This window comes from Lentzea sp. NPDC054927 (assembly GCF_053610285.1).
This window is the reverse complement of sequence record NZ_JBSGXZ010000002.1, coordinates 1-115,343: the sequence shown is the minus strand read 5'-3', so window position 1 is coordinate 115,343 and position 115,343 is coordinate 1. Positions and strand designations below refer to the sequence as shown.

At 68.5% G+C, this 115,343-nt stretch carries 92 protein-coding genes (1 of these 92 running past the window's edge); 55 read left to right on the top strand and 37 right to left on the bottom strand.

Going from position 1 to position 115,343, the window contains the following annotated elements:
- The 6 genes from ACWGE0_RS04065 to ACWGE0_RS04040 all read left to right on the top strand — a co-directional run.
- A protein-coding gene (locus tag ACWGE0_RS04065) for a carbohydrate ABC transporter permease (RefSeq protein WP_452259418.1) crosses the window boundary here: on the top strand, positions 1–404 show its 3' end. The gene continues 454 nt to the left of window position 1, outside the view; only the last 404 of its 858 coding nucleotides appear in the window; its start codon lies beyond the left edge, outside the window; the stop codon is at positions 402–404.
- A 17-nt stretch (positions 405–421) separates the two neighbouring features.
- Entirely contained in the window at positions 422–1,729 is a 1,308-nt protein-coding gene (locus ACWGE0_RS04060) for an ABC transporter substrate-binding protein (RefSeq protein WP_452259417.1), read from the top strand.
- The gene (locus ACWGE0_RS04055; RefSeq protein ID WP_452259416.1) at positions 1,726–2,808 is read left to right on the top strand and encodes a Gfo/Idh/MocA family protein; all 1,083 of its coding nucleotides are present in this window, start codon (positions 1,726–1,728) and stop codon (positions 2,806–2,808) included. The genes ACWGE0_RS04060 and ACWGE0_RS04055 overlap by 4 nt, the downstream gene beginning before the upstream one ends.
- On the top strand, positions 2,790–3,677 hold the full coding sequence (locus ACWGE0_RS04050; protein ID WP_452259415.1) for a DUF6807 domain-containing protein: 888 nt from the start codon (positions 2,790–2,792) through the stop codon (positions 3,675–3,677). The genes ACWGE0_RS04055 and ACWGE0_RS04050 overlap by 19 nt, the downstream gene beginning before the upstream one ends.
- Complete coding sequence (locus ACWGE0_RS04045; RefSeq protein WP_452259414.1) at positions 3,671–4,384, top strand: cupin domain-containing protein; 714 nt, start codon at positions 3,671–3,673, stop codon at positions 4,382–4,384. Before ACWGE0_RS04050 ends, ACWGE0_RS04045 begins: the two co-directional genes overlap by 7 nt.
- An 87-nt stretch (positions 4,385–4,471) precedes the next feature.
- Positions 4,472–5,254: a family 16 glycosylhydrolase gene (locus ACWGE0_RS04040; RefSeq protein WP_452259413.1), complete on the top strand. Its 783-nt coding sequence runs from the start codon at positions 4,472–4,474 to the stop codon at positions 5,252–5,254.
- Between the two features lie 50 nt (positions 5,255–5,304).
- Here the strand turns inward: ACWGE0_RS04040 and ACWGE0_RS04035 are convergent, their stop codons facing one another.
- Complete coding sequence (locus ACWGE0_RS04035; RefSeq protein WP_452259412.1) at positions 5,305–6,579, bottom strand: YncE family protein; 1,275 nt, start codon at positions 6,577–6,579, stop codon at positions 5,305–5,307.
- Between the two features lie 164 nt (positions 6,580–6,743).
- Here ACWGE0_RS04035 and ACWGE0_RS04030 point away from each other — a divergent pair, with 164 nt between their 5' ends.
- Positions 6,744–7,388 (top strand): TetR/AcrR family transcriptional regulator, encoded by a 645-nt coding sequence (locus ACWGE0_RS04030; RefSeq protein ID WP_452259411.1) that lies wholly within the window; start codon positions 6,744–6,746, stop codon positions 7,386–7,388.
- Between the two features lie 83 nt (positions 7,389–7,471).
- On the opposite strand, the gene ACWGE0_RS04025 is transcribed toward ACWGE0_RS04030, so the two are convergent.
- A complete protein-coding gene (locus ACWGE0_RS04025; protein WP_452259410.1) occupies positions 7,472–11,089 on the bottom strand; it encodes a glycoside hydrolase family 2 TIM barrel-domain containing protein in 3,618 nt (1,205 codons plus the stop codon).
- Between the two features lie 209 nt (positions 11,090–11,298).
- Here ACWGE0_RS04025 and ACWGE0_RS04020 point away from each other — a divergent pair, with 209 nt between their 5' ends.
- Positions 11,299–12,681, top strand: a complete 1,383-nt coding sequence (locus ACWGE0_RS04020) for a BNR-4 repeat-containing protein (protein ID WP_452259409.1) — start codon at positions 11,299–11,301, stop codon at positions 12,679–12,681.
- A 117-nt stretch (positions 12,682–12,798) separates the two neighbouring features.
- Here ACWGE0_RS04020 and ACWGE0_RS04015 read toward each other — a convergent pair whose 3' ends face one another.
- Both ACWGE0_RS04015 and ACWGE0_RS04010 read right to left on the bottom strand, forming a co-directional pair.
- Complete coding sequence (locus tag ACWGE0_RS04015; protein ID WP_452259851.1) at positions 12,799–13,626, bottom strand: GNAT family N-acetyltransferase; 828 nt, start codon at positions 13,624–13,626, stop codon at positions 12,799–12,801.
- Positions 13,627–13,746: 120 nt separating this feature from the next.
- Positions 13,747–14,757, bottom strand: a complete 1,011-nt coding sequence (locus tag ACWGE0_RS04010) for a LacI family DNA-binding transcriptional regulator (protein WP_452259408.1) — start codon at positions 14,755–14,757, stop codon at positions 13,747–13,749.
- Positions 14,758–14,860: 103 nt separating this feature from the next.
- Between ACWGE0_RS04010 and ACWGE0_RS04005 the strand changes: the two genes are divergently transcribed.
- The 13 genes from ACWGE0_RS04005 (at position 14,861) to ACWGE0_RS03945 (ending at position 36,721) form a co-directional block, all read left to right on the top strand.
- Positions 14,861–16,732 carry a glycoside hydrolase family 127 protein gene (locus ACWGE0_RS04005; protein WP_452259407.1) on the top strand — a complete coding sequence of 624 codons (1,872 nt, stop codon included), beginning with the start codon at positions 14,861–14,863 and terminating at the stop codon, positions 16,730–16,732.
- Positions 16,733–16,759: 27 nt separating this feature from the next.
- Complete coding sequence (locus ACWGE0_RS04000; protein WP_452259850.1) at positions 16,760–17,995, top strand: ABC transporter substrate-binding protein; 1,236 nt, start codon at positions 16,760–16,762, stop codon at positions 17,993–17,995.
- A gap of 3 nt (positions 17,996–17,998) precedes the next feature.
- A complete protein-coding gene (locus ACWGE0_RS03995) occupies positions 17,999–18,820 on the top strand; it encodes a carbohydrate ABC transporter permease (protein WP_452259406.1) in 822 nt (273 codons plus the stop codon).
- Complete coding sequence (locus ACWGE0_RS03990; RefSeq protein ID WP_452259405.1) at positions 18,817–19,602, top strand: carbohydrate ABC transporter permease; 786 nt, start codon at positions 18,817–18,819, stop codon at positions 19,600–19,602. Before ACWGE0_RS03995 ends, ACWGE0_RS03990 begins: the two co-directional genes overlap by 4 nt.
- 10 nt (positions 19,603–19,612) lie before the next feature.
- The gene (locus ACWGE0_RS03985) at positions 19,613–20,434 is read left to right on the top strand and encodes a hypothetical protein (protein WP_452259404.1); all 822 of its coding nucleotides are present in this window, start codon (positions 19,613–19,615) and stop codon (positions 20,432–20,434) included.
- Entirely contained in the window at positions 20,434–22,863 is a 2,430-nt protein-coding gene (locus tag ACWGE0_RS03980; RefSeq protein WP_452259403.1) for a beta-L-arabinofuranosidase domain-containing protein, read from the top strand. Before ACWGE0_RS03985 ends, ACWGE0_RS03980 begins: the two co-directional genes overlap by 1 nt.
- An 11-nt stretch (positions 22,864–22,874) precedes the next feature.
- Positions 22,875–24,281: a glycoside hydrolase family 43 protein gene (locus ACWGE0_RS03975; RefSeq protein ID WP_452259402.1), complete on the top strand. Its 1,407-nt coding sequence runs from the start codon at positions 22,875–22,877 to the stop codon at positions 24,279–24,281.
- A complete protein-coding gene (locus ACWGE0_RS03970) occupies positions 24,260–27,067 on the top strand; it encodes a discoidin domain-containing protein (protein ID WP_452259401.1) in 2,808 nt (935 codons plus the stop codon). Before ACWGE0_RS03975 ends, ACWGE0_RS03970 begins: the two co-directional genes overlap by 22 nt.
- Positions 27,068–27,086: 19 nt before the next feature.
- Entirely contained in the window at positions 27,087–29,948 is a 2,862-nt protein-coding gene (locus ACWGE0_RS03965) for a glycoside hydrolase (protein ID WP_452259400.1), read from the top strand.
- 115 nt (positions 29,949–30,063) lie between these two features.
- On the top strand, positions 30,064–32,739 hold the full coding sequence (locus ACWGE0_RS03960) for a cellulose binding domain-containing protein (RefSeq protein ID WP_452259399.1): 2,676 nt from the start codon (positions 30,064–30,066) through the stop codon (positions 32,737–32,739).
- 138 nt (positions 32,740–32,877) lie between these two features.
- Complete coding sequence (locus ACWGE0_RS03955) at positions 32,878–33,570, top strand: glycoside hydrolase family 12 protein (protein ID WP_452259398.1); 693 nt, start codon at positions 32,878–32,880, stop codon at positions 33,568–33,570.
- 6 nt (positions 33,571–33,576) lie between these two features.
- A complete protein-coding gene (locus ACWGE0_RS03950; protein ID WP_452259397.1) occupies positions 33,577–35,340 on the top strand; it encodes a rhamnogalacturonan lyase in 1,764 nt (587 codons plus the stop codon).
- Between the two features lie 226 nt (positions 35,341–35,566).
- A complete protein-coding gene (locus tag ACWGE0_RS03945; RefSeq protein WP_452259396.1) occupies positions 35,567–36,721 on the top strand; it encodes a right-handed parallel beta-helix repeat-containing protein in 1,155 nt (384 codons plus the stop codon).
- Here the strand turns inward: ACWGE0_RS03945 and ACWGE0_RS03940 are convergent.
- From ACWGE0_RS03940 to ACWGE0_RS03925, 4 genes are all read right to left on the bottom strand, one after another.
- The gene (locus tag ACWGE0_RS03940; RefSeq protein ID WP_452259395.1) at positions 36,718–37,680 is read right to left on the bottom strand and encodes an acetylxylan esterase; all 963 of its coding nucleotides are present in this window, start codon (positions 37,678–37,680) and stop codon (positions 36,718–36,720) included. The genes ACWGE0_RS03945 and ACWGE0_RS03940 overlap by 4 nt on opposite strands.
- A gap of 174 nt (positions 37,681–37,854) precedes the next feature.
- On the bottom strand, positions 37,855–38,856 hold the full coding sequence (locus ACWGE0_RS03935; RefSeq protein ID WP_452259394.1) for a GDSL-type esterase/lipase family protein: 1,002 nt from the start codon (positions 38,854–38,856) through the stop codon (positions 37,855–37,857).
- Between the two features lie 11 nt (positions 38,857–38,867).
- Positions 38,868–39,842 carry a GDSL-type esterase/lipase family protein gene (locus ACWGE0_RS03930; RefSeq protein ID WP_452259393.1) on the bottom strand — a complete coding sequence of 325 codons (975 nt, stop codon included), beginning with the start codon at positions 39,840–39,842 and terminating at the stop codon, positions 38,868–38,870.
- Positions 39,839–42,100 carry a rhamnogalacturonan lyase gene (locus ACWGE0_RS03925; RefSeq protein ID WP_452259392.1) on the bottom strand — a complete coding sequence of 754 codons (2,262 nt, stop codon included), beginning with the start codon at positions 42,098–42,100 and terminating at the stop codon, positions 39,839–39,841. The genes ACWGE0_RS03930 and ACWGE0_RS03925 overlap by 4 nt, the downstream gene beginning before the upstream one ends.
- A 343-nt stretch (positions 42,101–42,443) precedes the next feature.
- Here ACWGE0_RS03925 and ACWGE0_RS03920 point away from each other — a divergent pair, with 343 nt between their 5' ends.
- Complete coding sequence (locus tag ACWGE0_RS03920; protein ID WP_452259391.1) at positions 42,444–43,451, top strand: LacI family DNA-binding transcriptional regulator; 1,008 nt, start codon at positions 42,444–42,446, stop codon at positions 43,449–43,451.
- Positions 43,452–43,522: 71 nt separating this feature from the next.
- Here ACWGE0_RS03920 and ACWGE0_RS03915 read toward each other — a convergent pair whose 3' ends face one another.
- The 3 genes from ACWGE0_RS03915 to ACWGE0_RS03905 are packed head-to-tail and all read right to left on the bottom strand — an operon-like array spanning position 43,523 to position 47,378.
- The gene (locus ACWGE0_RS03915) at positions 43,523–44,968 is read right to left on the bottom strand and encodes a family 43 glycosylhydrolase (protein ID WP_452259390.1); all 1,446 of its coding nucleotides are present in this window, start codon (positions 44,966–44,968) and stop codon (positions 43,523–43,525) included.
- 8 nt (positions 44,969–44,976) lie between these two features.
- Positions 44,977–46,413 (bottom strand): family 43 glycosylhydrolase, encoded by a 1,437-nt coding sequence (locus ACWGE0_RS03910; RefSeq protein WP_452259389.1) that lies wholly within the window; start codon positions 46,411–46,413, stop codon positions 44,977–44,979.
- Between the two features lie 11 nt (positions 46,414–46,424).
- Positions 46,425–47,378: an arabinan endo-1,5-alpha-L-arabinosidase gene (locus tag ACWGE0_RS03905; protein WP_452259388.1), complete on the bottom strand. Its 954-nt coding sequence runs from the start codon at positions 47,376–47,378 to the stop codon at positions 46,425–46,427.
- Positions 47,379–47,570: 192 nt separating this feature from the next.
- Here ACWGE0_RS03905 and ACWGE0_RS03900 point away from each other — a divergent pair, with 192 nt between their 5' ends.
- Complete coding sequence (locus tag ACWGE0_RS03900) at positions 47,571–50,318, top strand: beta-L-arabinofuranosidase domain-containing protein (protein ID WP_452259387.1); 2,748 nt, start codon at positions 47,571–47,573, stop codon at positions 50,316–50,318.
- A 49-nt stretch (positions 50,319–50,367) separates the two neighbouring features.
- On the opposite strand, the gene ACWGE0_RS03895 is transcribed toward ACWGE0_RS03900, so the two are convergent.
- The 3 genes from ACWGE0_RS03895 to ACWGE0_RS03885 all read right to left on the bottom strand — a co-directional run bounded on the left by ACWGE0_RS03895 (position 50,368) and on the right by ACWGE0_RS03885 (position 54,071).
- Positions 50,368–50,793 (bottom strand): type II toxin-antitoxin system PemK/MazF family toxin, encoded by a 426-nt coding sequence (locus tag ACWGE0_RS03895; protein ID WP_452259386.1) that lies wholly within the window; start codon positions 50,791–50,793, stop codon positions 50,368–50,370.
- Positions 50,794–50,883: 90 nt separating this feature from the next.
- Complete coding sequence (locus ACWGE0_RS03890; protein ID WP_452259385.1) at positions 50,884–52,176, bottom strand: jacalin-like lectin; 1,293 nt, start codon at positions 52,174–52,176, stop codon at positions 50,884–50,886.
- Positions 52,176–54,071 carry a ricin-type beta-trefoil lectin domain protein gene (locus ACWGE0_RS03885; RefSeq protein WP_452259384.1) on the bottom strand — a complete coding sequence of 632 codons (1,896 nt, stop codon included), beginning with the start codon at positions 54,069–54,071 and terminating at the stop codon, positions 52,176–52,178. Before ACWGE0_RS03885 ends, ACWGE0_RS03890 begins: the two co-directional genes overlap by 1 nt.
- 318 nt (positions 54,072–54,389) lie before the next feature.
- On the opposite strand from ACWGE0_RS03885, the gene ACWGE0_RS03880 reads away from it, so the two are divergent.
- The 6 genes from ACWGE0_RS03880 (at position 54,390) to ACWGE0_RS03855 (ending at position 65,740) form a co-directional block, all read left to right on the top strand.
- Positions 54,390–55,496: an ROK family protein gene (locus tag ACWGE0_RS03880; RefSeq protein WP_452259383.1), complete on the top strand. Its 1,107-nt coding sequence runs from the start codon at positions 54,390–54,392 to the stop codon at positions 55,494–55,496.
- A 47-nt stretch (positions 55,497–55,543) separates the two neighbouring features.
- A complete protein-coding gene (locus ACWGE0_RS03875) occupies positions 55,544–56,797 on the top strand; it encodes an ABC transporter substrate-binding protein (RefSeq protein ID WP_452259382.1) in 1,254 nt (417 codons plus the stop codon).
- A 385-nt stretch (positions 56,798–57,182) separates the two neighbouring features.
- Positions 57,183–59,891, top strand: a complete 2,709-nt coding sequence (locus ACWGE0_RS03870) for an immunoglobulin-like domain-containing protein (protein WP_452259381.1) — start codon at positions 57,183–57,185, stop codon at positions 59,889–59,891.
- Positions 59,888–60,088, top strand: a complete 201-nt coding sequence (locus tag ACWGE0_RS03865) for a hypothetical protein (protein ID WP_452259380.1) — start codon at positions 59,888–59,890, stop codon at positions 60,086–60,088. Before ACWGE0_RS03870 ends, ACWGE0_RS03865 begins: the two co-directional genes overlap by 4 nt.
- A gap of 200 nt (positions 60,089–60,288) precedes the next feature.
- Positions 60,289–62,526, top strand: coding sequence for a cellulase family glycosylhydrolase (locus ACWGE0_RS03860; RefSeq protein WP_452259379.1), 2,238 nt, complete (start codon positions 60,289–60,291; stop codon positions 62,524–62,526).
- A 139-nt stretch (positions 62,527–62,665) separates the two neighbouring features.
- Positions 62,666–65,740: a family 78 glycoside hydrolase catalytic domain gene (locus tag ACWGE0_RS03855; protein WP_452259378.1), complete on the top strand. Its 3,075-nt coding sequence runs from the start codon at positions 62,666–62,668 to the stop codon at positions 65,738–65,740.
- Here the strand turns inward: ACWGE0_RS03855 and ACWGE0_RS03850 are convergent.
- Positions 65,724–66,947 carry a GDSL-type esterase/lipase family protein gene (locus ACWGE0_RS03850; RefSeq protein WP_452259377.1) on the bottom strand — a complete coding sequence of 408 codons (1,224 nt, stop codon included), beginning with the start codon at positions 66,945–66,947 and terminating at the stop codon, positions 65,724–65,726. The genes ACWGE0_RS03855 and ACWGE0_RS03850 overlap by 17 nt on opposite strands.
- Positions 66,948–67,111: 164 nt before the next feature.
- Between ACWGE0_RS03850 and ACWGE0_RS03845 the strand changes: the two genes are divergently transcribed.
- A complete protein-coding gene (locus tag ACWGE0_RS03845) occupies positions 67,112–67,543 on the top strand; it encodes a hypothetical protein (protein WP_452259376.1) in 432 nt (143 codons plus the stop codon).
- Between the two features lie 130 nt (positions 67,544–67,673).
- Positions 67,674–68,585 carry a DUF4082 domain-containing protein gene (locus tag ACWGE0_RS03840; RefSeq protein ID WP_452259375.1) on the top strand — a complete coding sequence of 304 codons (912 nt, stop codon included), beginning with the start codon at positions 67,674–67,676 and terminating at the stop codon, positions 68,583–68,585.
- Here the strand turns inward: ACWGE0_RS03840 and ACWGE0_RS03835 are convergent.
- From ACWGE0_RS03835 to ACWGE0_RS03800, 8 genes are read right to left on the bottom strand one after another with little or no spacing between them, the layout of a single operon-like run.
- Complete coding sequence (locus tag ACWGE0_RS03835; RefSeq protein ID WP_452259374.1) at positions 68,563–69,879, bottom strand: rhamnulokinase; 1,317 nt, start codon at positions 69,877–69,879, stop codon at positions 68,563–68,565. The two genes, ACWGE0_RS03840 and ACWGE0_RS03835, sit on opposite strands and share 23 nt — an antisense overlap.
- Positions 69,876–71,900 (bottom strand): bifunctional aldolase/short-chain dehydrogenase, encoded by a 2,025-nt coding sequence (locus ACWGE0_RS03830; RefSeq protein ID WP_452259373.1) that lies wholly within the window; start codon positions 71,898–71,900, stop codon positions 69,876–69,878. The genes ACWGE0_RS03835 and ACWGE0_RS03830 overlap by 4 nt, the downstream gene beginning before the upstream one ends.
- 1 nt (position 71,901) lies before the next feature.
- Positions 71,902–73,056, bottom strand: a complete 1,155-nt coding sequence (gene rhaI / locus ACWGE0_RS03825) for an L-rhamnose isomerase (protein ID WP_452259372.1) — start codon at positions 73,054–73,056, stop codon at positions 71,902–71,904.
- 16 nt (positions 73,057–73,072) lie between these two features.
- Positions 73,073–73,384, bottom strand: a complete 312-nt coding sequence (locus tag ACWGE0_RS03820) for an L-rhamnose mutarotase (protein WP_452259371.1) — start codon at positions 73,382–73,384, stop codon at positions 73,073–73,075.
- Position 73,385: 1 nt separating this feature from the next.
- A complete protein-coding gene (gene rhaS / locus ACWGE0_RS03815) occupies positions 73,386–74,447 on the bottom strand; it encodes a rhamnose ABC transporter substrate-binding protein (protein ID WP_452259370.1) in 1,062 nt (353 codons plus the stop codon).
- Complete coding sequence (locus ACWGE0_RS03810) at positions 74,444–75,403, bottom strand: ABC transporter permease (protein ID WP_319971657.1); 960 nt, start codon at positions 75,401–75,403, stop codon at positions 74,444–74,446. The genes rhaS and ACWGE0_RS03810 overlap by 4 nt, the downstream gene beginning before the upstream one ends.
- Positions 75,396–76,442: an ABC transporter permease gene (locus ACWGE0_RS03805; RefSeq protein ID WP_452259369.1), complete on the bottom strand. Its 1,047-nt coding sequence runs from the start codon at positions 76,440–76,442 to the stop codon at positions 75,396–75,398. Before ACWGE0_RS03805 ends, ACWGE0_RS03810 begins: the two co-directional genes overlap by 8 nt.
- The gene (locus ACWGE0_RS03800) at positions 76,439–77,938 is read right to left on the bottom strand and encodes a sugar ABC transporter ATP-binding protein (protein ID WP_452259368.1); all 1,500 of its coding nucleotides are present in this window, start codon (positions 77,936–77,938) and stop codon (positions 76,439–76,441) included. Before ACWGE0_RS03800 ends, ACWGE0_RS03805 begins: the two co-directional genes overlap by 4 nt.
- Positions 77,939–78,062: 124 nt before the next feature.
- Here ACWGE0_RS03800 and ACWGE0_RS03795 point away from each other — a divergent pair, with 124 nt between their 5' ends.
- Positions 78,063–79,070, top strand: a complete 1,008-nt coding sequence (locus tag ACWGE0_RS03795) for a LacI family DNA-binding transcriptional regulator (RefSeq protein WP_452259367.1) — start codon at positions 78,063–78,065, stop codon at positions 79,068–79,070.
- Here ACWGE0_RS03795 and ACWGE0_RS03790 read toward each other — a convergent pair whose 3' ends face one another.
- Both ACWGE0_RS03790 and ACWGE0_RS03785 read right to left on the bottom strand, forming a co-directional pair.
- Positions 79,071–79,478: a hypothetical protein gene (locus ACWGE0_RS03790; RefSeq protein ID WP_452259366.1), complete on the bottom strand. Its 408-nt coding sequence runs from the start codon at positions 79,476–79,478 to the stop codon at positions 79,071–79,073.
- A gap of 49 nt (positions 79,479–79,527) precedes the next feature.
- Positions 79,528–79,707 carry a hypothetical protein gene (locus ACWGE0_RS03785; protein ID WP_452259365.1) on the bottom strand — a complete coding sequence of 60 codons (180 nt, stop codon included), beginning with the start codon at positions 79,705–79,707 and terminating at the stop codon, positions 79,528–79,530.
- A gap of 90 nt (positions 79,708–79,797) precedes the next feature.
- Here ACWGE0_RS03785 and ACWGE0_RS03780 point away from each other — a divergent pair, with 90 nt between their 5' ends.
- Positions 79,798–80,916: a serine/threonine-protein kinase gene (locus ACWGE0_RS03780; protein WP_452259364.1), complete on the top strand. Its 1,119-nt coding sequence runs from the start codon at positions 79,798–79,800 to the stop codon at positions 80,914–80,916.
- A gap of 4 nt (positions 80,917–80,920) precedes the next feature.
- Here ACWGE0_RS03780 and ACWGE0_RS03775 read toward each other — a convergent pair whose 3' ends face one another.
- Positions 80,921–81,148, bottom strand: a complete 228-nt coding sequence (locus ACWGE0_RS03775; RefSeq protein ID WP_452259363.1) for a hypothetical protein — start codon at positions 81,146–81,148, stop codon at positions 80,921–80,923.
- A gap of 230 nt (positions 81,149–81,378) precedes the next feature.
- Between ACWGE0_RS03775 and ACWGE0_RS03770 the strand changes: the two genes are divergently transcribed.
- Positions 81,379–81,585 (top strand): hypothetical protein, encoded by a 207-nt coding sequence (locus ACWGE0_RS03770; protein ID WP_452259362.1) that lies wholly within the window; start codon positions 81,379–81,381, stop codon positions 81,583–81,585.
- Positions 81,582–81,785, top strand: coding sequence for a cold-shock protein (locus ACWGE0_RS03765; protein ID WP_452259361.1), 204 nt, complete (start codon positions 81,582–81,584; stop codon positions 81,783–81,785). The genes ACWGE0_RS03770 and ACWGE0_RS03765 overlap by 4 nt, the downstream gene beginning before the upstream one ends.
- Before the next feature lie 16 nt (positions 81,786–81,801).
- Here ACWGE0_RS03765 and ACWGE0_RS03760 read toward each other — a convergent pair whose 3' ends face one another.
- The 6 genes from ACWGE0_RS03760 to ACWGE0_RS03735 all read right to left on the bottom strand — a co-directional run bounded on the left by ACWGE0_RS03760 (position 81,802) and on the right by ACWGE0_RS03735 (position 88,188).
- Positions 81,802–83,406 (bottom strand): CocE/NonD family hydrolase, encoded by a 1,605-nt coding sequence (locus tag ACWGE0_RS03760; protein WP_452259360.1) that lies wholly within the window; start codon positions 83,404–83,406, stop codon positions 81,802–81,804.
- A complete protein-coding gene (locus ACWGE0_RS03755; protein WP_452259359.1) occupies positions 83,403–83,981 on the bottom strand; it encodes a TetR/AcrR family transcriptional regulator in 579 nt (192 codons plus the stop codon). Before ACWGE0_RS03755 ends, ACWGE0_RS03760 begins: the two co-directional genes overlap by 4 nt.
- Positions 83,982–84,024: 43 nt before the next feature.
- Positions 84,025–84,636 (bottom strand): VOC family protein, encoded by a 612-nt coding sequence (locus tag ACWGE0_RS03750; protein ID WP_452259358.1) that lies wholly within the window; start codon positions 84,634–84,636, stop codon positions 84,025–84,027.
- On the bottom strand, positions 84,633–86,063 hold the full coding sequence (locus ACWGE0_RS03745) for a hypothetical protein (RefSeq protein ID WP_452259357.1): 1,431 nt from the start codon (positions 86,061–86,063) through the stop codon (positions 84,633–84,635). The genes ACWGE0_RS03750 and ACWGE0_RS03745 overlap by 4 nt, the downstream gene beginning before the upstream one ends.
- Before the next feature lie 59 nt (positions 86,064–86,122).
- The gene (locus ACWGE0_RS03740) at positions 86,123–87,127 is read right to left on the bottom strand and encodes a TerC family protein (protein ID WP_452259356.1); all 1,005 of its coding nucleotides are present in this window, start codon (positions 87,125–87,127) and stop codon (positions 86,123–86,125) included.
- 77 nt (positions 87,128–87,204) lie between these two features.
- Positions 87,205–88,188, bottom strand: coding sequence for a LacI family DNA-binding transcriptional regulator (locus ACWGE0_RS03735; protein ID WP_452259355.1), 984 nt, complete (start codon positions 88,186–88,188; stop codon positions 87,205–87,207).
- 59 nt (positions 88,189–88,247) lie between these two features.
- On the opposite strand from ACWGE0_RS03735, the gene ACWGE0_RS03730 reads away from it, so the two are divergent.
- Positions 88,248–89,417 (top strand): MFS transporter, encoded by a 1,170-nt coding sequence (locus ACWGE0_RS03730; RefSeq protein WP_452259354.1) that lies wholly within the window; start codon positions 88,248–88,250, stop codon positions 89,415–89,417.
- A gap of 22 nt (positions 89,418–89,439) precedes the next feature.
- Here ACWGE0_RS03730 and ACWGE0_RS03725 read toward each other — a convergent pair whose 3' ends face one another.
- Both ACWGE0_RS03725 and ACWGE0_RS03720 read right to left on the bottom strand, forming a co-directional pair.
- Positions 89,440–90,120, bottom strand: coding sequence for a response regulator transcription factor (locus tag ACWGE0_RS03725; protein ID WP_452259353.1), 681 nt, complete (start codon positions 90,118–90,120; stop codon positions 89,440–89,442).
- A complete protein-coding gene (locus ACWGE0_RS03720; RefSeq protein WP_452259352.1) occupies positions 90,105–91,415 on the bottom strand; it encodes a sensor histidine kinase in 1,311 nt (436 codons plus the stop codon). The genes ACWGE0_RS03725 and ACWGE0_RS03720 overlap by 16 nt, the downstream gene beginning before the upstream one ends.
- 149 nt (positions 91,416–91,564) lie before the next feature.
- Here ACWGE0_RS03720 and ACWGE0_RS03715 point away from each other — a divergent pair, with 149 nt between their 5' ends.
- Together ACWGE0_RS03715 and ACWGE0_RS03710 are read left to right on the top strand one after the other, a co-directional pair.
- Positions 91,565–92,299 (top strand): ABC transporter ATP-binding protein, encoded by a 735-nt coding sequence (locus ACWGE0_RS03715; protein WP_452259351.1) that lies wholly within the window; start codon positions 91,565–91,567, stop codon positions 92,297–92,299.
- A gap of 3 nt (positions 92,300–92,302) precedes the next feature.
- Positions 92,303–94,243 carry an FtsX-like permease family protein gene (locus tag ACWGE0_RS03710; protein WP_452259350.1) on the top strand — a complete coding sequence of 647 codons (1,941 nt, stop codon included), beginning with the start codon at positions 92,303–92,305 and terminating at the stop codon, positions 94,241–94,243.
- 29 nt (positions 94,244–94,272) lie between these two features.
- Here the strand turns inward: ACWGE0_RS03710 and ACWGE0_RS03705 are convergent, their stop codons facing one another.
- Positions 94,273–95,187 carry an MBL fold metallo-hydrolase gene (locus tag ACWGE0_RS03705; RefSeq protein WP_452259349.1) on the bottom strand — a complete coding sequence of 305 codons (915 nt, stop codon included), beginning with the start codon at positions 95,185–95,187 and terminating at the stop codon, positions 94,273–94,275.
- Between the two features lie 135 nt (positions 95,188–95,322).
- On the opposite strand from ACWGE0_RS03705, the gene mmuM reads away from it, so the two are divergent.
- From mmuM to ACWGE0_RS03655, 10 genes are all read left to right on the top strand, one after another.
- On the top strand, positions 95,323–96,159 hold the full coding sequence (gene mmuM / locus ACWGE0_RS03700; protein WP_452259849.1) for a homocysteine S-methyltransferase: 837 nt from the start codon (positions 95,323–95,325) through the stop codon (positions 96,157–96,159).
- Positions 96,160–96,335: 176 nt separating this feature from the next.
- Entirely contained in the window at positions 96,336–96,638 is a 303-nt protein-coding gene (locus tag ACWGE0_RS03695) for a gas vesicle protein GvpO (protein WP_319971676.1), read from the top strand.
- A 14-nt stretch (positions 96,639–96,652) separates the two neighbouring features.
- Positions 96,653–96,958 (top strand): gas vesicle protein, encoded by a 306-nt coding sequence (locus tag ACWGE0_RS03690; protein ID WP_452259348.1) that lies wholly within the window; start codon positions 96,653–96,655, stop codon positions 96,956–96,958.
- Positions 96,955–97,638: a GvpL/GvpF family gas vesicle protein gene (locus ACWGE0_RS03685; protein ID WP_452259347.1), complete on the top strand. Its 684-nt coding sequence runs from the start codon at positions 96,955–96,957 to the stop codon at positions 97,636–97,638. Before ACWGE0_RS03690 ends, ACWGE0_RS03685 begins: the two co-directional genes overlap by 4 nt.
- Entirely contained in the window at positions 97,631–97,789 is a 159-nt protein-coding gene (gene gvpJ, locus ACWGE0_RS03680) for a gas vesicle protein GvpJ (protein ID WP_452259346.1), read from the top strand. The genes ACWGE0_RS03685 and gvpJ (ACWGE0_RS03680) overlap by 8 nt, the downstream gene beginning before the upstream one ends.
- Positions 97,786–98,055, top strand: coding sequence for a gas vesicle protein K (locus tag ACWGE0_RS03675; RefSeq protein WP_452259345.1), 270 nt, complete (start codon positions 97,786–97,788; stop codon positions 98,053–98,055). Before gvpJ (ACWGE0_RS03680) ends, ACWGE0_RS03675 begins: the two co-directional genes overlap by 4 nt.
- Positions 98,052–98,411, top strand: a complete 360-nt coding sequence (gvpJ, locus tag ACWGE0_RS03670; protein ID WP_452259344.1) for a gas vesicle protein GvpJ — start codon at positions 98,052–98,054, stop codon at positions 98,409–98,411. The genes ACWGE0_RS03675 and gvpJ (ACWGE0_RS03670) overlap by 4 nt, the downstream gene beginning before the upstream one ends.
- Positions 98,408–99,118 (top strand): GvpL/GvpF family gas vesicle protein, encoded by a 711-nt coding sequence (locus tag ACWGE0_RS03665; RefSeq protein ID WP_452259343.1) that lies wholly within the window; start codon positions 98,408–98,410, stop codon positions 99,116–99,118. The genes gvpJ (ACWGE0_RS03670) and ACWGE0_RS03665 overlap by 4 nt, the downstream gene beginning before the upstream one ends.
- 202 nt (positions 99,119–99,320) lie before the next feature.
- The gene (locus tag ACWGE0_RS03660) at positions 99,321–101,504 is read left to right on the top strand and encodes a pectinesterase family protein (RefSeq protein ID WP_452259342.1); all 2,184 of its coding nucleotides are present in this window, start codon (positions 99,321–99,323) and stop codon (positions 101,502–101,504) included.
- Positions 101,501–102,376, top strand: coding sequence for a carbohydrate ABC transporter permease (locus tag ACWGE0_RS03655; RefSeq protein ID WP_452259341.1), 876 nt, complete (start codon positions 101,501–101,503; stop codon positions 102,374–102,376). The genes ACWGE0_RS03660 and ACWGE0_RS03655 overlap by 4 nt, the downstream gene beginning before the upstream one ends.
- Before the next feature lie 29 nt (positions 102,377–102,405).
- Here the strand turns inward: ACWGE0_RS03655 and ACWGE0_RS03650 are convergent, their stop codons facing one another.
- Positions 102,406–103,599 (bottom strand): RNA-guided endonuclease InsQ/TnpB family protein, encoded by a 1,194-nt coding sequence (locus tag ACWGE0_RS03650; RefSeq protein ID WP_452259340.1) that lies wholly within the window; start codon positions 103,597–103,599, stop codon positions 102,406–102,408.
- A 152-nt stretch (positions 103,600–103,751) separates the two neighbouring features.
- On the opposite strand from ACWGE0_RS03650, the gene ACWGE0_RS03645 reads away from it, so the two are divergent.
- From ACWGE0_RS03645 to ACWGE0_RS03635, 3 genes are read left to right on the top strand one after another with little or no spacing between them, the layout of a single operon-like run.
- Positions 103,752–104,633, top strand: coding sequence for a carbohydrate ABC transporter permease (locus ACWGE0_RS03645; RefSeq protein ID WP_452259339.1), 882 nt, complete (start codon positions 103,752–103,754; stop codon positions 104,631–104,633).
- A gap of 8 nt (positions 104,634–104,641) precedes the next feature.
- On the top strand, positions 104,642–105,910 hold the full coding sequence (locus tag ACWGE0_RS03640; RefSeq protein ID WP_452259338.1) for an ABC transporter substrate-binding protein: 1,269 nt from the start codon (positions 104,642–104,644) through the stop codon (positions 105,908–105,910).
- Entirely contained in the window at positions 105,907–107,052 is a 1,146-nt protein-coding gene (locus ACWGE0_RS03635) for an enolase C-terminal domain-like protein (RefSeq protein WP_452259337.1), read from the top strand. Before ACWGE0_RS03640 ends, ACWGE0_RS03635 begins: the two co-directional genes overlap by 4 nt.
- A gap of 36 nt (positions 107,053–107,088) precedes the next feature.
- Here the strand turns inward: ACWGE0_RS03635 and ACWGE0_RS03630 are convergent, their stop codons facing one another.
- Positions 107,089–107,853 carry a pectate lyase gene (locus ACWGE0_RS03630; RefSeq protein ID WP_452259336.1) on the bottom strand — a complete coding sequence of 255 codons (765 nt, stop codon included), beginning with the start codon at positions 107,851–107,853 and terminating at the stop codon, positions 107,089–107,091.
- A 190-nt stretch (positions 107,854–108,043) separates the two neighbouring features.
- On the opposite strand from ACWGE0_RS03630, the gene ACWGE0_RS03625 reads away from it, so the two are divergent.
- The 4 genes from ACWGE0_RS03625 (at position 108,044) to ACWGE0_RS03610 (ending at position 115,233) form a co-directional block, all read left to right on the top strand.
- Positions 108,044–108,955 (top strand): pectate lyase family protein, encoded by a 912-nt coding sequence (locus tag ACWGE0_RS03625; RefSeq protein ID WP_452259335.1) that lies wholly within the window; start codon positions 108,044–108,046, stop codon positions 108,953–108,955.
- Positions 108,956–109,210: 255 nt separating this feature from the next.
- Entirely contained in the window at positions 109,211–112,099 is a 2,889-nt protein-coding gene (locus tag ACWGE0_RS03620) for a glycoside hydrolase family 48 protein (protein WP_452259334.1), read from the top strand.
- Positions 112,100–112,111: 12 nt separating this feature from the next.
- Positions 112,112–113,368, top strand: a complete 1,257-nt coding sequence (locus tag ACWGE0_RS03615; protein WP_452259333.1) for a lytic polysaccharide monooxygenase — start codon at positions 112,112–112,114, stop codon at positions 113,366–113,368.
- A 134-nt stretch (positions 113,369–113,502) separates the two neighbouring features.
- Positions 113,503–115,233, top strand: coding sequence for a glycoside hydrolase family 6 protein (locus ACWGE0_RS03610; RefSeq protein WP_452259332.1), 1,731 nt, complete (start codon positions 113,503–113,505; stop codon positions 115,231–115,233).
- The last annotated feature ends 110 nt before the right edge of the window (positions 115,234–115,343 follow it).

Genomic DNA, 115,343 nt, shown 5'->3' with positions numbered 1-115,343 from the left:
TGCCGAAGATCCTCGCCACGGACGCGTTCTTCGTGTTCCTGATGGTGCAGTTCATCCGCGGCCTGCCGCGCGAGCTCGACGAGGCCGCGCGCATCGACGGCTGCGGTCATCCGCGGATCTTCCTGCAGATCGTGCTGCCGCTGATGACGCCCGCGCTCGCCACCACGACGATCTTCACGTTCATCTGGACGTGGAACGACTTCTTCACCCAGCTGATCTACCTGACGGACCCGGAGATGTACACGGTGCCCGTCGCCCTGCGCTCTTTCGTCGACTCGACGGTCGCCACGTCGTGGGGCTCCCAGTTCGCGATGAGCGTGGTCTCGCTCCTCCCGATCTTCCTCGCCTTCCTCATCGGCCAGCGGTACCTCGTCAAGGGGATCGCCACGACCGGTGGCAAGTAGCCGAAAGGAACGGTCTGATGCTCAGAGGTAGTCGCCGCGGGGCCGCGTGGGCGGTCCTGCTGTCGCTGACCGCGTCCCTGCTCGCCGCCTGCGGGTCCGGTTCCGACGCGGGTGGAGAGCTGACCGCGGAACCGGTGACGCTGCGCTTCACCTGGTGGGGCGCGGACGACCGGCACAAGCGGACCCAGCAGGTCATCGAGATGTTCCAGAAGAAGCACCCGAACATCACCGTCAAGGGCGAGTTCAAGGAGTGGAACGGCTACTGGGACAGCCTCGCCACGACCATGGCCGCGAACGACGCGCCGGACATCATGCAGATGGACGAGCTGTACATCGCCTCGTACGCCGAGCGCGGTGCGTTGCTGGACCTCAACGAGTCGAAGAAGCACCTCGACACGTCGAACTTCGACCAGAAGGCACTGGCGACCGGCGCTGTCGACGGCAAGCAGTACGGGCTTCCGGTCGGCCTGGGCATGTACTCGATCATGGTCAACACCGACCTGCTGGCGAAGTACAACATCCCCGTGCCCGACGACACGAAGTGGTCGTGGGACGACCTGAAGAAGATCGGCGAGCAGGTGTCCAAGGCCGGCGGCGGTCAGGTGTTCGGCGTGCAGTCGCCGGGCATCAACGACACCGCGGGGCTGAGCATCCGGGCACGGCAGCAGGGCAAGGCGATGTTCGACGCCGGGGGCAAGGTCGTGCTGCCGCAGGAGATCGCGCGGGACTACTGGCAGTACATTCTCGACCTGGCCAAGTCCGGGATCGCGGCGGCGCCGTCGGTGACCGTCGAGAAGGCCTCGGCCGGGCTGAACCAGTCCGCCACCGCGACCAACACCGCGGCGTTCGGGCTGTGGTGGAACACCCAGCTCACGGCTCTGACCGCCGCCAGTGGCGCCAAGCTGAAGCTGCTGCGGCTGCCCGGTGAGTCGCAGGGCAGGCCCGGCGCCTACTACAAGCCGTCGATGTTCTGGTCGGTGTCGTCTCGCTCGAAGCACCCCGCGGAGGCGGCGGCGTTCGTGAGCTTCCTGGCCAACGACGAGGAAGCGGCGAAGATCCTGCTGACCGAACGCGGCGTGCCCGCCAACCAGAAGATCCGCGACGCCATCGCCGGCCAGCTCAAGGAGACCGACAAGGCCGCGAAGGAGTACCTCGACACCGTGCCGGTCAGCGACCCGCCGCGGATCACGCCGAACGGCGCCAGCACCGTCGACACGATCCTCAAGCGGCACACCGAGGACGTGCTGTTCGGCCGCACCACACCGGACGCGGCGGCAGCGTCGTTCATCAAGGAGCTCCAGGCAGAAGTGGACGCGGCGAAGTGAGGCGCGCGGCCATCGTCGGCACCGGTGCGATCGCGTCCGCCCACGCCGAGGCGTTGCGGGCGGCGGGAGACCGCATCGAGCTCGTCGCGGTGGTGGACGTGGACGCCGGTCGCGCCGCCGCGTTCGCCGGCGAGTGGGGCGTGTCCCGGCTGTATCCGAGCCTGGCGACGCTGCTGGACGAGGAACAGCTGGACGTGGTGCACATCTGCACTCCGCCGCGTTCGCACGTGCCGTTGGCGCTGGAATGCCTCGCCGCCAATGTGAACGTGCTGGTCGAGAAGCCGCCGGCGTTGTCGCTGAGCGAGATCGACACGCTGATCGCCGCCGAACGGATGTCGTCCGGCCGGGTCGCGACGGTGTTCCAGCACCGCTTCGGCCCGGCCGCGATCCGGTTGCGGCGCCTGGTCTCCGAGGGCGTGCTCGGCAGGTCGCTGGTGGCGAAGTGCGACACGCTCTGGTACCGCGGTGACGCCTACTTCGACGTGCCGTGGCGCGGGACGTGGGAGAACGAGGGCGGCGGTCCGACTATGGGCCACGGCATCCACCAGTTCGACCTGCTGTTGTCGGTGCTGGGGCCGTGGCAGGAGATCCGCGCTGTCGCGGCCCGGCAGGCCCGGGACGTGCAGACCGAGGACGTGTCGATGGCGTTGGTGACCTTCGCCGACGGCACGGTCGCATCGGTGATCAACTCGTTGCTGTCGCCGCGGGAGACCTCGGAGCTGAGGTTCGACTTCGACCGCGCCACGGTCGAGGTCGAGCACCTCTACGGCTACACGGACGCGCACTGGACGGTCACTCCCGCGCCCGGCCAGGACGATGTCGTCGCGCGGTGGCGCGAGGAGCAGTCCGGGACGGTGAGCGGGCACCGGTGTCAGATGGCGGCGTTCCTCGACGCGTTGGACAGTGGTGAGACGCCGCCGGTGACGCTGACGGACACGCGGAACACCATGGAGTTCATCGCGGCGTTGTACGCCTCGGCGTTCACCGGGACCGTGGTGAAGGCGGGGCAGATCGGGCCGGACAGCCCGTTCTACGCGACGATGGAAGGAATCGGTGCTCCATGGGCGAACGCCCGGTGATCTCGCGGCAGGACGACGAGGTGCTCGTCGTGTCGGTGGGCGACGTCGAGCTCTTCACCTACGTGCACACACCGTCGACACCCGCGTTCGAGGGCCCGAAGCCGTACCTGCACCCCGTGCGGACGCTGGCCGGTGACGTCGTGACGGCGTTCCGGCCGCACGACCACCGCTGGCACAAGGGCGTGCAGATGACCGCGACCGACGTGTCGGGCGAGAACTTCTGGGGTGGCGTCACCTACGTGCGCGACCAGGGATACGTGGCGCTGTCGAACGTCGGCACGATGCGGCACGAGCAGTTCACGGTGGCCGCTGGAGAAGCGCGGTTCGACGAGCTGCTGTCGTGGTTCACCGAGGCGGGTCAGCACTGGGTCCACGAGACGCGCTCGTTCGCCGTACGCGACGTCGAGGACGACTCGTGGACGCTGGAGTTCCGCTCCACGTTGACGAACCTGCGTTCGGAACCGCTGGTCTTCGGCAGCCCGACCACCAACGGCCGTGAGCTCGCGGGTTACACCGGCTTCTTCTGGCGTGGCCCGCGTTCGTTCACCGACGGCACGGTGATCGCCGCCGACGGGGGAGCCGGGCAGGAGATGATGGGCAAGGCGGCCCGGTGGCTCGCCTTCGTCGGCCACCACGACGAGGTGGACCGCTCGTCGACGTTGCTGTTCCTGGACCACCCGGACAACAAGGGCACGCACTGGTTCGTGCGCAGCACCCCGTTCGCGGCCGTCAACCCGTCTTTTGCCTTCCACGACACGGTGGAGGTCGCACCGGGCGAGACGCTGACCCTGCGCTACCGGCTCGTCGTCGCTTCCGGTGAGTGGGACCGGGAACATCTGGAGTCCTATGTGGAGGCTCATCCGTGGTGACGCCGTTTCCCGGCGGGGTGGGCATCTCCGGTCTGCGGGTGTACGACTGGCCGACGGCGGACGGGGTGTGCGGAGGGTCGCCGCACGTCCACCTCACCTGCGCGGAGTGCTACTACGTGATCGGCGGCCGGGGCAGCGTGCAGACCCTGACCCGCCGCGGGTTCGCTTCGACTCCGTTGCGCGAGGGCACGGTCGCGTGGTTCACGCCCGGCACGATCCACCGCCTGGTCAACGACGGCGACCTGCGGATCATCGTCGTGATGCAGAACAGCGGCCTGCCGGAGGCGGGCGACGCGGTGTTCACCTTCCCGGCCTCGGTGCTGGCGGATTCCGCGAACTACTCCGCGCACGCCGCAGCGGGGGACGAGGAGTCGGCTCGGCGCCGCCGGGACCTCGCCCTGGAAGGGTTTCTCGAGCTGCGGAGCCGTGTTGTCGCCGGTGACCACGCGGCGCTGGACGACTTCTACCGCTCTGCCGTGCGGCTGAAGCAGGATTCCTTGGACGCGTGGGAGCAGCGGTGGCGGGAAGGCGCGCGGGCGGCCGCCGAGCTGACCGGGGAGCACCTGGACCGGTTGCGGGACGGCGACATCGGGCATCTCGCCGAGGCCGACATCCACGTGATGCGCGCGGAGGGTCCGCAACGGCTGGGCATGTGCGGCAGGCTCGACGTGCACGACCCCGGTGAGGGCCTGTCGCCGCACGACTGACCCCGCCTGGTCGAACGGGTTGGTCGAACGGCCGTCGAATCGACGAAGTCGTTGTACCGCACCGACTTGGTGCTGGACAGTGAGGCGATGAGAATCGCAGCAGGCGCACTCGTCGTCGTCCTCACCACCGCTCTGGCCACCCCCGCGAACGCGGCGGCGTGGGAAGAGGTCATCGGGACCGGTTCCTTCAGCGGCTACGGCGCGCTGGAGTCGGAATGGAACTACCGCTACCCGTGGGGCTCCGACCACAACGGCACGGCCAGGATGTACGCGAGCTCCAGCGACCACAACCACGTGTCGCTGTCCGGCGGCGTGCTGACGGTCAAAGCGACGCGGATCTCCTGGGACGAGGGCAACAGCGGGGCTGTTCCGCATCTGCCCATCCGCTACCACTCGGGCGCGATCCACGCGAAGGAGCACGTGGTGGTGAACGGTCAGTTCCCGAACTGGGAGGTGAAGGGCGACTTCCAGGCGCCGTCCACCCGCGGCACCTGGCCCGCGTTCTGGCTGACCGGCGTCAACAGCTGGCCGCCCGAAAGCGACATACTGGAGTTCAAGGGGGACAACCGGAACTGGTTCAACACCTTCCGGACGTCCAGTGACGTGTCGAGCTCGATCGTCGGCGTGTCCTCGCCGGGCTCGTGGCACACCTACCGGGCCTGGATGACCAAGGTGAACAACACCGACGTGGACATCCACTACTACCTCGACGGCAAGTGGATCGCCCAGCACACCGCGAGGAACTTCGTCGGCAAGCCGTTGTGGGTGATCATCAACCTGCAGATGGAGGGCTCGTCCGGCAGTCCTGGTCCCACCGCGGAGACGGTCTACCGCGCTCGTAACGTCTACATCGGACGGACGCGGGCGTGAAAGGAGGTGGCCCCCGGTGCACACCGGGGGCCACCCCTTTGGGCCGGTGGTCAGCTGGTGGGGCCGGTCCAGCCAGCGGTGATGTGGGCGACGCGAACGCGTTGCGGGTGGTCGCCGACGGGGACGGAGACGACCTTCTGGCCGGTGCCGAAGTCGATCGCGGTGACCTGGTCGGCGCCGCTCTCGGAGATGACGCACTGGCGGCCGTCGCCGCTGACGGTGGCCCAGTAGGGCTTGGAGGCGGTGACGAGCGGGCCTTGCTGCAGGGTGGCCCGGTCGACGACGGTGGCGTAGTCGTCCATGGTTCCTGCGACGCACAGCTTGCTGCCGTCCGGGTTCATGGACAGGCCGTGGTGGCGTGAGTCGTTGACGAAGGTGGTGCGGTCGTCGCTGGTGTTCGGGTTCTTCGGCAGGGTCTTCACCTGGGTGATCTTGTCGGTGGCGACGTCGTACTCGAGGAAGCCGTTGAAGTACGACACCTGGAAGTACAGCTTCGAGAAGTCGGGGCTGAACGTCGCGGGCCGCACGGCGTTGGACAGGTCCTTGCGACCGAAGGCGTCCAGCTTGCCGCGCATGTCGATGGTGCGGACGACCTGGTACGTGGCGGCGTCGACGACGGTGATGTGCCGGTCGCCCTTCAAGAAGTCCTGCCACGGGGCGTCGAAGTTGTTGTTCACCTCGCCGATCGACATGTTCCAGAGGTACCTGCCGCCGTTGGTGAAGACGTTCTCGTGCGGCTTGTCACCGGTCTTGAAGGAGCCGAGCTGCCGGCCGGTGTTGATGTCCAGCACGTGCACGGTGTTGGACGTCGACGCCGAGACCGCGATCTTGGTGCCGTCCGGGGAGACGGCCATGTGGTCGGAGCGGAAGCCCGACACGGGGAACCGCCACTTGATGTTCCCGGTGGCCAGGTCGAGCGAGACGACGTCGGCGAAGCTGGGTCGCGAGACGACCATGGCCGTGCCGTCGGGGGTGGAGTACATGTCGTCGACGAACTGGTCGTGCCCTTCGCCGGGGCCTGAGCGAATACCGAGGAAGAAGGCCAGCTTGATCGGGTTGAGGTAGATCTCGGTGAGTCGCTGGTCCTTGTCGGGGATGACGTTGATCCGGCCGATCTTGGCGAAGTCGCCGGTGGACCTGATGACGTCGGCGGTGCCGTCCCAGTTGTTGCCGACGAACATCACCTCGCGCAGCGGCGCCGCGGAGGCGGCCGGTGTGGTGAGGCAGGCGGCGAGCACTGCCGCCGCGGCGACAGCGTGGGTGAGGCGGCGGCGCGTGAGAGCGCTTCCGGAAGGTTTCCGCGCAGGGTTGGACGAAGCGTGCATCGTTGCATCTCCGAGTGAAGTGGGCGCCGGCAAGGGAGGGCGCATGCCGCAGGGAGATCTGAACTTGGCCAAGTTCAGATTCTACCTACTGGATAGTAGGCTGGCGTGATCCCGGCCACAAGAGCCAGTGGAGGAAACAACCGCATGCATCCACTGGAGGCACCGTGGCAGGCAGGATCACCCCGGCGGCGGGCCGTTACGGCGGCAAGGACGCGGCCGAGCGCCGGGACGAGCGGCGCGAGCGGTTCCGGGAAGCCGGCCTGGAGACGTTCGGCACCGGACCGGGTTTCCGGGGGACCCGCCTGGGTGACCTGTGCAAGGCCGCCGGTCTGTCGAGCCGCCAGTTCTACGAGGAGTACCGCGCCCTGGAAGACCTGCTGGCCGATCTGCACCTCCACGTCAACGACGTGGCGGGGAAGGCCGTCGCCGAGGCGCTGCCCGGTGCCGGGCAGCTGACTCTGCCGGAGCTGCTTCCCCGCCTGGTGCACGCCTACGTGAAGGGCGCCTGCGCCGACCCGCGGCACGCCCGCATCGCCTACGTCGAGGTCGTCGGGGTCAGCCCCCGCATGGACCGCCAGCGCCTCGAACGCCGCGCCGTCTGGGTCGAATTGATCAACCGGCTGGCCGCGGATGCTGCCACCCGCGGCGAGATCCCTCCTGGCAACTACCGCATCACCGCCGCGGCCATCATCGGCGCCGTCAACGGACTCATGCACGACTGGGTCGTCGGGTGGGTCGACGCGACCCTGGACGAGGTCGCGGACGAGCTGACCCAGATGGTGCTCGGCAGGTACCAGATCGCCGAGTGAGCACAGAATGTCCACATCAGACGGACGCGGGCGGGGAAAAAGAGAGGTGGCCCCGGCTTGGACACCAGGGCCACCTCCTCCGGTCAGGCTCCCGCCGGTTTGCCTGACCAGGCTTCCTGCGGCGTCAGCGGCCGCATCGTGAGCGTGTACTCATAGGTGCTGTCAGGACGGACCTGGTTGCGTTGCCGCACCGGGTTCGGCGTGTCACCGACACCGGTCACGGCGTGGTCGGCGTGCAGCGTGAAGTACCCCTTGTTGCGCTGCAACATGAACGGGTACGCGGCACGCTCGATGTCGTCGTACTGCGTGACGCTGACGTCCTTCGCCCCCGACACCAGCAGACCGGACGTGCGGCCGTCGGTGAGCATCGCCCACCGGGTGTCGGTGTGGTTGCCGTGGTCCTGCGGGCGGTGGTACTCGACGTACTGGTCGGCCACCGAGGTCGACTGCACCCCGATCGGCGTGCCGTCCTTGCGGTCGACATAGCTCTCGGCTTTCCTTCCGTACCAGGAGAACTCGGAGTACCGGTCCGGCACCGACAGCTGGACGCCGATGCGCGGCAGGTACGGCAGCGTCCGCATGGAGCCCTGCGGCGTCACCCGGTGCCCGAGTCGCAGCACGCCGGCCGAATCCACCGCGTAGACCATCGTCTGGTCGAACCACGCCCCGCTGACACCGGGCGCGGCCACCTTGCTGTCCACGACGATCCGCGTGGTCTTGTGGCCGTCCTTCTCCACCCGCACACCACTCACCGTGGTCTCGAGGCGGTCGAGGCCCGCCTTGCGCCAGTCCTCACCCTCCGCGCGGCCCCACGTGTAGGTCTCGTTGCTGATCGGCGCCCGCCACGCGTCGAGCTTCGGGCCGCTGGCGAGCAGCTCCCGGCCCCACGACTTGATGGACGTCAGCGCACCGGACTTCTTGTCGACCGTGTAGGTCGCGCCGGCCGCGGTCGCGGTGACCTTGGCGGCGTCCTCGTGGGTGAACACGACAGCCCAGTCGAGCGGGGCCTTGTCCAGACCCGGAATCCGGCTGCCGCCCAGCGAGAACTGGTCGTGCGCGAGGGCGTGCCCTGTGGACGTGACCGCTTCGACGGTCAGGAACCGCTCGCGATCGGCGTCGTTGACCGGCACCGGTAGCGAGATCGGTGCGGTCGAAGCGCTTCCGACGCGCAACGGCTGGTCGCCGCTCTTGACCACCCGTGAGCCTTCCGCGACCCGCCACCGCAGGGTGAGGTCGTCGGTGCCCGTGAACTGGCGTTCGTTGGTCACCGAGAGCACGCCACCGGAGTAGGCGAACCTGATCGGCTGGTGTGCCCACGCCATCTGCAGGGCCTCGGGCTGGAGCGTGCGGTCCGTGTTGATCAGACCGTCCACACCGGACAGCGTCGATCCGTACGCCAGGTGCGTGCCGCGTTCCCGCACGCTGTCGAAGTCCAGCGCCAGCACGGCTCCACCGACCGGCGTCGAAGCGCCCAACTCGGCAGGCGACAGCGCCCGGTCGTAGATCCGCACGTCGTCGACGTCACCGCTGGCGAGCCGCCCGACGGACGAGGGGTCGTTCCAGGACATCTCGAAGTCACGGCCGATGTTCACGTCCGCCGCCGAGTAGTCGATCGCGCCGGTGAACGGCAGGGCACCGACCTCGGCGCCGTCGATGTACAGCCGCAGCGCGGTACCGTCGTACGTGCCGCTGACCCGGTGCCATTTGCCGTAGAAGTCGGCGGGCACCTTCGCCTGCACCGCACGCCAAGTGCCGCTGTGGATGAAGAACTCGAGCGTGGTCTCGTTCTTCATCTTGAGCGTCCACTGGTGGTCGCCCTTGGCGATGATCGGGAACTGCCCGGTCCACTTGCCCGGCTTGACCCACGCGTCCAACGTCAGCGCGGTGCCGGTGATGTCGAGCTTGCGGTCGCGGTAGACCTCGACGAAGTCGTCGAGCCCGGACAGCGACAACGCCTTGCCGCGGTGGCCGTCCACGAGCTTCGGCGCACCGGAGAGCAACGCGGTGATGTCGTTGCCGGAACTGTCCGGCGAGATCAGGGTCTTCTGCTTGATGTTCTGCTCGGCCCAGTCCCAGATGAACCCGCCCTGCGTCTGCGGGTTGGCGCGGATGATGTCCCAGAACTCGCGGAAGTTGCCGAGGCTGTTGCCCATCGCGTGCGCGTACTCACCGAAGATCAACGGCTTGGTCGTGGTCCTCGCCTGCTCGGCGAACCGCTCCGGCGACGGGTAGCGCGGGCCCCACACGTCGGCGAACGGCGCGTCACCGTCGGGGTTGTTCGACTGGTGGTAGATCGGCCGCGACGGGTCGTTGGCCTTGAGCCACCTGGCCATCTCGTAGTGGTGCGCGCCGAGCCCTGCCTCGTTGCCGGTGTCCCACATGAACACGCTGGGGTGGTTCTTGTCCCGCTCGACCATGCCGATGAGCCGGTCCAGGAACGTGTCGCGCCACTCCGGCTGGTTCGCCTGGCACCACCGGGCGCAGTTCTCGTGGTTGTGGGTCTCGATGTCGACCTCGTCGTCGATCCAGATGCCGTGCTGGTCGGCCAGGTCGTAGAAGTACGGGTCGCTCGGGTAGTGCGAGGTGCGGACGGCGTTGACGTTGAGCTGTTCCATCAACGCGACGTCGCGTTCCTGTGCCTTGCGGGGGACGTGCCGGCCGTGGTCGGGGTCGGTCTCCGCGCGGTTGACGCCCTTGAACAGCACGCGTTTGCCGTTGACCAGCAACACCTTGTCGCGGATTTCGATCTCGCGGAAGCCGGTGGTCTCGGTGACGACGTGCGGCCGGCCGTCCGCCCCGGCGAGGGTGAGGACGACGGTGTAGAGGTTCGGCGTCTCGTCGGTCCACTTGGCCGGGTCGCGCACGGGCAACGTGAGGCGTGCGGTGCTGCCGGCGACTTCCTGGCTCACCGAACCCACTTCGGTGCCGCGGGCGTCACGCAGGCTGGCCGTGACGCGGTGCGTGCCGCCGGTCTTATGACCCAGTTCCACGTCCGCGGTGAGGGTGGCGTCGGTGTAGGTGGCGTCCAGGTCCGTGCGCAACGTGACGTCCTGGATGAACGTCGCGGGCGTCGAGTACAGCGACACCGAGCGGAAGATGCCCGAGTACCGCCACTGGTCGTAGTCCTCGAGGTAGGAACCGGCGCTCCAGCGGTGCACCTGTACGGCGATCTTGTTGCGGCCGGGGCGCAGTGCGGAGGAGATGTCGAACTCCGCCGGGGTGTAGCCGCCCTGGTCGTAGCCGATGTACTTGCCGTTGACCCACACGAAGTACGCCGACGTCACGCCCTCGAAGCGGACGAACGTCGTGCGTTTCGTCCAGTCGGCCGGAACGTCGAAGTCGCGGACGTAAGCGCCGGTCGGGTTGATGTCACGGGGAACGCGGGGCGGGTCGTCCGGCTGCACCTCGGTCGCGATGTTGCGGAAGATCGGGTGGTCCAGGCCGTCGGTCTGCCACGTGTGCGGCACGGTCACCGTGCGCCAGCGGGACGTGTCGTGGTCGTCGGCGTAGAACCGCGCGGGCACGTCGGCGGGCTTGTCCGCCATCGCGATCTGCCACCTGCCGTCGAGCGTGCGCGTGAAACCCGGTTGCTGGCGCAGGAACGCGTGGTGCGGCTCCTGTCCTTCTCCGGTCCTGCGCGGATCTTCGAGGTAGGTGTGCACGTCAGGAGGCGGATCGACGGCGGAGGCGATCGGTGTCATCGAACCTGCCGCAACCACCATGACTGTCGCAAGAACAATCGCGCGCCGCACGCTGAACCTCCATGTTCAGACAGAACCGAACACAAGTGAACAGCCGGTTCCCTGGTGCGACAAGGGGCCGCGAGGTAAGCGGCGTTCACACAGTCGATGCGGTTATCGAACGAGAACGGCCTTGCGTTCGATGTTGTTCGAAAGCACGCTGCCGAGGCATGGCCAGGACGTTAGTTCCTCTGTTGACCGCTGTCGCCGTCGCGCTCGGGGTTCCGGTGACCGCGCAGGCGGCACCAGGTGTGAGCCTCGTCAGCGACACGGTGCTCGATCCGTCGGCGCTGTACTTCGTTTCCTACGACGGGTTGGTGAACAACAACTCGTTCCAGCAGGACGCGATCCTGACCTACCAGGGACGTCAGTACGCCACCTGGTACACCGCGAGCCGCAACGCCGTGATCGCGCGCCGAAGCGTGGGCGGCACACGGTGGGAGACCGTGGTGTTGCCGCACCGGCTCAGCGTCGACGACTCGCACAACGTGATCTCGCTCGGGATTTCCCCGCAGGACAACACGATCCACGTCGCCATGGACACGCACAACACGCGTCTGTTCTACCTGCGCTCCACGCCCGGCCTCGCGATCGGCGCACAACCGTGGAACGCCGCGTCGTTCGGTGAGGTGCAACGGACGCTCGGCGGTGTCGAACTCGGTTCGATGACCTACCCGCAGTTCGTGGTGACACCAGAGGGAAGGCTGCAGTTCAGCTACCGCACCGGCGGATCCGGCAACGGTGTCAACGAACTGGCCGAGTACACCGGCGGCACGTGGCGCAAACTCGGCGGCTGGTCGTCCGCAACGGGTTCCTACACCGGCCCGAACGGCGTGGTGTCGACCACGCGCAACATGTACCTGCACGGCCTGACCTATGACCGAAGTGGACGGTTGCACGCCGCATTCACCTGGCGTGAAGGCAACTCCGGCGTGCTCTGCAACTCGGGCGGGCTGACCAACCACGACACCGGCTACATCTACAGCGACGACCGCGGCCGAACGTGGCGCAACAGCGCGGGAACGGCGCTGACCACCCCGGTGAGCATCACCTCACCCGGTCTGGTGGTGGACCCGCTCGACCCGAACCACGGCCTGATGAACCAGGAGAGTCAGGCGGTGGACATGAGCGGCCGGCCGCACGTGGTGATCAGCTACGTGCCCGGCCGCTTCACCCAGTGCGTCTCGAACTACGCCCAGCAGCGCGCGCAGTACGGCCGCACGTTCCACGTCTTCCGCGGCGCGGACGGCAAGTGGACCAAGATGGAGGTGCCGATCCCGCCGAACCACACCCAGCGCACGAAGATCGTGCTCGACCGCGACGACAACGCCTACCTGGTGATGCCGCGCGGCAAGATCGTGGCGGCGAGCAAGGCCAGCGGGTGGACGGACTGGACGACCGTGTTCGACCGCCCGTCGCTGCAGGCGTTCGGTGAGGTCAACGTGGACACCTCCCGCGTCGCGTCGCAGGGGATTCTTTCGGTGCAGTACCAGCAGGTCTCCAGCGGCACCACACCGTCACCGATCCGCGTCGCCGATTTCCGGCTGGGGTAGCGGCGGCACCGTAAGGTCGCTGGCGACCACTGGCGTCTGCAAGTACCCCCAACTCAAGATCATCGAGCGTTCTTCTACTACCAACTGCCTCGTTGGCAGGGCAGTGGCGGCGCCGCGCTACACCGTCTTGCGGTGCATCCACTTGTGCCAGGCGCGGGTTTCGGAGCTGTAACCGTTGCGCCGGAAGGCCTGCATCATCGGGACGTTGAGGACGTCGGTGTCCGAGAGCATCCCGGTGAATCCGAGTTCACGTGCCGTGCGGCTGGCCAGTTGCAGCAGTTGGTCGACGTAACCTTGGCCGCGATGATCCGGGTGCACCGCGATGTAGCTGATCGTGCCGACGTTCTCCTCGAACTCGCCGACGGAAACGAGACCCACGGCCTGCCCCTGAGCGTCTTCTGCGAGCAGCCACGTGGAGTCCTCACAGGCCGCCAGGAACGCGGCCGACCAGGCGGACGGTCCCATCGCGGCCATCGCGTCGGCGTCGACCCGGTCCAGCGTGCCGGTCGAGCAGCTCTCGATGACCTCGACGAACTTCTCGCGCCCGGCCTGCGCCAGGGTGCGGACGGTGGTCCGGTGCGGCGCCGGCAGCTCCTGGCCCTCGTCGCCCCACCAGAACCCCTCCTTCTCCTGCCACAGCTCGAAACCGCAGGACTCGAACAAGGCGACGCGTTTGGCCGGGTCCGGATGGACCTCCACGTTGGTGGAGGCGTTGAGCACGGTGCCGGGTTCCGCCGACGCCGTCGCGGCCTCCACGATCAGGGCCGCGGCGTCGACACGGCCGGGCTGCCAGCGGACGGTGACCAGCCGGCCCGTCTCGTCGCCCATCCACGACTTCGCCATGAGATCTCCGGTCGCCACCGTCACGCCGGCGTCGATGGCGGCGAAAGGGGTTCTGGGGCCGAGCGGATGGCCGTCGAGGACGTCGTCGAGCCGGGTGATCACGGTCAAGAGCTGCTCCTGCGGTTCGGAGGTGTTCTTCGCGGCCAGCGATCGTATCGGCCACAGGAGAGGCGCGGAATTCATTTAGGAAAGCGCTCAACCAGAACAAGACTGCGCATTTCTTCACGCCGTGGACTCGCGCACCACGAGCCGGCACGGCTGCCGGACGACACCCGCGGCGGGAACTCCTTCGAGCGCCGCGAAGAGGTGCGTCACGGCGGTCGTGCCGAGCTGCTGGAGGTTGAGGTCGATCGTGGTGAGCGGCGGCCGGCAGTCCGCGGCGAAGATCTCCCAGTTGTCGTAGCCGACGATCGCGACGTCGTCGGGCACGCGCCGGCCGAGGTCGGTGAGGGCCTGGGCGACGCCGCTGGCGATCTGGTCGTTGCCGCAGAAGATGGCGTCGACCTCGGGCGTGGTGGTGATCAGCAGGCGGGCGGCGTGCCGGCCCCAGCGTTGCGACCACTCGCCGTGCAGTGGCTGGCCACCGGCGAGCGACAGGCCTCGCTCCTCCAGGACGGTGTGGACGGCGGCGGCGCGATCACGGGCGGCGCGGTAGTGCTGCGGGCCGGTGATGTGGGCGATGTGCTTGCGTTGCAACGCCATCAGGTGTTCGATCGCGAGCCTTGCCCCGCCCGCGTCGTCGGAGACCAGGCTGAGGTCGTCCGGGTTGCTCGAGCGGCAGTACACGTACACGGCCGGCACCGGGATGTCTGCGGTGAGCGATGTGCGGACGTCGTTGCTGTCGCCCACGACGATGAAGCCGTCGACCTGGCGGGCCAGCAACGTGCGGATGTAGTGGTTGCGGCGGATCGCGTCGCCGCGTGTGTCGCACAGCAGCACGGACATCTCCTTGTCCGACAACGCGTTCTCCGCGCCGAGCAGGATCGGGATGGCGAACCGGCCGTCGAACTCGTCGGTGAGCAGGCCGATGGCGCGGGTGCGGCCGGCTACCAGGCCCTGGGCCAGAACGTTGGGCTGGAAGGAGAGTTCGGCCGCCGCCCGCAGCACGCGCGCCCGCGTGGCCGCCGCCACCTCGCCGCGGTCGTTGATCGCCTTGGACGCGGTGGCGATCGACACGCCTGCCCGCTTCGCCACGTCCCCGAGCGTCACTGCTTCGGAACGCCGTCTGCCCATCGAAATCCTTTCGAACCGAGATTCGACTGCGTATTCGATGATTTCTGCTCCTGATGGGGCATTGTCGAAATCGTTTTCGGTCTCCAGAGTGCGTGGTGTGGCAATGATGCGCAACACCCAGTCGATCCGCGGACCGGTGGTCCCGTCCCGCGGACCGGTACGTCCATTGGGGACGGACGAGGTGAGCATCACCGGTGGTTTCTGGGAACCCCGGCAGCGGGTCAACGGTGAAGCGACGATCGGCCACGCGCTGCGGTGGATGGACGAACTGGGCTGGACCGGCAACTTCCGCACGGTCGGCAACGGTTCGGGATCACGGGAGCGGAAGGGCAGGGAGTTCTCCGACTCCGAGGTCTACAAAATGGTCGAGGCGATGTCGTGGGAACACGGCAGATCCCCGAACGCAGAACTCGACACGCGCATCGAAGCGCTCACGTCCCAGTTCGCCGCAGCCCAGGCCGAGGACGGCTACCTCAGCACCGCGTTCGGCCGCCACTGGCAACGCCCCCGCTACACCGATCTCGCCTGGGGCCACGAGCTCTACTGCGCAGGGCACCTGCTGCAGGCCGCGGTCGCCAGGACGAGGACCGCGGGCGCCGGGCCGTTGCTGGACGTGGCCCGCCGCGCCGCGGACCACATCTGCGAGACCTTCGGCAGCGAGGGCGTCTGCGGGCATCCGGAGATCGAGACCGCGCTGGTGGAACTCGCACGGCTGACGGGGGAGCAGCGCTACCTCGACCAGGCCGCGTTGTTCGTCGACCGGCGCGGGTATCGCACTCTGCCCGCGCACGAGTTCGGCTGGTCCTACTTCAACGACGACGTCCCGGTGCGCAAGGCGACGGTCCTGCGCGGACACGCGGTGCGTTCGCTGTACCTGGCGTGCGGCGCGGTGGACGTGGCGGTCGAGACCGGCGACGACGACCTGCTGGGTGCGGTGGCCGAACAGTTCGACCGCACGTGGGCGCGCCGCACGCACATCACCGGCGGCATGGGCTCACGCCACCAGGACGAGGCGTTCGGCGACGACTTCGTGTTGCCGGCCGATCGCGCGTACGCCGAGACGTGTGCGGGCGTGGCCACGGTCATGCTCGCCCAACGACTGCTGTTGGCCACCGGCGACAACCGTTATGCCGGTGTAGTGGATCGTGTGCTGCACAACGTGATCGCCGGCGCGATCGGCGACGACGGCCGGAGTTTCTTCTACGCCAACACGTTGCACCAGCGCACTCCCGCACAACCGGCGAACGGCGGTGAACGGCTCGACGTCGGCGGGCTCAGGGCGCCGTGGTACGAGGTGTCGTGCTGCTTGCCGAACATCGCACGGTTGCTGGCAAGCCTCTCGTCGTACCTCGTCACCGCCGACGACACCGGGCTGCGCCTGCACCAGTACGCCGACTGCGACGTCGAGACCAAGCTCGCCGACGGCCGTCCGGTCGGCGTGGAGGTGCGCACGTCGTACCCGGAGGACGGAGACGTGGTCGTGCGGACGACCAGGAGCGGCGGGCCCTGGTCGATCACCCTGCGCGTCCCCGACTGGGCGACCGGGGCGGTGCTCGTCGTGGATCACGAGCGCCGCCCGGTCGCGCCAGGAGACGTCGTCCTGACCCGCGACTGGAGTGCGGGGGAGGAGATCCGGCTGGAGCTCCCGACGCGACCGCGGTTCACCTGGCCGGATCCCCGCGTCGACGCGGTGCGCGGCTGTGTCGCGGTCGAACGCGGGCCGCTCGTGCTGTGCGCTGAGTCGTTGGGGGAGAACGATCTCGACGCGCTGCGGGTCTGCACCGGGCACGACCCGGAGCAGGCAGGTGACGGCGCGGTGGTGCGGGCCGCGTTCGACGCCTCGCTCGATTCCTCGTGGCCGTACGGCGAACCGTCGGCCAGACCGGGCACGCCCGCTCCGTTGCGCCTCATTCCCTACCACCGCTGGGCGCGCCGAGGCCCGTCCACGATGCGGGTCTGGCTGCCCACCGCCTGACGTCTCAAAGGAGAGACCGTGAAAGCGATGCTCGCGGCAGTCACGCTGCTGCTGGCCACCGCCGCGTGCGGTGCGGACGAAACCGGTGCCGCCGACGACGGCGCGACCCTCACGTTGTGGACCCGCGCGGCGACCGAGTCGGTGTCCAAGGCCTACGCCGACGCGTACAACGCCTCGCATCGCAACAAGATCGAGGTCACCGCGTACCCCAACGAGGAGTACCCGGCGAAACTGGCCTCGGCCGCGGGCGCGAAATCGTTGCCGGACCTCTTCGCCGCGGACGTGGTGTTCGCACCGCAGTACGCCGCGCAGGGTCTGTGGGCCGATGTGTCCGAGCAGTTCAAGTCCTTGCCGTTCAAGGACTCCGTAGCCCCCTCTCACGTGCGTGCGGGCACGTGGGAGGGCCACAACTTCGCCGTGCCGCACACCATCGACCTGTCGGTGATGCTCTACAACAAGGACCTCTACGCCAAGGCAGGTCTCGATCCGGAGAAGCCGCCACGCACGCTCGGCGAGTTCGCCGAGCACGCCCGCAAGATCGACAAGCTCGGCGAGGACGTCCACGGCACCTACTTCGGTGGCAACTGCGGAGGTTGCATCGAGTTCACGCTCTGGCCCTCGGTCTGGGCCGCCGGCGGTGAGGTGCTGGACGCCGACGGCCGTAGCGCCCGGATCGACTCACCCGAGATGGCCGAGGTGTTCGCCGTGTACCGCGACCTCTACGACGAGGGCGTGGCATCGCCGGGGTCGAAGGGCGAGGCAGGCCCGACGTGGCTCGGAGCGTTGCAGGGAGGGAAGGTAGGCATCGCACCCGGTCCGTCGGTGTGGCTCGATGCCATCGAGGCGAAGGGCGTGAAGACCGGTCTCGCGCCGATTCCCGGCATCACCGGCGGCGAGTCCACGTTCCTCGGTGGTGACGCGATCGGCATCGGTGCCACGAGTGCGAAAACCCAGCAGGCGTGGGACTTCCTGGCCTGGACGATGTCCGAAGAGGCGCAGGTCGAGGTGATCGCGAAACGCAAGGGCGTGCCGTTCCGCACCGACCTCGCGTCGAACAAGTACTCGTCGGCGGATCCGCGGCTGGTCACGGCCAACGGACTGGTGGCCAAGGGGAAGACGCCGTACGCCCGCAACTTCAACGCCACGTTCAACGACCCGCAGGGGCCGTGGCTGACCACCGTGCGCGGCGCGCTGTTCGGCAACGCGACCTCGGCGCTGATGGCGGGCAACGAGGCGATCACCAAGTCGTTGCGGCAGGAGTGAGTCGTGCGCAGGCGAGCGGTGACCGGAGCCCTCTACGCGACACCCGCCGCGGTGCTGGTGGGGCTGTTCTTCGTGGTTCCGCTGCTGCTCGTCGTCTGGATGTCGGTGCACCGCTGGCCGTTGCTCGGCATACCGAGGTTCAACGCGCCGGACAACTACACCGCCATCGTGGACAACGCGCTGCTGACGTCCGCAGCCTGGTTCACCGTCCGGTACACCGTGCTGATCACGGTGCTGTTGTTCGTGCTCGCGTTCGGACTCGCGCTGCTGGTGCAGAACCGGCGCAAGGGCGTGGGGTTCTTCCGGACCGCGTTCTTCCTGCCGATGGCGGTGGGGTTCGCGAGTGCCTCGCTGCTCTTTCTCGGCCTGCTGAGCGAGGAGATCGGCCCGTTCCCGCACACCGGTGACAGCCCGGCGCTGGGATCGGCCGTGCTGCTGGTGCTGTGGCGGTTCGCCGGGTTCAACATGCTGATCCTGCTGACGGGGTTGCAGGCGATCCCGGTCGACGTCTACGAGGCCGCGCGGATCGACGGCGCCGGCCGCTGGCAGACGTTCCGGCGGATCACCGTGCCGTTGATGCGGCCGACGATCGCGCTGGTGCTCACGATGATGACCACCGGCTCGCTGCTCGCGTTCGACCAGTTCTGGATCCTGACCAGGGGAGGCCCGGACAACAGCACCACGTCGCTGGTGATGGTGATCTACCGGGAGGCGTTCGTCCGGCTCGACCTCGGTTCGGCTGCCGGGATCTCGGTCGTGCTGCTGGTGCTGCTCGCGGTGTTCAGCTCGGTCCAGCTCGCCGTCCTGCGCAGGAGGTCGGCATGAGGACCTACTACTTCACGGGTACGGCGCTCGCGATCCTGTTCCTGTTCCCGCTGGTGTGGAGCGGATGGGCGTCGGTGCGCACGGACACCGGGTTCGGCGCGGAGAACTACCTGCAGCTCTTCACCTCCGCCAACGGCATCCGGCCGGTACACGTGCTCAACAGCGTGCTGGTGAGCGCGATGACGGTCGGCGGCACGCTGCTCGTCGCCACGTTCGCCGGCTATGCGTTCGGACGGTTCCGCTTTCCCGGCCGTGACGTGCTCTTCCTGCTGACGCTCGCGATCCTGATGGTGCCGTACGCGACGATCCTGATCGCGCTGTACGTCCTGCTCGGCTGGCTCGGGCTGGAGGACTCGCTGATCGGCCTCAGCCTGGTGCTGATCGTCTTCCAGCTGCCGTTCTCGGTCTTCATGATGCGCAACAGCTTCGAGGCCGTGCCGATCGAGCTGGAGGAGTCGGCCAGGGTCGACGGGTGCACGAGCTTCGGCACGCTGGTGCGGATCATGCTGCCCGCCGTCCGGCCCGGTCTGGTGACCGTGGGGCTGTTCGCGTTCCTCACGTCCTGGAGCGAGTTCTTCGCCCCGTTGATCCTGCTCAACTCCACCGGCAAGTTCACCGCGATTCTCGCCGTGGTGAACATGCGCACCGCGAGCCACGGCTCGATCGACTACGCCGCCCTGGAAGCCGGTGTGGTGTTCATGGCGGTGCCCTGCCTGGTGCTCTTCGCGTTCATGCAACGCAGCTACGTCCGGGGGTTCACCTCGGGCGCCCTGAAAGGTTGAGGAGGTCGGCATGACCCGACTGTGGAAAGGATTCGTGGCCGCGCTGTTCGCGGCGGTGATGGCGGTGAGCGTGGCGGCTCCGGCCAGAGCGGACACGTGGAACCCGCCGTCCAACCTGGTGACTCCGCTCAACCAGGTGTGGCAGCACGTGGAGAGCACCTACGGGGACCTCTACGGCTTCCGCAACTACGGCTGGGACCAGCTGTTCGTCAACCGCGGCTACCTGAACTTCTGCGTGCGCTGGGACTCGCCGCAGCCGGTGACCGCACAGCAACGAGACGCCGTCCACGCGCAGCTCGCGCGGCAGTACAAGAAGTGGATGGACGCGATGGCGGGGCACAACAACTTCCCGTACGCGTCTGTGCCGATCAAGGTCGTCGGCTGGGCGGTGCGCGACCGCAACCAGCTGAAGTGGACGGACAACTCGGTCGACATCTACGTCAACGACATCCGCGAGAACGCACCGCAGTGCTCGGAAGGCTGCGGCAGGTTCTTCAACCGCACCGGCACCTATCCGCGTTGCCCCGGTGGCGTGGCGCGGCACTACGACCAGTCGTTGTGGCTCACGGCCGGCTTCGGCGGCGGGGCCGGCGGTGACTGGGGGCAGCGGATCGGCAGCGAGTACTACATGGGCAACCTGAACTCGTCGGACGTGCACATCCTGCTGCACGAGATAGGCCACACGTTCGGTCTGGACGACTTCTACGACTGGACACCGACCGGCGTCGGCGGGTTCATCATGAAAGCCGGTAGTTCGACCGTGATCACCGAGTTCGACAAGTGGATGCTGCGTGACTTCTGGCGGCATCTGAAGAACCGGTACGGGTTCTGATGAACTTCCCTTCTCGACGTGCAGTTCTGCGTGCGGGCGCGCTCGCCGTCGCGGCGACGGCGTTGCCCGCACGCGCGCTCGCCGCGGCACGCCCCGACTTCGGGGTGTCCGCCGAGCTGTTCCCGCTCGGTGCGGTGACCCTGCTGCCCGGACCGTTCCGGGACAACACCACGCGCACCCACGCCTATCTGAAGTTCCTCGACGCCGACCGGTTGCTGCACACGTTCCGCCGCAACGTCTCGCTGCCGTCCGAAGTCGTCCCTTGTGGAGGGTGGGAGTCGCCTTCCACCGAACTGCGCGGGCATTCGACGGGGCACGTGCTGACCGCGCTGGCCCAGGCGTATGCCGCCACGGGTGACACGGCGTTCGCCACCAAGGCGAACTACCTGGTCGAGCAGCTGGCGGTGTGCCAGGAGCGGGCCAGGATCGGTGGTTTCAGCACCGGGTACCTCTCGGCGTTCCCGGAGAGCTTCATCGGCCGGGTCGAGGCGCGCGAACAGGTCTGGGCACCGTACTACACCCTGCACAAGATCATGGCGGGTCTGCTCGACGTGCACGTGCTCATCGGCAACGCGCGGGCGCTGACGGTGTTGACCGGCATGGCGGCGTGGGCGGGGTGGCGCAACGGCAGGCTGACCCAGGCGCAGCGGCAGAACATGCTCGACACGGAGTTCGGCGGCATGAACGAGGTGCTGGCCAACCTCTACCAGCTGACCGGTGACCCGGCGCACCTCACCACCGCCCAGTACTTCGACCACGCGGAGATCTTCGACCCGCTGGCGCAGAACCGCGACGCGTTGAACGGCTACCACGCCAACACCCAGATCCCGAAGGCGATCGGCGCGATCCGCGAGTACCACGCAACCGGTTCGACGAGGTACCGCGACATCGCGAGCAACTTCTGGGAGATCGTCGCCGGCGGGCACAGCTACGCGATCGGCGGCAACTCCAACGGCGAGTACTTCAAGGCACCGGGCCGGATCGCGTCCGAACTGTCGGACACCACGTGCGAGTCCTGCAACTCCTACAACATGCTGAAGCTCACCGCGCAGCTGTTCCGCGGCAACCCCGCCGACGCGCGGTACTTCGACTTCTACGAGAAGACGCTCTACAACCACCTGCTGGGTGCGCAGAACCCGGACTCGGCCCACGGCCACCACAGCTACTACACGCCATTGCGTCCCGGCGGCATCCGGACGTACAGCAACGACTACAACGACTTCACCTGTTGCCACGGCACCGGGATGGAGACCAACACTGGCCACACCGGCCGTATCTACGCCCACTCCGACACCGCGCTCTACGTCAACCTGTTCATCGCTTCCACGGTGAGCTGGCGAGGTTTCACCGTGCGACAGGACACCTCCTTCCCGGAGACCGCGGCCACGAAGCTGACGATCACCGGCTCCGGAACGTTCGAGCTGCGCGTGCGCATCCCGAGTTGGGCCGCGGGCGCGCAGATCCGCGTCAACGGAACACCGCAGGCGCCGGTCACGCCGGGTTCGTACGCCTGGATCAACCGCACCTGGTCGAACGGCGACGTCGTGGAGGTCAGCCTGCCGATGACGTTGCAACGGGAGTCCACTCCGGACAACCGCGCGGTGCAGGCCGTCAAGCACGGACCGATCGTGCTGGCGGGCGCCTACGGCACGACCAACCTCTCAACGATGCCGGCACTGCAGCCGTCGACGATCAAGCCCACGCCGACGCCGCTGCAGTACACAGCCACGGCGAGCACCGGCCAGGTGACACTGCTGCCGTTCTACAAGGTCCACGGGCAGCGTTACACCGTCTACTGGACCGTCGCCGAGACGTCGACGTTCATCGCGCATTACCCGTTCGACGGCAATGCCAACGACGCCACCGGCAACGGCCTCACCGCCACCCTCGCCGGAGGTACGGCCTGGACGACCGGCCGCAGCGGGCAGGCGGTCGACCTGTCCGGTTCCGGTGCGCACGTCGCGCTGCCCTCTGGCCTGCTCGCGGGCGCGGCGGCGTTCACGATCGCCACCTGGGTCCGCCTGGACGCGGTGACGACCTGGGCACGAGTGTTCGACTTCGGGTCCGGCACCGGGTCCTACGCCTTCCTGACTCCGCGCAGTTCGGCGGGCGGGGCGAGATTCGCCGTCACCACGGGCGGCGCGGGCGCGGAGCAGCAGATCAACGCCCCCGCGCCGCTTCCACAGGGCGTGTGGACGCACGTCGCGGTGACGCAGAACGGCGATCTCGGCGTGCTGTACGTCAACGGTCTCGAGGTCGCGCGCAACGCGGTGCTGACGTCGAGGCCCGGCAACACCACTCAGAACTGGATCGGGCGTTCCCAGTACGCGAACGACCCGTTCCTCGACGGCGCCGTGGACTCGTTCCGGGTCTACGGCCGCGCCCTCACCGCCGCCGAGGTCGCGAACCTCCACTCCACCGGCTCCTAGAAGGAGGATCGATGCGCGCCACCCTGGTGGGCGCCGCGATCACATTGCTGGCGGGCGTTGTCGTGGCAACGCCCGCGAGTGCGGCGAACCCGATCATCACCTCGGTCTACACGGCCGATCCGGCCCCGCTGGTCGTCGGCAACACGATGTACGTCTACGCCGGGCGGGACGAGGCCGCGTCCGGTCAGTCGAACTTCCTCATGCGCGAGTGGCGGGTGCTGTCCACCACCGACGCCGCCACCTGGACCGACCACGGCGCCAAGGCGAACATCGGAACGTTTCGCTGGGCCGGCGCCGACGCGTGGGCCGGCGAAGTCGAACCGCGGGGCGGCAAGTACTACTGGTACACCTCGGTCAACGGCAACGGCGCCGGGTGGATGGACATCGGCGTCGCGGTCGGCGACAGCCCGCTCGGCCCGTTCACCGACGCCAAGGGCGGGCCGCTGATCAGCGACAGCACGCCCAACTCGTCCGGGCTCAACATCGACCCGACGGTCTTCACCGACGACGACGGCCAGGCCTACCTGTACTGGGGCAGCTACTGGGGCGCGCGGGCGGCGAAGCTCAAGCCGAACATGATCGAACTGGACGGCCCGGTCATGACCCCGCAGGGCCTGACGGACTTCTGGGAAGCGCCGTTCATGTTCAAACGCAACGGCCTCTACTACATGATCTACGCGGCCAACGACACCAACGGCTGCGTCACGTCGTCCAGTTACGCCTGCCAGCGCTACGCCACCGCCACGAACCCGATGGGGCCGTGGACGCATCGCGGCGTCGTGCTCGGCCAGGTCTCGTCGACCACGAACCACGCGGGCGTCGCGCAGTTCAACGGTCAGTGGTACATGGTCTACCACAACGCCCAGGCTCCCGGCGGCGGCAACTTCCGCCGGTCCGTGGCCGTCGATCTGTTGCACTTCAACGCTGACGGAACGATGCAGCGGGTCGTGCAGACGGTGGCTGGCCCGCCACCGAACCCCGGTTCCGGCACTGGTGGCAACATCGCCCCGAACGCCACCGTCAGCACCTCGTACGTGTCGCCGTGGGAGACCATCGCCGCGGTCAACAACGGTGGTGCGCCGGCGAGTTCGGCGGACAGGTCGAACCTGGTGTACGGCAACTGGCCAGAGCAGGGCACGCAGTGGCTCGAGTACACCTGGCCGTCCGCTAGATCCATCAACCGCACGGCCGTCTACTGGTTCGACGACAACCAGGGCATCGACCTGCCTGCGTCGTGCCGCGTGCAGTACTGGACCGGCAGCGCGTACGCCGACCTGCCCGGCTCGTGCGGGACGGCCGCGAACACCTTCAACACCAGCACGTTCCCCACCGTGTCCACGACCCGGCTGCGGTTGAGCATCACCGCGAAGACCGGCCTTTCGACGGGAGTCCTGGAATGGCAAGCATTCGCCGCCTGACGGCACCCGCGCTGGCCGTGGTGCTGATCGCGGGCGGGCCGGCACCTGCCTCGGCCGCGCAGCCCATCGGTTATCCCTCGTTCACCGGACCGTCGATCCCGGCACCCCCGGTGGGGTACAGCACCGGCAGCACCATGCGGGCGATCTACGACGCCGAGAGCGCCGGCACCGACTTCTGGATGGACCGGCTGCTGGCCCGTCCCGGCAACGACCCGGCCGGCAACTTCCTGATGACCCGCGGGCGCGGGTTGTTCATGTACACGCACAACCCGGCGGTGATCGGGTTCGGCGGCAGATCCGCCTACTGGGACGACCTCAGCGGCCAGAACGCCTACTCGGTCGTCGTGTCACCGGGCACGTTCACCGAGCAGGTGAACAGCCGCGTGCAGAAACCCAGCCACTACAAGGGTGTCTTCACCAGCGGCTCGATCCGGGTGGAGACGACCAAGTTCATCACGCACAACAACGTGGCCGTGACGAACCTGGCGGTCGTGAACACCGGCGGCTCGCCCGCGACGCTGCAGCTGCGCGCGACCTCGCCGTACGCGACGACGGCCAGCGGCAACGAGCTGACCGGCAGCCGGCCGGTGAAGAACAACCTCACCACGATCCGGCCGCGTCTCGCCGGCGACGGGTTCGGGGTGAACAACGGCGGCCTGGACCGGTCGATCACCGTCGGCGCCGGCCAGACCGTCACCACCAAGGTCGCGATGGGCTTCCTGACGACCGAGATCCCCGAGTCGTCGACCGAGTACCAGTCCTACCGCGGCTACTCGCCCGAGACGGCGTTCGCCACCCACGTGCGCGCCTACAACCGTTGGTGGGCGGACAACATCCCGTACATCGACGTGCCCGATCCGGCGATCAAGAAGAACGTCTACTACCGCTGGTGGTTGATGCGCTTCAACCACCTCGACGTCGACATCCCCGGCCAGGACTACCAGTTCCCGATCTCGGTCGAGGGCGCCACCGGCTACAACAACGCGATCGTGCTCACCCAGCCGATGCACATCGACGACCTCAAGTACCTGCGCGACCCCGTCTACTCCTACGGGCCGTGGCTCTCCGCCGGACAGACGTCCAAGGGCGGCCGGTTCATGGACAACCCGGGCGACCCGGAGAACTGGTCGAACTCCTACACCCAGTACATCTCCGAGGCCGCGTGGCGCAGCTACCAGGTGCACGGCGGCCAGCCCGCGATCGCGGCCCTGCTCGCCCGGTACGCGGAAGGCGACGCCAAGGGACAGCTGTCGTTCTACGACACCAACAACAACGGTGTCATCGAGTACGACTGGGGTGCGCTCACCGGCAACGACGCCGATGCGGTGTCGTTCGACTGGCGGGCTGGCCGGCTCGACCGTGCGGAGACGGCCTACGTGTGGAGCGGAGCCGTTGCCGCACAACAGGCCTACGCACTGGCCGGCAACAGCGCGAAAGCTGCCGAGATGCAGACGCTGGCGGACCGCATCCGGTCCGGGGTGATCAACACGCTGTGGAACCCGTCCCGGCAGCTGCTGGAGCACAAGCACGTCGCCACGAACACGCACGTGCCGTGGAAGGAAATCAACAACTACTACCCGTTCTCGGTTGGCCTGATGCCGAACACCGACCAGTACAAGCAGGCGTTGCGGCTGTTCAGTGACCCGGCCGAGTACCCGGTGTTCCCGTTCTACACCGCGAACCAGCGGGACAAGGCGGCGGCAGCGGCGGCGGGTCACCCCGGCTCGAACAACTTCTCCACCATCAACTCGACCGTGCAGTTCCGGCTGTACTCCTCAGTGCTGCGCAACTACCAGAACCAGTGGATGAGCGCGGAGGACTACAAGAAGCTGCTGTACTGGAACACCTGGGCGCAGTACATCGGCGGCAACACGCAATGGCCGGACGCCAACGAGTTCTGGGCGGACTGGAACGGCAACTCGATCCAGTACCGGTCGTGGATCCACCACAACATCCTCGGCAGCAGCAACTGGACCGTCGTCGAGGACGTCGGAGGGTTGCGGCCGCGTACGGACGGGCTGATCGAGTTGTCCCCGATCAACATCGGCTGGTCGCACTTCGCGGTCAACAACCTGCGCCACCGCAACACCGATCTGAGCGTGGTGTGGGACGACCCGGCCGACGGCGTGACCCGTTACAACGGTGTCCCGCAGGGATATTCGGTGTATCTCAACGGAACCCGCGCGTTCACGGTGGACCGGCTCACCCGCGTGCTCTACGACCCGGCGACCGGTTCGGTGACGTTGCCTTCTGGCGGTTCGGTGACCTACCAGACTTCGGTTCCCGGTGTCCGCGCTCCTCGAGACGTCGTGCAGAACAGCGCGCGGGTGGTGGACGTCTTCGCCAAGGCGGGCGTGGACCTGACCTCGTCCCGGCCGAACCTGGCTCAGGGTCCGTCGGCCTCCTACACGGCGTCCGGCACGTCAGTCGGCGCCGCGGTGGACGGGTTCCCGATCAACGACCCGATCTGGGGCAGTTCCGGCTCGCCGAACGCGACCGACTGGTTCGAGCTGAACCTCGGCCAGCAGCGTTCGGTCAGCGAGGCACGGCTGTACTTCCGCGACGATCGCGCGGGCAACCGTTATCGCGCACCGGCTTCGTACCAGGTCCAGTACTGGAACGGCAGCGGATGGGCCGACGTGGCCGGACAGGTGAGAACACCGGCCACTCCTCGCGCCAACTACAACCTCGCCCAGTTCACCCCGGTCAGCACGCAACGACTGCGGGTGCAGATGACTCACGCCAGCGGTTTCCGGACCGGACTGACGGAGATCAAGTTGTATTGAACAAGCACAAAGGACGTACATGACAATCGCACGTCGTTTGACAGCGCTTGCGCTGTGTTCGGCCGTGGGCACGGGTTTCGCCACCGTGCCCACGGCCGCGTCTGCGGAACCCGCACCGCGGAACGCGGTCACGGTGCGCATCGACCCGTCCTACCAGCAACCGGAGTTCGAGGGCTGGGGGACGAGCCTGGTGTGGTTCGCCAACGTCACCGGCGGCTACCCCGAGCCCATCCGCCGCAAGCTCGTCGACCTGTTGTTCGGTGAGGACGGACTGCGCCTGAACATCGCGCGGTACAACATCGGTGGTGGCAACGCGCCGGACGTCCGCAAGGACTACATGAAGACGGGCGCGACCATGGAGGGCTTCTGGAAGGCTCCTCCCGGCACCACGCGCACGGACGTGGACTGGTGGCGCGCGGACAACCCCGAGCACTGGAACTTCGATGCGGACGCCAACCAGCGCTGGTGGGTCGACCAGATCAAGCGCAAGATCACGAAGTGGGAGGCGTTCAGCAACTCGCCGCCGTGGTTCCAGACCGTCAGCGGGTACGTCTCGGGCGGTTTCGACGCGAACACCGACCAGATCCGCCGGGACCGCGTCGACGACTTCGCCACCTACCTGGCGCGTGTGACCCAGCAGCTGGAACGCGCGCACGGCATCAAGTTCGACACGCTCGCGCCGTTGAACGAGCCCAACACGAACTACTGGGGCACCCAGATCGGTCCGGACGGCCAGCCGACCGGTGGACGCCAGGAGGGTGCGCACGCCGGACCTGAGCTCCAGCAGGAGGTCCTGCTCGCGACGCGGCGGGCGCTCGACGCGCTTCGATCGCGGGTCGGAGTGTCCGCAATGGACGAAACGAACCCCGGGACGTTCGTGCGCAACTGGAACGGGTACGGCCCGGCGCGGGACGTGATCGACCAGCTGAACGTGCACACCTACGGCACGGGCCAGCGCACCAGTGTGCGCGACATCGCGAAGGGTGCCGGCGAGAAGCTCTGGATGAGCGAGGTCGAGGGCACCTGGGGCAACGGCACCACCGACTACACGAGCATGGAACCCGGCCTGGGCATGGCGACCAGGATGCTGGAGGACATCCGCGAGCTCGAACCGTCGGCCTGGGTGTTCTGGCAGCCGATCGAGGACTCGATCCCGCAGCAGGCCGCGGGCAAGAACTGGGGCAGCATCCACATCCCGTTCAACTGCAGGGGAACGGACACGCTGGAGTCCTGCCCGATCAGGACCAACTCGAAGTTCGACACGATTCGCAACTTCACCCACTTCGTGCGGCCGGGGGACCGGTTCGTCAAGACCGACGACCCGGCGACCGTCGCCGCGGTGAAGCGCTTCGGTGTGGACGCGACGGTCGTGCACGTCAATAGCGGCAGCACCGATCGCTCGGTGACGCTGGACCTCTCGCGGTTCGGACTCGTCTCGCCGCTGGCCAGGGTGACCCCGGTGGTCACGAACGCGGCGGGCGCGCTGGTGCGCGGCAAGCCCGTGCGGGTGACCGGCAAGTCGGCCACGCTCGCGGTCCCGGCGAAGTCGGTCACGACGTTCCTGGTCGACGGGGTGGCCGGGGTGTCCGGTGACGCCGCGCTGGTCCAGCCAGGTCACGTGTACCGGATCGCCGCGGGCGGGAAGTCGGTGCAGCCGTCCGACGACTGGTCGAAGGCGGTGCTGGGCACCTCCGACACGTCGAGTGCGCGTCAGCTGTGGTCGGTGCGGAAACTGGGCCTGGGCAACGGAAACCGCGAGCGGTACGAGATCGTGAACGCGGTGAGCGGAACCCGGCTGGCCGCTTCGGGCGACTCCATGGTGTTGCAGCCGGCCACGGGCACCGCCGCGCAGTGGATCATGTCCACGACCGGTGACGGTGGCTGGACGTTCGTGAACGCCGCCACCGGCCTGCTGCTCGACGGGACCGGTGAGACGGTGTCGGCCAGGACCCCGACCTCAGGCGTGAGCCAGCGCTGGACCCCGGTCGACGAGACCGTGCTGCGCACCCACGACGCCGCCGTGTTCACGGTTCCCAAGCTGCAGCCCGTGTTACCTCAGACCGTGACGCCGGTGTACCCGGACGGCGCCCGAGGTGCGCTACCGGTGGCCTGGGACCTTCCACCGGACTGGTGGTGGCAGCAGCCTGGGACCGTTCGCGTGCACGGCACGGCGACGGACGTGCTCGGGCGGAAGCTGCCCGCGCTCGCCGTGGTCACGGTCGACACGATCGCGTCGACGCTGCCGGCTCGAGCGAAGACCTACGTCGGCGGGCGGCCTGAGTTGCCTTCCACCGTCACGGGCATCGGCAAGCGCGGCGGCAGGGCCGAACTCCCCGTCACGTGGGACTCCGGCGTGTTCGACCACGTCGGAACGGTGACGGTGACCGGGCGTGCCCAGGTCGTCGACGGCAGCACGGTGGCCGCGACGGCGGTCGTGCAGGTCACCGAACCCGTCGAGGTGAACGCGGCGCTGGACGCGGCCGTCGCGGCGACCTACACGGAGTCCGGCTATTCCGCGGACCGGCTGCGCAACGGCGTCACGGAGGAGAAGGCGTGGTCGAACTGGAGGTCCGGGACCAAGAACCCGGCCGACACGATCACGTTCACCTTGCCGAAGATCCGTGATCTCACGCGGGTCGCCGTGCATTCCTACCGCGACGGCGAGGGCGGTGTCGCCAAGAGCCTCAAGGTGCAGGTGCGCTCGGTGGACGGTGCGTGGATCGACGCGAGCGGCGAGGTCGAGGTGACTTCGCTGAGGACCGAGGTCGTGCTGAACCCGTCACCTCCGGCGACCGCGGTGCGGGTCGTTCTGACCGCGCGCCCGTCCGGGTACCTCACCCTCGGTGAGATCGAGGTGCTGGCGAAAGCGCCGACTCCGTGAATTCCGGGTAATTCGACCTGACAGTACGGTCGAATCGATTCGAAAACACGCGCGCCATTGAACTGAAGAGCCCGCCGCCGGACACTCGCGAAAATAGCGGAGAAGGGAATTCTCAATGCGGAGAGCTCTCGCGGGTGCACTGGCGGCGGTGACGACGGCCGCGCTCGTCGTGGTGGCACACACGGCGGGCGCGGACCACTCCGCTGCCGCGGCCGAAACGTACTCGTGGGGCAACGTCGACATAGCCGGCGGCGGGTTCGTCTCCGGCATCGTCTTCAACCAGCGCGAGCCGAATCTGGTCTACGCGCGCACCGACATCGGCGGCGCGTATCGGTTGAACCCCCAGACGAACAGGTGGATCCCGCTGCTCGACCACGTCGGCCTCGACAACTGGGGGCTGAACGGCGTGGCGAGCATCGCCACCGACGCCGTCGACCCGAACCGCGTGTACGTCGCGGCGGGCATGTACACCAACAGCTGGGATCCCAACAACGGCGCGATCCTGCGTTCGACCGACCGCGGTACCACCTGGCAGACCACGACGTTGCCGTTCAAGGTCGGCGGCAACATGCCCGGCCGCGGCATGGGGGAGCGGCTCGCGATCGACCCGAACCGCAACAGCGTGCTGTACTTCGGCGCGCCCAGCGGCAACGGCCTGTGGCGCAGCACGGACTTCGGTGCCACGTGGGGCAAGGTGACGGCGTTCCCGAACCCCGGCAACTACGTCCAGGATCCCAGCGACCCCAACGGTTATCTCAACGACAACCAGGGCGTGCTGTGGGTGACGTTCGACCCGCGCACCGGAAGCGCGTCGACGGCGACACAGACGATCTACGTGGGCGTGGCCGACAAGCAGAACAACGTCTACCGCAGCACGAACGGCGGCTCGACGTGGGAACGCGTGGCCGGACAGCCCGCGGGTTTCCTGCCGCACAAGGGAGTCCTCGAAGGCGACACGCTCTACCTCGCCACGAGCGACACCGGTGGCCCGTACGACGGGGCCAAGGGCGACGTCTGGAAGCTGAACACCGCGACCGGCGCGTGGACGCAGATCAGCCCCGTGCCGTCGAGCAGCGCCGACAACACGTTCGGCTACAGCGGCCTGACCGTCGATCGCAAGAAGCCCGGCACGCTGATGGTCGCGACGCAGATCGCGTGGTGGCCGGACGTGACCTTCTTCCGCAGCACCGACTACGGCGCCACGTGGACGCGGATCTGGGACTGGACGAGCTATCCGAACCGCAGCTTCCGCTACAAGATGGACATCAGCGCGTCGCCGTGGCTCGACCTCGGAGCGAACCCCGCGCCGCCCGAGGTGTCCCCGAAGCTCGGCTGGATGACCGAGTCGCTGGAGATCGACCCGTTCAACTCCGACCGGATGATGTACGGCACCGGCGCCACGCTCTACGGCACCACGGACCTCACCGCGTGGGACCGCGGCACCCAGCTCACGATCAGGCCGATGGCGGCCGGGCTCGAGGAGACCGCGGTGAACGACCTGATCAGCCCGCCGTCCGGACCGCCGTTGATCAGCGCGCTCGGGGACATCGGCGGGTTCCGGCACGACCGGCTGGACGCGGTGCCGGCCAGGACCTTCACCCAGCCCTACTTCACCACCACGCGCAGTCTGGACTTCGCCGAACTGAACCCCGCGACGATCGTGCGCGCCGGTGACTTCGACAAGACCAGCAGGCCCAACGACAACCGGGTGGCGTTCTCGACCGACGGCGGCGCGAACTGGTTCCAGGGTCAGGAACCCGGCGGCGTCACCGGTGGCGGCACCGTCGCGGCGGCGGCCGACGGCAGCAGGTTCGTCTGGAGTCCCACGGGAACCGGCGTGCACCACGCGACCGGCTTCGGCAACTCGTGGGCGGCGTCGACCGGCATCCCGGCGGGCGCGGTCGTGGAGTCGGACCGCGTGAACCCGATGAAGTTCTACGGCTTCGCGGCGGGGAAGTTCTACGTGAGCACCAACGGCGGTGCCGCGTTCACCGCGACGGCCGCGACCGGGCTGCCCACGTCGGCTCGCTTCAAGGCCGTGGCGGGCAAGGAAGGCGACGTCTGGCTCACGGGCGAGGGCGGGTTGTGGCGGTCCACGGACTCCGGTGCGAGCTTCGCGAAGGTCTCCGGTGTCGCGAACTCGCTCAACATCGGGTTCGGCAAGGCGGCACCGGGACGTGCCTATGCCGCGCTGTACCTGATCGGCGAAGTCGGTGGCGTCAAAGGCGTTCTCCGGTCCGACGACACGGGTGCGAGCTGGGTGCGGATCAACGACGACCGGCACCAGTACGGCAACATCCAGGACGCGATCACCGGTGACCCGAGGGTGTACGGCCGCGTCTACCTCGGCACGAACGGGCGCGGGATCGTGCTCGGTGAGATGACCGGAACTCCGCCCACCACAACGACTACGACCACAACCACCACAACCACCACGACGACGACCACCACAACGGGCTCGCCGCCGGGAACCGGGTGTGCGGTGAAGTACACCGTGTCGAGCCAATGGCAGGGCGGCTTCAACGGTGCCGTCGACATCATCAACACCGGATCGGCGGCCGTCACCGGATGGACGCTGAAGTGGTCGTTCGCCAACGGCCAGGTGGTCAGCCAGGTGTGGAACGGCAAGTTCACCCAGACCGGCGCCGCCGTGACCGTGGCCAACGAGAGCTACAACAAGGAGATCAAACCGAACGGCACCGTCGGTTTCGGGTTCAACGCGAGCTGGACGGGCACCAACGCGAAACCGGTGGCGTTCTCGCTGAACGATCGGCCTTGCGCGATGCCGTGATCGTCCGGTGGCGTCGAATCCAGGTCGAAGAATTGCCGACGCGGTGTTCGATTTATTCGACGCTAATGTTTGTCGCGGTGAAGCTTCCGGCTTTGCAGAGCACTTTTCCGTTCGATGATGCACGGAAGGGCAAGCGCGATGAACAAGACCATGCGCGCCGTGGTGGCGGCATTGGCCGCCACCATGGCGTTCTCGCTGGGTTCCCCGGCCGCGTCCGCGGCGGCCTGGTCGTCCTCGGACAAGTGGGGCACGTGGAACAACGGCGGCTACATCGTCCGCAACAACATCTGGGGCGGCGGTGCCGGTCCGCAGTCGATCTGGGCGAACTCCTACAGCAACTGGGGCGTGTGGGCGAACCACCCCAACACCGGCGGGGTGAAGTCCTATCCGCACGCGGGCAAGGCGCTGAACAAGAAGCTCAGCTCGATCGGCTCTCTCCGCAGCAGTTTCAACGTCAGCGTGCCCGGCTCGGGCGCCTACGCGACCACCTATGACATCTGGGCCAACAACAACGCCTACGAAGTCATGATCTGGATGAACAGGACCGGCCCGGTCGGCGCCATCGGGTCGCGCCAGGGCACGTTCTCCGTCGGCGGCCACACCTGGGACGTCTACCGCGGCTCCAACGGCGCCAACGCGGTCTTCTCGTTCCTGCGGACGTCAAACACGTCGTCCGGCTCGGTCGACCTCAAGGCCGTCATGAACTGGATCCGCACCCGCGGCTGGTGGGGTGACGTCACCGTCGGCGAGGTCCAGTTCGGCTACGAGATCACGTCGTCGAGCGGTGGCAAGAACTTCACGACGAACAGCTACTCGGTGTCTGGAGGGTGATCGGTGATGCGACGGACAACGATGTCAGCACTGCTGGCGGCGATTCTCGTCGCGGGCGGCGTTCCCGCACTGGCGGGCGAACCGGCGGTCACTTCCGATCGCGGGCTCGTCAGCATCCGGTCGGTCCACGGCGACGGCAACTTCGTGTCGTGGCGGCTGCTCGGTTCCGACGCCACTGATGTGGCGTTCAACGTCTACCGCGACGGCGTGAAGGTCAACCGCGCGCCGGTGACGACGGCGACGAGCTATCTCGACGCGGGTGCGCCCGCGACGGCGTCCTACTCGGTGCGTCAGGTGAGCGGAGGCGTGGAATCGGCGGCGGCCACGCGTTCCGTCGGCACCCTGGCGACGAGCAGGGACGTCCCGATCCAGAGTCCGGGTTCCGGCTACGTGGCGAACGACGCGTCGGTCGGCGACCTGGACGGCGACGGCGAGTACGAGATCGTCCTCAAGTGGGATCCCGCCGACGCCAAGGACAACTCGCAAGCAGGACGCACAGGCAACGTGTACCTGGACGCGTACAAGCTCAACGGCACCCGGTTGTGGCGCATCGACCTCGGCCGCAACATCCGCGCAGGTGCGCACTACACGCAGTTCCAGGTCTTCGACTACGACGGTGACGGCCACGCCGAGATCGCCGTGAAGACCGCGGACGGCACGCGGTCGGGCACCGGGCAGGTGATCGGCAACGCGAACGCCGACCACCGCAACAGCGACGGTTACGTCCTGACCGGGCCGGAGTTCCTCTCCGTGTTCCGCGGCACGGACGGCGCGGTGCTCGACACCGAGAACTACCTGCCACCGCGCGGAAACGTCTCGTCGTGGGGTGACAGCTACGGTAACCGGGTCGACCGCTTCCTGGCCGGCACCGCGTATCTGGACGGCTCCCGGCCGAGCATCGTGATGGCCCGCGGGTACTACACCCGCAGCGTGATCTCGGCGTGGGACTTCCGCGGCGGGCAGCTCACCCAGCGCTGGACGTTCGACTCGGCGTCCCAGTCGAACCGGGCGGCCTGGGAGGGCAAGGGCAACCACCAGCTGTCGGTCGCCGATGTGGACGGCGACGGCCGCGACGAGATCATCTACGGCTCGATGGCCATCGACGACAACGGTCGTGGCCTGTGGCAGAACAACACTCACCACGGCGACGCCCTGCACGTCGGCGATTTCATCCCGTCCAGGCCCGGCCTCGAGGTCTTCAAACCGTCGGAGTGGACGAACGAGGTCACGCACTGGATGGGCGACGCGCGCACCGGCCAGATCATCTGGAGCGCGCCGTCGTGCGGCTGCGACAACGGCCGTGCGGTCGCCGCGGACATCTGGGCCGGCAACCCCGGCGCAGAGGCGTGGTCGGCCTCGGTGGGCGGGCTGCGCAGCGCCACCACGGGCGGCCAGGTCGCCGCGCGGAAGCCGGGCTCGATCAACTTCGTGATCTGGTGGGACGGCGACGCACAACGCGAGCTGCTCAACGGCACCACGATCGACAAGTACGGCCCCAACGGTGACACGCGGCTGCTGACGGGTTCGGGCGTGGCGTCCAACAACGGCACCAAGTCCACGCCGGCCCTGCAGGCCGACATCCTCGGCGACTGGCGCGAGGAGGTCGTCTGGCGGACCTCGGACAGCCGGGCGCTGCGGATCTACTCCACGACCGAGCCGACGACCATCCGGCGGCCGTCGCTGATGGAGGACCGGCAGTACCGGGAAGCCGTGGCGTGGCAGAACACCTCCTACAACCAGCCGCCGCACCCGAGCTTCGCCTCACCCTGATCGTCCCGCGCGACAACTGAACACCGAATCCGCGGACGGGTCGCCCGTCCGCGGATTCGGCCTGCCCGCATTCGCACGTCAATTATTCTGTTTTATGCCTGTGAATTGCACGCTTTTCACCGTTGTGAATCTTCCGCATTAATTCTTGCGGCCCGGAAAGGGTGTGCGTTAGCTTGCCTGGGAGCGCTCCCGTAAATCCTTCTTTTCGCACTCGGGGAGAACTGTGATGAAAGCGAAGTCCATCGCCGCGGCGTTGGCCGTGGTCCTGGCGCTGCCGTTACCCGCGTCCGCCGCCGACACCGTGCTCTACGTGTCGCCGTCCGGCCGTGACAGCGCGACCGGCACGATCTCGGACCCGACCACGCTGACGTCGGCGATCACCAGGATCGCCGCGGGCGGCACCATCTACCTGCGGGGCGGCACCTATGGCCTGGCAGGCACGGTGACGATCCCGCCGACCAACAACGGCACGGCGAGCGCCCGCAAGAAGCTGACCTCCTACCAGGGCGAGAAGCCGGTGCTGAACTTCTCGGCGCAGGCAGAGGACCCGGCGAACCGCGGTCTGGCGGTGAACGGCTCGTACTGGCACGTCTACGGTCTCATCGTCGAACGGGCAGGTGACAACGGCATCTTCGTCGGCGGCAGCAACAACATCCTGGAACGCACCATCACGCGCTACAACCGCGACACCGGCCTGCAGCTCTCACGGATGCTGTCCAGCACCCCGAAGAGCCAGTGGCCCGCCAACAACCTCGTGCTGAGCGCCGAGTCCCACGACAACCGCGACTCCGACGGCGAGGACGCCGACGGGTTCGCCGCGAAGCTGACCGTCGGCTCCGGCAACGTGTTCCGGTACGCGGTGTCGCACAACAACATCGACGACGGCTGGGACCTCTACACCAAGTCGGACACCGGCGCGATCGGCCCGGTGACGATCGAGGACTCCCTGGCGTACAAGAACGGCACGCTGAGCAACGGCGGCCAGGCCGGCAACGGCGACCGCAACGGCTTCAAGCTCGGCGGCGAGGACATCGCCGTGCCGCACGTCGTCCGCCGCACCATCGCATTCGACAACGGCAAGCACGGCTTCACCTACAACCGCAATCCCGGCGCCATGGCCGTGTCGAGCAACCTCAGCGTCGACAACGACGAGCGCAACTTCTCGTTCGACGCGGGCAGCACGGTGTACCGCGGCAACACTTCGTGCCGCAGCAGCAAGGGTTCCAACGACAAGACCGTCGGCAACGCCGACAGCTCGAACCAGTTCTGGACGGGCACCAACGGTTCTCGCTGTGCTGGTTTCGCCGGCGCGCTCGGGTGGTCCTTCGCCTCCGACGGCAAGCTGCTGGTGACTCTCGGCGGCAAACCGGTGGTGCTTTAGAGGAACTCCCGCAGGTGACGTAGTTGCGTTTCGATGTGGCTGGTGGGCGTGGTGTGCTTGCCGAACGGCGACACCGTGATCTGTTTGGGCGCGCGGACCTCGTGGTACGCGGCGTACACAGTGGACGGCGGGCACGTCTCGTCCATCAGCCCGACGCTGAACAGGCACCGCGCGGTGATCCGGCGGGCCAGCAGCGCGCAGTCGACGTAGCGAAGCGTTTCCATCGCGGCGGGCACGAGCGCGTCCTGCTGGGCGAGGAAATCGCTGATCTCGGTGTACGGCGGGGTGCCGCCGATCCTGATGGCGCGGTGCAGGTCGCACAGGAACGGCACGTCCGAGTGGCAGACCTTCACCTTGTCGGTCAGCGCCGCGGCGGCGAGAGCCAGTGCGCCGCCCTGGCTACCACCGGTGACGGCGATGCGGTCCGGGTCGGCGCCGGGCAGCTCGGCCGCGACGTCCACGGCCCGTGCCGCGTCGAGGTACAGCCGGGTGAAGTAGTAGTCCTCGGGACTTCCGATGCCCTTGGTCATCACGCCGGGGTGCTCGGGGCCGGTGCCCGCACCCGCGTCGGCCGTGGCGCCCACCGACCACCGGCCGCCCTGGCCCCGGCTGTCCATCACGAACGTCGCGAAACCCAGGCTCGGCAGCAACGTGTGCTGCGCGGGCATACCGCGGCCGCCGCCGTAGCCGATGTACGTGACCACCACCGGCAGCGGGCCGTCGCCCGGCGGGCGCAGGTACCAGCCGCGCACGGGATGGCCGTGCGCGCCGGAGAACTCGACGTCGTACACGGACAACGGCCGGTAGAGCTCGGGTTCGTGCGGCGTCAGCACGGCGGGCTTCGCCTCGGCCGCCGTCCTGGCGAGCTGGCCGGCCCACCACGCGTCGAGGTCGGCGGGTTCCGGCGTGGTGACGCGGTGCCGGAGCAGTTCTTCCTCGGAGAGGTCGACGACGGGCACTTGCTTCCTCCCTAGTGCCGCGACTGGCTGCCTTTGCCCCGTCTTCGGCGGTCAGACGGGTGCATCGTGGTGCCGGCCCCGCGGCCTCATCCTGGTTGGCTGTGGGCGTGGGGCCGGTGCCGCGAGGCGCCCCGCTGAGCGTTGAAGACGCGGCGAAGGTTGCCGGTCGCGGCACTAGAGTTTGGCGGCGACGATCGGTGCGAGCCGGTCGGCGATCTTGCGGTGCCCCTGGTCGTTGGGGTGCACGTTGTCCGTCGTGTCGGTGGCCTCGTTGATCCAGCCCAGCGTGTCGACGAAGTACACGTTGCGGTCGCCGCCGTCGGTCAGCGTCTTCACCGCCGCCTGCGTCTCGGGAATGTACCGCTTGCGGAACGTGCCCAGGGCGAAGATCGCGGCCGTCGGGTACTTCTCCCGCGCCCGCCGCAGCAGCGTGACGTAGGAGGAGTTGAACTGCTCCTTGGTGACGCTGTGCCCGACGTCGTTCGTGCCGAGGTTGATCACGACGGCGTTCGCCCTGTACCGGCTGAAGTTCCACGCGGGTGCGGTCAGCGCGAGGCCGGTGCGCAGGAAGCCCTCCCGCATGCTCAGGCATCCGTCCGCCGCCGGATGCAGGCACGAGCCGCCCACCGCGATCTGCGTGTGGCCGGCCTTGAGCTTTTCCCCGGTCAGCCAGCCGTACGCGGTCAGGGCCTGTTTCGACGACTGCTGGCCGACGGTGATCGAGTCACCGACGAACTCTATGATCTTCGAGGGGACGGTGGGGGCGAACGTGCGTGCGCCGGTGTCGATCTCGATGCCCTGGTACACCGCGTCGCCCTTGTACGAGCCCGCGATCGGGCGGTAGGAGACGCGCAGGGTGTGGTTGCCTGCCGCCAGTGGCGTCGGGGTGAGGTTCACCGTGCCGGTCCGGTTCACGTAGGACACGTCGGGGCCGCCGTCGATGCTCACGAAGAAGTCGATCGCGTTGCGCTGCTTGAGCTTCACCGTCCGGCCGGTGAAGCCGACGACGAGGTAGGCGCCCGCCCACTCGGAGACGTAGGCGCTCGACGAGCTCGTGTTCCACCGGCCGAAGTACTTGACGTTCGGGTCGGTGGGCGAGCTCGTGACGGCGGCGGACGCCGCCGGAGTGGCGACCACCGTGCTGACCAGGACAGCTGCTGCCAGCAGGAGTTTCATCCGGGGTCCCCTCAGATCCGGGAGGCGATGATCGGGGCGAGGCGGTCAGCGATCTTGGCCTGACCCTGGTCGTTCGGGTGACCGTCGCCGTCGACGTAGTCCGCGCCGGCGGTGAGCCAGCCCTCGGTGTTGACGAAGTGCACGCGGCTGTCTCCCGCGCTGTTGCGGGCCGCGACCGCGGCCTTGGTCTCCGGCACGTACCGGCGTTTGAGCGTCTCGACCGCGAAGATCGCCGCGTTCGGGTACTTCGCGCGGATGTCGCGCAGGAACTGCGTGTAGGTCGACTGGAACGTGCTCGCGGTGACACCGCGGCCGGCGTCGTTCGTGCCCAGGTTCACCACGACGGCGGCGGCCTGGTACCGGGTGAAGTCCCACGCCGTGTCGCCGGTGCTGGCGCGGCGGAAGAACTGCGTGCTCTGCCCGACGCAACTGTCCTTCGGGGCCAGGCAGTAGCCCGCCCGCGCGATGATCGTGCGGGGCAGCCCGAGCTTCTGCCCGACCAGCCAGCCGGCCGACGAGAGCGCGAGTTTCGAGTCGAGGTAGCCGGCGGTGATCGAGTCGCCGACGAACTCCAGCACCTTCGGCGAGAGGCTCGGGTTGACCGTCCGCGCGCCGGTGTCCAGCACCAGCCCGCCGAACACGGTGTCGCCGGAGCGGTACGCGATGCGCAGCCGGTGCGTGCCCGCCGCCAGCGGGGTGGGCGTGAGGTTCACCGTGCCGCGCACGCTCTGGCGGAACACGTCCGCGCCGCCGTCGATGCTGACGTAGATGTTGACCGCGTCACGCAGTTTCACCTGGACCGTGGTGCCGGTGAACGACGTTTCGACGTACGCGCCCGTCCAGTTCGGCACGCGCAGCGCACCGTCGGTGTGCCATCGGCCGACGTACTGGAGGTTCGGGTCCGCCACGCCGACGTCGGTCGCCGCGGCGGCCTGCGGTGTGACGACGGTGAGCAGCAGCAGTGCGGCGATCAGATGTCTGATCACGGACCGTCCTTTCGGCGCGAGGGCAGGGGAACGCGCGACCAGTCGGTGTCCGAGGCGAGGTAGAAGCTCGGGTACGACGGCTGGTTGTAGGTGGTCTGCTGGCGGGCGACCTCGACGCGGTACTGGCGGTCGTGCATGAGCGTGTACATCTTGTGGTTCGTCGGTTCGGTGCTCAGGTAGAAGCGCAGGGCCGTGCTGTCCTGCGTGCGCACGACCAGCTCCTCGCGCCAGTCGCCGAACACGTCGGCGACGAGCGACGGATTTCCCTTGGTGCCGTTGTTGGCGCGCGTTCCGGTGGCGGTGAGCAGCGTGCCGCGCCGCCAGTCGCTGATGGCCGGCGTCACGTCCTGGGCACCGGTCACGATCTGGGTGGTCAGGTCGCCGGCCCAGCGGATGCTCATGTTCGTTCCGGGGGAACGGTCTTCGAGCCGGCGGCCGTCCGCGCTCCAGAGGCCGGAGGGGTCCGAGCCACTCGGCATGGACGACCACGTCTCGATGCCGGGCACGTCCGGGCGGACATCGCCGATCATGCCGCGGCCGGTGTCCATTCCGGAGTAGGCGCCGTAGATCGTCGCGCCGGTGCGGGCGTCGCGCATCGCGTAGCCGTAAGGGGCGTAGCGGGCGCCCTCGTGGACCATGTAGATCTCGAGGCCCGGCCGGTTCGGGTCGATGTCGGTGACGTGCATGGCGTCACCGTGTCCGACCCGGACCGTGGCACCCGGTTCCACGCTGCCTGGTGGCAGCACGCCGACCGAGCTGTACTTCAGCGAGCCGTCGTCGTCGAGCGTCGCGCCGCCGTAGATGATCTCCTGCCTGCCGTCGCCGTCCACGTCGGCGACGCTCAGCGAGTGTGAGCCCTGCGTGGTGAGCTTCGCGTGGCTCGGGTTGGTGCCGTCGCGGCCGTGCGGGCTGTCGCGGAACGGGTTCGTCATGGGCACCCAGCCGCTGTCGACGAGCCAGCGCTTCCTGAGCCGTCTGCCGTCCCAGTCGTAGGTCGCGACGGTCGAGCGGGTGTAGTAGCCGCGGGCGAAGATCGCGGACGGGTGTTTGCCGTCCAGGTAGGCGACTCCCGACAGGAACCGGTCGACGCGGTTGCCCGGTTCGATGCGGGCCATCGCGTAGTCGCCCCACATGAGCCCGTCGTCGCCGCGGCCGGGTTCGTAGCGGACGGTCTGCAGCTCGCGTCCCGTGGCACCGTCGAACACGGTCAGGTACTCCGGGCCGTCGACGATGAAGCCGGCGAACTGGCGCAGCTTGTTGTTGGCACTGCGGGACGGCGCGTAGACGTCGACGAAGTGGTCGACCAGGGCCGAAGCGTCCTCTGCGGACAAGGGATAGGTGTACCGCGGCTCGATGCCGAAAGCCTGTTCCAGCGTCGCGGGCCAGCGGCCGGAAACCACCTCGGGATGCTGGTGCCAGCCCCGGAACATGCCGATGAGGTGGTTGCGGTAGCCCTCCGGGCTGAGCCGGTAGTCGTCGGTGTGCCGGTACCCGGCGCGCAGGTCCTCGCGCGGCATCGTGATGAACCGTTCGCGGCCGTCGCGGCCGACGGTCTTCGTGCCCGGCGCGGTCTTGGTCATCAGCTCCGCACGACCGTCGCCGTCGAAGTCGTAGACCAGGAACTGGGTGTAGTGCGCGCCCGCCCGGATGTTCACGCCGAGGTCGATCCGGTGCAGCAGCGTGCCGTCGAAACGGTACGTGTCGAGGTACACCGGGCCGGTGTAGCCGACCTGCGAGACGTCCTTGGAGTTGCTGGGATCCCACTTGACGACGTACTCGTACTGCCCGTCGCCGTCCACGTCGCCGACGCTGACGTCGTTGGCGGAGTAGGTGTAGCGCTCACCGGCCGGCGTCACGCCGTCCGCGGGCTTGCGCAGTGGCAGGTCGTGATGCGATTCCGCCCAGGCCGTCGCGGCTTTGCTCCGGCCCAGTGGACCGCCTCGGCGCACAGGAGCAACCTGATACCGCGCACCGGGTGTCGCGTCCGGGTCGACGTAGGTGGTGCTGTCCGTGACGGTCGCGATGCGTCTTCCGTTGCGGAAGACGGCGAAATCGGGTCCGGCGATGCCGGTGGTGGTCGTGCCGGTGGCCTCCCTGCCGAGCAGGCGCCAGCTCAGGTGCACCCCGGCGCCGGTGGTGGCCGCGACGAGCCCGCGGTCGAGGTGTTCTCCGGGCGACGTGTGCGCGGAGGCGGGCAGCTGCCCGGCGAGGACAGCGGTGATCACCAAGGGGAGCAGAACGCTTCGTCGCGGATCCACGGCGGCTACGATGAACCGTTCCAGCACGTGACGCAAGAGTCCAAATGTGTTGGTGCGTAATGTGGAAAGCGTTTTCCCAAACGAGACGTCGAATCGTGCGGGCCATTCGACTGAAAATGTGTCGAACAAGTCGAAACGGCCCGGCGGTTGCTTGACGGCCGCTGCGGGTCGTGCCACGTTCACGACGTCCGGTCGAAGCGATTCGATTCATCCTCGGTGACCACGAGGGGCGCGCCTTGAGACACGACATCGTCGCCGTGTTCAACGCCCCTGGGGATCCGGCCGGCCGAGCTGGAGCTCGGCTGTCAATCGTGAGAGTTCCACCAACACCGGAGGTGCCAGCGTGGTCACCATCGCGGATGTGGCGAGGCATGCCGGCGTCGCGCCGAGCACCGTCTCCTACGTGCTGACGGGCAAGCGGTCGATCTCGCCGCAGACCCGCACGAAGGTCAGGGAGAGCATCCGGCTGCTGGGCTACCACCCGCACGCCGGCGCGAGGGCACTCGCGACGAGCAGAGCGAACGTGGTGGCACTGGTGCTGCCGCTGCGTCCCGGCGTGCACCTGCCCGTGCTGATGCGGTTCGTGACGGCGGCCGTCACGACGGCCCGCCGGCACGACATGGACGTGCTGCTGGTGACGGCGGACCAGGGCGCGCAGGGCCTGCGCAGAGTCGCGGGCAGCGCCCAGGTCGACGGCTTCCTGGTGATGGACGTGGAACTGGACGACGACCGCGTGCCGCTGCTGCGGCAGATGGCACAGCCGTCCGTCCTCATCGGACGTCCGGCCGCGGTCAAAGGCCTGACCTGTGTGGACCTCGACTTCGAGGCCGCCGGCGCCCGGTGCGTCGACCACCTGGCCGACCTCGGCCACCGCTACATAGGGTTCCTCGGCGCCCCGAGCGTCGTGTACCAGCGCAACACCGGCTACGCGCAGCGCACGATGGCCGGGTTCGGCGCGGCGGCGATGCGGCGGGGAATCGCTTCGACGGCACTGCCCGCCGAGGACGACTACGAGTCGGTGCTGGTGTCCATGCGCTCGCTGCTGCGCTCGCAACCGGCGATGACCGCGCTCGTCGTGCACAACGAGGCGGCGCTCGGCTGGGTGGCGGGCAGCCTGCGCGCGCTGGGCCGCAGGGTTCCCGACGACGTGGCCGTGGTGGCGATCTGCCCGGACGAGCTCGCGGAGCAGATGCAGCTGACCTCGGTGCAGCTGCCGGCGGAGGAACTGGGCCGGCAGGCGATGGAACTGCTCGTCGCCCGGCTGAACGGGCACCCGACGGCACCGCTGACCCTGCTGCCCCCGAAACTCTCCGGCCGCGCTAGCACGGCCCCACGCCTGCGCCGCGCCTGAAAGCTCCGCAGGACAACCGCAGGGGCGTCGAAACGCCTCGACGCCCCTCACACCCCGTGAGCAGTGGCCGGTCAGCCGACCGGCTCACCTGATGGCGCGGCGAGCTGAACGCCGAGCCGGACCGGCGTGCCGAAGTTGGGCGTGCCGTCGGCGTTCCAGGTGAACTTCTGCGCGCGGGTCGAGCGGTTCATGTCGCAGCCGCCCGATGCGCTGTCGTTGGCGTGGTAGACGATCCAGTCCTCGGTGCCGTCGGGCGACTTGAAGAACCCGTTGTGGCCGGGAGCGAACACGCCATTGCCGTCGTTGCGCTGGAACACCGGGTTCGGCGACTTCGTCCAGTGCGACCGGTTGAGCGGGTCGGAGCCGGTGAGGGTGAGCAGGCCGAGCTTGTAGTCAGGGCCCCAGCAGGCGCTGGCCGAGTAGACGATCATGACGCGGCCGTTGCGGTACAGCGGTTCCGCGCCCTCGTTGACGGCACCGGTCTGCCGTTCCCAGGCCAGGGTGGGCTGGGAGATGGTGCGTCGCGCGCCGCTGATCGTGTACGGGTTGGACAGCGGGGTGATGGTGAGGCTCTGGGTGCCGTCGATCGCGCTGCCCATCAGGTAGAGCTTGCCGTTGTGCTGCAGGATGCTCGGGTCGAGCTCCCAGGTCGAGCCCAGGTCTGCTTTGAACGTGTACGGGCCCATCGGGTCGGTGCCGGAGCTTTCCAGCACGTGCAACCGTTGGGTGGGGTTGTAGTCCGGCACGTTCTGGCCGGCCACGTAGTACAGGTACCAGCGGCCGTTGAGCAGGTGGAACTCCGGCGCCCACATGTTGCAGCACCCGTTGGGCCTGCCCGAGAGGGTGAAGAGCACGGTGTCCGCGGCACTCGACAGACCGGCGAGCGTGCGGGAGCGGCGCATGGTGATGGTGGAGTTCCACGTCGTGGTGGCCAGGTAGTAGTAGCCGTTGTAGTACTGGAGCCACGGGTCGGGGCCGTTGCGCTTGATCGGGTTGGTGAACGTGCCTGCTGCCAGCTTGACCAGCTGCCACTGCTGGTTGCTCGCCTGGGTGTCAGGCCACTGGATCACCTGGGCTCCGTCGGCGGTCGAGAAGTCCAGCACGTCGAGGGCCTTACCACTCGCGCGGTTGATCAGCCGGACGTGCCCGCCGTCGGAGTCGGCCAGCCGGAACTGCTGGCCGGTGCGCCCGGCGTCGGTCGTCTGCACGAGCCCGGCACGGTCCGCGGTGGACGGGAAGTCCAGGACCTTGCCGCTGTGCCGGGACTTCAGCCGGTAGTAGCCGCCGCCGGAGTCCACGAACTGCCACTGCTGCCAGGCTCCGTCGTTGCGCGACCACTGCACGATCGGCGCGCCGTCGTTCGTGGCGAGGTTGTACACGTCCAACGCCTTGCCGCTGTTGCGGTTGACCAGCACGTAGGACGCGTTTGTGTCCACTGTGGCCGCCGAGGCCGGCGATGCCGCGGTGGTCGCGCCGATCAACACGGCGACGGCGAGCAAGCGGACCGTCGTTGTCATGGTTCTCCTCACTCCAGCACGAACGTCGCGTCGGACCGTCCCTGAGCGTCGGTCGCCGCTTGCAGGTTGAGCAACCCGTTGCTGTGCCGCATGTAGCTGCCCGGCCGGTTGAGCGACTCGAACGACACCGCCGTGCTCGCCGCGAGTCCTGGGCGCTGCGAGAAGCTGGCGTCGTTGCGGAACTGGGTGCTGCCGTCGTTGCGCTCCACCCACAGTTCGAGGTTGCGGTGACGCAGGAAGTAGCCCGGGAAGTTGGTCGACTCCAACGAGACCGTGCCGGCGCCGGTCAGGCCGGTCACCAGCTTGAACTGCGAGTCGGCGAGCGGGGAGACGTTGGGTTCGAGCTTCGCGCGGTACTCCCAGTGCCGCACGAACCGGTCGGTGAGGTTGTAGGACTTCAGCCGCACCGGGGTGGGACCGTCGGGTACCGGGATGCCGAAGTCAGGTGTGCCGTCGGACTTGTAGTAGACCTTCTGCACGCGCGTGCGGCGGTTCGGGTCGTTGAGCGGATCGCCGTTGATGTCGCGGTAGTTGCGGTCGTGGTAGACCATGACGTCGCTGAGACCGTCCTCGGACACCGTGAACGAGTTGTGGCCGGGCCCGTACTGACCCGTCGCGTCGTTGGTGGTGAACACCGGGTTGGGGTTCTTGCTCCACGACGACGCGGTGAGCAGGTTCGCTGACGCCGACGCGGTCAGCATGCCGAGGCAGTAGTTCGCGTCGGTGGCGCTGGCCGAGTACGTCAGGAAGATCTTTCCGTTGCGCTGCAGGACCGTGGGCCCTTCGGCCACCTTGAACCCGCGGGTTTCCCAGGCCAGCGTCGGTACCACCAGCCGGGTCACCGAGCCGGTGATCGTCCACGGGTTCGTGCCCATGCGGGCGATGTACACGTTGGAGTTCGTGGAGATGCCCGGTTCCTGTTGCGCCCAGAGCAGGTACCGCACGCCGTTGTTCACGAACGTCGACGCGTCCAGCGAGAAGGTGTCCCACGGCGTCGTGATGCGGCCGCGTTCGGTCCACGAGCCGGTCAGCGGGTTGGCGCTGGAGCTCTCCAGCACGTACATCCGGATGCGCCAGATGTCGTCGCTGCGTCCCGCGGCGAAGTAGACGTACCACTTGCCGTTGATGAAGTGGATCTCCGGCGCCCAGATGTGCGCGGCCATCTCACCGCTCGAGTGCTTGCGCCAGATCACGGTCTCCGGCGCCGACGAGAGACCCTGGATCGTGGTCGCCCGGCGCAGGACGATCCGGTCGTACTCCGGCACGGTCGCGGTGAAGTAGTAGAAGCCGTCGGTGTGCTTGAAGATGTGCGGGTCGGCACGCCGTTCAGCGATCGGGTTCGTGTACCGCACGGCGGGCGAGGCTGCCGCGCGCGGTACGGGGATGCCGATCAAACAGGTGACAGCCGCCAGCATCAGCACGGCGACGCGGTGGAAGGCCTTCATCCACTGTCCTTTCAGACCAGTTGCGGCCAGCCGGCCGAGTCGTAGGTGAGGCGGTTGATGCCCAGCAACGCCGTGCCGTTGTCGGCGTAGTAGTGGTAGACGAGCAGGTCGCCGTCGACGTCGGAGAGCACGGCCTGGGCCCCTGGCCCGTGCACACCTCCGTGCCCGGCCAGTACTTCGGTGCCACCTCCGGAGTTCATCCGCACGCCGTTGCGGTCGAGGTAGGGGCCGGTGACACCGGTGGAGCGCCCGACCATGACGCGATAGGTGCTCGATGCGCCGCGACAGCAGACGTCGAATGACACGTAGAGGTAGTAGTACTGGCCGCGTTTGACGATGAACGGCGCTTCGATCGCGCCGCCACCCCGCCCGGCGATCGCGGTGATGCCGCTGCCGAGCCGCAGACCGGTGGCGGGATCGAGCTGGATCAGCTTGACGCCCGACCAGAACGAGCCGAAGCTCAGCCACCAGCGGCCCTGGTCGTCCACCACCAGGTTGGGGTCGATGGCGTTGAAGTCGTCGGACTGGCGCGACTCGATCACCAGGCCGCGGTGGGTCCACGTGCCGGAATCGCCGGTGGGACTGGTGGCCAGGAAGATCGCCGAGCGGTTCGTGCCGAACGTGGACGCCGCGTAGAAGAGGTAGTACCTGCCGTTGCGGTAGGAGATGTCCGGCGCCCACAGATTGCGGCTGCCGCCGGTGTAGGCCGTGGTCCACGCCGCGCCGCCGGGGAACACCGTGCCCGCGTTGCGGAAGGTGATGCGGTCGGTGGAGGTCTTCAACCCGAGGTGGTCGGCGGTGTGGACCACCAGATAGCTGCCGTCCGGCCGCTTGATCGCCGCCGGGTCGTGCACGCGGATGTCGCCGGTGACGCGGCCGGGATTCGGATAGGTGGCCGCGTCCGCGGCCGGCGCGAAGATCAGCGCGGCCGCGGCGAGAAGCGCAGAGATTCGAGCGACCGGCATGGTGCCTCCGTTGGCAACCGATGACTGTTATCGCTAACAAGACTCAGGCCGAGGTACCGTAGCCCACCTTTTTCTTGCCCGGCAAGGTTTGTCGAATGCCCTGTCGAATGGGCAGCTGATGTAGTCGAACGTTGACGCCGGTACGACCTGCTCATATGTTAACGCTCACAAATGAGCGTGAGGAGCAGGCGCATGGCGGACGGGTTCGCACGGCGGGACTTCCTCAGGGCGACCTCCTTGGCCGTCGCTGTGCCACTGCTCGGCGTGACGACGGGAGAGGCGCTGGCGACACCGAACGTGCTCGCGCCGGGCGGCTTGCGGCCGTTCGAACTGTCCGAGGTGGCGCTGGGCGAGGGCGTGTTCTCGAAGAAGCGCGACCTCGTCCTGGCTTACGCACGTGGTTACGACGTCAACCGGCTGCTCCAGGTGTTCCGCGCCAACGCGGGCCTGGACACGTTGGGCGCCACCGCACCCGGCGGCTGGGAAGGCCTCGACGGCGAGGCGAACGGCAACCTCCGCGGCCACTACACCGGGCACTTCCTGTCGATGCTGTCCCAGGCGTACGGCAGCACCGGCGACACCGCGTACCTGGGGAAGATCCAGGCGATGGTCGGCGCACTCACCGAGTGCCGGGCCGCGCTGCGCCGCGATCCGCAGGTGCTGAGCGTGCCGGGCAAGTCCGGCCGGGCGGTGGAACAGGTGCGCGGGTCGTACCAGTTCGTCGACCTGCCCGCGGAACCGCTGCCCGCGACGTTCACGTTCAGCGCATGGGTTCGGCCGTCGCACGACGCGAACTGGACGCGGATCTTCGACTTCGGCAACGACAACACCCGCTACCTGTACCTGGCCGCGCGCAACGGCAACGGCGTGCCCCGCTTCGCCATCACCACGAACGGTCCCGGCGCGGAGCAGGGCATCAACGGCACCGCGCCGTTGCCGTTGAACGAGTGGAGCCACGTCGCGGTGACGATCGCGGGCACCACGGGCACGCTTTATGTCAACGGCGTGCAGGTCGGCACGAACACCGCGATGTCGCTGAACCCGGCCGCACTGGGCACGTTGGCGCACCACTGGCTGGGACGCTCCCACTTCGGTGGCGACCCGGTGTTCGCGGGCGCGCTCGACGACGTGAACCTGTTCTCCCGCGCACTGAGCGCGGCCGAGATCACCGCGTCGCTCAAGGGAGATCTGGCTTCCTACGCGTTCGACGAGACGACCGGCGGGACGTTCACCGACGCGTCCGGCCGCGGGCGGAACGCGACGTTGCGCCGCACCTGGGGCGGCCCGAGCCATCCCGGTTTCCTCGCCGCGTACCCGGAAACGCAGTTCATCACGCTGGAAACGATGACGCGCCCGGACTACCAGGTGGTGTGGGCGCCGTACTACACCGCGCACAAGATCCTCAAGGGCCTCGTCGACGCCTACCGCAACACCCAGGACGCGCGGGCACTGGACCTCGCGGACGGCCTGTGCGACTGGATGTACTCGCGGCTGGGCAAGCTGTCCGCCGAGGTGCGCCAGCGGATGTGGGGCATCTTCTCGAGCGGTGAGTTCGGCGGCATCGTCGAGGCGATCATCGACCTGCACGCGATCACCGGCAAGCACCTGGAGCTGGCCCGGCTGTTCGACCTCGACTCGTTGACCACCGCCTGCGCCGAGAACCGGGACGTTCTCGACGGACTGCACGCCAACCAGCACATCCCGATCTTCACCGGCCTCCTCCGGCTGTACGAGGCAACCGGCGAGCAGAGGTACCGGCTGGCGGCGAAGAACTTCTGGGGCATGGTCGTCACACCGCGGATGTTCGCCATCGGTGGCACCAGCACCGGTGAGTTCTGGAGGCCGCGCGGTGTCGTGGCCGGCGCGTTGAGCGACACGACGGCCGAGACCTGCTGCGCGCACAACCTGCTGAAGCTCAGCCGGCAGCTGTTCCTGCACGAGCAGTCGCCCAAGTACTTCGACTACTACGAACGCGCGCTCTACAACCAGATTCTCGGGTCCAAACAGGACCGTGCCGACGCCGAGATGCCGTTGATGACGTACTTCATCGGCCTCACGCCTGGTGCCGTCCGCGACTTCACGCCGAAGCAGGGCACGACGTGCTGTGAGGGCACCGGCATGGAGAGCGCGACGAAGTACCAGGACTCGGTGTACCTCCGCGCGGCCGACGACTCGCGGCTGTACGTGAACCTCTACAGCCCGTCCGTGCTGAAGTGGGCGGCGAAGGGCGTCACCGTCACCCAGACCACCGGTTTCCCGGTCGAGCAGGGCACCACCCTGCGGATCGGCGGACGGGCGCGGTTCGACCTGTTGCTGCGGGTGCCGGCGTGGGCGGGGGAGTTCACCGTGACCGTCAACGGCGAGAAGCAGCGGCTGAACGCCCTGCCCGGCACCTACGTGACCTTGTCCCGATCTTGGCGCAACGGGGACGTCGTGCGCGTGCGCATGCCGTTTGGGTTGAGGGCGGAGCGGACACCGGACCAGCCTCTTGTGCAGTCGTTGATGTACGGCCCGATCAACCTGGTGGCGCGTGACGCACGGACCGAGTTTCTGGAGTTCGGGCTGCACGGGCGCTCGGCGCTGTCCGGGGACCTGGCAGGCAACCTGCAGCCGATCGCAGGTAAACCGCTGCACTTCCGGCTCGGCGAGGTCGAGCTGGCGCCCTTCTTCGAGGGCACCGAGCACGCCTTCCACTCGTACTTCCGCCGGGCAGAGCCGAAAATCATGTTCGCGGGCGTCGACTCCGGCGTCGCGAACCCCGTGCGCGCGGACGGGTCCACGTTCCTCGACGAGGTGTGGGTGGCCGCACCGTTCGCTGCCAAGAACTCGTTCGTGGACCGGGTGACCGTCGTGGCGCGGCGGTGGGTGGCGGAAGGGCTGATGTCCGTCGCCGACCACGACCGCGTGATCCGCACGGCCCGCAACGCGCCGATCCGGTAGAGCTCGTGAGTGGTTTGGCCGCTACAGCAGCCAAACCACTCACGTCTCACTACCGGTCGGGTCTTTCTGCGTCTGCCTGAGCCCGCCGGCGGAGGGAGTCCTTGATCTCGCTGAGCCTGGCCGCGGTGGCAGGGGTCCACTCCGCTTGTTGCCGGCTGGCACGCAGGGCGTCGTCGATCTCGTCGAGTTTGGCGGCGGACACCGCGCCTGCCCGCTCCATCAGGTCTTCCCGGCGCAAGGTGGTCAGCCAGGTACAAGGGGTCGAGCCGACCCATGGAAGCCCGAACCGCAGCACGCCGTCAAAGGGCAGTCCCTCCTGGACGCCGACCGCGACTTCGATACCCAGGCCGGAGATGTCGGTGTCCGCCGGGGCGACGACCTGCATCGCCCGGAGGCCGGATGGATCTTCCTCGGACAGCAGCACGACAGGCCGTCGCTCGTCGAACTCGGCCCACCAGACTTCGCCTCGCCGCATCTGTCCTCCTAGGCCGCTGGTCACAGCGTAGGCGCTGAGCCCCTCGGGCTGCGGCGTATTGCACGCCGCAGCCCGAAGTTGGGCCAGTCATCAGGCCGGCACGAAGATCGCCCCGAGCCGGTCGACCTCGGTGCCCGACCGGCCGGTGAACCCGGCGATGCGCCAGCCGGCGGGTGCGGTGGCGGTGAGCGTCTCACCGGTCGGCTGACCCGCTGAGAGCGTGCGCCCCCGGTTCGTGGTGAACGCGGCCGAGAACACCCTCGTGCGGTCGTTGTACTTGCCCTGGCTCAATTTCGCGGACACGAGGTGCTCGCCTGGTTCGAGCGTGAGGGTCGACGCGGTACCGCCGCCACCACCATGGCTGAACGTCGTGCCGTTCGCCGTCGTGATCGACACCTGGTCCAACCGGCTGCCACCACGCAAGGTCAGCGAGCGCACCGCTCCCAGGTCGACCGCGGCGAGATCGGTGAACGGGGTGCCGTGCGGGCCGCCGAGCTCGGCGCTGAGCCGGATGTCGTCGGAGGCAGTCCAGTCGAAACGGGTGGCGATGGGGTAGTGGTCGGACAGCGGTTTGCCCTGTGCGTCCACGAACGCCGCGTTGTCGTTGCGGTAGTCGCGAGCGGTCAGCGTGATCTGGCGGTTGCCCCGGTAGAGGATCTTGTCGACGACCTCGCACGAGTCGGTGAGCGCGGCTGGGTCGCACACGATCGCCGGGCTGCCCGCCGCCGGTGCCTGGCCGCCGCGTTCGAGCTGCACCCACGCGTCGGTGAGACCGTTGGTGCCGACCAGTTCGCGGATGTTGTCGTCCGCACGGGTGTAGCGGGTGTTGGTGTCTCCCATGACGATGACCGCGTTGCCCGCGGAGTTCGCCGCGATGAACCGGGACAGCTGCGTGATGTTCGACCGGCGCGCGGCGAGGTCGGCGTTCTCGACACCGGCATTGGGGTGCAGGTTGTAGAGGTCGACGTACACGCCTTCGGCCAGCGTGACCCGCTTGTAGCTGAACCCCTTGGGCGTCAGGCAGTCCGTGCCGTTGCAGGACGACCACTTCGTGCGCTCGAGGTCGCTGTAGGGCAGATGGGACAGCGTGTTCAGGCCGCTGCCGAACGGCACCCCGCCGGTCGTGGGCGTGCGGTGGGCGTGGTTGTCGCCCGCGTACAAGGCCGCGTGGTAGTTGAAGTCCTCCTGGACGTTGACGACGGCGTAGGGCGCCAGCCGCGGGCTGATCAGCGGAGTGTTGACGGCGGGGTTGCCGGACGACAGACCCTCGGGCAACCCCGCCACGTTGTAGGTCAGCACCTCGAAGCTGCCACCGGGGGCAGCGTGGGCGGGCACCGCGAGTGCCGCCAGCAGCGCCGGGATCAGGAGCAGGGACCTGGTCATCAGTTGCGCGTCCACTTCTGGTTGTTGGCGCCGTTGCAGGACCACAGGACGAGCTTCGTGCCGTTGGCCGTGCCCGCGTTGTAGGCGTCGAGGCACAGTCCGGACTGCACACCGGTGACGGTGCCGTCGGCGTTGAAGTTCCACTGCTGGTTGGTGCCGCCGGTGCACTCGTAGATGGCGACCTTCGTGCCGTTGGTGGTGCCGTGGTCCCACGCGTCGAGGCACTTGTTGCCGTAGAGCACGAGTTCCTTGCGGGCGGTGTAGGTCAGCGTTTGCGCCTCACCACCGTTGCAGTCCCACAGCTGGGCCTGCGTGCCGTTCGTGATCGTGTTGCGGTTGATGTCCGCGCAACGGCCGGACTGCGCGCCGATGATCTCGATGCCCCCGGTGCCGGGCAGTTCGCGCACCTCGACGGCGGTCGCGTTGCCGGACAACGTGAGGGAGTTGGTGCCCTTGGCCAGCGACACGATCACCGACACGGTGCCCTTGGTCTGCGCCGAACCCGTCGGCGGCAGGGCGACGGTGGTGGGGATCTGGCCGCCGTTGACCTGCAGCGTGGCCTTGCGGGCCACCCGGTCACCGTTGGCGTACTCGATCGTCGCGACCGCGAGCCCGCCCGCCTTGGCGCTGATGCCGGCGACGCGGGAGTTCTCGACGGGATAGCTGGAGGCGCTCGCCTCCACCCCGGCCACGGACAGCATCACCGCGTCCCCGGCCGGAACCGTCACGCTGTAGGTGCCGTTGGTGATCGGCGTGGCGGCACCGGTCCACAGGTCGCGCACCGCGGCCATCCGGCCGGACAACCCCAGATCGGCCAGCCGCACCGTCATGGTGGCCGCCGCCGACGTGCGGTTGAGCAGTGCGACGGCCCGGCGACCGTTGCCGGACAACACCTTCGCGTAGACCTGCCGGTCGCGGACGTCCTCGGCGACCTCGACGGCGGGCAGGCCGCGCGGGTCCTGGCCCACGGCGACCACCTCGCGGTTGGTCAGCACCGAGATCGTGCCGGCGTCCATCTTGGTCAGGTCGTTGCCGAGCAGCATCGGCGATCCGCCGACCGCCCACAGGCTCATGTGCACCCGGCTCGCCGCGGTGGACAGGCCCGGCATGCCGACCATCATCATGTCCGGGTCGTTGTAGTAGCCGGTGTGCTGCGCTGTCGGCCGCTGGTTCTTGTCGAAGTTCTCGTAGACCATGTCGATCGACGGCGTCTCGTGCGCGAAGACGATGTCCGTTCCGGTGCGCCACAACGGGGCCATGCCCGGCGCCCAGTTCCACGGATCGTTCTTGCCCCACTCGCAGATCGACAGCACCAGCTCCCGGCCGGTGGCCGCGCTCGCCTTCGAGACCGCGTCGCTGAGCGCCTGGTAGGTGCTGGGCGCGTCGAGCTGTTCGACGTCCGCTCCGCACCAGTCGACCTTGACGTAGTCGAAGCCCCAGCGGGAGAACTGCAGCATGTCCTGGTCGTAGTGGCCCTCGCTGCCGGTGCCGGCGTGCGGCGGTCCGGGAGTGGGGAAGTAGTAGCCGCAGCCGTTCTTGCCCGCGTCGGTGTAGATGCCGGCCTTGAGGCCCTTGCTGTGGATGTAGTCGGCGATCGCCTTCATGCCGCCGGGCCACTGCGTCTCGTCGATGGTGATGTCGCCGGACGCGTCGCGAGTGCCCTTCCACCAGCCGGAGTCGATGTTGACGTACCGGTAGCCGGTGGCCGCCAGACCGGACGACACCAGCGCGTCGGCCTGGGCCTTGATCACGTTGTGGTCGATCTTTTCGAAGAAGGTGTTCCACGAGGCCCAGCCCATTGGGGCGGAAGGCACCTTGACCTGGTTCTGCGTGACGGGTGCGGCGAGGACAGGGGTCTCGCCGACCGCGGTCACGGTGCTGCAGGCGACGGCCATGGCGACTACCAAGGCACGCCGTGATGTGAGCGTTAACATCGTCGTTTACGGCTCGCTTTCCAGTAAGCAGGGGAAGACTGGGAGAAGAGCGCAGCACAGATGTGAGCGTTGCCATAGTGGAGCGACAGGGCGGGCGAGTCAACGGCCGGTGTTCACTCGGTGTTGCCGGGGCGCGGTCGGGCTCGATCAAGGTTGATTGTGCAAACACCCTTGACGGGCAAGGGGTATGAGTTCCGCTAACGGTTGAAAGAACCCCTTCAAAAACCAATGAAGATCACGTACCGTGCTCGGTCGGAGCGCAGTACGAGGAACAGGTTCATGCGACTGAGGCATTCGGGCGATCTGCGGCGGGCGCACCGCGTCGAGGTCGTGCGGAGCTTCTACGGTGGCGAACCGCGGACGCGGCTGGAACTGGCGAACCAGCTCGGCCTGTCCGTCGCCACGATCGGCACCATCGTCGGTGAGCTGACGAACGCCGGCTTCCTGAAGGAGACGGCGGGACCGCGCACCGGCGGACGCCCGGCCACGCGGCTCACGTTGCGCGGCGGCGGTTCGCTGGTGGTGGGGGTGGACGTCACCGAGACGCACGTGACGGCCGAGTTGTTCGACCAGGCGATGACGCGACTGGCCCGGAAACGGGTTCCGGTGGTGGAGAACGCGCCACGAGCCCTGGTCGAGCAGGTTCTCGCCGCCGTGACCGCGGTACGGCAGCAGGTGTACGAGGCACCGGTCAGCGCGATCGGGGTCAGCCTGCCAGGACAGGCCGAGGGGCAGTTGCGTTCGTTGCTCGAACGACGCTGTGACGTGCCGGTGTTGCTGGACCACCCGTTGAAGGCGATCACGCTGGCCGAGCTGATGTTCGGCGCGGCGCGGGACCAGGACGACGTGATCGTGGTCGACCTGGGCACCAGTGCCGGTCTGGGCATCGTCGCCGGCGGCCGGTTGGTGCGCAGTGCGGGGGAGTGGGGGCACACCGTGCTCCACGCCGGCGGGGAGAGCTGCCGGTGCGGGGGTCGCGGATGTGTGGAGACCTACGTCGGAGCCGGCGCGCTCGTGCGCCTGCTCGAGGACGCCGGCAGCTCACTGATCGTGCCCGGTGACCGGGAGGCGACGGTGGCGCGGTGCGGGGAAGCCGTGCGGGACGGGGACTCCGCGGCGCTGGAGTCGCTCACCCGCTACGCCCGTCCGCTCGGCCTGGCGCTCGCCAACGCGGTGACCATGCTCAGCCCTGAGCTGGTCGTGTTCAGCGGGTGGATGAGTGCCGCGCTCGGGGAACCGCTCGTGTCCGCGGTCAGCCCGGTGATCAAGGAGTACGCGCTCGCGACGTCGTTCGAAGCGGCGACCGCCGTGCTGGGCAGGCACCTGGACAGTCCGGTGTCACTCGGCATGGCCGTGCTCGCCTTCGAAACCCATTTGCTCGACTGAACTTCTGAGGGGATCCATCCATGGGGCAACGCAGCCCTTTCAGAGCCATGTCCGCGGTCGTGGTGTGCCTGGTCGCGTCCGCGTGTGCGGCCGGCACTCCACCACCGGCGCCGGAACCCGAGATCACCGTGGCGGTGTGGGGCAGCGACCAGGACGCCAGGACGTATCAGCAGCGCGTGGACCTCGCCGGCGAGCGGGTCGACGGCGTGAAGGTCAAGTTGTTGCACGTCCCCAACAACGGCGACTACGGCGCGAAGATCCAGTCGATGATCTCGGAGGGCAACCCGCCCGACATCATCCAGGTCGCGGAGTCGGTGCACAGCTACAGCAGCAAGAACCAGCTGCTGCCGCTGAACACCCTGATCGAGTCGGAGAAGGTCGACCTCGTCGCCAGGTTCGGTGAACGGGCGGCGCACTCCTACGACCGCGAGGGCAAGACGTGGGCGCTGCCGGACCGCAACGGGCCGATGGTGCTGTACTACAACAAAGATCTCTTCGACAAGGACGGCGTCGCCTACCCGACCGCCGACTGGAAGTGGCCGGACTTCCTGGCCGCCGCGCAGAAGCTGACGGTCCGGGACGGGGACAGGACCATGCGGTACGGCTTCGCCGCGGGCGACTGGTGGCCGTGGTGGATGGCGTTCATGCTGCAGAACGGCGGCCGGATCCTCGACGACGCGGGCAAACCGGTGATCAACTCGCCGGAGAACGCCAAGGCGATGCAGTTCTACGCCGACCTCGTGCACAAGCACCACGTCGCGCCGTCCAAGAAGGACTACGAGGCGCTGAAGATCTCGAGCCCCGACCAGCTCTTCGCCCAGGGCAACGCGGCCATGATCATGACCGGCTTCTGGAACATCGCCTCGCTCAAGGAGACCCCGCAGATCCGATGGGGCATCTCGCCGCTGTTCAAGAACACCAAGCAGGCGACGATCTCGTTCCAGAGCGGGCTCGCGATCACGAAGTCCAGCAAGCGGCCGGAGCTCGCGTTCAAGGTGCTCGACTTCCTGACCGGCGCGGAGGGGCAGAAGCCGATCGCCACCAACGGCCAGGACGCTCCCGCCAACCGCGAGGTGCAGGACAGCGACGACTTCCTGAGGCCGGCGTGGGCGATCTCGGACGTCAACATGTCCGCGTTCAAGCAGTCCGCCGAGTTCGCCTTCACGCCACCGATGACGCCCGAGTGGGGCAACATGCAGAAGGCGTTCGGGACGATCATCGGTGAGATCTGCGACGGCGTCGTCACCCCGAAGGACGGCCTCGCCGCCGCCCAGCGTTCTCTGGAGAACCTCGGCAAATGACCGTTCGGAGGGCGAGGTCACCCGCCCCGCCCTCCAGCGCCTCGGCAAAGTCGGCCGCCGGCCGTCGGCCCTGCATCGATGGCGTGTGCAAGTACTACCAACTCAACATCAACAGGCACTTTCCTGCTACCAACTGGCAGTGTCCCGTCCTGCGGCGGCGCCGATCGAGCCAGGCGTCGCTGCCGAGTTGGGTGTGGGTAGCGGCGGTTCGATCATGAGTTGGTGGTACTTGCACACGCCGACCAGCAGAAACGGCTTTGCCCTCCAGGTTCATTGACGATCTATCGAGTGCCAGCTAAGTTGACGCTCACTTCAGGGACTGTCCGCGTGTTCCCTTTCCACCCCTGCACTGGGCGCCGTCGCGCGCCCGTCGGGAAAGGTCCGCATGTCCTTTCGTCATCTCACTTTCACCTCGGCGCTCCTGGCCGTCGCCCTGACCGCGGCAGGCCTCGGGATCTCCGTCACGACCAGTTCGGCGGCAACGCTCGACGACGGCCTCGTGGTGCACTACGACCTCGGCCAGACCTCCGGCACCACGGTGACCGACACCTCGGGATTCGGCCGCGACGGCACGCTCAGCGGTGACACGACGTGGCTGGGCGCGGAAGGCCTGCGCCTCGGTGGTGCGAACGGCCACGTGCGCCTGCCCGACAACGTGATCCGCGGACTGACCGACGTCACCGTCTCGGTTCAGGTCGACCTCGCCGCCGACCAGTCCGTCCCGTACTTCATCTGGGGCCTGGGCAACACCGGCAGCGGCTACCTCTTCGCGACGGGCGACCGGTTCCGCGCGTCGATCGCGACCGGGAACTGGTCGACCGAGCAGACCGTCGACAGTGGACGGAACCTCGCGCGGGGAGGCTGGCGCACGATCACCTACACGCTCGGCGGCGGTACCGCGGTGCTCTACGAGGACGGCGTCGCGATCGCCAGGAAGACCGGCGTGACCACCACTCCGGGTGCCATCGGAGACGGCATCACCACGGCCAACTACCTGGGCCGCTCGGTCTACCCGTCCGACCGGTACCTCAAGGGCAGGGTTCGCGACTTCCGGCTCTACGGCCGTACGTTGAGCGCGGGCGAAGCGCGTGAGCTCGGGAAGACGACGGCGTCGGCCAGGCCCGCGGCCGACGTCGCGGCGCTCGACCTGGGCGACACGTCGGCCGTGACCGACGATCTCACACTGCCGGTGTCGACCCCCGGTGGCTCGGCGATCTCCTGGGAGTCGAGCAAGCCTTCGGTGGTCTCGGCGACCGGGGCGGTCACCCGGCCGGCGCCCCGTGCGGGCAACACGTCGGTCACGTTGACGGCGACCGCCACTTACGCGGGATACACGGCGTCACGCGACTTCACGGTGACCGTGCTGGAGGACATCACGGACCGGCAGAAGGTAGACAACGCGTTGAAGGACGTCGTGATCCACGACGAGGACGCGATCCGGGGCAACATCGCGCTGCCGGTCAAGGGCGCCCGTGACGTCGCGTTCACCTGGCAGAGCAGCGATCCCCGCGTCGTGACCGCCACCGGCGAGGTGACCCGGCCGCCGTACGGATCAAGGCCGCGAACCGCTCGTCTCTCGGTGCGGGCCACGAAGGGTTACACCAGCAACACCCGCTACTTCACGCTCACCGTCCTCCCGCTGCCGAAGAAGGCGGCGATGGAGGGGTACGTGTTCGCCTACTTCACCGGCGAGTCCACTCAGGACACCGAGCAGGTGCACTTCGCGGTCAGCAGGGGCAACGACCCGTTGCACTGGGACGAGCTCAACGGCGGCCGTCCGGTGCTGAGGTCGAAGCACGGCGAGACCGGCGTGCGCGACCCGTTCGTCATCCGCAGTCCCGAGGGCGACAGGTTCTTCCTCGTCGCGACCGACCTGCAGATCAACGACGGCCGCGGCTGGGACGCGGCGATGCGGCACGGCAGCAGGTACCTGGAGATCTGGGAGTCGACCGATCTCGTCACGTGGTCGGACCAGCGGCACGTCCTGGTGTCCGAGGCCACGGCCGGCATGACGTGGGCGCCTGAAGCGACGTACGACCCGTTGATCGGTGCCTACGTCGTCTACTGGGCGTCCAATGTGTACTTGCCGAGCGACGAGGACCACACCGGCTCCACCTACCCGCGGATGATGTACGCGACCACCCGCGACTTCCGCACGTTCACCACCCCGCAGGTGTGGAACGACCCAGGGCGGGGCGTGATCGACTCGACCGTGCTCAAGGACGGCGAGCACTACTACCGCGTGACTACCGACGAGAAGCTCATCGGCGCGTGCGAGCGGGACATCGTGCTGGAGCGCTCGAAGGACCTGCGGGCGGTGGATCTTCCCGGGTCCGGGCCGCGCAACTGGGAGCTCGTCGACGACTGCGTCCGCACCGGCCTCGGCACCGACTGGGTCGAAGGCCCGACGGCGTTCAAGTCCAACGACGGCAGCAAGTTCTACGTCTTCGTCGACGAGACACCGCGCCGTGGCTACGTCCCGTTCGTCACCGACTCGCTGGCGAACCCGAAGTGGACGATCCCGGCGGACTACCAGCTGCCCGCGAAACCACGCCACGGCACGGTGCTGCCGGTGTCGAAGGCCGAGCTCGAACGGTTGCGGCAGGGCCCGCCGCCCGCGCGTGCCAACAAGAAGGGCGTGCTGGCCGACTACGACCTGAGCGGCGGATCGGGGCCGGTCGTCGCCGATCAGTCCGGAAACGGCCGTGCGGCGACGATCCGCGGCGACGTCACCCGCTCGGAGGACGGGCTCGTCTTCGGCGGGAAGGCCGGCCACCTGGACCTGCCGGACAACCTCATGACCGGGCTCGATCACCTCACGGTGTCCGCGCAGGTGTGGGTCGGCGACGCGTCGAGGGGGCCAGCGCGCGGAAATTGGCACACCATCACGTGCACGTTGTCGAATGGTAGCGCTCGTTTATTCGACAACAGTGTCGAATTCGCGCGGCTGGAAGGGGTGGCGATGAAACCGGATGAACTCACGGGCATCGCCGCGATGAACTCGGCCGCACCGCACTTCCAGGGCAAGATGCGCAGGTTGACGGTGTGGAACCGAGTTCTGGCAGGTCAGGAGATCCGCGCGCTCCCACGGTGAAACGCATCGATGGCGCAGGCCCAGTCCGCGGTCTCGGGTACATCGGGTGGTCGTGGAGCGGCAACGGCGGCGGCGTCGAGTACCTCGACATGGTCTACTCCTTCAACCCGTCGCGACTGACGTCGTGGGGACAGCGGTTCCTCAACGGCGCCAACGGGGTCCGGCAGACGTCGAAGCAGGCCACGATCTACGGCTGAGTCCCGGGTTGTCCACAGGACAAGCCGACGTCATGGGCTTGTCCGCAACGGACAGGTCGCGGCAGTGGGCCACTCGGCGGTGTGGGACCGGATTTCCAGGTGGTTACAGTCCGGTTTCTGGGAGCGTTCCCAGAAACCGGATTCCCCCTGTCGGACATCCTCAGGAGGTCGTTTTGACCTGGCGATTTCTTCGGGCGGTGATGGCCGGCCTGCTTCTGGCGGCCTGCGCCGTCATCGCTCCGGCCCCGGCCAGTGCCGCCGCACCCGCGCGGATCATGGCCCTCGGCGACTCCATCACCGGCTCGCCCGGTTGCTGGCGGGCCCTGCTCTGGAAGCACCTGCAAGACACCGGGCACACCGACGTCGACTTCGTGGGCTCGCTGCCGGCCAGCGGCTGCGGGTTCGCTCACGACGGTGAGAACGAAGGCCACGGCGGGATCCTGGCGACGAACATCGTGCGGGACAACCAGCTTCCCGGCTGGCTGTCGTCAGCACGCCCCGACGTCGTGCTGATGCACCTGGGCACCAACGACGTGTGGAGCAACATCCCGGCGCAGACGATCCTCAACGCCTACACCGCGATGCTCCGTCAGATGCGCGCAGCCAATCCCGCGATCAAGCTGATCGTGGCCCAGATCATCCCGATGAACCCGTCCAACTGCTCCGCGTGCGGACAGCGGGTCGTCGATCTGAACGCCGCGATTCCCGGCTGGGCACAGGCGAACAGCACGGCGGCCTCGCCGATCACCGTGGTCGACCAGTGGACCGGCTTCAACACCGGCGCGGACACCACCGACGGTGTGCACCCCAACAGCTCCACGGGCATCCAGAAGATCGAAAGCCGCTGGTACCCGGCCGTGGTCGCGGCACTGGGCGGCGGCAGCACCCCGACCGCGGGCCTGCACGTCGAGGGCACGCGGGTTCTCGAGGGCAACGGCACGCCGTTCGTGATGCGCGGCGTGAACCACGCCTACGTCTGGTACCCGACCCAGAACCGAGCCTTCGCGGACATGAAGTCGTTCGGCACCAACACGGTCCGTGTCGTGCTCGGCAGCGGCCAGCGGTGGGGACCGACGCTGGCCGCCGAGGTCACCAACGTGATCTCGTTGTGCAAGACGAACAAGATGATCTGCGTGCTGGAAGTCCACGACACCACGGGCTACGGCGAAGAGAGCGCCGCCGCGTCCCTGGACCAGGCCGCGACGTACTGGATCAGCGTGGCCAACGCGTTGAAGGGCCAGGAGAACTACGTCGTCATCAACCTCGGCAACGAGCCGTTCGGCAACAACGCCGCGGTCAGTGCCACCTGGGCGAGCGCGACGAGCGGCGCGATCAACCGGTTGCGCGGCGCCGGGTTGCAGCACCTGATCATGGCCGACGCGCCGATGTGGGGTCAGGACTGGGGCAACATCATGCGCGACAACGCGGCCTCGGTGTTCAACTCCGACCCCCAGCGCAACACGGTGTTCTCCATCCACATGTACGGCGTCTACGACACCGCGGCCGAGATCAACGCCTACTTCGACGCGTTCCGGACCGCCGGCCTGCCGCTGGTGGTGGGGGAGTTCGGGCTCAACCACAGCGATGGCAACCCGGACGAGGACACGATCATGGCGCAGGCCCAGGCTCGCGGCCTCGGCTACCTCGGCTGGTCGTGGAGCGGCAACAGCGGCGGCGTCGAGTACCTCGACATGACCACCAACTTCAACCCTGCGAGCCTCACGCCGTGGGGCGAGCGGTTCCTCAACGGTGCCAACGGGGTCCGGCAGACGTCGAAGGAAGCCACGATCTTCGGTGGTGGTGGCGGCGGCGACACGGAGGCACCGTCCACTCCGGGCACTCCGACCGCCTCCGGGGTGACGTCGACCGGTCTCACGTTGAGCTGGGCGGCATCGACGGACAACGTCGGTGTGACCGGGTATGACGTGTTCCGCGCGGTGGGCAGTGGTTCGTTCGCGCTGGTGGGTTCGACAGTCTCGGCGACCTTCACCGACAGCGGTCTGACGCCGTCGACGGCCTACCGGTACCAGGTGCGGGCCAAGGACGCGGCCGGCAACGTGTCGGCCAACTCCGGCATCGTGACGGCGACGACCAGCGCGGGTGGCGGCACCGGGACGTGCAAGGTCGGCTACTCGGCCCAGGCCTGGGGCGGTGGCAACGGCTTCACGGCCGGCGTGACCATCACCAACACCGGTACGAGCGTGGTCGACGGCTGGACCCTGGCCTTCACCTACGCGAACGGCCAGAAGGTCACCCTGCCGGGATGGGGTGCCACGTTCGCGCAGTCGGGCGGCAACGTCACCGCCACGAACCTGACCTGGAACCGCACACTGGCACCGAACGCGTCGACGAACATCGGGTTCAACGGCACGTTCAGCGGCACCAACCCGGCGCCGGCCTCGTTCACACTCAACGGCAGCACCTGCACGATCGGTTGACATTTGAACGATTCAACCGGTGATGTCTGATTGCGGACAGCCTGCTCCTGCACGCCTTGACACTCTCGACTGCTCATAACACTCTGGCCGTCGCCGTAGCGATTGAAACGTTTCATCCAGCGACGAAGGTGGAGACGACGTGCGCAGACGCGAGTTCCTCAGGACATCGGCGGTCGGGCTGTCCGCGACGGCGCTCCCGGTCGGGGTGGCACAGGCAGAACCGGAAGGGCGCGGGAGCGGGTTGCGCGTCGTGCGCACCACGGTCGAGTACGCGGAGACGCTGCTGGGCACCGACGTCACGGCACCGCGGCTGGGCTGGGTGCTCGCGGCGGGTGGTACCGGCGCGCGGCAGACCGCCTACCAGGTCGAGGTGGGCACCGCGCCCGGACGTGCGGACGTGTGGCAGTCCGGCCGCGTGAGTTCCGATCGCACCACCGGGGTTTCTTTCGGTGGCAAGGAGTTGAAGCCGCGCACGCGGTACCACTGGCGTGTCCGGGTGTGGGACGGCGCGGGCCGGCCGTCGGGGTGGAGCACGAACAGCTGGTGGGAGACCGCGCTGCTGGGCACGCCCTGGCAGGCGAAGTGGATCGGCGCACCGGACACCTCGATCAGCTTCTCCGGCGCGTCGTGGATCTGGTCGGCCACGACTCCGGCGGCGAGTCGCTGGTTCCGCACCTCGCTGGACCTGCCGGCGGACGCGGTCAGGGCTCGGCTCGTCGCGACCGCGGACGACGACTTCACGTTGTACGTCAACGGAACCGAGGCACTGCACGTGCCGGAGCAGGTCGACGTGTGGAAGGTCGGGCAACGCGCCGACGTGACCCGCCTGGTGGGCAGGCGAACCGTGCTGGCCGTGCGCGCCACGAACCGATCAGTCGGCCCGGCTGGACTTCTGCTGCGCCTGGTCGTCGAACTCGCCGACGGTCAGCGCGAACTCGTCACCGGACCTGGCTGGAAGGTGGCCGAGACCGAGCAACCCGGCTGGCGGACTCCGGATTTCGACGACTCGTCGTGGGCCGCCGCGACCGTGCTCGACCCGTACGGCCAAGGTCCGTGGGGTTCGAACGTCACGGTCCGGGAGCAGCCCGCGCCGCTGCTGCGCAAGGAGTTCACGCTCGGCAAACCGGTCGCGAAGGCCCGGTTGTACGTGAGTGGGCTGGCCTACTACGAGACGGAGATCAACGGCCGCCGGGTCGGCGACCGGGTGCTCGATCCCGGCTTCACCGACTACGACAACACCGTGCTGTACGCGACACACGACATCACCGGCCTGGTCCGCGCCGGCCGCAACGCGATCGGTGTGACGCTGGGCCGCGGTTTCTACGGCATGAAGACGCCGAACGCGTGGCGCTGGGAGCGGCCGCCGTGGCACGACGAGCCGAAACTGCTGGCACAGCTGGAGATCGACCATCCGGACGGTACCCGCACCACCATCACGTCGGACGAGTCGTGGCGGCTGACCGACGGCCCCACGGTGTCGAACTCGCTCTACACCGGCGAAACCTACGACGCCCGGCTCGCACCACGCGACTGGACCAAACCGGGCTTCGACGACTCGAAGTGGCAGTCCACGCCGGCCCGGCCGGCTCCCAAGGGCACGCTGAAAGCCCAGGAGCACGAACCGATCCGCGTGGTCGAGTCCGTCACTCCCGTGGTCAGCTCACCGAAACCCGGCGTGTTCGTGGCCGACATGCGGCGCACGATGTCCGGCTGGACGCAGCTCACGGTGAAAGCACCGGCGGGCACGGTGGTGCGGCTCAAGCACGGTGAGACGCTGAACGCCGACGGCACGGTGCACGCGGAGAACGGCCTGGTGACCGGCAGCCGCGTCCAGCTCGACGAGTACGTCTGCGCGGGCGGCGAGGAGACGTGGGAGCCGAAGTTCTCCTACAAGGGCTTCCGCTACGTCGAGGTGACCGGACTTGCCTCGGCACCCAAGAAGCTGGTCGGTCGCGTCGTGCACTCGGACGTACCGCAAGTGAGCACGTTCCGCTGCTCGGAGCCGTTGTTCGAGCAGTACGACGCCGCGATGCGCCGGACCGTCGTCAACAACCTGCACGGCATCCCCACCGACACCCCGACCTACGAGAAGAACGGCTGGACGGGCGACGCCCAGGTCGGCGCTCAGTCCATGCTCGCCGAGTTCGGCATGGCGAAGTTCTTCACCAAGTGGCTCGGCGACCTCGCGGACAGCCAGGACGCGGCCGGCCAGCTGCCGGTGATCGTGCCGAGCGGCGGCTGGGGTTACCGCGAGCTCGCACCCGCGCCGGAGTGGACGACCGTGTACCCGCTCGTGCTGCGGGAGATGTACCGGATCTACGGCGACGACCGGCTGCCCGCCCAGCACTGGCCGGTGCTGACCCGCTACCTGGACTGGGAGATCGGCAGGCTGCGCGACGGACTCGCCGTCACCGCGCTCGGTGACTTCCTTCCACCCGGCTCCGGTGGCCTCCCGCCAGAGGACACCAGGCTCACCGCGACCGCGTACCTCTACCGCGCACTGCTGCACACCGCCGAACTCGGTGACGTGATCGGCAAGCCGATTCCGCGCTATCGCGAAGTGGCCGCCGGGTTGCTGACCGCGTTCAACAGGACGTTCCTCGACGGCTACTACCGCACGGCCAAGGATCCCGACTACCGGCAGACCTCGAACGCGATCCCGCTGGCGTTCGGCATGGTGCCCGCGGGGTCCGTCCAAGCGGTCGCGGACAAGCTGGCCGCCGAGGTGAAGGCCAACGGCAATCACGTCAACGTCGGCTGCCTCGGCGCGAGCGTGTTGCTGAAAGCTTTGAGCGACAACGGACACGCCGACGTCGCGCACGCCATGGCGACCGAGCGTTCGTATCCGAGCTGGGGCCACTGGTTCTCCAACGGCGCCGACACCATGTGGGAGATGTGGGACACCGGCACCCGGTCGCGCAACCACTACTTCAAGGGCACAGTCGTTCAGTGGCTGTACGAGCACGTCGCCGGGCTGGTACCGGGCGACGCGGGTTACCGGACGTTCACGGTCAAGCCCGTCACCACGATCTCGTGGGCACGGCTCGAGTTCGAAAGCGTGCGCGGACGCATCTCCGTGGCGTGGGCCAAGGTCGACGGCGTGCTGCGGCTGACCGTCGAGGTGCCGGTGGGCTCGACCGCGGAGGTGCACGTGCCGGGAGTGGGAGTGAAATCGGTGCCGCACGGGCGGTGGACGTTCAACGGAACAGCTTGAGCGGCACGGCATCCGCGAGCATGCGGTAGCCGACCGGGTTCAGGTGCAGGTGATCGCCGACGTCCGCGGCGGGCAACAGCTGCCGCGGACTGGCGGGATCGCGGACGGCGGCGTCGAAGTCGAGGACGGCGTCGAACCGGCGGCTGGTGCGGATCCATCGGTTGACGGTCTGCCGGGCGTCTTCGCGAAAGCCGGCGTCGTATCCGCTGCCGCCGAACGGGAGCAGCGTCGCTCCGAACACCTTGATGTCGTGTGCGTGGGCCCGTTCGACGATCTGCTGGTAGGCGCCGATCAGGTCGTCGGCGACCTGCTTCTGGGCGGGTTCGGTGGATTGGGCGGTGCCGATGTCGTTGACGCCCTCGAAGAGGATCAGCCACCGGACTCCGCTCTGCGCCAGCAGATCGCGGTCGAGACGGGCCAGCACACTGGGGCCGAGGCCGTCGGCGAGCACCCGGTTGCCGCCGGCGGCCTGGTTCAGCACCGCGACACCGCCCCGCAGCCGGTCGGAGAGCCGGTCGGGCCAGCGGTCGTTGCCGTTGGTGGTGCTGCCACGGCCATCGGTCAGCGAGTCACCGATCACCACCACGGCCGATGCGCTCGACTGCACCTCGACGCCGCTGAGGAAGTACCAGTGGTCGGTGGGCGTCGCGCCCGGCAGGTCCGCGGACTCGGTGTGGTTGCCGGCCAGCAGGTGGGACGTGGTGCGGGAGCCGGGGTGCGAGGTGATCTCGGTGGACGCCTGGCCGCGGGCGAGGTAGGTGGTCACCGTGAGGTTCGTGCCCGGCTTCAGCGTGAAGTTCAGCTGGTCGGACACGATCAGGGCGCCGCGCGGAACGTCCACTGAGGACTTTCCGTTGAACGTCACCCGTTGCACGGTGTCCGGCTGGATCGCGCTGACCCCTGCGCGGCCGTCCTTCGGGAGTGCGACGGTGACGGCGGTGATCGGCAGCACCGCGCCGCCGAACGCGTTGCTGAACCGCAGCCGGATGCGGCGGCCGGCGGTCGTGACCCGGACGGTCTGGCGCAGCGTGGCGTCGGCCAGCACCAGGCCGTCCTGGGTGAAGGGTGGAGGCGGCATGTTGCCGGGTTCGGTCAGCTGTGGCATCGACGTCCAGGCGTTGACCCAGCGGGTTCGTGGCTGGGCCTGGGCGACGGCGGGGGTGAGCACTCCGGTGGCGGCCAGACCGAGGAACGAACGCCTGCGCATCTCGCTAACCTAGGAGGGCGGGCGAGGACCGGGCAATCGCTGACGGTTTCGAATCCGGTTTCGAAACCGTCGGCAGGGGAGGCTTTGCACTGAGACGCAATAGCTTCTTCGGGCGCGGGTGAGCATTGTTAACTGCCGTCATGGGTTCGAGAAGCATCAGCAGAATGATCAGTCGCGTCGCCGCCGCTGCCGCCGTAGCGCTGTCGGTCATCTCCCTGAACACGCCTTCGGCGGGTGCCGCCGCGTCGGAGTTCATCTACTCGGGGCAGGACTACGGGTACGCCGGGGCCACCTTCGACTGGACCGGGCGCAGCTCGGTGGGGAACATCGACCTGATCGTGTCCGACTGGGGCTGTGACGCCAAGCCGGTGTACGCCTACTTCCTGTTCTACAACGGGTCGCTGCACCCCGACACGACGCCGACGCGCCGGTACGACCACTCCGGCTGCGACAAGGAGGACTACTCCACGTACAACAACCTGACGTGGTCGATCAGTGGTGACTCGATCACCTACATGGGCGTTGTCGTGTGCCGTGACGCGTTCAACGGCCCGTGCAAGGTGGGCGGGCTTTCCGGGCGCAACCCCTACGCGTAGGGGGATCGCGGTGGTCCGTCTGCCCGGCCGTCGCTGCGCTGGTCGCCGCACTGTGTAGCGAGTCGCTCACCTGGCGCGATCACTCTCAGGGGAATCGCCCTGCACGAGAAGCGATCGCGAGGGAGAACACATGTCCGGGCAGGTCATGATCTCGGTGTGGCGCAAGGTGCTGGTGGTCGCCGTGTCAGCTCTGTTGTTGTTGTCCGGATTGCTGTTGCCTGAGTTGCTGGTGTCCGGCACGGCTCACGCGGCGGCCCAGCTCCCGCAGTCCCACATCTACACGCCGTCGAACGGCGGGCAGGTCGAGGCCGGCGAGTCCGTGGTCATCTCCGGCGGTGGCTACGACGGGACGCGGGAGGACACGCTGCAGGACTTCCAGGTGTCGGTGGACGGCGGGAACACCTGGAACGCGGGGTACCGGACCGCGACCATCCCGTTGGGCGGGGAAACCGGCATCATGCAGGCGCTGTGGGCGTACGTGTTCACCCCGGAGGAGCCCGGGGTCTACACGATCGTCAGCCGGGTCGACACCGACACCGTGTACGGCCAGGTTTCGGCGCCCAGGACGTTGTACGTCGGCGTGCCCGCACCTGCACGAGGCGGTTGTTACCTGTGCACCTTCTACTCGTACAACCCCATGCAGGATGCGGCCGAGGGGCGGTCGGTGGAGCTGGGGCTGCGGTTCCGGGTCGATCGGCCGGGCTCGGTGACCAGGATCGTCACGTCGTGGAACCTCAACCAGGCCAGCAGGGTGCGGTTGTGGCGTGCCGACGGGACGGTGCTGGCCGACCTGCAGGTCTCCAGTGCGTACGCCGAACCGTTCGCCACACCTGTGCCGGTCGTGCCGGGCGAGGAGTACGTCGCCTCGTTCACCTCGTGGCGCGGGCTCTACCGCACGAGCGAGAACATGTTCCCGGGGGCGGTGGTCCAAGCGCCGTTCGTGCTGCCCGCGCACGCGGGGGTCTACAGCTACGACGACGGATTCCCCACCCAGACCTGGAACGACAGCCACTACTGGGTCACCCCGGAGTTCCTGTCCTGACCGGCAGGTAGCGCCGTAGGGGCTGTGACTCTCGCACCAGCTTCCTGAGGTCGGCGAGCGTGCCGTGAGCCGCGCCCACGGCACGTGCCTGCACCAGGACGTTGCCCAGTGCGGTCGCCTCGGCGGGTCCCGCGACCACCGGCAGGCCGCACGCGTCGGCGGTGAGCTGGCACAACAACTCGTTGTGCGAGCCGCCGCCGACGATGTGCACGACCTCGACCTCTTTGCCGGACAACCGTTGTGCGTCGTTGATGGCATCGCGGTGGGCGAGTGCGAGACTGTCCAAAATGGAACGGACGATCTCGGGCCTGGTCATGGTTCTCCCACAGGCCTGCTGGATCCGGGCGGGCATGTCGCCGGGCGGCAGGAACACCGGGTCGTTCGGGTCGAACACCGAGCCCGCCGCCTGCCCCGCCTCGTGCAGCAATGGTTCCAGTTCGGCGTCCCAGCAGCGCAGGCATTCCTGCAGCAGCCACAGACCCATCACGTTGCGGAGGTAGCGGATCGTGCCGTCCACGCCGCCCTCGTTGGTGAAGTTGGCGGCCTTGCTCTCCGGACTCAGCACGGGTTCGGAGAGTTCGACGCCGACCAACGACCAGGTGCCGCACGAGATGTAGGCGAAACGGTCGGTCTCGGCGGGCACGGCGACGACGGCGGACGCGGTGTCGTGCGAGCCGACCGCGATGACCGGGACGCCGTTGTAGGTGCCCGCGGCGTCGCCTGGGTGGCGCAGGCGGGGCAGCAGGCCAGGTGGGAGGTCGCGGGTCAGCTCCGGCGACCACTGTCCTGTTCGGACGTCGATCAGGCCGGTCGTGGTGGCGTTGGTGTATTCGGCACCACGTTCCCCGGTCAGCCAGTAGGAGAGCAGATCGGGGATCAACAGGAGCTGCGAGGCCTGGTGCAGCAGTGGTTCCGCCATCAGCTGGAACATGGTGTTGAACGGCTGGAACTGCAGCCCGTTGATCTCGTACAGCCCGTCCCGGGGTGTGATGCCCTCGGTGCGGGAGTCGCGGTAGTGCACGGGGTTGCCGAGCAGTGTGCCGCCGGCGTCGAGCAGGCCGTAGTCGACGGCCCAGCTGTCGATGCCGATGCTGTCGAGCTCACCGGCGAGCTTCAGGCCGGTGAGGACTTCGCGGTAGAGGCCCGGCACGTCCCAGTGCAGGGTGCCGCGCAGGTGCACCGGCCCGTTCGGGAACCGGTGCACCTCCTCGATGTGCACGGCGCCGTCGTCGACGACCCCTCGCACCACGCGGCCGCTGGACGCGCCGAGGTCGACCGCGGCGACCGTCTTCATCGCAGGAACGCCGCTGCGACACCGGCGTCGACCGGCACGTGCAGGCCCGTGGTGAGGGACAGATCGCCCGCTGTCAGCACGAACACCGCCGCGGCCACGTGGTCGGGCAGCACCTCGCGCTTGAGCAGGGTGCGCTGGGCGTAGAACGCGCCGAGCTCGTCCTCCGGCACGCCGTACACGGCCGCGCGCTGGGCACCCCAGCCGCCGGCGAAGATGCCGGAGCCGCGCACCACGCCGTCCGGGTTGATGCCGTTGACGCGGATGCCGTCCTCGCCGAGTTCCGCGGCCAGCAACCGCACCTGGTGCGCCTGGTCGGCCTTGGCGGCGCCGTACGCAACGTTGTTCGGGCCCGCGAACACCGCGTTCTTGCTGGAGATGTAGACGATGTCACCGCCCATCGCCTGCGCGCGCATGACCTTCGCGGCCTGCTGTGACACCAGGAACGACCCCTTGGCCATCACGTCGTGCTGGAGGTCCCAGTCGGCCTCGGTGGTCTCCTCGAGCGGCTTGGAGATCGACAGACCGGCGTTGTTGACCACCAGGTCCACGCCGCCGAACGCGAGCGCGGCCTCCCGGAACGCTTCGACGACGGCCGCGGCGTCGGTGACGTCGACGGTGACCGGCACCGCCACGTCCGTCGAACCGATTCGCTCGGCGACCTCACGTGCCGCGTCACCGTTGCGGTCGGCCACCACAACGCACGCGCCCTCGGCGGCCAGCCGTTCGGCGACGGCCTTGCCGATGCCCGATCCGCCGCCCGTCACGAGCGCGACGCGGGTGGCGAGCGGCTTGGGCTTCGGCATTCGTTGCAGCTTGGCCTCTTCGAGCGCCCAGTACTCGATGCGGAACTTCTCGCGTTCCTCGATCGGCGCGTACCGGGAGATCGACTCGGCACCGCGCATCACGTTGATCGCGTTCACGTAGAACTCGCCGGCGACGCGTGCGGTCTGCTTGTTCTTGCCGAAGCTGAACATCCCCACACCCGGCACCAGCACGATCGCCGGGTCGGCGCCGCGCATCGCCGGGCTGTCCGGCTCGGCGTGCCGCTCGTAGTACGCCCGGTAGTCGTCACGGTAGGCGTCGTGCAGCTGCTCCAGCCGTGTGATCACGTCCTGCAACGGCGCGGTCGGCGGCAGATCGAGCACCAGCGGCCGGACCTTGGTGCGCAGGAAGTGGTCGGGGCACGACGTGCCGAGCGCGGCCAGTTCGGGATGCCGTTCACGGGCCAGGAAGTCGAGCACCACATCGGTGTCGGTGAAATGGCCGACCTGCGGGCTGTCCGTCGAGGCCAGGCCACGGATCACCGGTGCGAGCTCGGCGGCCCGCACGCGGCGTTCGGCCTCCGGCAACGCTTCGTGGACCACCGGTCCGAACGGCTCGGCGCGGCCGTGCTCGTCGAGGTAGCGCTGCGCGGTCTCGATGATCTCCCGCGAGTGCGCCTCGCACTCCTCGCTCGTCGCACCCCACGCGGTGATGCCGTGCCCGCCCAGGATCACGCCGACGGCCTGCGGGTTGTCCCGCTTGACCGCCGCGATGTCCAGGCCCAGCTGAAAACCCGGCCGCCGCCACGGCACCCACACCACGCGCTCGCCGAAGCACGCCTTGACCAGCGCCTCGCCGTCCGCCGCCGTGGCGAACGCGATGCCCGCGTCCGGATGCAGGTGATCGACGTGCGCCGCGTCGACCAGGCCGTGCATGGCCGTGTCGATCGACGGCGCCGCGCCTCCCTTGCCGTGCAGGCAGAAGTCGAAGGCGCCGACCATCTCGTCCTCGCGCTCCACCCCCGGATACACGTCGGTCAGCGCACGCAGCCGGTCGAGCCGCAGCACGGCGAGCCCTGGCGCGGTCAGCGTGCCCAGGTCACCGCCGGATCCCTTGACCCACATCAGTTCCACCGGTCGCCCGGTCACCGGGTCGAGCTCCTCACCCTTGGCCGAGGTGTTGCCGCCCGCGTAGTTGGTGTTGCGCGGGTCGGCCCCCAGCCGGTTGGAACGGTGGAGGAGAGCTTCCACCTGGTTCATGTCACGCACCCCATCCGGCGGCCTCGCCACCGACTCGTTCACGGACGATCTGCTCGGCGTACCCGGACCGCCGGTACGCGGCCATCGGGTCGGGATCGAGGCCCATCTCCTCCCGCAGTTCGCGCAGAAGCGGCCGCACATCGGTGTTGTAGGCGTCCATCAACGCGCCGTTCGCGGCGAGCACGTCACCGGACTGCTGTGCCGCGGACAACTCCGCGACGTCGACCAGCAGGGCTTTCGCCGTGGCCTCCTGGACGTTGAGCACCGAGCGGATGATCGCGGGGATCTTGGCCTCGAGGTTGTGGCACTGGTCGAGCATGAACGCGATGCCCGCCGCCGGCTTCAGCGCGTCGGCGAGCACGATCTCGTGCATGATCCGGAACAGCTGGAACGGGTCCGCCGCGCCGACCATCAGGTCGTCGTCGGCGTAGAAGCGCGAGTTGAAGTCGAACGCGCCGAGCTTCCCTGCACGCAACAGGAACGACACGATGAACTCGATGTTCGTGCCCGGCGCGTGGTGCCCGGTGTCGATCACGACCTGCGCCTTGTCGCCGAGCTGCATGCAATGCGCGTACGCGGTGCCCCAGTCCGGCACGTCGGTCGTGTAGAAGGCGGGCTCGAAGAGCTTGTACTCCAGCAACATCCGCTGGTCGGCACCAAGCCGTGCGTAAACCTCGTGCAGCGCCGCGGAAAGCCGGTCCTGGCGGGCCCGGATGTTGTCCTGACCGGGGTAGTTGGTGCCGTCGGAGAACCACAGCTTGAGGTCCCGCGACCCCGTCTGGTCCATGATGTCGACGCACTCGAGCAGGTGCCGGATCGCCTTGCGCCGCACCGCCGGATCCGGGTGGCACACGCTGCCGAGCTTGTAGTCGTCGTCCTGGAAGACGTTGGAGTTGATGGCACCGAGCGCGACCCCGCGATCGCGCGCGTGCGAGGCCAGCTTGCCGTAGTCGTCGACCTTGTCCCACGGGATGTGCAACGCGACGGTCGGCGCGACGCCGGTGAGCCGGTGCACCACCGCCGCGTCGTCGATCTTCTCGTACGGCGTGCGCGGAACTCCCTGCTGCGCGAACACCTTGAACCGGGTGCCGGAGTTCGCGTACGCCCACGACGGCGTCTCGATCCGCTGCTCGCGCAACGCGTCCTTCACGCTCATGTGTTCTCCCCAAAACTCAATCGAGGTGGAAGACCTCGTCGAGGGGCCGCATCCGTTCGTCGGCGTTGCCGTCGCCGACGAAGAACTCGGCCATCTCGGTCTGCCAGCGCGCGTTCACCTCGGTGCGCGCCATCTCCGCGAGCGCCGCGTCGAAGTCGTCGCACTCCAGGTAGCCGACGAGCAGGCCGTCCTCGGCGAGGAAGAGTGAGTAGTTGTGCCAACCCGCCTCGGTGAGGGCTGCCCGCATCTCCGGCCACACCTCGCGGTGCCGCGCCCGATAGTCGTCAAGACGATCGGCGCGGACCCGCAGGGTGAAGCAGACGCGCATGTCAGAAGTCGAACTTGTCGATGTTGTCCTTGGTGAACACCGTCGGCGGGCCGAGCACGACCTCGCCCTTGGCGCCGATCGTGTAGTCGCCGAGCTCGCCGGCCTTGAACTTCTCGCCCTCCGCACCGCTGATCTGCCCGGACGCGAGCGCGGCGGCAGCGTAGGTGGCGAGGTAGCCGAGCTTGGTCGGGTCCCACAGCGCGAACGACTTCACGGTGCCGTCCTGCACGAACTTGCGCATCTGGTTCGGCGTGCCGAGCCCGGTCAGCTGCACCTTGCCCTTGTACTCCGACGAGCTGAGGTAGCGAGCGGCGGCCGCGACACCGACGGTGGTCGGCGAGATGATGCCCTTGAGGTTCGGGTGCGCCTGCAGCAGGCCCTGGGTCTTCTGGAACGACGTCTGGTCGTCGTCGTTGCCGTACGCGGTCTCCACGAGCTTGAGGCCGGCGTACTCGGGCTTCGCGAGCTCGGTCTTCATGACCTCGATCCACGCGTTCTGGTTGGTGGCGTTGGGAGTCGCGGACAGGATCGCGATCTCACCGCTGCCACCGATCGCCTCGGAGATCAGCTTCACCTGGCCTGTGGCGATGTCGTTCGACGTGGCCTGGTTGATGAAGACGTCCCTGGCGTCCGGCGCCGCGTCGGAGTCGAAGGTGACGACCTTCAAACCCTGGGTCCGCGCGGACTTGAGCGCGGGAGCGACGGCGTTGGCGTCGTTCGCGGAGATCACCAGCGCGTCCTGCTTCTGCTGCGCGGCGGTGTTGATGTAGGTGACCTGCGAGGAGGCGGCGGCGTCGGACGGCCCGGTCGCCTTGACCTCGGCCTTGAGCGCCGTGCCCGCCTGCTCGGCACCCTTCTGCGCCACCGTGAAATACGGGTTGTTGACCTGCTTGGGCAGGAACGTGATCTTCAGACCCTCCTTGAGGGCCGCGTTCGGGTCGGCCTTGCCGGCGTTGGTGGCGCCGCCGGTCTGGTCGCCCGCGCTGTCCTTCGTGGTACCACCACAGCCGGTGAGCGCGACGGCCCCGGACATCACCAGGGCGAGCACTAGACGTGTGTTCATGGCGCGGCCTTTCGTAGGGTTCCGACGCGTCGGGTGATCGAGGGGGCGAGGACGCTCACCAGCAGCAGGAGCCCGGTGACGATGGTGAGGACCTCGGTGGAGGTGTCCTGCAGGATCAGCAGGTTGCGCAGGCCGCCCAGCAACAGCACGCCCGCGAGCACGCCGAAGAGCGATCCCTTGCCGCCGAAGATGGACACGCCGCCGAGCAGGACCGCGGCGACGACGGCCAGTTCGAGCCCGACGCCGTTGTCCGCGCGGGCACTGGAGAAGCGGAAGGTGTAGACGATCCCGGCGATCGCGGCCACCGCTCCGGCGAGCACGAACAGGGTCAGCTTGATCCGTTTGACCCGGATGCCGGAGAACCGCGCGCCCTCCTCGTTGGCGCCGATCGCGTAGACGGACCGGCCGAACGAACTGGCGTGCAGCGCGACGCCGAACAGGACGGCGAGGACTGCGGCGAGCACGATCGGGTACGGGATGTTGGTGCCCGGCAACGGTGTCGTGCCGAACGACGTGTAGCTGGCCGGGAAGTCCGCGACCGCCGTGTCACCCAGCACCACCAGCGCGAGGCCGCGGTAGAGCGCGAGCGTACCGATGGTGACCGCCAGGCTGGGCAGGCCGAGCCGCGTCACGAGCAGGCCGTTGAACGCTCCGCAGAGCGCGCCCGCAACGATCACGGTCGGCAGGATCGTTTCCAGTGGCCAGCCGGCGTTCCACAGCCAGCCGATCAACGCGCTGGACAGGCCGAGCACCGATGCGACGGACAGGTCGATCTCGCCCGCGACGATCACCAGCGTCAGCGGTAGCGCGATGAGCGCGATCTCGCCGATGTCGAGGCCGAGGTAGAAGAGGTTGCCGCCGGACAGGAACGAGCCGTCCGTGCTGACCTGGCCGGTCAGCGCCACCACGATCAGCAGGAAGACCAGCGCTGTCTCCCAGCGCAGGAGGTTACGCATGGCTGGTCCCTTCGGTCTTGCGCAAGGCCTTGGCCAGCCGCAGTGCCAGCAGCCGGTCGACGGTGATGGCGCTGAGCAGCAGCGCGCCCGCGATCGCCTGCTGCCAGAACGCGGGGATCTGCAGCACGACCAGGCAGCTCGTGATGGTGCCCAGCAGCAGTGCGCCCAGTGCGGCGCCCGCCACGGTGCCGGACCCGCCGAAGATCGCGACACCGCCGACCACCACGGCCGCGACGACCTGGAGTTCGAGTCCGGTGCCCGCCGCCGCGTCGACCGTGCCGTAGCGGGCCACCCACAGCGCGCCGGCCAGACCGGCGATCAGTCCGGAAAGGACGAACGTGGTGAGCGTGCGCCTGGCGACCGGGATGCCCGCGAGGGTGGCCGCTTCCGGGTTCGAGCCGATCGCGTACAGCTCGCGGCCGGAGCGGTAGGAGCGGAGGTAGACCGCTGCCACGGCGATGACCACGACGGTGATCAGCACGAGGATCGGGATGCCCGCGATTCGGCTGCTGCCCAGGTTCAGCAACGCGTCGGGGAGGTTCGCCGCGTTGACCTGCTGGCCTTGCGCGAGTGCGTAGTCGATGCCGCGGAACACGTAGAGCGTGCCGAGGGTGACCACGAGGCTCGGGACGTTGCCCAGCGCTACCAGCAGGCCGTTGAGCAGGCCGCACGCCAGGCCGACCGCGATGCCGAAGCCGATGCCCAGCACGAGCGGGGTGCCGGGGTGGTCGGCGAAGTGCTGCGCGGTCAGGAAGGCGGACAGGCCCAGGACCGAGCCGACGGACAGGTCGACGTTTCTCGTCACCACCACGAGGGTTTGGCCCACGGCCAGGAGAGCGACGATGGAGGCGTTGAGGAGGAGGTCGCGGAGGCTCTGGGGCTGGATGAACCGCGGGTTGACGATCGCGGTGGGGATGACGACCAGCGCGAGGGCCACGACGATGCCGAGTTCGCGGACCCGGCCGACGCGGGTGGTGAGGCGGCGGGCGGCGGTGCGCTCGGCGTGCGGGGTGATCGGGGTGTCGAGCTGGGCGGTCATCGGGTCACCTGCCCCGCGGCGGCCAGCGCCACCCGTTCCTCGGTCGCCTCAGCGCGGGACAGCTCCTCGACCAGCCGGCCTTCGTGCATCACCAGCACCCGGTCGGCCATCCCGAGCACCTCCGGCAGCTCCGACGAGATCATCAGCACCGCGACGCCCTCACCGGCCAGCTCCGACAGCAGCCGGTGCACCTCGGCCTTCGTGCCCACGTCGATACCGCGCGTCGGTTCGTCGACGATCAGCACGGACGGCTTGCGCGCGAGCCACTTGGCGAGCACGACCTTCTGCTGGTTGCCGCCGGACAGCACCCCGACCGGGTCGCTCAGCCGCGCGAACTTCAGCCGCAGCTTGACCGCCCAGTCCTGGGCCAGCGCGCGTTCCGAACGGCGGCGCAGCAATCCGAACGTCGACAGCCGGCCCAGTGAGGCGAGCGCGGTGTTGCGTTCGATCGACGCGTCCATCACGAGCCCCTGCTGGCGGCGGTCCTCCGGTACGAACCCGACGCCCGCGGCCATCGCGGCGGTGGGGGAGCCGTACTTCAGCTCCCGGCCGCGCACGACCACGGAACCGCCGTCGGGGCGGTCGATGCCGAACACCGCCCGCGCGACCTCGCTGCGTCCGGCGCCGACGAGGCCGGACAGCGCGACGATCTCGCCTGCCTTGACGTCGAACGACACGTCGGTGAACACACCCTCGCGGGTGAGTCGTCGCACCGAGAGCAGGACGTCGCCCGGTGACGTTTCCTGCTTGGGGAAGAGTTGTGACAGCTCGCGGCCGACCATGCGGCGCACCAGGGAGTCCGGTGTCTCGCCGGTGAGCGGGCCGGACCAGACGAACTCGCCGTCGCGCAGCACGGTGGCGCGTTGGCACAGCGAGAACACCTCGTCGAGCCGGTGCGACACGAACAGCACGGCGGCGTCCTGAGCGCGCAATGCCTGCACGACACCGAAAAGCCGCTGGACCTCGTGCGCGGACAGGGCCGCGGTCGGTTCGTCCATGACGATCACGCGGGCGTCGAACGACAGCGCCTTGGCGATCTCGACCAGCTGCTGGTCGGCAATGGACAGTCCGCGTGCCGGGCGGGCCGGGTCGAGCCGGACACCGAGGCGGGAGAACAGTTCCGAGGTGCGGGCGTGCATCTGAGCGACGTCGATGCGGCGGCCGAACCCGAGCGGCTGGCGGCCCATGAACACGTTCTCCGCCACCGACAGGTCACCGAACAGCGTCGGCTCCTGGTAGATGATCGCGATGCCCGCGGCCAGCGCGTCGGCGGGGCCGGAGAACTTCCGAGCGGAGCCGTCGACCAGCACCTGGCCCGCGTCGGGGCGGTGCACGCCGGCGAGGGTTTTGATCAGCGTCGACTTGCCGGCGCCGTTCTCGCCGAGCAGCGCGTGGGCCTCGCCGGGGAGCAGTCGCAGCGACACCCCGGACAACGCGCGGACGGCGCCGAAGGACTTGCTCACCTCGTCCAGCGTCACCACGGGAGGTCGATCCACGTCTCGTCACCTCGATGTTGAAACGTTTTAACGGCTGAGTTACGTGCACTCTGGGTGCGGCGAGGCGGCATGTCAAGACACAAGAGGTACGATTCGTTGTCACGTTTCAACAAAGGAGCCGCCCGTGAAGCCGTCAGTGGGCATCCGCGACGTCGCGCAGCACGCCGGCGTGTCCAACGCGACCGTGTCGAACGTGCTGAACCGGCCGGACGTCGTCGCGCCCGCCACACGGCAACGAGTGCTGGCCGCGATCGCGGAGCTCGGCTTCGTGCGCAACGAGTCCGCACGCCAGCTGCGAGCCGGGAGCAGCCGGGTGATCGCCTACGTCGTGCTCGACGCGGCGAACCCGTTCTTCACGGACGTGGCGCGCGGCGTGGAGGACGCGGCACGGGAAGCGGGCCTCGCGCTGTTCCTGTGCAACAGCGCTTCCGACGACGGCCGTGAGCGCGAGTACCTGGAGCTGCTGCACGAACAGCGCGTCGAGGGCATCCTGATCACCCCGGTCGACGCCCAAAGCGCCCAGATCGCCGACCGCGGCACCCCGGTCGTGCTGGTCGACCGCGAGTCCACGGACGGAACGCGCTGCTCGGTCGCCGTCGACGACGTGCTCGGCGGCGAGCTCGCCGTGACGCACCTGATCGAGACCGGCCACACCCGCATCGCGATGGTCGGCGGCCCGCTGTCGATCCAGCAGGTGCGCGACCGGCGCGAAGGGGCGTTGCGCGCGCTGGCCAACGCCGGTCTGCCTGCGGAAGCGCTCACCTTCATGGAAACGAAGAGCCTGCAGGTGGGGGAGGGGCGCAACGCGGGGGAGAGGCTCGTGGGCCTGCCGTCGTCACGCCGTCCCACCGCGGCGTTCTGCGCCAACGACCTGCTCGCGCTCGGCCTGCTCCAGTCGATGACCCAGCAGGGCCTGCGCGTGCCGGACGACCTGGCCGTGGTGGGCTACGACGACATCGAGTTCGCCGCGGCCGCCGCCGTGCCGCTCACCTCGGTGCGCCAGCCGCGCGAGCAGCTGGGCCGCACCGCCGCCCAGCTGCTGCTGACCGAGAACGAGCCGGACCACGAGCACCGGCACGTGAAGTTCCAGCCCGAGCTCGTGGTCCGCGCGTCCAGCGCTGTCAAACGGTGACTAACGGACCAGGACCATTTCCCGGTTTTCCTCGACCGTGGTCGAATTGTCCGGCGGAAGGTAGACGTTCAGCGAGGCGGACGTGAATGCGACGCCCTGCCGGAACGCTTTCGTGCGCGACACCACGGTCACGTCGACCTTGTGGAATTGGCCGGTGCACGGAACGTTCCCCGTGTATTTCTCGCCGATCGCGAGCTCGCCGCGCACGTTCTGGGTGACCTGCACCCACAGCGACCCGGTAGCGCCGTTCTGGCACATCAGACGCAGTGGCACGGTGACAGCGGCCCCGCGCGCCTCCAGCCGGCCCTGCGGCTGAACGGTAAGGGCGGCCTCGACCTGTGCGGACGCCGGTACTGACATGGCCACCATTGCGGCAGCGGCCAGAACGAACATCGGAATTGCACGCACGATTGTTTCACCTCGTTGTCGGAAGGCGGAATGCGGCCGCGAACCGACATTAGTCAGAAGGTGATCGGTCGAGCGAGGGGCCATTGATCGTCGCGCGAATCCAGTCGGCGTGGGTCAGCAGGCTCGTGTACAGGCCAGGTCCGTTCGCGCAGATCGCGTCGGTGTCGCCGGGGCCGGAGGTCGTGCCGATCAGCTCCCAGCGGCCGACGCGCGCGGTCCCGTCCGGCACCGCTCCGGTTCCCTCCGGGTCGACGCAGTGGGCGGCCCGCTCCGCCCGTCCACGGCGGTTAGATCGCCCGATCAGCGGGCATCCACCGTCATGTCGCCGCACCGGACTCTCCTCGCCGACCGCTACCGGTTGGGCGAGGTGCTCGGCACGGGTGGCATGGCCGTCGTGCACCGGGCGAGGGACACCCTGCTGGCGCGCGATGTCGCGATCAAGTTGTTCCGGCCGGGTCAGGACGCCGCGGGTGCCCGGCGGTTCGACAGCGAGATGCGCACGCTCGCCGGGTTGTCGCATCCGGGTCTGGTGGCGGTTTACGACGCGGATCTGACCGCCGAGACGCCGTTCATGGTCCTGCAGCTGGTCGAGGGCCGGACGTTGCGCGACCGGATCGACGACGGGCCGATGCGGGTCGGGGACGTGCGCCGGCTGGGCGCGGCGCTGGCGGACGCGCTGGCTCACGTGCACGAGCGCGGATTCGTGCACCGGGACGTCAAGCCGTCCAACATCCTGCTCGACGACGACGCCGTGCCGCGTCTCGCGGACTTCGGGCTGGCGCGACTGGCGGGCAGCGATCGCTTCACCAGGACCGATCAGGTGATCGGCACGGCGGCTTATCTCGCGCCGGAACAGGTGCGTGGCGAGGAGATCACGTCCGCGGTGGACGTGTACGCGCTGGGGCTGGTGCTGCTGGAGTGCCTGACCGGACATCGCGAGTACGAGGGTGCGGAGATCGAGTCGGCCGTCGCGCGATTGCACCGTCCGCCGGTGATTCCGGACGATCTGCCGTTCGGCCTCGTGCGGTTGCTGTCGCTCATGACGTCGTTGTCGCCCGCTCGCCGACCCTCTGCGCGTGAGTGCGCGGACGCCTTGCTCGCTTCGGATCCGCCGACTCTCGTCGTGCCGGCGCCACGCCGTTCACGAGGACTGCTCGCCGCCGCGACGGCAGTGGCGCTGATCGCCGCCGTCGGCACGGGCCTGATCGCGCGAGACCGAGCCACCCCGGCGGAATCGGAGCGGCCGGCGCCTGCCTCGACCCAGCCGCGGACGGTGCAGCAGAACCCGGCGCCCACTCTGCAAGACCAGGCAGCGGACCAGCAAGCAGCGGACCAGCAGGTCGTGCCGACCACCGCGCCGCCGGTTCAGGTCGCGGACGACAACAAGGGCAGCAGCGGAAAAGGCAAGTCGGGCAAGGGGAAGGGCAACAGGCCCTGATCCGTCAGCGGTTCGACGACGGGAACTGGCCGCCGGTGCTGCCGAGCGCGAGCAGTTCGGTGTACTGGTCCTGCCAGGACCGCTCGGTGGCCAACAGGTCCGAGAGCCGCTGCACCCACTCGTCGTCGACCGGCGCGGTGCCCGTCGTCAGGTGCCGTTCGGTCTCCTCGCGCGCCTTGCGCCACTCGGACAGCGTGGGGCCGACCGCGGGGCCACCCTGTTGTTCTGACATGCGCCAACAGTACTGCGCCGCGCAGGGGCGGGCTCTGCTGTACAGTCGGGCCGGTCGGGGTTCGGAGTTGTCGGCAGCCCGCCGTCGCGGTCCCCCGATCCATTCCGGCCAGCTGGTTCTCCGGCCGGAGACAGGAGCACCGGCTTGCCGCCGGATCATCAGCTCTACTTCGTTCCTTCCCAGTTCTTGCAGGTCAACGGATCTTCGTCCTCTGTGCGGCTGATGCCCCGATGACGACCATGATTCCGCCAGACCGCACTCGCCGCGCCGCTGTCGACTTCGCCGAGGCGAGGATGGCGGCCGAGGCCGCGGAAGCCGTTCAGCAGCGCGCAGCGGCCCGTCGAGTGGCCGAACGATCCCTCGACATCGGCGACTGCCGAGAACTTCTTCTGATGCTCGGTCTTTCCGGCAAGGCAACGCTAGGAGCACGCGAATGACCCAGGGCACCATCAAGTGGTTCAACGGCACCAAGGGCTTCGGCTTCATCGCACCCGAAGGTGGCGGCGCCGACCTCTTCGTGCACCAGTCCGAGATCTCCGGGTACGACCACCAGGGCATTCCGGACAACCAGGCGGTCGAGTTCGAGATCGCTCAGGGAGCCAAGGGCATGCAGGCGGTTTCCGTCCGCGTTCTCTGATCTTCGGCACACGTCTTCACCGCACGGGAAGCGTGATCGCGGACGGCCGGGTAGGTCCGATGTGGACCGTCTGGTCGGCGGCGACCATCGCGGTGGCCGTGGCGCGTGACTCACCGGTACCGGGATTGCGGGCGTAGCGCGGGAAAGCGCCGCTCGAGACCTGCACCCGGATGCGGTGCCCACGCCGGAAGCGGTGCGCTGTCGGCCACAACTGGACGACGGCGCACTGCGGTTCGGTCGCGTCGGTCAGGCTGACCAGGCCGTCGCACACGTTCCGCGACAGCCCTTCCTCGTCGACGTCGCAGAGCCGGACGAACACGTCGGCGTGCGACACGCCCGACGAGAACCAGATTTCGGCACTCACCTCGCCCACAACCTCGACGTCCTGATCGAGCACGGGCGTGGTGTAGGTGAGCACGTCCGGACGGGCCTCCAGCGCGGTGTTGTCCACGCGCCCGCTGTCCGCGACCATCCGCACGCCACCGGCAGCCGGGGTGGGATCAGTCGGGTCGTAGCAATACGAGTCCACTGAGGACTCACCAGGCGCTTCCGCGGTCAGCGAACCCTCCGCGCCGAGGTGGAAACGCCGCGGCGAGTAGCCCGCGGGCGGCCAGGACTCGAAGTCCCGCCACGCTTCCTCGCCCATCACGTACAAGCGGACCGGCGCGCGATGCGGCGGCTCCACTCCACGAGCGTGAGCGAGCCCGAACTCCACCGCCTCGTCGACCGGTGTGCCGGTGAACTCCGCGTGCGTCCACGGCCCGACGGTGAGGCGCGCCGGACGCCCGTTCTCCTGCAGGACCTTGAAGTCACGCAGCTGGCCGGGCAGGAAGATGTCGTACCAGCCTCCGATCGAGCTGACCGGCACCGTCACGCCGGCGACCCGGTGGCTGTGGTCGAACCCCTCCCACCGCGGTGCGTCGGCGTCGTGGGCGAGGATGTCCTGGATGTAGGGGGAACGCTCGCCGAACGCGGCGATGTCGGCCTCCCGCAACGGAAGCGTGTTCAGCGCCCGTGCGGTCTTCCTGCCCTGGAACGCCTGGCGCAGCACGGAAAGGGAGCGTTCCTGGGTGCCGACCAGCACGCCCCACGCGAACGGCGTCTCCAGCGACATGCCGTCGGCGCGCAGGAACTCCAGCGTCAGCGCGGATTCGGTCACGATCGGGATCATCGCCTTGACCTGCGGCGGCAGCTGGTCGGCGACCGTCCACTGCACGTGCCCCAGGTAGCTCAGCCCGTACAGCACGATCGCGTCGGACCACGGCTGCTTCACCAGCCAGTCGAGGGTCGCGAGCCCGTCCGCGCGTTCCTGGCGCATCGGGTCGAACGTGCCGCCGGAACCGAACCCGCCGCGCACGCTCTGGATCACCGCCTGGTACCCGCGCTCCGCCAGCGCCCGCGCCAGGATCTGGCCGAACATGCGCCGGCCGTAGGGGGAACGGATCAACGCGGTCGGCAGCCCGTCGCCACCGGAGCGCGGCATCCACCGGTCCGCAAGCAGCTCGACGCCGTCGGGCATCGGCACGCGCAGATCCCTCTGCACCACCAGGTTCCTGGTCAGCGGCGGCGTGAGCTTCAGCTTGCGCTGGAGGATTCGGCTGATCACGTGAGCTCCGTTCATCTGGGCTCCATCAGTAGCGACATCAGGGTCATCAGCCGGTCGGTGAAGGCTTCCGGATCGGGCGCGCCGTCCACGACCCACGCGGTGACGAACGACCCCGCGCCGCCGGTGAAGAACGCGGCGAGGTCGTCGACGACTTCACCGGGGATCCGGTCGCCGTACAGGTGCGCGACGGCCTGCCGGTTGACCGGCAGCAGCAGCTTGATCAGCCCGCGGTCCAGCGCGAACGCGCACGGGCCCGTCAGCAGGGCGCGGTAGAACACCCGGTGCTCGGCGAAGTGCCGGGTCATGACGAGCATCTCCGCCCGCGCGTCCTGGGGATCCTCGAAGCCCGAGAAGCGGGGGAGCAGCTCACGCCGGGCGAGGTCGAGGCCTGCCTCCAGCAACACCGTGTCGAGGTCGCCGAAGTGCTGGTAGACGACCCGGCGGCTGACGTCCGCGGCCGTGGCGATCTCGGAGACCGTGACCGCCGCGGTGCCGCGTGCGGTGACCAGGTCGACCGCTGCCCGCAGGACAGCGGCGCGGGTGCGGCGCACCCGCGGATCGAGCGCGGGTTCGACCGCGGGCAGCTCCACAACGCAGATCGTGCACAAGTGTTACTTAGTAGTCAAGTGTTACTTATCTGAGGAGATGGCGGCCGGTGGGCCCGGCGATCTGGGCCACGAGAGCGGGATTCGGTGCGAGCCGCACCTCGACGTCGGCCCGGAGAGCGCGCAGGTGCGCGGTGATCAGCGCCGGGTCGGGATGCTCGACGTGCAGCGACTCAAGGACGAGCCCGGACGGTGCCGAGACCGCAGGGGACGGCGTGCTGCCCCAGCTGATCAGGAACGGCACCACGCCACCGGCGAGAGCGTTGCTGGTCAGCCGCCACCGCACCACCTCGCCCGACGCGGTCCGCCGCTGTCCGTCGATGACGGCACCGGGGTCGAAGCCCGCAGCGGCGGCATCAGCCCGCGCCTGGTCGATGTCGTCGCACGAGACCGCCCAGCCGACCAGCCCCTGCCGGTGCACACCGTCCACTCCGAACGGCCGGGGCAGATCCGGTTCCGGCTGGTGCGGATCCGGAGCGATGATCTCCAGATACGTCTGAGGACCGAGCGCCAGCACCCTGTTGTGCGTGCCCAGACCGACGTGCTGGCCACCGCCTGCCGCACGCACGCCGAACCGTTCCTCGACCGCGTCCACCGCCGCGTCCAGTTCCGGCGCGGCGTAGACGAGGTGATCGATCACGCGCCGCGTCCCAGGTACTTCTTGATGCAGTGGACGACGCCGAGCCGGCTGGCGAACGCGTTGAAGTCGGCGAGCCGGACCACCGAGAACCCCAGGCTCTTCCACAGCTGGTCCATCGAGTCGTCGATCACGGCCAGGTCGGCCTGCTCGCCGTGTCCGAACGTGGGCAGGTACACGGTGCGGCCGGCGCTGGAACTGTTCTCCACCAGGCAGTTGTTCCAGGTGATGTGGTGCCACGACCGGACCTGGATCGCGGACTCCGGCTGCGCGCCCGCCGCCGCGAACTCGCTGACGACCCCGCGCAGTTCGGCGCCGTCCGGGGTCTCCGCGAACGAGCGCAGCGCGGCGAACGTGAGCCGCTGGGTGATCTGCGGCCGGTGCACGAGCGGGTTGCGCTCGACCGCGAAGCCGCGCTGGGAGAACTCGGCCGCGATCTCGTCGTACGCGGTCTGCAGCGCGAACGGGGACTTGGTGCCGAGCGCGGCGTCGGCGAGTTGAGGGCTGCCCACGAGCACGCGGAACCGGCCGTCGTCCGCCGGGCCCGCCAGCGTCACGAACATGTCGATGTGGAAGATCGGCTGAAGATCGCCGGTACCGCCGCCGGGCAGGTCGAGGAAGTACTCGCCGGCCTCCACGGTCGCGTAGTACGTCTTGAGGCCCAACGGCCGTTTCGTGCCGACGAGCTGGAGTTCGCGCGTGCTGTCGACGTGCCGGCTGAACAGCTCGCGGACGAACTCGACCTCCGTCCGGCCCTCCGGCACGCTGACCGGCAGCTCGCCGCTGCGGATCAGCTCGAGCGTGTCGAGGAAGTAGTCGGTGCCCAGCAACCAGAAGTCGTCACCGATCAGGCAGTTGCCGCCCTGGAACACCAGCGGGGCCTGACTCGCCCGCAGCGCGGTGAACTCCTCGACGCTGTCCGCGATCAGCGAGTCGCCCGAGCGTGGGAACGTCCACGGCTCCAACAGGTACGTCAGGCTGTCCCCGGTGTCGTCGGCGTCGACGAGCGCCAGGTAGCCGTCCTCGGCCCAGTCGGTGAAGTCGATGTAGTCGGGCATCGGCACGTACGACACGTTCTCCGCGGGATGCCCGCCGAACCACTCCTCGACCGTCTGCCGATCGCTCTCGTGGTGCACCACCACGAATCGCGTCCCCGCGCGCATCGCGGTGATCACCGAGCGGTAGCCCGCGGCCAGCTCGGGTGCGTGCACGCCGTAGGAGGGGAACGACAGCAGCAGGCGGTCGATCGACCCCGACCACGACGAGATCAGCCTGGGCCGCGCCACACCCGGCCGCGAGCGGAACACGTTCAGCGTCGCGGCGCGGGTGGAGTCGAAGGCGGGGAACAGGTCCCGGTCCGTGCGCTTGTGGTGCGGCGCGTCGGGAACGAGGAAGCGGTAGGCGGCGTCTCCGTACGTGCCGGCAGCCAAGGTGCACCTCCGAGATCGGCGGTTCGCGTGCGGGCAGCATCCCACGACCGCCGCCGGCGTCAGTCCGTTTCGGCCTCAGGATCCCGATGCCCGCGCAAGGAACCGGGATGCGCCTTGGCCGCCGGGTCGTTGCGGGTCTTGATCAGGCTCGCGACCGTCACGATCACCAGGATGCCGATGATCACGCCGAGGCTGAGCGGCGTCGGCACCTCCGGCACGCTCGCGGAGATGTCGACGTGCGCCCAGTGCAGGATCAGCTTGACGCCGATGAACGCCAGGATGACCGCGAGCCCCGCCGACAGGTACACCAGCCGGTCGAGCAGTCCCTTGACCAGGAAGAACAACGCGCGCAGGCCGAGCAACGCGAACGCGTTGGCGGTGAACACGATGTAGGGCTCCTCGGTCACGCCGAACACCGCGGGGATCGAGTCGAGCGCGAACAGCAGGTCGACGCCGCCGATCGCGACCAGCACGACGAACAGGGGAGTGGCCATCCGCTTGCCGTCGAGCCGCGTGAAGATCTTGCCGCCCACGTAGTCGTCCGTGACCGGCAGGAGCTTGCGCGCGGTCTTGACCACCACGTTGTTCTCGACGTCGGGGTCCTCGTTGCGGTGCCGGAACAGCTGCACGGCCGTGTAGATCAGCAGCAGCCCGAACAGCAGGAACATGAACGAGAACAACGACAGCAGCGTGGCGCCGACCGCGATGAAGATGCCGCGCATGATCAGCGCGAGCACGATGCCGAACGTCAGCACCTTGTGCTGGTGTTCCTCGGGCACCAGGAACGTGGTCATGATGATCACGAAGACGAACAGGTTGTCGACCGAGAGACTCTTCTCGACGATGTACCCGGCGAAGTACTCCGTGCCGAACTGGCCGCCGTGCGCGCTCATGAACCACACGCCGAACCCGATGGCGACCAGGATGTAGAACACCGACCACAGGCTGGCCTCGCGGAAGCCGATCCGGTGAGGGCGCCACGCCGCCAGCACGAGGTCGACCGCCAGCAGTGCGACGATCACCCCGATCGTGACCACCCACGTCAGTCCGCTGATCTCCAGCACAGGCACTCCTCCGCGTAGTCGTGTCCGTCTTAAAAGGACGTTACCGGACCGGGACGGGCACAGTGCGGTGCACCGGGTCAGGCGCTTTCGCGCACCACCAGCGTGGAGGTGAAGAACGTCACCGGGCCGGTGTCGCGCCGGTCGAGCACCGCGGTCACGGCACCGGCGGCGATCTCCTCCACCGGATGCGTGCTCGTGGTCAGCGCCGGCGTGGTGAGGCCCGCGAACGCGATGTCGTCGAAACCGGCGACCGCCACGTCGCCGGGAACGCCGATGCCGAGTCCGCGCAGGCCGTTCAGCACACCGAGCGCGGTGACGTCGCTGATCGCGAAGACGGCGTCGGTGTCCGGCCACCGTCCCATGATCTCCACCGCCGCGGACGCACCCCGCTCCGCGGAGAAGTCACCGTCCACCAGCCGGACGTCACCGCCGAGGTCCTGCACGACCCGCCGGTAGGCCTCGACCGCGCGATTCCCGCACGGCAACCACGGCGGGCCTGCGACCATGGCGATCCTGCGCCTGCCGGAGCCCACCAGATGCCGCATGATTCCAGTGGTGCCGTTGCGGTTGTCGATGTCGAACGAGGGCACGCCGCGGGTGCCGACGCCGATGGCGACAGCCCTGCCGCGCAGGGACTTCGGCAGTGCGTCCAGCGCGGGCTGGGTCGGGTTGATCACCACCAGGCCGCTGATGCCGCGGCTTTCGGTGAGCCGGGAGAGTGCGGAGGGATCGTGGAGCGGCAGCCAGTGCAGGGAGACGCCGACCTCGCGTTCGGCTGCGATGCTGGTCGCGGTGATCATGACCCGGCCCACGTAGGCGTCGTCGAGCACGGCGGCCGTGTGGCCGATGACGGCGATCGCGAGACGGGTGCCGCGGCGGGTGACCAGTGCGCGGGCGGCGGCGTCCGGCACGTACTCCAGTGCGCTGACCGCCGCGTTGACCCGGTCGCGTGCCTTGGCGGACGCCGGGCCCTGGCCGGTGACCACGCGGGAGGCGGTCGCGCGCGACACGCCGGCGGCTCGTGCGACGTCGTCCAGCGTCGCGGTGTGCTTGCCCTTCATCTCCCCAGTATTGCGGTGGAAGCGCTTCCACGGGTGAGCTTCGCGGTGTGGAGAATCAGATGACGCTGGAGCGCGGCCAGGTTCGCGCCGCCGCGGCCGGGGTGGCGGTCACGTTCGGGCTCAACGGTGTCGCGATGGCGACCTGGTTCGCGCGCGTGCCCGCCGCCCGTGACGCGCTCGGGCTGACCGCCGGTGCGCTGGGGCTGCTGCTGTTGATGGGATCGGCCGGCGCGTGCCTGGCGATGGTGTCCGCGGGCGAGGTGACGCACCGGCTGGGTCCGGCGAGGACCGTGCGCCTGTCGGCGGTGATGGTCGCGGCGGGTCTCGCGCTGGCGGGAGCCGGGATCGGGACCTGGCCGTCGGTGCCGCTGACCGCGGTGGGGATCTTCGTGCTCGGATACGGGTCGGGCACGTGCGACGTCGCGATGAACGTCGAGGCGGCGGAGGTCGAACGCGCGCTCGGGCGGGCTGTCATGCCGCGCTTTCACGCGATGTGGAGCCTGGGCACCGTGCTCGCCGCCGGACTCGCGTCCCTGGTGGCGTGGGCGGCGCTGCCCGTGACGTGGCACCTGACCGGTGTGGCGTTGGTGGTCGGCGGCGGCACGCTGGTGGCCGCGCGGGCCTACCGGTTCGGCGCCGGGGAGGCGCACGGCAAGAGCAGCGGAGTCATGGCCGCGTGGCGGGAACCGCGCACGCTGCTGATCGGCCTGTTCGTGCTGGTGCTGGCGTTCACCGAGGGCACCGCGAACGACTGGCTGGCAGTCGCGTTCGTCGACGGCCACGCGTTCGACCCCGCCGGGGGAGCGGTGGTGTTCGCCGTGTTCGTCACGACGATGACCGTCGGACGGACAGCGGGAACCGTGGCGCTGGACCGGTGGGGACGTGTGCCGGTGCTGGCCGTCAGCATGCTGCTGGCCGCGGCCGGAGCCGCCGTGGCGGTGCTGGGCGGATCGCCGGTCCTGGCGGTCGCGGGCGTCGCCCTGTGGGGACTGGGCGCGGCGCTGGGCTTCCCGGTGGGCATGAGTGCGGCCGCGGACGACCCGGCGCGCGCGGCGGCACGGGTCAGCGTGGTGGCGGTCATCGGTTACACGGCGTTCCTCGCCGGGCCACCGCTCGTCGGCCTGCTCGGCAACGAGGTGGGGGTGCTGCGGGCCCTGCTGGTGGTGCCGCTGTTGTTGTTGCCCGCGTTGGCCCTCGTGCCCGCGCTGCGCCCTGCGCGCACCCGTTGATTCGCCGTCCACCGTGGTCGTTTCACCATGTGCCGTTCGGCTGGGCGCCGTCGCGCAGATAGGTGAGGGTGGCGAGCACGCGCCGGTTGCGGTCGTCGCCCGGCGTGAACCCGAGCTTGGTGAAGATGTTCCCGACGTGTTTGTTCACCGCGGCCTCGGAGACGACGAGCTGCTCGGCGATGGCGGCGTTGGTGTAGCCCTGCGCCACCAGGCCGAGGACTTCGAGCTCCCGGCTCGACAGCGTCGCGAGCGGGGTGCGGCCGCGCTTGAGCAGCGTGCGGACGACCTGCGGGTCGACGACCGTTTCGCCGGCCGCCACCCGGTGCAGCGCGGAGACGAACTCCCGCACGTCCCCGACCCGGTCCTTGAGCAGGTAGCCCACGCCACCGCCGTCACCGGAGTCCAGCAGGTCGGCGGCGTAGCTGGTTTCCACGAACTGGCTCAGCGCCACCACCCGCAGATGAGGGCGGTCCCGCCGCAGGCGCACGGCCGCGCGCAGGCCTTCGTCGGAGAAGCCCGGTGGCATGCGGATGTCGGTGACGACCAGGTCCGGGTCGTGTTCGACCACGGCCGCCACGAGCGCTTCGGCGTCGCCCACGGCCGCCACCACCTGAAACCCGAACCGGTCGAGCAACGCCGAGAGCCCTTCCCGCAGCAGCGCGCCGTCCTCGGCGAGGACCGTGCGGATCACCTCGGGCTGCATGGGAACTCCGCTCGCACGGTGGTGGGTCCGCCGGGTGGGCTGGACAGGGACAGGGTGCCGCCGATGGCCGCGGCGCGGTCGGCCAGGCCGGTGAGGCCGGTGCCGTCACGGGGATCGGCTCCGCCACGGCCGTTGTCGGTGATCTCCACCGTGAGGACGTCGTGCCGGACCTTCGCGGAGACGCGGATTTCGGTGGCGCCGCTGTGTTTGCTCGCGTTGCTCAACGCCTCGGCGACGACGAAGTAACCCGCGCTCTCCACCACGCCCGGCAGACGTTCGGAGAGCGCGCAGTCGACGGTCACCGGTGTCGCCGAACGGTCGGCGAGTTCCTGCAACGCCGCCGGCAGGCCCAGGTCCGACAACGCCTGCGGATGAATGCCGTGGATGAACTCGCGCAGTTCGACCAGCAGCTGCGCGGCCTGGTGGTGGGCGTTGGCCACGGACTCGGTGCCGGGGGAGTCCGGCGGCATCTCCACCTTCGCCAGGCCCAGCTGGAGGATCAGGCTGACCAGGCGTTGCTGTGCGCCGTCGTGCAGATCGCGCTCGATCCGGCGTCGTTCCGCGTCGAAGGCGTTGACGAGGCGTTCGCGGGACTGGGAGATCTCCACCAGCTCGGTCCGCAGCCGGTCGCCGGACCCGCCGGCGAGCAGTCGCCGGGCCGCGGCCCCGTGCAGGCCGGCCAGACCGGAGATCAGGTACAGCGTCACCGGGAACAGGACCAGGCCCAGCAGCGCGAACGGCAGTGCCTCGGACACCGTGTTCGCCTGCCCGAAGCCCAGCGCGAGCGGAGTGTCCGGCCGGACCACCAACGGGCTGACGATCAGCGAGCCGACCATCGTCAACGTGAGGGCGAGCACGACGCACGGCAGTGCTGCCAGGGACACCACGACCAGGTAGGCGACCTCCCGCCAGGCCGCCGGCTCGGTGTAGCGGCGCCGCAACCGGTCCCTGGTGGCGGGCCGTGGCCAGGACACCGGGTCCGCGTGCACCAGCCGCAGCCGCAACCGTTCCACCTGTGCCACCGGCAGCGCCGCGAGCGGACCTCCCGCCACGATCAGCAGCAGGCCTCCCACTCCGGCCAGTACGACCTCGCCCAGCGCGACCGGGTCCGGCCCGGCGAACCGGAAAGCCAGGTACAGCCAGGGAAGGCACAGCACGGCGACCGGAACGCCGGCCAGCGCCGCCACGACCGGTGTGCTCAGCACGTACGACAGGCCGCGCCACGGCCAGCTGGTCAGGAGAAAACGGCGAAGCGCCATCGACTCCCAGATCGTCCGTGCGTTGCTCCCCGACACAACGCCCACGGTAGTCAACATCGACATCGGTGCTCGCCCTGCCAGGTAGAGGTTTCTCTACCTCGCACTCGGAAGTTGAAGCCAGTGACACCACCCCAGTCGTCCAGTTGGCTTGTCAGCGCCAGGTTTTCGCACAAGACAGGGGTCTCATGTCCTGGAATCACCCAGCCGTGCAACTGCATCAGGTGTCGCGGCACTACGGGGCCAAGAACACCGGCATCGCCGCGCTCGACGACGTCAGCCTGAGCTGCCCGGCAGGGACCTGGACCGCCGTCATGGGACCGTCCGGCTCCGGCAAGTCCACGCTGTTGCACTGCGCCGCGGGGTTGGACCAGGTCACGAGCGGGAGCGTCCTGCTCGCCGGCCGCGACATCACCAGGGCGCCGGACGGCGTGCTCACCGACCTGCGCCGCCGCACGATCGGTTTCGTGTTCCAGAGCTTCAACCTGATCAGCTCCCTGACCGCCGAGCAGAACGTCGCGTTCCCCTCGAAGCTCGCCGGGATCCGGGTGTCCAAAAGCGACGTTCGGCATACCTTGGCCGGGGTGGGCCTGGCCGACCGCGCGAGCCACAAGCCGCGTGAACTCTCCGGCGGTCAGCAGCAACGGGTCGCCATCGCTCGCGCGATGATCTCCCGCCCCGCCGTCCTGTTCGCCGACGAACCCACCGGCGCGCTGGACTCCCAGTCCGCAGCGACGGTCCTCGACCTGTTGCGCGACATGGTGCGGACCGCGGGGCAGACCATCGTCATGGTCACCCACGACCCCGCGGTCGCGGCTAGTGCCGACACCGTCGTCTTCCTGGCCGACGGACGGCTTGTGGACCGCCTGGACCGGCCGGGCGTCCACGACGTCGCCGAGCGGCTCGCGCGACTGGAGAGCTGAACCGTGTTCCAGCTGTCGTTCAGCACGGTCCGCGAGCGCTGGGAGCTGTTCATCGGAGCCGTTCTCAGCGTGGCCGTCGGTGTCGCTCTGGTGCAGGCCTCGATGCTGGTGCTGGCGGCCACCGGCGAACCGCGGATCCCACCGGGGCTGTCCCTGCAGGCCGAGGACCAGATCCGCGAGGGGTTCGTAGCCGCCGCGACGGTCATGGGCATGACCGCGTTCCTCGCCATGTTCCTCGCGGTCTTCATCGTCAGCTCGACCTTCGGTTTCACCGTCGCCCAGCGCCGCCGCGACCTCGCCCTGCTGCGCCTCACCGGCGGAAGCCGCACCCAGTTGCGGGCGCTGCTGTTGTCGGAGTCGCTGCTGCTCGGCGTGATCGGGTCCGCGCTCGGGGTGCCGTTCGGGCTGATCGCGAAGTACGCGCAGACCTGGCTGCTCGTCGAGATGGGCCTGCTGCCGGACGGGTTCACCGCGCCGTGGCGGCTGTGGGCGGTGATCGTCTCCGGGGTCGCAGGGGTCGGCGTGGCCCTGGCCGGTGTCTTCACCGCCTCACTGCGGGCGGCGCGGATCCTGCCGCTGGAAGCGTTGCGGGAGACGGGAATGGCCGCCAGGGTGATGACCCCCTCGCGGTGGCTCTCCGGCCTGTCCTTCGCTTCCTGCACCGTCGCGATGGTGGTGTGGGCGCAGGAGGCCAACCTGATCGGCGCGATGATGGCGGCGCTCGGCATCTCGATGTTCGGCGCGGTCGCCATGAGCGCGCTGAGCCCGTTGGTGGTGCCGTTCCTGGCCTGGCTGTTCGGTGTCCTCGTGCCCGGCAGCACCCTGATCGGCCTGGCGCGGGCCAACCTGCGTGACGGCGTGCGGCGCACCGCTTCCACCGCGTCTCCGCTGATCGTGCTGGTCGCGTTGCTGCTGGGACTGACGGGCACCTTCGGCTCGCTCGCCGCGGCAGGGGGTGAGGAGGCGAAGCGGTCCGTGAACGCCCACCTCGTGGTGACCTCCACGGGTGCGGAGGCGGAACGGCTGCCGGGCGTCGAGGGCGTGGCCGTCGCGTCCCGGCAGAACTCCGTGGACATCACGATCACCACGCAGAAGACGCGGAACCAGCAGGTGATCACGAGGACCTTCTACGCGGGGATCGTCGCGGTGGACGCGGCCGACTACGCGCGCACGCACACCCTGGCTCCCACGTCGGGCGACCTGGCGGCACTGACCGGCGGCACCGTGTTCACCGGTCCTGCCCGGCACGCCGACAGGATCGTCCCAGGCCAGGTGCTCACGGCCGAGGCGGGCGGACAGCCGCTGCAGCTGACCGTGGTCGGCGGCCTGCCCGAGACGCTCGAAACGGGGGACAGCTTCCTGGTCCCGCGCCAGGCCCTGCCCGAGCAGGTGTGGTCGGGGGCGCCGACCGAGACCGTCGTCCAGGTCGCGCAGGGACAGGACCCGGACGTCGTCGCCGAGCGGATCTCGCAGGCGGGCTTCAGCCAGGTGCGGACGGTGTCCGACTGGGCGACCTCCCGCGCGGAGAACGCGCAGGACGGCAACGTCAAGATCCTCACCGTGCTGATGGGCCTGGCGGGGCTCTACGCGCTGATGGCCCTGGTGAACTCGGTGGTCATCGCCGGGGCCGAACGCCGCCGCGAGTTCGCCGTCTCCAGGGTGACCGGGCTGACGCGGCCCCAGGTGGTCAGGGCGGCCGTGGTCGAGGCCGTCGGGGTGGCGGTCCTCGGACTGGTGCTCGGCTGCGTGGTGGCGGGGGCGGGGCTGGCCGGCATCGGTGGCGCCGTGCACAAGGCGATCGGTGCGACCGTGGTGTACGTCCCGTGGACGCTGCTGACCGTGGTCGCGATCGGATCGGTGGTCGTCGTGGCGGTCACCGGGGCGATCACCGCCGCTGTCGCCACCAGAGACCGGCCTGTGTCCCTGGTGACGACGAAGGAGTAGTGGTTGTGGCCGCTGCCACGGCCACTGGCTCACACCGCGCAGTGCAGCGGCCCGCCGTTGTACGCGATGGCGTCACCCAGCGCGGCCGCGATGTTGATGTCGGCCCCGTCGAAGTCGGCGTAGGCGCGGTGCAGGTTGAGCACCACCCGTTCGGCGTCGGGCAGCCCGGCGAACTCGCCGAGGTCCGTCTCCTTCGCCACCTCGAGCGGCGTCCAGCCCTTCTCCCGTCCCGTCACCGCCGTGGTGCGGATGAACTCGTAGTACCGCCGGTGCGTGGCGAGCACCTCGGCGAAGGAAGCCTCGGTCACCAGCGGGCCGTGACCGGGCACCACCACGGCGGCGTCGAACGCGGCCAGCCAGTCCAGCGACCGCAGCGCGCCGTCGAGCGAGCCCATCGCGATCATCGGCGTGACTCCGTGGAACACCAGGTCGCCGGTGAACAGGACGCGCTCCTCAGGCAGCCACGCCACCGCGTCACCGACGGTGTGCGCGGAATAGCCCGGATGCCGCACCACCACGGGCTTGCGGCCCGCGTGGAGGGTGATCTCGTCGCGGAACGAGATCGTGGGCGCGCGCACCGCGTCGACGCCCCAGTCCGGGGTCGGTGACCACGCGGGCGGGGTGCTGGCCAGGATGAAGTCCTGCAGGATGCCCTGGCGGGTGTGCTCGTGCGCGACGATCGCGGTGGAGTCCGGCAGCAGCGCGTTGCCGTAGACGTGGTCGCCGTGCAGGTGGGTGTTCACCGCGAGCCGGATCGGGGCGCCGCCGGTGGCCTGGTCGACCGCGTCGAGGAAGAGCCTGGTGCGGCGGGCGGTCGCGCAGGTGTCGACGAGCACGACCTCGCCGTCCGAGCAGACGGCGCCGGCGTTGTTGATCCACCACGTGCCGTCCGGCTGGATCCAGGCGTAGACGCCGGACGCGATTTCGTGCAACTGCGGAGTCATGATCGGAATGTACTTCCGGGCGAAGTGGACCGGCACGGCTGTGCCCAGCCAGCGCGTCGCTCGCCGAACAGTAGGGTGACGGCGGTGGAACTGCGGAAGGCTTTGACGGACGACGTCGTAGTGCTCGACGGCGGCATGTCCACCGCCCTGGAACAGGCGGGGCACGACCTGTCGGACTCGCTGTGGTCCGCACGGCTGCTGCTCACCGCCCCGGACGCGATCCGCGCCGCCCACCTGGCGTACTTCCACGCGGGCGCCCAGGTCGCGATCACGTCCAGCTACCAGGCCACGTTCGAGGGCTTCGCCGAGCGCGGGCTCTCACCCGAGCAGACGGCGGGCCTGTTGCGTGCCAGCGTGTCGCTGGCTCGTGCGGCGGCGTCCGAAGTGGACGGACCGCGCTGGGTCGCGGCGTCCGTCGGTCCGTACGGCGCGATGCTGGCGGACGGGTCGGAGTACCGCGGCCGGTACGGGTTGAGTGCCCGCCGGCTGGAGGATTTCCACCGGCCGCGCATCGAGGTGCTGGCCGACGCCGCTCCGGATCTCCTCGCGGTGGAGACGATTCCGGACGTCGACGAGGCCGAGGCCGTGCTGCGGGTCGTCGCGGGCAGCGGCGTGCCGATGTGGTTGTCCTACAGCGTTCGGGATGGCCGCACGTGCGCGGGACAGGACCTCGAGGAGGCCTTCGCGGTCGCTGCCGGTGTGTCCGAAGTGGTCGCGGTCGGCGTCAACTGCTGCCGCCCAGAGGACGTCGACGAGGCGGTCGAGGTCGCGCACCGGGTGACGGGGCTGCCGGTGGTGGTCTACCCGAACAGCGGCGAGCAGTGGAACGCGTCGGCGCGGGCCTGGGAGGGTGGCGCGGCCGAGGTCGCCGAGCCGGCCCGGCGGTGGGTCGAGGCCGGGGCGCGGCTGGTCGGTGGTTGCTGCCAGGTGGGACCGTCGGACATCGCACGGCTGGCGGCGTCACTCACGTAGGGCCTGCCGAAGAACTGTGTTGCTGCCAATGGTCGTCGGTGCGGCGCCTTTCAGTCCTCGTCAATTGCGACAGCAGGGCTAAGTTCGACTGCGTTCGACAAATGAAGAGAAGATGGGAAATCTTCCCGGCATGACATTCCGGTAACTGGCAGTCCCGTATGCATAGGATTGATCAGGTGAGTGTCGACCCCGGTGATTCACCACCGCCTGGAAAAGGCGGCAAGCTGACGGCGGCGGTCGCCATTCGCACCGCGACGGAGCAGTTCAGCGCGCTCATCGGCCGGGCGCCGGACACCGTGTCGGGCGTCCGGGCGACGCCGGACGGCGGCTGGTCGGTCCTGATCGACGTGCTCGAGCTGGAACGCGTCCCGGCCACCACCAGTGTCATGGCCACCTATCGCGTCGACATCGACGCGACCGGTGAGCTGTACGGCTGCGAACGTCTCCGGCGCTACACCCGTGGAACGACCGACATGTGACGGGACGGTTGTAGGTGGACCACAGACCCAGTTCGCTCGCCGACACGCTGGAACGCGTCCTCGACAAAGGTGTGGTGATAGTCGGCGACATCGCCGTCTGCGTCGTGGACATCGAGCTGCTGACCCTGCGGGTGCGGCTCTTCATCGCCTCCGCCCAGACCGCCCGTGAAATGGGGATGGACTGGTGGACGGACGACCCGTTCTTCTCACCGAAGACGGTGGAGCGGACAACGGGGATGAAGGAGCTGGCCGAGCAGAACGCCGAACTGCGCGACCGCGTCGCCTCGTTGGAGCGAGTGCTCACGGAGGGACGTCCGTGAGCCTCGGCCTCTACGCCTACGTGATCACCAGAGACCGTCCGGACAGCCTCGAGGGATTCCGCTCGATCGCCCATCGGGGGCTGGCGCTGGTCGTGGCGGAGGTCGACCTCGACCGGTTCACCGGACTCGACCTCGACGAACCCACCGAGGACAGCAGGCTGGCGGTGCTGGTCCGCGAGCACGACGCCGTGGTGCGCGCGGTGTTCCAGCGCGAACCGGTGCTGCCGCTGCGGTTCGGCACGGTCCTCGACGGCGCCGGCGCCGCTGTCCGGCTGCTCGGCGCCCGGCACGAGGAGGCGCTGGCCTGGCTCGACCGGGTGCAGGGGCGCCGGGAGTGGGGCCTGCGGGTGCGAGCGGCCGCGCCCGAGCCCGTGGACCCGGGTGAGGTGTCCGGGACGGCGTACCTGGCGCAGCGCCGCCGCAGGCTCACCGCGGCCGAGGAGGCCAGGCAGGCCGCCGCTGCCGTGCACCGGGCGATCGCCGGGCAGGCCGCCGAGAGCACGTGCCGCGACCACCCCGGTGATCTTCTCCTGGAGGCGGCGTACCTGGTCGACACCGGGCGCGAGGACGACTTCCACGCCGAGATCCACCGGCTGACCGGGGAACTGGGGCTGCCGGTGGAGATCACCGGACCGTGGCCGCCGTACTCCTTCACGAAGCTGGAGTTCGCCGATGCCTGAGCACAGCGCGGCGAGCCTCGTCGACCTGCTCGACCGGGTGGTGCACCGGGGCGCGGTCGTGCGCGGCGACGTGGTCATCACGCTGGCCGGTGTCGAGCTGATCCGGCTGGACCTGCGGTTGCTGCTGATCGGCATCGGCGGCGACCGGTGAGCGCGCAGGACGCCGGCCGGGGACTCGCCAGGATCGTCGTGGCCGTGCTGGAGATCGTGTGCGAGCTGCTCGAACGCCAGGCGCTGCGCCGGGTCGACGCGGGCACGCTCACCGACGTGGAGGTGGAGAACCTCGGCCTGGCGCTGATGTCGTTGCAACGTCAGTTCGCGGCGTTGCGGGAAGCACTCGGGGAACCGGACTGCTCCGGTGTCCGCCTGCCGGTGGACATCGCTGGCCTGCTGGACGAAATGAGGAGCTCACCATGACCGCACCCGCCGTGCCCGCCTCTGGCGGCCTTGCCGACGTGTTGAACATCCTGCTGGACAAGGGACTCGTGATCGACGCGTCGGTGCGGGTCTCGCTGATCGGCATCGAGATCCTGTCGATCGAGATCAAGGTCGTGATCGCCAGCGTCGACACCTACATCCGCTACCTGGAGGCGATGCAACGACTGGAGTCGGCCCGCAGGGGAGTGCTGGTGCCGCCGGCCTCGCAGGGCATCGCGGGCACCTACGGCCTGCTGGCCTCCGCCGTCACCCCTGCCGCTGTCACCCCGGCCACCGTCACGCCCGCTGTCGTCACCCCGGTCATGGCGACCCCGGTTCCGCAGACCGAGAAGTGACCCTGCACCTGCACGGCATCGTCAGGGCGACGCACCCGCTGCCGGACGGCTCACCGTTCCGGCTGGTCGAGGTGGAGGACGTGGCCGTGGTGGTCAGCGACCGGGTGGCGGATCGCGCGCTGACCGAAGAAGAGGCGACAGCTCACCTTGCCGGTCTGTGCGCGCTGCTGCCCGGTGGTCCGGTGCTGCCGTTGCGCATCGGCACCACCGCGGCGGACGAGGTCGCCGCCCGTGCCGCGGTGCTCGCGCTGGTGGTGCCGGTGCTGCGCGGCCGGCTGGCCCAGCTCGACGGTGTGGCCGAGATGCACGTGCGGCTCGTGTTCGACGAAGACGTCGCCGTGCGCGGGGTCTACGACCAGGGCGGGTTCCCCGGTGGAGGTCCTGACCTCGCCGCCACGATCGCGCGCGGCGAACTGATCGCACGCAAGATCGAGGCGTGGTGCGCGCAACAAGCCGACGGACTCCTCGCACCGGTGTCGGCGCTGGCCCGTGCGGTTGTGCGGCTCGACACGCGTGAGGCCACCGTCCAGCTCCGCGCGTTCCTCGTTCCGCTGGATCAGGCCGGCGCCGTGCGCACCGCCGTCGCGGGGCTGAGCGAGAACGGCGTCGTGGCGACCTGCGCCGGCCCGTTGCCCGCGTTCCACTTCCTCGATCTGGTACCGCGGCGCGAGTACGAAAGCCCGCCCTCTTCCCGGTGGGGCTGGTAGCGCGCTTCCGTGCGGCGGCATATCTGACCGCCGACTCAACAATTTCGACCCGGCATTCGACTCGAAGATTCGTCGAATGCCGGGTCGAATTGTCGAATGAATTCACTTCGTTGACGCATGGCGGATGCATTCGTAATATCCGTTTCACGATCGTGGACGGTGTTCAAGTATGTGAATCCTCCTTTCGGAAGGAAATTCCGCCATGCGGCTGTTCGTCAGCGCACTGATTTTGGCGTGCGCAGGGACCGGGGTGGTGGGCGTACCCGCGCTCGCCGGCCACGATCCGGCACGGCAGGTGCTGCCCGCCGGGGACGGCTGGGCGTCCAGTGGTCCCGGCACGACAGGTGGTGCGGCGGCGCCCGCCGGTCACGTGCACGAGGTGCGGACACGGGCGGAGCTAGTCACCGCGCTGGCCGCACCCGCCCCGCGGATCATCAAGGTCACCGGTGTGATCGAGGCGAACACCGGCGCTGACGGGAAACCGTTGCGGTGTGCGGACTACGCGACCAGCGGCTACACGCTCGCCGGGTATCTCGCCGCCTACGACCCCGCCGTCTGGGGCCGCGATCGCGAGCCGGAAGGCCCGCTGGAAGACGCTCGGGCGGCTTCCGCGCGCAACCAGGCCGCGGTGATCGGGTTCGAGGTCGGCGCGGACACGACGATCATCGGCACGAGCCCCGGTGCCGGGATCACCGGTGGCAGCCTGCGGATCCACGGCGTGCGCAACGTGATCGTGCGCAACCTGACCTTCCGCGACACCAGCGACTGCTTCCCCGCGTGGGATCCGAACGACAACAGTCCGGGTGCGCCTCCCGGAAACTGGAACTCGCTCTACGACTCGGTGTCGGTGCAGAAGTCCGAGAACGTGTGGGTCGACCACAACACGTTCACCGACGAACCGAACGTCGACAGCAGCCACCCGCTGTACTTCGGCCGGCCGTACGAGGTGCACGACGGCCAGCTCGACATCACCTCGGCCGCCGACCTGGTCACGGTGTCGCGCAACGTCTTCACCGAGCACGGCAAGACCATGCTGATCGGCTCGTCCAACTCCTCGACCACCGACCCCGGCAAGCTGCGGGTCTCGGTGCACCACAACGTCTTCCGCAACGTCCAGGAACGCGCGCCCCGCGTCCGGTTCGGCCAGGTGCACGTCTACAACAACCTGTACGAGGGCTCGCAGACGTACAGCTGGGGCGTCGGCGTGCGGTCGCAGATCTACGCGCAGAACAACTTCGTCCGCGGCATCGCGCCCGAGAAGGTCGTCTACAACTGGGGCGGCACGGCGATCACCGACACCGGCAACCTCGTCGACTGGCGGCCGAGAAGCCTCGTCGACGCGTACAACACCGCGTTCCCGGAAAAGAAGCTCGGCACGGACGCCGGGTGGACGCCCACGCTCGACCGCGGCCTCGAACCCGCGTACCGCGTGGCGCATCTGAAAGCCGGCGCACCTCCCGCGGGCAGGCACCTGAAGGTCGGCGCGGAGTTCGCGACCGTGCAGTCCGCGATCGACGCCGCACCCGCCGGTGGCGTGATCACGTTGCAGAAGGGCGTGTACCGGGAGGTCGTCAAGATCCCGGCGAGCAAGAAGGGCCTGACCCTGCGCGGCGCCACCGGCCGCGCGCAGGACGTGGTGATCGACTTCGACAACGCCAACGGCACGAAGAAGCCCGACGGCACCACCTACGGCACGTCCGGCAGCGCCACCGCGACCATCGCGGCGGACGACTTCACCGCGCGCGACCTCACGTTCCGCAACTCGTTCGACCGGGCCAAGCATCCGGAGATCACGAACACCCAGGCCGTCGCGGTGAAGGCCACCGGCGACCGGATGTTCTTCGACCGCGTGCACTTCGAAGGCCACCAGGACACCCTGTACGCCGACACCCCGAACGTGACCACGCGTTCACGCCAGTACTACCGCGACTGCGCGATCACCGGTGACGTCGACTTCCTCTTCGGCCGCGCGACCGCGGTGTTCGAGAGGGCCACGATCACCGCGCTGAACCGCGGCGGCAACCCCAACGGCTACCTGACGGCCGCGAGCACCCAGCGCGCCAACCCGTACGGCTTCCTGATCGTCGACTCGCAGGTCCGCAGCGACGCACCGGCGGGCACGTACTACCTGGGCAGGCCGTGGCACCCCGGCGGCGACACCGAGGCGATCGCGCAGGTCGTCATCAGGAACACCAAGCTGCCCGCCGCGATCAAAGCGGCGCCGTGGACGGACATGTCCGGATTTCCGTGGCGTGAGGCCAGGTTCGCGGAGTACCGCAACACCGGGCCGGGCGCCGGCCAGGGCACCGATCGGCCGCAGCTGACCGACGACCAGGCGAAGCGGTTCACCAAGGGCGCCTACCTGGGCGGGTGGAACCCCGCGTGAGGACCCGCACGTGGGCGCCGTACGCGCTCATCGCCCCGACGCTGGCGTTGATGGCGGTCTTCCTGGTCTACCCGATCGCGTCCGTCGGGTGGTTCAGCCTGCGCCAGCACACCGTCACCCAGCCGTGGAAGAACGGCTTCATCGGCTTCGAGAACTTCCGCAGGATGCTCTTCGAGGACCCGTTGTTCTGGCAGAGTCTCATGTTCAGCGCCAAGTGGGTCGTCGTCGAGGTCGGCCTGCAACTGGTGCTGGGCCTGTGCCTCGCGCTGATCGTCAACGAGACCTTCGTCGGCCGCGCGCTGGCCCGGTCGCTGGTGTTCTCGCCGTGGGCGGTGTCCGGCGTGCTCACCACCGGCATCTGGATCCTGCTCTACAACCCGTCCACGGGCATCTTCCAGCAGCTCGCGCAGTGGGGCATCGGCGATCCCGGCACGTCGGTGCTCGGCGACCCGGCGACGGTCTTCCCGGCCACCGTGGTCACCGAACTGTGGCGAGGGGTGCCGTTCTTCGCGATCCTGCTGCTCGCCGACCTGCAGACCATCCCCAACGACCTGTACGAGGCCGCCGCGGTCGACGGCGCCGGACGCTGGCGCCGGTTCATCAGCGTCACCCTGCCTCACCTGCGCGACGCGATCGTGCTGTCGACGCTGCTGCGTGCGGTGTGGGAGTTCAACAACGTCGACCTGATCTACACGCTGACGGGCGGCGGACCGGCGAACCAGACCACGACGCTGCCGCTGTACGTGGCGCGCAAAGCCGTGGACTCGCACGACTTCGGCTACGGGTCGGCGCTGACGATGGCCGGCTTCGTGATCCTGCTGTTCTTCTCGATCCTCTACTTGAGGCTGTCGAAATTCGGGAGCCGGGCTTGACTTCCTCCCCATCGCGAACGAGGGAATTCCTACGGCTCGCGCCGCAGGGCTTTCTGCTTCGTCACCGACTGCCCGCCCGGAGTGTTCCGTTGAGGTCTTACACCGGCTCCACAGACCGACACCGCCAGCCCGGCGGCCAAAATGTTCCGTGCCGCGTTCACGTCCCGATCATGGGTCGTACCGCAACCACAGGTCCACGCGCGCACTTGCAACGGCATCTCCGCTGCGAGCGCGCCGCACACCGAGCACAGCTTGGACGATGGGAACCAGCGATCTACAGCGATCACGTCTCGCCCGTACCAGCTCGCTTTGTACTCCAGCAACTGCCGGAACTGCCGCCAGCCTGCGTCACTGATCGCGCGGGCCAGTCGGCGGTTGCCAACCATGTTCGACACAGCCAGATCCTCGACCACGAGCGTTTGGTTCTCACGCACGAGCCGAGAGGTGATCTTGTGCAGATAGTCCGTGCGCCGGTCGGCGATCCGGGCGTGCACACGGGCAACCTTGATTCGAGCCTTGGACCGGTTGCTGCTGCCCTTCTGCTTGCGAGACAACACGCGCTGAGCCTTCGCGAGTGTCTTCCGGTCCCGCCGCTCGTGCCTGGGATTGTCGATCTTCTCCCCTGTGGAGAGCACCAGCAGGTGATCGAGACCGACATCGATGCCTACCACCGAATCGGTGGTAGGCAAAGGTGTCACGCTGGGGTCCTCGCACAGCAGGGACACGAACCAACGCCCGGCCGCGTCTCGCGACACGGTCACCGTCGACGGCACCACGTCCTCGGGCAACGGCCTCGACCAGCGGATGTCCAGCGGCTCAGCCATTTTCGCCAGCGTCAACGCACCATCACGCCAGCGAAACGCGGAACGCGTGTACTCCGCGCAGGCACGCGACTTCTTGCGCGACTTGAACCGCGGATAGCGAGCACGCTTTGCCCAGAAGTGAACAAACGCCGTCTGCAGATGTCGCAGTGTCTGCTGCAGCGGCACCGACGACACCTCACCCAGAAACGCCAGCTCCTCGGTGCGCTTCCATGCGGTCAGCAAGGCCGACGTTGTTTCGTAACCGACTCGCTCCCCACGCAACGTCCACGCCTCAGCACGAGCCTGCAACGCCAGGTTGTACACCTTGCGGACACAGCCGAACGTGCGCGACAACTCCGCCGCCTGCACTTCGCTCGGATAGAAGCGGAACTTGAACGCCCGCTTCGCCAGCCCACTCACGACCACAATCTAGCAATCCACTGTGGAATCTCGCGGTCGGGTGGTCGTGTGGCTGCCTCGCCCAGCCGGCGACACAGCAGTTGCCGCCATGCTCCGCAGGGGCACGGTTCCTCCCCGCGCTTGAAGGAAGAAGTCTCCTCGGAGGGCTTCAGATGACCCAGACCCTTACCCGCCCGGCTGCGGCTCTGGAGCCGCCGCCCGCGCCGCCGCGACGCAAGAAGCACCGTGATCCATCGCGGTACTTCCGGCTGCACCTGCCGTTGGTGCTCTACTTGCTGTTCACGCTGATCCCGTTCTACTGGATGCTCGTCTTCGCCCTGAGGCCCACGGGGGAGACGGCGCTCGTGCCGTGGCCGATCACGTTCGAGCACTTCGACACCGTGTGGAACGGCATCGGCTTCGGGTTGTTCTTCCAGAACAGCCTGATCATCGCGCTCGGCACGCTGGTCGTCGTCACGGTGTTCGCCCTGATGGGCGGATACGCGTTGGCGCGCTTCAAGTTTCGCGGTCAGCGGGTGTTCCTGCTGGCGTTGCTGTGCACGCAGTTCATCCCCGGCGCGATGATGCTGATCCCGCTGTTCGTGATCTTCAAGAGCGCCGGGCTGCTGAACAGCCTGACCGGTCTGGTGATCGCGGACACCGCGTTCCAGCTGCCGCTCGCGCTGATCCTGATGAGCGGGTTCGTGCGCAACGTGCCGGTCGAGCTCGAAGAGGCCGCGATGGTCGACGGGTGTTCGCGGCTGCGGGCGTTCTTCGCGGTGACGTTGCCGCAGCTCCGGCCGGCGCTCGTGGCCGTCGGGTCGTTCGCGTTCATCGGTGCCTGGAACAACTTCCTGTTCGCGCTGATGTTCGCGAGCAGGCAGGACAAGTTCACGCTGCCGGTCGGGCTGAGCTACGCGCTGGGCGAGTTCAACACCGATTTCGGGGCGCTCGCGGCGGGCGGAGTCGTCGCCGCGGTGCCGGTCGTGCTGGTTTTCGCCGTGGTGCAACGGTTCCTGGTGCAGGGACTGAGTGCGGGCGCGGTCAAGGGATGAGGGGAAACATGAGAGCACTGCTGGTCGCGCTGGCGCTGGTGCTGAGCGCGTGTTCCGCGGCACAGGACGGTCCCACCACGATCACGTTCTGGGACAACAACGGTGGCCCCGGCCGGACGCCCATCTACCAGGAGCTGATCAAGCGGTTCGAGGCGGCGAACCCGACCATCAAGGTCGAGTACGTCGGCATCCCGAGCTCGTCCGTGCAGCAGAAGTACGACACGGCCATCGCGGGCGGGTCGACGCCGGACGTCGGCGGCGTCACGACCTCCTACCTCGCGCACCTGGTGGGGCAGGAAGCGCTGGAGCCACTGGACGAGCGGGTGGAGTCCGGCCCGTTGAAGGGGAAGCTGCTGCCCGGCCTGCTGGAGACGGTGCGGCAGACGGCGACGGACGGCAAGCTCTACGCCGCGCCCGCGTCGGGAAACCTCGATGTCATCTGGTACCGCTCGGACCTGTTCACCGAGCAGAAGATCGCCGTCCCGGACACGTGGGACCAGTTGGTCGACGCGGCCGCGAAGCTGACCAAACCCGCTGACAACAAGTACGGGTTCACCATCCGCGGTGGTGCCGGCTCGGTCTTCCAGCTGCTCGCCGAGGCCTACTCCTATTCGGGCGTCGACAAGTTCTACGACGGCGGCAAGAGCACGGTCTCGGACCCGCGCAACGCCGAGCTGGTCGGCAAGATCGCGGGAATCTACAAGAAGTCCACGCCGGAAGCGGACGTCAACAACAGCTACACGCAGATGGTCGCCCAGTTCACCGGCGGCACGGTGGCGATGATGCACCACAACCTGGGGTCCACCGCCGATGTGATGAAGGCTCTCGGCGCCCAGAAGGTGAGCGCCATGCCGTTGCCGAAGGGCCCGTCCGGCAAGCGGACCGTGGTGCCGAACCCGACGGACGGCTTCGCGGTCTTCAAGGGCGGCAAGAACCTGGACGCCTCGTGGAAGTTCGTCGAGTTCCTGACCTCGGCCGAGAGCAACGGGTACTGGAACGAGAAGGTCGGGCAGATCCCCGCGAACACCGACGTGCGCGGTGCCGAGTGGATCCAGAAGAACCCGGCCGTGAAGATGGCGCTCGGCGTCCTGGAGGACCCGGCGACGGTGCTCGTGCCCGCGCCCGTGTACCTGCCGGAGTACTCGTCGATCACGAAGACCGACACCGAGCCGCTCTACCAGAAGGTGTTGCTCGGTCAGATGTCCGCGCAGGACTTCCTGGACCAGCTCGCGGGCAAGTTGACGACCGCCCAGCAGGAGTGGGAGAAGCGGAAGTGATCGAACGCGTCGCCGTGCGCACGTTCACCACGACCGCGTGCACGGCCGTCGACCCCGAGGGACACCGGCACCCCACGCCCGAGCACGAGGTGACCGAGGCGTTGCTGGAGATCACCGACGCCGACGGTGCCACCGGGTACTGCGCGATCCAGCCCGACCAGCTCCGGCCCGCCGTGCTGGACAAGCACGTGCGACCGGTGTTGTACGGACAGGATCCGTGGGATCGCGAACGGTTGTGGCGGCTGCTCGCGCGCAGGCAACGTGGCTCGCACGGCGGGTTCACGGACCGTGCGCTCGGGTTCGTCGACACGGCGCTGTGGGATCTGGTCGCGCGCAAGGCCGGGCTGCCCGCGTGGAAGCTCGCCGGCGGTGCCCGTGACCGGATCCCGGCCTACGCCAGCACCATGTGCGGGGACACTGACGGCCTCGCGACGCCGGGGGACTACGCGGACTTCGCCAAGCACCTGGTGTCGGTGGGGTATCGGGCGATCAAGCTGCACACCTGGATGCCGCCGGTGCCGGGTGCGCCGAGCGTCTCCAGGGACGTCGAGGCGTGCCGGGCCGTGCGCGAGGCGGTGGGGCCGGACGTGGAGCTGATGCTCGACGCGAGCCACTGGTACTCGCGGATCGATGCGCTTCGGCTGGGCAAGGCGTTGGAGGAGCTGGACTTCTACTGGTTCGAGGAACCGATGGAGGAGGCGTCGATCAGCTCCTACCGGTGGCTCTCCGAACAGCTGGCGATCCCGGTGATCGGGCCGGAGGTGGCGTGGGGCAAGCACCTGACCCGCGCCGAGTGGATCACCGCGGGGGCGTGCGACGTCCTGCGGGCCGGGCCGGGCGGGTCCGGTGGCATCACGCCGGTGCTCAAGACCGTGCACCTCGCGGAGGCGTTCAACCTGGACTGCGAGATCCACGGCAACGGCACCGCCAGCCTCACCGTGCTCGGCGCGACCGACGCGGGCAGGTGGTACGAGCGGGGACTGTTGCACCCTCACGTCGACTTCGACCGGGTGCCGCCACATCGGAACTCGATCGCCGATCCGCTCGACGAGAACGGGAATGTCACCTTTTCTGTTCGGACTGGAATCGGTGACGACTGGAATTTCGCGCACATCGATTCGCACACCGTCGAATCCTGGTGACAAAAAGGCCCCTGGCGGTTGCCAGGGGCCTTTTCGCTAGCGGTAGGTGATGTCGGACGTTTTGTAGAGGCAGTTGGTGCTGTCCGGGCCGCTGCCGATCTTCGTCGGCTCACCGCTCGTGACGCCCTTGTACTTCTCGCAGGCCACGATCTTCTTGCTGCTGTCGCCGACGATCGTGATCTTCGACAGGCGTGCGGTGTCCCCGTAATTGGTGTTGATGCCCACCAGCGTCTTACCGGGGGAGAACGCCGTGATGTTCTCCAGCACGACGTTGCGCTTGTGCTGGGTCTTGCAGTTGCCGCAGGACCGGTAGAGCTTGCCGAAGTCGTCCACCTGGAAGTTGCGGATGATCATCGTGCCCGGCCCGTTGTGCTGGAACACCTTGTCCGACGCCTTGCGCGCGCCGCCGCCGTTGACCGTCATGGTCTGCGACGACGAGGTGCCCTTGAACGTCGCGGCGTCCTCGCCGACGTCCTCCCACCACACGTTGGTGAGGGTGCATGTGCCGAGGCAGTGGACGCCGTCGGCGGCCGGCGCGCCCAGCACCACGTTCTTCAGCGTCGCGCCGTCGGCGAGCTGGAAGATCGGGTCCTGGTTCTCGTTCTGGCCGCCGGAACCGAGGTTGCCGGTGCCGTAGAACCGTTTCATGCCTCCGTCGTAGGTGCCTTTGGGCACCTTGATGGTCGCACCGGTCGGACTCGGCCCGGACGGTGTGGGGAAGGTGCTCCCCGCGGCCTGTGCCTGGGGTGCGAGAAACGCGGCCAATGCCATGGCCAACACCGTTGTTGCCAGTTTCTTCATGTGCGCTCCGCTTGCAGGGGATGCGCGGCGGTATTTCGATCGTAAGGCGGAAACGTTTTCTGTCAACTATTGTCGATGGTTCGATTCGAACATCGTCGAATCGGTTGACCGGTTTGTTGAGAACTGGCTACCTTGGATGCACCGTCGCTCACTACTTGGAAGGCTTGGAATGATTCCAAAACGTGCAGCAATGATTTCCGCGGTAGCGCTGGTCGCCGGTGCTCTCGCTGTTCCGCAGGCCGTGGCCGCGCCGTTCGGGCTGGTCGGCTGGGCCACTCAGGGCGGTGGTACGACCGGTGGTGGCAGCGCCTCGCCGGTCACCGTGACGACGGCGTCCGCGTTCGTCGCGGCCGCGAAGTCGACGAGTGCGGCGGTGATCCGGGTCTCCGGCACGATCTCGCTGTCGAGCATGACGAAGGTCGCCTCGAACAAGACCATCGAGGGTGTCGGCTCGAGCGCGACGATCACCGGGCAGGGCCTCAACATCGCCAACGCCTCGAACGTGATCGTGCGCAACCTCAACTTCCGCAACTGGGGTGACGACGCGATCAACGTCCAGTACTCGACCCGCGTGTGGGTCGACCACAACAGCTTCTCGAGTGGCTACGACGGCGCCGTCGACGTCAAGCGCGCGTCCGACTACGTCACGGTGTCGTGGAACAAGTTCTCCAGCCACGACAAGACGATGCTGTTGGGCCACAGCGACGACAACGGGTCTGAGGACCGGGGCAAGCTGCGGGTCACCTACCACCACAACTGGTTCGCCGGCACGAAGCAGCGGCACCCGCGGGTGCGGTTCGGCAACCCGGTGCACGTCTACAACAACTACTACGGCGGCGTCACGTCCTACGGTGTCGCTTCCACGGAAGAAGCCGGTGTCCTGGTCGAGGGCAACTACTTCGAGAACACCGGTGACCCGTTCCACCTCGGCGAGGGCAGCTCCTCCGCCGGCTCTCTGGTGGCGCGCAACAACCACTTCGTCAGCTCGGGCTCCGGGCAGCAGGGCGGCTCGGTCAAGAGCATCCCGTACTCCTACCCGCTGGACAGCGCGAGCAGCGTGAAGAGCGTGGTCACGGCAGGTGCCGGCGCCGGTCGCGGCTGACGAGACCAGGGGGCGCTCCCAGTGGCGTGGGGCGCCCCCATCCCTCGTATGGGAGCGTTCCCAGAACTCCACTCGAAGGGAGTAGTAAGAGGGTGGTAAGAGGAACGAGCGGGCGAACGGATCTTGCCCCGTGCGGGCCATTGTTGAGCGCTGAGTGGCGGAGTGACTACTTGTTGTGCCGCCAGTTGGCCCACGTGACCCACGTTACAGTGCCGTGAAATCTGGGAGCGCTCCCAGGTGTCGAGAGGTGGCGGCATGGCTCGACGACGAGCAATGGCAACGACGGTGGCGGCGGTGATGGTGATCGGTGGGATGCCCGCGGTGGCGGCGCCACCAGTGGTCGCGGCGGTCGCTTGCACCGTCACCTACGAGGTCACCAACGAGTGGGGCAGCGGTTTCGGCGCCACGGCGACCATCCGCAACAACGGCGACGTGATGAACGGCTGGAACCTCACCTGGACGTTCCCCGACGGGCAACGTGTCACGCAGGGCTGGAACGGCACTTTCAGCCAATCCGGCGCCGTGGTGACCGTGACCAACCCGGACTGGGCCCGCACGATTCCCGCGGGCGGTTCGGCGCAGGTGGGTTTCAACGGCAGCAAGGGTTCGGCGAACCGGCCGCCCACTGACTTCGCGGTCAACGGCGTGGCGTGCACGGGCCCCAACCAGGCGCCTTCGGTGGCGCTGACCGCGCCTGCCACAGGCAGCACCTACACGCTTCCGGCGACGATTCCGCTGGCGGCGACCGCGCAGGACGCCGACGGCACGATCGCGAAGGTCGACTTCTACGCGGGCGACACGTTGATCGCGACGGACACGTCGGCTCCGTTCAGCGGCAGCTGGACCACGGCACCCGCGGGCGATCACCGCATCACCGCCAGGGCGTCGGACAACCGGGGCGCCACCACGACCTCCGCACCCGCGATGGTCAAGGTGCTGGCCGGACCCGCGGTCCTCGCGACTCCCAGCACGCTCACGGTGCGGCAAGGCCAGACGGCCACGTTCGACGTCTCCCTGGCCACCGCGCCCACCCAGCCCGTCACCGTGACGATCGGTCGCAGCGGCAGCGCCGATCTCACGGTGACTCCCACCACCCTGACGTTCTCCAGCGCGGCGAAGCAGACCGTGACGGTGACGTCGGCGAACAACGGCGGGGATCTGGCCACGGCCACGTTCACCGCGACCGCGACCGGACACACCCCTGCCTCGGTCGCGGTCCGCGAGATCTCGACGTCCACATCGGACTTCAGCAAGGCGTTCCTCGACCAGTACGCCAAGATCAAGGACCCGGCGAGCGGGTACTTCCGCAAGTTCGGTGATCTGCTGGTGCCGTACCACTCGGTCGAGACGTTGATGGTCGAGGCGCCGGATCACGGTCACCAGACCACGTCCGAGGCGTTCAGCTACTACCTGTGGCTGGAAGCGAGCTACGGCCGCGTCACCGGGGACTGGGCACCGTTCAAGTCCGCGTTCGCGTCGATGGAGAAGTACATCATCCCCGCGAAGGCCGACCAGCCGACCAACGACAAGTACAACGCGTCGAAGCCGGCGACCTACGCGCCCGAACACCCGCGGATGTCCAGCTATCCGTCGGTGCTGGACGGCAACGTCCCGGTCGGCGCGGACCCGATCGCGGCGGAGCTGAAGGCCGCCTACGGCAGCGATGACATCTACGGCATGCACTGGTTGCTCGACGTGGACAACACGTACGGCTTCGGGCGTTGTGGCGACGGCACCACGGCACCGGCGTACATCAACACCTACCAGCGCGGTTCGTCGGAGTCGGTGTGGGAGACCATCCCGCAGCCGTCGTGCGACACGTTCAAGCACGGTGGTCCCAACGGGTTCCTCGACCTGTTCACCAAGGATTCCTCCTACGCGAAGCAGTGGAAGTACACCAACGCGCCGGACGCGGACGCCCGTGTGGTGCAGGTGGCGCTGCTCGCCCAGCAGTGGGCCACGGCGCAGGGCAACGCGGGGCAGATCTCCAGCGAGATCGGCAAGGCCGCGAAGATGGGCGACTACCTGCGGTACGCCATGTTCGACAAGTACTTCAAGCGCATCGGCAACTGCACCAGCCCGAGCTCGTGCCCCGCGGGTACGGGCAAGAGCAGCGAGCACTACCTGATGTCCTGGTACTACGCATGGGGCGGCGCCACGGACACGAGCGCCGGCTGGGCGTGGCGGATCGGTGACGGTGCTTCGCACCAGGGTTACCAGAACCCGTTGGCAGCACACGCGTTGGCGAACGTGCCCGCGCTCAAGCCGTTGTCCGCCACCGGGCAGCAGGACTGGTCCACCAGCCTGAACCGGCAGATGGAACTGCTGCAGTGGCTGCAGTCCGCCGACGGTGGTCTCGCCGGTGGTGTCACGAACAGCTGGGAAGGTCAGTACGGCACGCCTCCGGCTGGTACGCCGACGTTCTACGGCATGTTCTACGACGCCCACCCGGTGTGGCGCGACCCGCCGTCGAACCGCTGGTTCGGCTTCCAGGTGTGGGGCATCGAACGGACCGCGGCGCTGTACCGGATGACCGGCGACGCCCGCGCGAAGAAGATCCTCGACAAGTGGGTGCCGTGGGCCATCGCGAACACCACCACCGGTACCAACTTCCAGATCCCCGCCGACCTCGAGTGGTCCGGCGCACCGGACACGTGGAACGCGACCAACCCCGGCGCGAACGCGAACCTGCGGGTCCGCGTGGCGACGAAGAACCAGGACGTCGGCATCGCCGCGTCGTACGCGAAGGTGCTGCTGAACTACGCGGCCAAGTCCGGGCACGCCCAGGCGAAGGCCACCGGTGAAGCGCTTCTGACGTCGTTGCTGTCGCACCAGGACAATCTGGGCATCGCGACGCCGGAGACGCGCGCGGACTACAACCGTTTCGACGACGTCTACAACGCGTCGAACGGCGAGGGGCCGTACGTGCCGCCGGGCTGGACCGGGCGGATGCCCAACGGCGACCAGATCGCCCAGGGCGCGTCGTTCCTGTCGATCCGGTCGATGTTCCGCAACGACCCGCAGTGGCCCAAGGTCCAGTCCTATCTGGACGGTGGCCCGGTACCGACGTTCACCTACCACCGGTTCTGGGCCCAGGCGGAGATCGCCACCGCCTTCTCCCTGCACACCGAACTCTTCGGCTGAGGAGTACCCGAGATGAGGAAACGACTGGCGCTGTTCACCGTGGTCGCCTGCACGGCCGCGGTCCTGGTGCACACCGGCGGCACGGCGGTGGCGCACGGTTCGATGACGTGGCCCGGCAGCCGCACCTACCTCTGTTACGAGGACGGCCGCGCCGGTGGTGGTGGGGGCGATCTCCAGCCCACCAACCCGGCGTGCGTCGCGGCGGTGGCCCAAGGCGGGAAGCAGCCGCTGTGGGACTGGTTCGGCAACCTGATCAGCAACGCGGCCGGGCGGCACCGGGAGATCATCCCGGACGGCAGCCTCTGCGGCCCCACCACGAAGTACAGCGCCTACAACCTCGCGCGCGCCGACTGGCCGTCGACGCGGGTGACGGCGAACAGCACCGTCACCTTCCGCTACAACGCGTGGGCGCCGCACCCCGGCACCTGGGAGCAGTACGTCACCAAGGACGGCTTCGATGTCACCAAGCCGTTGAAGTGGTCCGATCTGGAGGCCGTGCCGTTCGACAAGATCACCAACCCGCCACTGGCCGGCGGCGAGTACTCCTGGCAGGCGCGGCTGCCCAACAAGTCCGGCCGGCACATCATCTACTCGCTCTGGCAGCGCTCCGACAGCCCGGAGGCGTTCTACAGCTGCTCCGACGTCGTGTTCGGCGGCGGCACCGGTACCCCGGACACGCAGGCGCCGACCGCGCCCGGCACGCCCGTCGCGTCCGCGATCACCGGCAACTCGGTGAAGCTCGACTGGACGGCGGCCACGGACAACATCGGGGTGTCGGAGTACCGCGTGTACAACGGCAGCCAGGTCGTGGCGACCTCGGGTACCACCTCCGCGACGGTCACCGGGCTCACGGCCAACACCGACTACACGCTGAACGTGGTCGCGCTGGACGCCGCGGGCAACGCCTCACCGGCCTCGGCGAGCGTCGCGGTCAGAACAGTCAGCCTCGGGGCGTGTTCGGTGTCGTACACCAAACCGAGCTCGTGGAACGGCGGCTTCACGGCGAACGTGAAGATCACCAACGGTGGTACCTCCGCGATTCCCGCCTGGCAGCTCGCCTGGGACTTCCCTGCCGGGCAGACCCTCGCGCAGGCCTGGTCGTCCACGATCACCGTGACGAACGGGAAAGCGACCGCGAAGGGCGCGTCGTACAACGCGGACGTGCCGGCCGGAGGCTCGGTGAACTTCGGGTTCAACGCCGGCACGACCGGAGCGGTGACGGACCCGACGTCCTTCACGCTCAACGGTTCCGCCTGTTCCACCGGGTGAGAGGGCACTGACGCCCTCCCGGTCGTGGGTCCGGTCGCGTGCTTCCTCCTCGTCGCACGCGCCGGACCTGCCCCGGACCCGGAACGCCCAAGCCGTCCAGATCGAGCACCACTGACAGAAGGAGATCCGGGACAATGACGTTCAACGGACGAAGGCGGTGGGCCTCGGCGGGAGTGGTGGTCGCGACTGCCGTCGCTACCGCGGGGATCGCGCTCAGCGCGCCTTCCGCCGGAGCCGCACCCGGCTGTCGTGTCGACTACACCGCGAGCAGCTGGGGCGGTGGTGGTTTCGGCGGCAAGGTGAAGATCACCAACCTCGGCGACTCGCTGTCCTCGTGGACGCTGAAGTTCTCCTTCCCCGGCACCCAGAAGGTGACGCAGGGCTGGAGCGCCAACTGGTCCCAGTCAGGCGCCGACGTGACCGCTACGAGCATGTCGTGGAACGGGAACCTGGGTGTCGGCGGGGCGACCGAGATCGGCTTCAACGGCAGCTACACCGGTGCCAGCAACGTGGACCCCACGTCCTTCTCGTTGAACGGCACGGTGTGCACCGGCCAGCAACCGCCGACCTCGACCACCACGACGACCACCTCCGGCAACCCGAACCCCGGCAACCGCGTCGACAACCCGTACGCGAACGCCAAGGTGTACGTGAACGCGGACTGGTCGGCCAAGGCGAACGCCGAACCGGGCGGCTCGCGCGTGGCGAACCAGCCCACCGGCGTGTGGATGGACCGGATCGCGGCGATCAACGGCACCACCGGCGCGCGCGGACTGGCCGCGCACCTCGACGACGCGGTGCGCCAGGCGGCGGGCTCACCCCTCGTGATCCAGCTGGTGATCTACAACCTGCCCGGCAGGGACTGCTCGGCGCTGGCCTCCAACGGTGAGCTCAAGGCCACTGAGATCGACAGGTACAAGACGGAGTACATCGACCCGATCGCGGCGATCCTCGCCAGGCCCGCCTACGCGAACCTGCGCATCGTCAACGTGGTCGAGATCGACTCGCTGCCGAACCTGATCACCAACGTCACGCCGCGGCCGACGTTCACGCCGCAGTGCGACACGATGAAGGCCAACGGCAACTACGTCACCGGTGTCGGCTACGCGCTGGCGAAACTGGGTGCCGTGCCGAACGTCTACAACTACCTCGACGTCGGCCACCACGGCTGGCTGGGCTGGGACGACAACTTCGGCCCGACGGCCGAGCTGTTGTTCCAGGCGGCGAACGCGCAGGGCAGCACCAAGGCGAACGTGCACGGCTTCATCGCCAACACCGCCAACTACGGCATCCTGAAGGAGCCGTACTTCAAGGTCGACGACAACATCAACGGTGAGGTCGTCCGCGAGAAGGCCAAGTGGGTCGACTGGAACCGCTACATCGACGAACTCGGCTACGCGCAGGCGTTCCGGCAGCGCGCGGTCCAGGCAGGCTTCGACGCGAACGTCGGCATGCTGATCGACACCAGCCGCAACGGCTGGGGCGGCGCGGCCCGTCCGACCGGACCCGGCCCGCGCACGACGGCGGACGCGTTCGTCAACGGCGGCAGGCTCGACCGCCGCATCCACCTCGGCAACTGGTGCAACCAGTCCGGTGCCGGTCTGGGCGAGCGGCCCAAGGCGGCGCCGGAGGCCGGTGTCGACGCCTACGTGTGGATCAAGCCGCCAGGCGAGTCGGACGGCGCGAGCAAGGAGATCCCGAACAACGAGGGCAAGGGCTTCGACCGGATGTGCGACCCCACGTACACCGGCAACCCGCGCAACGGGAACAGCATGTCCGGCTCACTGGGTGAAGCCCCGCTGTCCGGTCACTGGTTCTCCGCGCAGTTCCAGGAGCTCATGCGCAACGCGTACCCGGCTCTGTAGACCATCCGGAAAGGACAGACGCGCACGATGAAAGCCTCTCCGTGCGCTGGTCCTCGGGTGGAAACGCACAGGACAAGACCAAGCCTGTGTCGGCGGAGAAGGCGGCCGAG

Bases quoted from the DNA above. Each gene is read 5' to 3' on its own strand.
- ACWGE0_RS04060 (WP_452259417.1), top strand. From the start codon at position 422: ATGCTCAGAGGTAGTCGCCGCGGGGCCGCGTGGGCGGTCCTGCTGTCG.
- ACWGE0_RS04050 (WP_452259415.1), top strand. From the start codon at position 2,790: ATGGGCGAACGCCCGGTGATCTCGCGGCAGGACGACGAGGTGCTCGTC.
- ACWGE0_RS04040 (WP_452259413.1), top strand. From the start codon at position 4,472: ATGAGAATCGCAGCAGGCGCACTCGTCGTCGTCCTCACCACCGCTCTG.
- ACWGE0_RS04035 (WP_452259412.1), bottom strand. From the start codon at position 6,579: ATGCACGCTTCGTCCAACCCTGCGCGGAAACCTTCCGGAAGCGCTCTC.
- ACWGE0_RS04025 (WP_452259410.1), bottom strand. From the start codon at position 11,089: ATGACACCGATCGCCTCCGCCGTCGATCCGCCTCCTGACGTGCACACC.
- ACWGE0_RS04020 (WP_452259409.1), top strand. From the start codon at position 11,299: ATGGCCAGGACGTTAGTTCCTCTGTTGACCGCTGTCGCCGTCGCGCTC.
- ACWGE0_RS04010 (WP_452259408.1), bottom strand. From the start codon at position 14,757: ATGGGCAGACGGCGTTCCGAAGCAGTGACGCTCGGGGACGTGGCGAAG.
- ACWGE0_RS04005 (WP_452259407.1), top strand. From the start codon at position 14,861: ATGATGCGCAACACCCAGTCGATCCGCGGACCGGTGGTCCCGTCCCGC.
- ACWGE0_RS04000 (WP_452259850.1), top strand. From the start codon at position 16,760: ATGCTCGCGGCAGTCACGCTGCTGCTGGCCACCGCCGCGTGCGGTGCG.
- ACWGE0_RS03990 (WP_452259405.1), top strand. From the start codon at position 18,817: ATGAGGACCTACTACTTCACGGGTACGGCGCTCGCGATCCTGTTCCTG.
- ACWGE0_RS03985 (WP_452259404.1), top strand. From the start codon at position 19,613: ATGACCCGACTGTGGAAAGGATTCGTGGCCGCGCTGTTCGCGGCGGTG.
- ACWGE0_RS03980 (WP_452259403.1), top strand. From the start codon at position 20,434: ATGAACTTCCCTTCTCGACGTGCAGTTCTGCGTGCGGGCGCGCTCGCC.
- ACWGE0_RS03975 (WP_452259402.1), top strand. From the start codon at position 22,875: ATGCGCGCCACCCTGGTGGGCGCCGCGATCACATTGCTGGCGGGCGTT.
- ACWGE0_RS03970 (WP_452259401.1), top strand. From the start codon at position 24,260: ATGGCAAGCATTCGCCGCCTGACGGCACCCGCGCTGGCCGTGGTGCTG.
- ACWGE0_RS03965 (WP_452259400.1), top strand. From the start codon at position 27,087: ATGACAATCGCACGTCGTTTGACAGCGCTTGCGCTGTGTTCGGCCGTG.
- ACWGE0_RS03960 (WP_452259399.1), top strand. From the start codon at position 30,064: ATGCGGAGAGCTCTCGCGGGTGCACTGGCGGCGGTGACGACGGCCGCG.
- ACWGE0_RS03955 (WP_452259398.1), top strand. From the start codon at position 32,878: ATGAACAAGACCATGCGCGCCGTGGTGGCGGCATTGGCCGCCACCATG.
- ACWGE0_RS03950 (WP_452259397.1), top strand. From the start codon at position 33,577: ATGCGACGGACAACGATGTCAGCACTGCTGGCGGCGATTCTCGTCGCG.
- ACWGE0_RS03945 (WP_452259396.1), top strand. From the start codon at position 35,567: ATGAAAGCGAAGTCCATCGCCGCGGCGTTGGCCGTGGTCCTGGCGCTG.
- ACWGE0_RS03935 (WP_452259394.1), bottom strand. From the start codon at position 38,856: ATGAAACTCCTGCTGGCAGCAGCTGTCCTGGTCAGCACGGTGGTCGCC.
- ACWGE0_RS03915 (WP_452259390.1), bottom strand. From the start codon at position 44,968: ATGACAACGACGGTCCGCTTGCTCGCCGTCGCCGTGTTGATCGGCGCG.
- ACWGE0_RS03910 (WP_452259389.1), bottom strand. From the start codon at position 46,413: ATGAAGGCCTTCCACCGCGTCGCCGTGCTGATGCTGGCGGCTGTCACC.
- ACWGE0_RS03905 (WP_452259388.1), bottom strand. From the start codon at position 47,378: ATGCCGGTCGCTCGAATCTCTGCGCTTCTCGCCGCGGCCGCGCTGATC.
- ACWGE0_RS03900 (WP_452259387.1), top strand. From the start codon at position 47,571: ATGGCGGACGGGTTCGCACGGCGGGACTTCCTCAGGGCGACCTCCTTG.
- ACWGE0_RS03895 (WP_452259386.1), bottom strand. From the start codon at position 50,793: ATGCGGCGAGGCGAAGTCTGGTGGGCCGAGTTCGACGAGCGACGGCCT.
- ACWGE0_RS03890 (WP_452259385.1), bottom strand. From the start codon at position 52,176: ATGACCAGGTCCCTGCTCCTGATCCCGGCGCTGCTGGCGGCACTCGCG.
- ACWGE0_RS03885 (WP_452259384.1), bottom strand. From the start codon at position 54,071: ATGGCCGTCGCCTGCAGCACCGTGACCGCGGTCGGCGAGACCCCTGTC.
- ACWGE0_RS03880 (WP_452259383.1), top strand. From the start codon at position 54,390: ATGCGACTGAGGCATTCGGGCGATCTGCGGCGGGCGCACCGCGTCGAG.
- ACWGE0_RS03875 (WP_452259382.1), top strand. From the start codon at position 55,544: ATGTCCGCGGTCGTGGTGTGCCTGGTCGCGTCCGCGTGTGCGGCCGGC.
- ACWGE0_RS03870 (WP_452259381.1), top strand. From the start codon at position 57,183: ATGTCCTTTCGTCATCTCACTTTCACCTCGGCGCTCCTGGCCGTCGCC.
- ACWGE0_RS03860 (WP_452259379.1), top strand. From the start codon at position 60,289: ATGGCCGGCCTGCTTCTGGCGGCCTGCGCCGTCATCGCTCCGGCCCCG.
- ACWGE0_RS03850 (WP_452259377.1), bottom strand. From the start codon at position 66,947: ATGCGCAGGCGTTCGTTCCTCGGTCTGGCCGCCACCGGAGTGCTCACC.
- ACWGE0_RS03845 (WP_452259376.1), top strand. From the start codon at position 67,112: ATGATCAGTCGCGTCGCCGCCGCTGCCGCCGTAGCGCTGTCGGTCATC.
- ACWGE0_RS03840 (WP_452259375.1), top strand. From the start codon at position 67,674: ATGTCCGGGCAGGTCATGATCTCGGTGTGGCGCAAGGTGCTGGTGGTC.
- ACWGE0_RS03835 (WP_452259374.1), bottom strand. From the start codon at position 69,879: ATGAAGACGGTCGCCGCGGTCGACCTCGGCGCGTCCAGCGGCCGCGTG.
- ACWGE0_RS03830 (WP_452259373.1), bottom strand. From the start codon at position 71,900: ATGAACCAGGTGGAAGCTCTCCTCCACCGTTCCAACCGGCTGGGGGCC.
- rhaI (WP_452259372.1), bottom strand. From the start codon at position 73,056: ATGAGCGTGAAGGACGCGTTGCGCGAGCAGCGGATCGAGACGCCGTCG.
- ACWGE0_RS03820 (WP_452259371.1), bottom strand. From the start codon at position 73,384: ATGCGCGTCTGCTTCACCCTGCGGGTCCGCGCCGATCGTCTTGACGAC.
- rhaS (WP_452259370.1), bottom strand. From the start codon at position 74,447: ATGAACACACGTCTAGTGCTCGCCCTGGTGATGTCCGGGGCCGTCGCG.
- ACWGE0_RS03810 (WP_319971657.1), bottom strand. From the start codon at position 75,403: ATGCGTAACCTCCTGCGCTGGGAGACAGCGCTGGTCTTCCTGCTGATC.
- ACWGE0_RS03805 (WP_452259369.1), bottom strand. From the start codon at position 76,442: ATGACCGCCCAGCTCGACACCCCGATCACCCCGCACGCCGAGCGCACC.
- ACWGE0_RS03780 (WP_452259364.1), top strand. From the start codon at position 79,798: ATGTCGCCGCACCGGACTCTCCTCGCCGACCGCTACCGGTTGGGCGAG.
- ACWGE0_RS03775 (WP_452259363.1), bottom strand. From the start codon at position 81,148: ATGTCAGAACAACAGGGTGGCCCCGCGGTCGGCCCCACGCTGTCCGAG.
- ACWGE0_RS03770 (WP_452259362.1), top strand. From the start codon at position 81,379: ATGACGACCATGATTCCGCCAGACCGCACTCGCCGCGCCGCTGTCGAC.
- ACWGE0_RS03765 (WP_452259361.1), top strand. From the start codon at position 81,582: ATGACCCAGGGCACCATCAAGTGGTTCAACGGCACCAAGGGCTTCGGC.
- ACWGE0_RS03760 (WP_452259360.1), bottom strand. From the start codon at position 83,406: ATGAACGGAGCTCACGTGATCAGCCGAATCCTCCAGCGCAAGCTGAAG.
- ACWGE0_RS03735 (WP_452259355.1), bottom strand. From the start codon at position 88,188: ATGAAGGGCAAGCACACCGCGACGCTGGACGACGTCGCACGAGCCGCC.
- ACWGE0_RS03730 (WP_452259354.1), top strand. From the start codon at position 88,248: ATGACGCTGGAGCGCGGCCAGGTTCGCGCCGCCGCGGCCGGGGTGGCG.
- ACWGE0_RS03725 (WP_452259353.1), bottom strand. From the start codon at position 90,120: ATGCAGCCCGAGGTGATCCGCACGGTCCTCGCCGAGGACGGCGCGCTG.
- ACWGE0_RS03715 (WP_452259351.1), top strand. From the start codon at position 91,565: ATGTCCTGGAATCACCCAGCCGTGCAACTGCATCAGGTGTCGCGGCAC.
- ACWGE0_RS03705 (WP_452259349.1), bottom strand. From the start codon at position 95,187: ATGACTCCGCAGTTGCACGAAATCGCGTCCGGCGTCTACGCCTGGATC.
- mmuM (WP_452259849.1), top strand. From the start codon at position 95,323: ATGTCCACCGCCCTGGAACAGGCGGGGCACGACCTGTCGGACTCGCTG.
- gvpJ (WP_452259346.1), top strand. From the start codon at position 97,631: ATGCCTGAGCACAGCGCGGCGAGCCTCGTCGACCTGCTCGACCGGGTG.
- gvpJ (WP_452259344.1), top strand. From the start codon at position 98,052: ATGACCGCACCCGCCGTGCCCGCCTCTGGCGGCCTTGCCGACGTGTTG.
- ACWGE0_RS03660 (WP_452259342.1), top strand. From the start codon at position 99,321: ATGCGGCTGTTCGTCAGCGCACTGATTTTGGCGTGCGCAGGGACCGGG.
- ACWGE0_RS03645 (WP_452259339.1), top strand. From the start codon at position 103,752: ATGACCCAGACCCTTACCCGCCCGGCTGCGGCTCTGGAGCCGCCGCCC.
- ACWGE0_RS03640 (WP_452259338.1), top strand. From the start codon at position 104,642: ATGAGAGCACTGCTGGTCGCGCTGGCGCTGGTGCTGAGCGCGTGTTCC.
- ACWGE0_RS03630 (WP_452259336.1), bottom strand. From the start codon at position 107,853: ATGAAGAAACTGGCAACAACGGTGTTGGCCATGGCATTGGCCGCGTTT.
- ACWGE0_RS03625 (WP_452259335.1), top strand. From the start codon at position 108,044: ATGATTTCCGCGGTAGCGCTGGTCGCCGGTGCTCTCGCTGTTCCGCAG.
- ACWGE0_RS03620 (WP_452259334.1), top strand. From the start codon at position 109,211: ATGGCTCGACGACGAGCAATGGCAACGACGGTGGCGGCGGTGATGGTG.
- ACWGE0_RS03615 (WP_452259333.1), top strand. From the start codon at position 112,112: ATGAGGAAACGACTGGCGCTGTTCACCGTGGTCGCCTGCACGGCCGCG.
- ACWGE0_RS03610 (WP_452259332.1), top strand. From the start codon at position 113,503: ATGACGTTCAACGGACGAAGGCGGTGGGCCTCGGCGGGAGTGGTGGTC.